Source organism: Sphingobacteruim zhuxiongii (assembly GCF_009557615.1).
In the GTDB taxonomy this organism is placed as follows: Bacteria; Bacteroidota; Bacteroidia; order Sphingobacteriales; family Sphingobacteriaceae; genus Sphingobacterium; species Sphingobacterium zhuxiongii.
Map to the genome: position 1 here is coordinate 2,883,577 of NZ_CP045652.1, position 115,343 is coordinate 2,998,919.

A 115,343-nucleotide genomic window follows, 5' to 3' on the forward strand; every position below is an offset into this window, starting at 1 on the left:
ATCTCATGATGAGCATGTTCAAATCGTTCAATAATTTCTTGTCCACGAAAAATATGTCCATTGGTGAAATTTTCCCATTCGGTGGGAATTGAACTGAACGTATTCGATTCATGATAAATACCAGCAATTGCAATGCGCTTCTTCATTGGTTTTATTTAATAAAAGCCGTTGCGTCAACTTCAAACTTTAAAATAGTACCAAGACAACCAATTAATGTCGTTCTTGCTGGAAAAGGAGCAGAAAAATACTCTCTATAAATCTCATTGAACTTAACCAAATCCTTCTCCTCAGCTACATAATTACGTACTTGTACAATATCGGCCATTGTTAATCCCGCAGCTTCAACGATACGCTTTAGATTGTCAAAAGAACGTCTACACTCATTCTCAAACGTGTCGTTAACAATCTTTCCATCCATATCCACAGACGCCTGACCAGAGATAAACAAAAACTGACCACATTTTACGCCCGGTGAAAACGGTAAGTGACTTTGAGGTACATCTTTTCCAAATACAAATTCTTTTTCCATGATTCTTTACTTTTCTATCTTTCTAATTATTTCTTCTTTTGTGTTAAGCGTTTGATCAACATATAAGCAATCTGCTTCTGTATATATTCGTGAAAGGGCCTGTTGATCTTTGAAACCATTCCCAGTAACGATGCAAACGATATGATCTGTTGCTTTTATTTTACCCACCGCTAATGCTTCTTTAACACCTGCTAATGCCACAGCACCGGCAGGTTCGCAATAGATCCCTTCTAATTGCGCAAGCATTTTCTGACATTCAAAAACGTCTTTATCCTCAACCAAAGCGGCGTCGCAAGCGGTAGATTTACTTTCTTCAAGAATGGCATCGACATCCAAAAGAGAAGAGACTTGTAATCCCGAAATCTTTGTCGTGCTATTTGCTATTGCTTTAGGTACTAACTGATCGCCAAGTAATACGGATGCAATGGTATCATTTCCTTTCGGTTGCACACAAAACAGCGTTGGAGAAACAGCCTTATTTACTTTATTCTTCCATTTCGCAAATCCGCGAACGATCGATAAATAAAGACCTCCGCCACCAGCAGGAACAAAGACTTGATTGACCTGTTCTAGCTCGTCAGCAATTTCGAAAGCAATTGTTTGAACGCCTTCCATTCCGTTTGGAGAGAATTTATAAGCGCTAATCTCCAATGAACAGTCATGTTTATCAGCAAGTTCATTTAGCGTATTCATCACCTCAACAGTGCAATGATCATTGATTCCAAAATCCTTAATCATTAATAATTCTGCGCCGTATACCCCCATCTGTTGGACTTTCCCAAATGGTGCTCCATCAACCAAACAAATGATGCATTTCATGTTAGCCGCAGCCGAATACGCAGCCAAAGCAGCACCCGTATTTCCACTGGAAGTCGCCAGAATGGCGTTCTTCCCTTGCTCCTGCGCATAGGCTACAGCCATCGCGGCAAAACGATCTTTATAGGATCCACTAGGGTTGAGATTCTCCAACTTAAAATAGAGATTTTCCAAGCCTAGAATTTTACCAATCTGCCTTGACTTGACTAATGGGGTATTTCCCTCTCCCAATGCTATCTGATAATCTTCACTTACCGATTGAAGTAATTCTTTGTATTTCCAAATACCTTTCAAAACTGGTTAGGTTTAAGTAATTTCTTGATATCGTAAGGATTGAAATTATGTTCCAATCCACCATCTATGGTGATGCAAGTTCCAGTAATAAAGCTTGCTTTTTCAGAGGCCAGCCAAACAAGTGCTTCAGCAATTTCTATCGCTTTTGCAGATCGATTTAAGGCTGTCCGATTTTCTACTTCGCGCTGAATATGACTACTCACATTATCGCCACTTGGATCCTCGTAATCTGTAGATAAGGAGGTATCAACACTTCCAGGGCGAATAGCAACGGCTCGAAACCCTTTTGGTCCGTATAACGTAGCCAATTCATAGGTTAAGCTCTCTATCGCACCTTTACATACCGTATAAGCAGATGCATAACCCGAGACGAAAGTTGACATCACGCTCGAAAGATTAAGTATACAACAAGACTGCCCGAGTGGAATGATGGCTTCTACGACATATTTCGAAAGAAATGCAGGTGCGGTGATACCAATTGCAATCGTCTTGTTCCAATCTTCCAATGTGCTTTCCGCAAGGCTTTCTGCCTTTCGCCAAATTGCGTTGTTGATCAACACATCAATTCTACTCCATTTGTCAAGTACCTGTTCTACTATCGATTTTAAAAATAAATCATCGGTTAAATCGCCCGTGATAAGTAAGGTCTGATCAGCATAATCTCTTAGATATGGATTCGCATGATGCATATCCTCTTCCGATTGATCGATTAGTGCTAAAGCATAGCCCTCCTCTAAAAATCGTTGAACTAAGGAGCGACCTATTCCACCAGCTGCCCCCGTAATGATGGCTACTCTTCTTTTCATAGCTATGACTTTATTTTTAAAATTCCACCGAGGGATTCCCCTTTCTTGACGATGGGAATCGAACGTATAAAGAGGACAATCCCATCCATATCTGCTAAAATATCTTTGGGGTTTAACATGTCGACATCGTAGATAATTCCCCAGCGATCACCAGCTTTTATCTGTTCGCCCACATGAACGGTCGGTTTAAACACAGCGTCGTATGGAGCGGCCATTTTTCCCTGCAGATAACCACCTCCAGGGGTAGGATCTTCGACAACATATTTCGGGCGTTTTCTACTTTTCGGAATAAAATCGAGCATATCTAGATCCCTGAGTATATTCAAACAACCTTGGATATAAGCATCGATAACTTTAGGTCTAACAGGTCCCGGGCCACCGAATTCTACATAAATTGCAGGAATTTGATGATCGCGGGCAACAGACAATGTTCGTCCTTCCGGCAAAGGATCTGTACCCCAGATTAATGGTAGTCCAAATGCCCTGGCCATTTTACGCTGCTTTGCTAGAACCGCTTTATCCTCATGTAGCATATAACCTGCTAGAGGATACAAATCAAAAAGCTGACCTCCCGTATGTAAATCAATTAAATAGTCGGATTTCTCAATCTCTCCAGCCGCCTTTGCTGCATATTGCATGGTGATTGAACCATTAGCGTCACCTGGACAGCTACGCGCCAAATCCAGACCATCTTCGCCACAACGAGCGCCTATTTCGAAGGCGCTCCTATTGACGATAGGCATGATTCTTACGATTCCTTTCTTTAGCTTGTTGCCTATAAATGCTTTCAATTGTGCAGCTGCAATCATGGGCTCATATTCATCGCCATGTACACCTGCCAATATGAGCACCGTAGGACCAATTTCGTCTGACCGAATCTCAATTAATCGCTCTATATTTTTCATCGCTTTCACGTATATCCCTGTCCCTTATTTTTCAGTCTTATTTGTATATATCTTTTAAACTCAATAAAGCTATATCCGTTACGTTTAGGTGAGATCGCTCTGATTGGCTACCTGCACAATACGATAACAGCACATTCTTTTTATCAAAATGAATACCCATATAGCAATACCAACCGTCAGGATCGATCTCAATATTTTTAACTTTTTGCCAAGTCTTTCCGTCATCTTTAGAGATTGCAATCGTCAATGGCGTACGCTCCCCTTTTGTCTCTTTATTTGATCCGTCATTGTTATTCCAAATCGCAAATAAATCACCGGTACTTGGTATACGTTCTATACTTGCTGGCGACAGCGGAGAATCTAAGTTGTATGCTACTGCAGCTGTCCAGCTCTGACCCTTATCTTTCGAATAAGAAACTAATTGCTTACCGCCTGTAGCACGTATAAACATCATAATATCGCCATTCTTCAATTCCACCACACCTGGCTCTTGCGTAATGATACCTTTAGGTGCCAATGCTTCAGAACCAGCTTTCCATGTTCTTCCATTATCATCCGAGTAGTAACTGAATAGATTACCATTTCCCGACATCTCTGAGTTCAGATTTTTGTGCCATGCAACCGCCATTAATAGACGCCCATTTTTCAATTGAATAACACGATCGTTATTTAAAACGAAATACCCTTGCTTATCTTGAATACATGCGATTGGATCCGACCATGTCTTTGCTTCATCTTTCGAGAAGCGAACATATGGGATACAATCATCTGTTGTGTTCTTACGTAGGTAGAACATCGCGATTTCTCCATTTTTCAAACGTAATAATGAAACAGACATCACATTCATGCCACCTTCATTGTTGAGCACACGCTCATCCGATGCAGTCCACGTTTTCCCACCGTCTTTTGAAATCCGACTCGCCAAATATGCTGGATCATGGTCCCCGCCATTGCCAGAAGTGTAGTGAGAATAGACAAATAAAATACTACCGTCCTTTAAGGTAACGAATGAACCTTCGCTATTACGAGGATTGGTTTGACTAGGTGCGAGTTTAAGTACAACATTATTCTTTAAATGGGGCACTTGTTGAGCTTGAGCGTCCGCAGTTCCTGCAAAACTCAATGAGCATACGGCCAAGCAAATGGCAAAGAAGTGTTTTTTCATAATGATCTATTTGGTTATTGTAGATATGTACTACATATTAAAATCTAAACTAGGGAATATTTTGTTAGATCGCAAGCCTTTTCGCAAAAAAAATAGATTCAAAACGTAGGTTTCTGTCCATAAAAAAACAGAAGATATAAAATAAGTATTACTTATATTTGTTGGCTAGACAACAACAAATTCTTAAAATGAAACTACAGGGGATAAAACCGATTGAAAACATGACGCAAGTCGACCGAATCGAGATGAACTTGCACGATTATTTTCGAAATGAGAACTTCTTACCTGGAGATTCTATTCCAAAAGAAATCGAACTAGCCGAAGCCATGGGCGTTAGTCGTACAGCAATGCGCGAAGCATTAACACGCTTTAAAACCTTAGGACTTATCGAATCTAAAAAGAACAGAGGCATGGTAATGACCGAGCCTGACGTCTTACAAAACATGAATGTGGTGATGAATCCTCGATTGTTAAATCAGGACACCATGCAGGACTTTTTCGAACTACGTTTAGTCATTGAAATGGGGATTGTCGATTTATTGTACGTCCGTAAGAACGATGAGAGCATCAAGAAATTAGAGGAAATCATTGAGAAAGAAGCGAATGCAAAAACCATCAATGAATCCCTAAAACTAGATATCGAATTCCACAGTACCCTATATAAAATTTCCGGTAACCATACAATTGAACGCTTTCAACGAATCTTGATGCCTGTATTCGATTACATGAAAAACACGTTACATATTCGCAGTCAAGAACAAACAGAAGATTATGTTTCGCATAAAGTCTTAATTAAGATTTTGAAAGATGGTACCGTTGAGGATTTCAGACAAGCGATGTACAAACACTTGATTCAATATTTCGAACAGATCAAATAATTAAGCATAATAATTAGAACAAAGCTAAAGGGGATGTATTAAGTACATCCCCTTTTCTATTTGGTTTTTAGGCTATCTTCCACTTTGACATATTTCATATTTTCCTTAGACCTGAAGCCTACTTTCAACGTAGCTTAGTCGTAGCTCAACCCATCATTTACGATCGAGAAGGTTGAAGGTCCGTATATGATAGGACTAAAGCATTAGGATGATTAATACAAGTTCAATCTAAGATAGCCTGAGAAACGCTGACAAAAAAAGCCGCTTGTGAAAGCGGCTCTTTTTGAAAAATAAATGGAAAATATACTATAAATAACCTTCGTTTTGTTGAATTTTAGGCTCCAAACTTAAAGTCGTCTCAGCAATCGGGAACAACTTTAAATAGTCTTTACCTTTTTTCGCCTGTAGTGATGGCACAAGATCAAAGGCTTTGTCGAAACGAATCAAATCCCACCAACGTTTTCCTTCTACTGCCAGTTCCAATAATCTCTCTTTTAAGATTGCATCATTGGCCAGCGTAGCCGAGCTATGTACATAGATGTGATTTGAATAATTCGCTCCATAGGCTCTTTTACGAACTTTATTGATAGCTTCCGTTGGGTCTTGATTTAAAGCGTTTTGCGCTTCTGCCTTCATTAATAAAACATCTGCATAACGGTAAAGAATGATATCATCAATAAAACGACGATTACCACCAATTACTGTTCCGCTAAATTTCGATACAGCTGAAGCAAAGACCTCTGTTCCGCCACCTGCTTTTGGAATATTGACTTCAATAAAGGTCGCATCCCGACGTTGATCATCGAGTGTAAACTGATTGCGTGCAAGCTGACTCATCGCCATAATTGGGAGTCCACCGAGTACGCCCAACTTATCTTTTGAGGCTTGATCTGCTGCGGAAGTCATATAAGCGCCAGACATATAGATGTTAGCAAAAATATTATCTCCAGCTTCCAAGTCTTGGAATCGAACCGCCATCAGCACTTCCTTATTTCCTTTGTTTTCGTAATCAAAAATCGAAGCGTAATTGTCCAATAAAGCGACATCGCTTTTTTCAATTTCTGCAATCGACGTCAAAGCTGCTTGGAAGTCATTTGCTCCCCCTCCCATTGTTTTTCCTGTCCACAAGTTTACTTCGGCTTTCAACGCATAGGTAGCAGGTTTCGACCACATATTTCTACCTGTTTTGAAATTCGAGTTTGGATAGAGACTTAATGCCGCTTCCATATCCGATTTGATGAGCTTCATGACTTCTTCTTTCGAGGAGCGCTCTTTCATAATCACTTCGGGCTTATAACCTTCGGTTGGGTCCGTAACGATTGGCAATGCTCCCCAAGTTTTAGTCAATACGAAATAAGCGTATGCACGCATGGTATAGGCTTCCGCTAGGACTTGATTTTTAACTGCATCAGAAGAATATGTAATTCCTGGTGCGAATTTCAATAGCAAATTGGCATCGTGAATGACCGTGTACATTCCTTGCCAAGTTGAATTAACCATTCCGTTACCGGCTGCAGTTCCTACATTTGCACGATCTAACTCATTAAAATAAAACACCTGCAAACCTGCTGCACCGGCAAGACTACGGTCCATTGTTTCTGCTCGTAATTCACCCCAGGCGAACAGGTTGCCTATCGCTTGTCCACGTAATCGAACATACATGCCATTCAATGCGCCTGTAACGTCGGCTTCGGATTTCCAAAAGGACTGGTTAGAAATTTGACTAACAGGATCCAATTCTAATGTTTTTGTGCAAGAAGCCATTGACATCAATAGCACTGCACTATATGTTAATAGATTTTTTACTTTCATCTTCATGGTCTTAAACTTAAAATGTCAAATTAGCACCAATAACTATTGTTCTTGGAATCGGATAACGACCGTTATCAGTTCCTCCTTCTTCTGGATTTAACCCTCTATACTTAGTGAAATAATGAAGATTAGATCCTGTCACATTGAATCTCAATTGACTGATTTTCAATGGAGCAATTAGTGACTCGGGCAACGTATAACTTAGGGTTACCTCACGTAAAGCTAGATAATCACCTTTCTCATAATAGTAAGAGTTTCCACGGAAAATATTACTGCGCGCCTGTTGATCTGCCCAATACACACGTGGTACATCAGTTACATCACCCTGCTTCTGCCAAGAATTTAATAATAAGGTTGATAAGCCATTTTCTCCTTGAAATTGACCTACACTTGTTGCTAAAGTATAGTTGTAAATAGTGTGTCCGGTTGTATAGTCCATACGCACGGATAAACCTACATTCTTATAAGCAAATGAATTGGTAAAACCACCCGTCCATGTCGGATATATATTTCCGACAAAAGCACGGTCGCGAGAATCAATCTCCCCATTTCCATCTAAATCTTCCCAATTCACATCACCGCCAAATTTAGTTTTATCCGTTAATGGCACCATCAGGTCTTTTGGTCCTTTTGCCGCATCTTCATCAGTCGCATAGATTCCTAGCTGATGGTAAGCATATAAATCGCCCGGTTTTCCACCTTCCTGTAAACCACCTACCCATGCATAATCCCCTTTTGAAGGCACATAAACATAATCCCCGCCAATACGATTAAACTCAACACCGTTGGCTGGTAAACTCTTAATTTTGTTTTTAACATGTGCAGAATTTAACGAAACGTTCCAACGCAAAGGAGAGCTATCACGTAAAATGCCAGCGGTTAATTCCAGCTCGACACCTCTATTTTCTAAACTTCCTAAGTTGGTTAATATACTAGCAAATCCAGTAGAATGCGGTAATGCCATGCTGGTTAATAAGTTGTCCGTCACACGACGATAAACGTCGACCATCAGGTTTAATCTTCCATTAAAGAAACCCATGTCTGTACCAAAGTTTAGAGTTTTCGACTCTTCCCAAGTCAGTTCAGGATTAGCTAGTGTATTGTTCATAATGGCTGCTGAGCCGGCATAACGTTGACCTACAGAATACTGTCCCTGAGCATCATATGGGCCTAATGCGCCAATATTTCCATTCACACCATAACTTGCTCTAAGTTTAAATTGCGACACGGTGTTCTTGATATCAGACCAAAACGGTTCGTTATGTACGTTCCATCCAGCAGAAATACCTGGAAAGAATCCCCATTTCGTGTCCCCTAAATTGGAAGCCCCATCATAGCGGAGATTGAAAGAAAGTAAATATTTCTGCAAATAATTATAGTTTATTCTGGTAAAGTAACCAATGATTCGCATTTGCGTTTCTGTTCCGTTGACAGATACAGCCTCTGCGGATCCATTTAATGTTGGAATTAAATCTGTCGCAGCTTTACGGCCTGCGGCAGCAATGCTAGAGTTTACATTTTGGAAGTACGAAAAACCTACTTTTGCTTCGATATCGTGCTTTTCATGGATATTCGTTTTATAAGTAAATACTCCATCAGCTTGGTGTTGTTGAAGCTTCGTAAAACCAGCACTCGCGTCGCGAGCATCTACATATGTACTTACCCCATTGTAGTAGGCTTGTTGGAAGAATCTATTATCTGTTGTTACTTGGTATAGCGAAAACTGCGGAGAAAAGTCCAATCCTGGAAGAATATCCCATTTACCGCCAACAGAAATCGTTAAGTTATCATTGCTATTCTTGGAATCAATCTTACCTAAGTAGTATTCTGGATTACCAATCGTACTACCAATCCCTGGTGCTAAAGATCCGTCTTCAAAAGTATATTTAGCAACTGGAGGCAAGGCTAGTGAACGTCCGAACATATTGTTTTCTGTACCGAATACAGACTTATTGCGCATATTAGAATAAAGCAAACGTCCAAATACAGTCAAGTTTTCGGCAGCTTGTACTTCACCATTTAAGTTTACAGAAAGTCTTTTGTAATCGGTATCTAGCGCAATCCCCTCATTGTCTAAATACCCCATTCCTAGATTAAACTTCGCTTTTTCACTTCCGCCAGCGAACGATAGGTTGTGGTTGTTTGTATTACCTGTATTAAAAAGTACATCTTGATAATCGGTACTTTTAAAAATAATCGTTCTCGATGGATCGATTGGATCTGGCATGCTTTCCCAACCCTCATTTAACTTATGCTTATTTGCATCTGTTAAATATTGCGTTGTAAAGGCTGTTTTATTGGTTAAATCATTCCCTGCACCACCGCTAGTTGCTAAGCCGAGCTTTGTCAATTGCGTAGGATCTTGGTTTGCTCTAGCTGCAATACCCAAGCGCTGGAAGTAAATATAATCACGACCTCCAAGCAGGTCAAACTTTTTCTGCACGTTAGAGAATCCTCGATCATAACCATAATCAACTTGTACTTTTCCTTCTTTACCAGATTTTGTTGTCACTAAGACAACCCCATTAGCACCACGCGCACCATAAATCGCAGTGGAGGCCGCATCTTTTAAAACCTGAAGTGACTCAATATCATTTGCGTTAATATTATTGATATCTGAGCGCAAGATTCCATCGACAATGTATAAAGGTGATGCACCATTGGGATTATTAATTGAAGTTCCGCCGCGTACTATGACACGTGGAGCGGCACCTGGTTGTCCGGAAGTGCTTTGAACGCGAACACCCGGTAAGGTTCCTTGTAAAGCACTTGCCACGTTTGCCAAGGGTACATTCTCCAACACTTTTTTATCGAGTTTCGAAATAGAGGTTGTTAATGTTTCTCTAGACTGCGTACCGTAGCCAACTACAACAACTTCACCTACACTTGTATTATCGTCGGCGAGCGTTACATTGATTGTCGATTGACTTCCTACAGGCACTTCCTTAGGTTGCTTGCCGATATAATTGAACACCAAAATTGCCGAATTCGATTTGACAGTTAAATTAAAGGCTCCACTTTCATCTGTTGAAATCGCGTTGTTGGTTCCTTTTTCAGTAACGGTAACCCCTGAGAGCACCGTCCCGCTTTCATCGGTCACTTTCCCCTTGATAGCGGTTTGGGCAAATGCCAGATTGACCAATACCACAAGAAGAAAAGTTAGCGTCATTTTGTAAAACTTCTCATTGATTTTCATAATTCATTTATTTGAGTTTATTTAATCTTGGTTATTTCATTAGGTCTTTGCGTTGATGATTATTTTAATGTAGACTCTAATTGGTTCAATATTTTTCTTACTTCCTCAGCATCCCAAGTACCCTGTCCTTTGGCCAAAGGTGCAACGGTATCACCGATATCGATTTGATATTTTTGCTGCATGGCAACTCTTAAGAAGGTCCAAATATTCGGCAATACATATTCGATTATGCGCTGAAACTCTAACATAAAACGACGTGCAAGTTCGAAATCGCCCGCTTTGAATTTATTAAGCACATATTTACATTCTGCTCCCCATAGATTGTAAAATGTACCTATCGCACCAACTGTACCGGATAACGCAGCTTGACAAATCAGCTCATCCGCTCCGCTAAACAACTTCAATTTATCTCCTGCGATATTATGGATACGACTAATTTCTAGCATATTACCGGTGGTTAATTTCATCCCCTCAATAAATGGGATTTCTAATACTGCAGCAATAAAATCCTCGAAATTTCCGGGTATCGAATTGTTACCTAGCTGATAGGGAAAGAAGGGCAATTGTCCCGCTTTAGCTATTTCAGAATAATGGTGTAAAGCCATTTTTGGTCCGCCTCCAAAATAAATAGGTCCAACAGAAGATACTGCAGCTGCACCTACTTCTGAGGCATGTTCAGCAAGTTTACAAGCATCTCTCGTCGCTAATGTGCCCACTTGTACCATCACGGGAATACGCCCTTTGACAACCGTCAAAACCGTCTCTAATACTTGCTTTCTATCTTCATCATTAAACAAGATTCCTTGTCCGGTAGATCCTAGCACGTAAAGGCCATCAACCTCTTGTGTTACTAATGTATCACATAACTTCTCTAGCTGTGCAAAATTAGGTCGTTCGTTTTCGGAGACAGGTGTAAATAGCGCTGGCCATAGCCCTTTGAATTGCGTTTGATTATTCATTTATAAGTATTTTGTTTTTATTGGTTATTCGAATACATTAATATGTATTACATATGTAAATATAAACAAGGTTTTCAAATAAAAAAATGAATCGAATAATATTTTTTAATTGGAATGCTGGGAAGGTGTTACGATGATTGGCGTAGCTCGCCAATGGTAAATTGACCTACATTACGTCATAACAAGGGCTTTTTAAATCAAACAGGGCATGAAAAACCTGTCGTTTAAAAGCGTTTGATTGGCCTTTAAATAAGACCATTTAAGATGAGAAAAGGTACTGCGAAAAGAAAGTATGGTTAATCTATAATCTTCAAATTGGGATGATCTTCATGATTGATATGTGCCTTATGCCCTGCCATTTCCAAGGAGGTTTCTTCAATCATCTTACTCATAGCATTTAATGCTAAATCATTGGCTTCGCTTCCGAAAGGTTCTTCAATTTCGTCTGCAATGGCTTCAAACGCGACAAACGTGTAGGCAATAAAAGAGACGATAAATGGTGTGAACCAACTTAAGCTATCTACTAATCCAAAAGGTAATAAGAAACAATAGATGTAGACGGTTCGATGAAGTAAAACAGAATAGCTGTAAGGAATTGGAGTGGATGCAATTCGTTCACAACCACCAAGAATATCGGATAACTTATCCAGATTTTCGTCAATTCGAGCCTGCTGTATACTATCAATATACTGCTTGGCTCTAATGTCCTGTAACCACTCGCCCATCAGTTGCATAATGACTGCTGGTTTATACTTTGCTTCCTTTGCGCGTTTAACGTGCAGTTCAGACAAATGAATTTCCAAATCAGCACCTGCATCACTACCACGTAATTGATGCTTCAAGGCATATATAAAAGCAATATTTAGATTCAGGAAAACGAGAATTTCTTCTTTACTAAGGTATCCATTAGTTAAGGTAATTACCTGACGTGTTAGGGCTCGAGAAACGTTGAGCAATGCGCCCCAGAGTTTACGTCCCTCCCAAAATCGATCATAGCTAGCGTTATTTCTAAAACCTAGAAATAATGCTAAGACGAAGCCAAATAGTGTAAAGGGTGCTGGATTGAGTGGAACCTTATAATCAAGCAACGTTCCATGGAAATAAACCACAAGTACAGAAAGTATAAAAATGAGGATTAAACGAGGCAACACTCTAGGTAGTACGGAGCCTTCCCAGATAAATAACATCCTAAACCAATTTTCTTTTTTACGTACAATCATGAGGCGAATTCTCGAGGCATATTGATTTGATCGAAACAAATATAACACCTTTTTTATCGAAAGAGATAGTCTCGTATTGTTGAGCCTAGTGTTTGTTAAATTTGACTTATATAAAACTAGAAACCCTCGACTTGAGATCGAGGGTTTACATGAAAACTAATTTAACTAATATGGAATTTTTATCGAACGAATAATGCGTTCTCTGTTTGTTCTAATGTACTATAGACTTTATATAAGGCTCTAGGAACGTGAAAACATCCTTTCCATTTACCACCTTTTAGCGTTAGTAATGGATTTCCTTGACGATTCAGGTATCCGTACCACTCGCCGAATTCTGGATCGCTAAATCTGTTGAATGCATAGTTATCCAACTTCTCAAACCATTCTTTACAATCTTGACGTCCTGTATACGCATAACCTTTTGCCATACATACAAGCGCCTCAAGATGTACCCACCATAATTTCTGATCCCACTCTAATTGTAGAAGTGGCTTATCTAATATATCCTTGAAATAAAGAATACCTTCAAACTCGTTATCCCATCCATAGTTTAGCGCACGGATCGCAATGTCAATACAGCGGTTCATCAATTCACCATCTTCTCTACGTATAGCTAGGTCCATCATAAACCACATAGCCTCGATAATATGACCTGGATTCACCAAACGCCCTTCGAATGTGTCGGAAAACGATCCATCAAGATTAACACTCTCCATGATAAGCCCGGTATCCTTTTGATAAAACACTTCCATCACTTCATGCATTACCTCATCGATCAAACGATCGACAGTTTGCTTATCGATTATGTGTTCTAATTCCAGTGCTAGATTACTAAGAATCATAGGTAAAGAAAACCCTTTAAGGGAGCGGGTATTCGGGAATTGTTTGTTGTATTTTCCTTTCGGGTTGTCACGACGCTCTAGAATTCGATTAAACGTATCTACCGCGACTTGCGCATACTCGTCTTTATTTTCGATTTTGTATAAGGCACTTAAGCCCATGGTTGCGAAACAATCTGAAAAGATATTATAGGGCTGCACTAGAGGTTTTCCTGTGCGGTCTAAAGCAAAATACCAATCTCCTTGTGCATCTCTTCCATTCTTCAAGATAAACTCTGCCCCTTGGATCGCCATTGCCTTCCACTCTGCATTTTGCTCCACTTCGTTATACATTGTCGCCATAGTCCAAATTTGACGTCCTTGCAACCACATAAACTTATCGGTTTCAAAAACGCGACCTTCGCGATCTAAACAGGTGAAGTATCCTCCAAATTCATTATCGTTCGAATTCTTCGTCCAAAATGGAAGGACATTCTGCAGCAGTTCCTGTTTATACTTATTCACAAAATCCATCATATCTTTTGCTTATTTCAATTTTTCTAAATACTCTTTGTATCGGTTAAATAAATGTCCAGCCTGTAAATAAGCAGACTGTGGGCTCATAAAATGTGAAAACTCAAACGTTATTGCTTTATCATAACCAGCATTACGTGCGGCTTCCAACTTAAGTCTTAATTTTTCAAATTTAATTGGCAAGAACTTAATCGGCATATCGCGGTCGAAAGACTCAGCATTGGTCCAGCATTCCATACCATATCGATCTGCAAGTTTTTTATTTACAGAAAAGAAGTCTTCAAGTTCATGGTAATCGATGTGACCATCTTGAAAGGCAACTGCATCTACGGCGTGGTGTATTTCATGGAAGATCTCATCCCATTCGCGCTCATGTTCTTGGATAGAAACGACATCAGCCTTCGATAATGAAGAAGAGGAAGCCATAACAGCTTTCTTACCATCAATCCAAGGAGATATCAAGGTCGGAAGATTATTACTAACACCTTTACATTGCTCCCCTAAAACACGGAAAGCTGTAGCAGCACCTTTGGTTTTGCGACTAATTTCCATGCTGAGGTACCAACCGCCAAAGCTTGAATAATGACCATATTTAGACCAAACCTCATCGATCACATAGCGATTCGCATCGATCTCATGTTGCATATTTCCAGTATCCCAATAGCGTCCGCTATCGTAAAGTCCGAAATAAAACTTTAAGCCATGCTTTTCAGCAAGCTGAAGAAACATTTCGACCAAGTCTTCACTTGGCGCATAGCATCCATATTCTTTTTGCAACCAAGGTGAAGGATACGTTATAAAACGACGGTAACCGCTACGAATCATGATGACTGTATCGATCCCGACGGACTTCATATGTGCAAAATCCTGATCCCACTCTGCTCTTCCCCAGTTTTGATGAGGAATATCATGACTGATTTCGTCAATAAAAGTTCCTGTAATTCTCATTATAAATATTTCTTAGCTTTCAGATATTCTACCCAACGGATATAACCTTCCGTATTAATGTGAATACCATCTGATGTATACTTTTCTAATAATTTATCTCCCTCGCCGAGTACATTGCTCAACTCAACATAAGTCAACTTATATTTTGTGGCAAGCACTTGAATTCCGGTATTTAAATTTCTAATCGCCTGTGCTTTGCCCTTCAGATAATCATACTTGATCACATCTTCGTTGAGTGGCAAGGTACTTTGTACATATATCTTGGTCTTCGGACTATTTTTCTTAATAATTTGAATCACTTCCTCATAGTTTTTTAAAGACCATTCTGTTGGAAGCCCTCTTCCGATATCGTTAATGCCCATCATTAAGAATATCTTTTTCGGTTTAGTTTTCACAACATCAGCAACACGAGCTTTCATCCCAAATGTATTATCTCCACCAATACCGCGATTTCCAATTTTAAGCTTTCCGCCAATCAGTTCTTGCCAAGGACCACGCTCCGTGATACTATTTCCAAAAAACACCAAGTCTGTCTTTGTATCTTTTAATCCTTGATAAAGCTTCTCACGCGAAACGTAATACCAGTTATTGTATGTGCTATCTCTAGACAGTTCTTTCTTCTCCTGTGCGTTTCCTTGTGTAAAGCAAAGAAGGGTCGCTATAATCAATAAACAAGTTTTCATCTTATAAGTATTTCTTGGCTTTTAAATAATTGATATATGGGATATAGGCTGCTACTTCCAAATGAATACCATCTGGTGTCATATCCGCTTTTAACTGACCCTTTTCATCCGCAATTACTGGATATAAATCAACGAAAGTAACATTTTTATAAGTAGTGCTCAATTGCTTCAACTCCGTATTGATTTTTGATAGGTCTGTATTTTTAACCTGCTTAAATGCTTCGATTAATTTAGCGTCATTGATAGGCAATAGGCTACTCAAATAGATTTGAGTTTTAGGGGACTCTTGTTGTATACGTTTAATAATCTTATTATAATTTGCGATTATCATAGCTGCAGGTACATTTCTCTTTAAGTCGTTCACCCCAATCATCAAGAAAACCTTTTTAGGTTGATGACGAATTATCTCCTCCAAGCGAGCAACAACACCGAAAGAAATATCACCGCTAATTCCTCTATTTAATATTGGCAATTCAGGAGCAATATCTTCCCAGCGACCCGCCTCTGTTAAACTGTCACCCAAGAAAATAACAGCGCCCTTCTTTACTGGCATCTTATTGAAGAAAGCGACACGATCAGTATAGCCAGAAAAAACATAATTACTATCTACCGCCACTTGCGCGTTAAGACTCTTAGTCAAGAGACCTAACATGATTAAACTAAAATATTTCAATTTCATTTATGTATCGTTAGTATGTTTATAATCGAATTTATGAACGCCAAAACCATTGACGTCTTGTACAATAACCGGTAAAAAAGATCATGAGCACAATAAATATGACTGTTCTAATTAGCCCTAAATAGGGACTTGTACTACCAAGTTGATCTAATACAGGCAATACCTGAATTAATCCTAAGATCGGCGTAATAAAAAACGCGGAGACACTATAGGCAATCATTGGATTTTGACCACAGCGTACTAAGGATTGGATAATCATATTATTCTTCCAGAATGTTACTAAGTAGTCACATGTTAGATAAAATATAAATGCCAATCCGCTTGTGATAAACCAATAGCTGAAAGTTGATGGATCTTTTTTGATCCCACCATCAAGGGGCTCGAAGAATAAGCCCATTGTTGAAAATGCAAAACCACATAATACTAACTGTTTGTAAAAAGCGATTTTACCTACCGTTTTATCTTTCAATAGAAAATAAAACACCAATGCGAACAGGGCGTGCCCTATTAAATCAAGCATGATCCATCGTTCATATAAACAAACAACATGGAATGCGACAAACAAGAACCCTAGAGTTGCAAGAATAGCTGTTGATTTCTTTTCTTCATCAGTAAAAGGAGTTTGAAAGATCTCCTTATGCTTCCATATCAGATCTCCCAATATAGAACCAGGTAAGACTATACATAGGTATTTTAGAAATGCAAAGTTATAGAACCAGTGTATCTCAGGATGAAAATTCCAAATGTAAGCCGTCCAACTTCCCGGGATATCCTTGGTAAACCAAATACCCATGAAGCATATAAGAATTACAATTCTTATAAAAATATTATTGGCCGATAGCAGCCAAAATAAGGTTCCGAATACTGCCATATTGGCTAGTACTAGAATGATAATATTACTTTTTTCTTTGTGAAACGTATTGCCTAATACCTCGCTATGATAATATGTGAGTAGGATAAGTATCAAGGCCCCTAAGGCTTGAAGACCATATTTTCTCCATACGGTTCCCTCAAAGCGCATAAAAAGTAAAAAGAACGCGGCAAAGGCTGTTAATGAGCTAAGATAGTTTAATGTCTTACTCCCAGTTAGATTTTCTGGAGTCAAATATGCTAATGCAATTGCAAATACGACAAGTAAAAGTCCTCTCCTAAGTATGATTTTACTTATCGAGCCGAACTTTCCTGCATCATAAGATTTCTTGAGGGCAAATGGGAACGCAGCCCCCATAGAAAAAAGAAAAAAAGGAAAAACTAAATCTACCCATGTTATGCCAGGTCGATCTGGATTAAACTTGAAGTCAGGTGGGGCTACTTGTGCATGATACATCCAACCTGGAAATTCAGATGTCCAAGGAATCACTGCAGCCAAAACCATCCCAACTATCGCCAATCCTCTTAACAGATCGATACTGAGATTTCTATATTTTTTTACAGGTGTATTCAAGTTATTATTCCTTTAAATTTTGTTGTAAAGGTCTGTTTCTGTCGAGCAGTAACAGACCTAGGTTGGTTGATTACAATATTTTTATTTTAAGTCGATCGGCACCAAAATCATTGGCGTCGGTAGACAGGATGCACCCGGAGGCGAATACGTGAAATTAATCTCTTGAATTTCTTTCTTCGGGTCTGGTTTGTAAATCTTAATTAAAATCGCTTCAGGAGCAGCTCTAGTGACAAGCTGGTTGCTAGGATACTGGCTTATTGATTTTTTGCCTTGCGCATCGAAAACCTCCATCGTTAATCCCATGCCGCCACACCACTGATTGTCTGCAGAACGACTATTCCATGTGATTAATGCAAGTCCTTTACCGTCTGTACTTTTCCACTTGATATTAGTGTCGTATAATACGCCGTAGTTTCCAGCATTCTTGGCAGGCTGTTTATCTGAACCGATTGTACCTGTGATCCAAGGATCATCTTCACCATCAGCAATAATCAACTGTTGAACCCCTTGTTTAGTATCTAACGTATCTGCACTTACAATCTTGTAGTTAGATACTGGGAATATGCCACGTCCTGCATTCACATGACTAAATGGAACGATAGTATCTATTTTAGAAAACGCTTCTGCTGTATTACGATCTGGTGCCGTTTGAACAACAGAAATCAAAGCAGGTTGATCTACTACAAATTCATAAATACCGTGAACAAGTTCATCGTATTTAGCAATTTGTTTTTCCATTTGATCATCGATTGGAATTACTTCTCCTGGTTTGATTACTTTCACTACATTCACTTCTTCCGATCTGAAGTAATCTTCTAAACCTTGCTTTCCAATTTTGAAATAATTAGTACTTGGTGCTTGAGAAGAAAATTTAAGCATTCTTAAGTGCAAATTTTCTTTTCCAAGATTCTTAATAACGGCATTAATTTTTCTAGAAATCTGTGTCGGTTCCTTTACACCATTTACATTGTAAACATATAATCTCACTGCTCCAAGAGCTACTTGCTCTTGCATTACGATAGCCTCAGGAATACGAATATATTCAGGGTCATCGGAAATCAAAAACTGAGGGCCAGGAACAACGGTTTGTTTAAAAGCAATTTTCTTAAAATCAGGTTTTAGAAAGTTCTTTAAAATAACCGTCTCTCCTTCTTTCGCATTTCTCAGCGTTTTAGAGATTGTAGATAGATTTTCTTGAGCCAACGATACTTGTTGAAACAAGAACGGAATAGCAAGTAATGTGATAAATTTTTTAAGCATGAAAATGTATATTATTTTGTTAAACCTTCTTTTAAATAATCCCACCATCCATAGTTAATGACATGGACGATATCAAATATCATTGAGCCTTCAGATTTTGCTCGGCACATCTTTAAAGCCTTGACAAACTGCTCAGGGTGCCCTTTATATTGCTCAACATAAAGTCCTGCATATACTGGTGTTTCGCCCATAGTGACGCGATTTACTAACTCTGCAGATCCCTCAACTGTATACCAATCTTCTTGTGCGACAGTTAAACCAGACTCCAACTTCTTTTGGTCATCTTTCTTCAAAATCTCAGATTTCTCTACTTCGAAATAATAATTACCCGTGGTAAACAAATCTAAAGCCTCAGCATATGCGTAGTTTTTATACTCCGCAGACGCCCATTCAAATTCCTTTGAAGGATCATAATTCTTGCTGGCAAAGTTTACTCCTACATCGTAATACAATGGATACCAAGACCCTGTATAATCACCGAAAACAATATTAGGATTGATACCTTTAAGTGCCGCTCGTGCTTCAAAAATGAAGTCATGAATAATCTTCGCTCTCCAAGTCAACCATTCTTTAAAGTAGATTCCATCAACGCGTTTGCCATCTTGATATTCGTAAATATCTGCCGGAAATTTCGCTAATGGTTTTCCCAAATAGTTCTCAAACTGCTTTTTACTTTCCTCTGAAAAATCAGCATTTAAATTATCAAAGCGAACACGATCGAGAATTATTCCATCCAATTTAGGATACATTGAAACGAGTTCTTTCAAAATTGAAAGCTCATATTGACGAACTTCCGCTAACACTGGATTAATCATCGCCGAATACTTATTCTTCTGCTCAGTGATTAGCTTAAACCCTTCTGGTAAATAAGACTTTGTTCGCCAATGAGCCTTTGTCGCGTCATCATAAACAACGCCACGATCGAAATAATTATGTCCAGCAACAAAAACGTTTGTGGACGCATGAATCTTTAAGCCTAATTGATGTCCTTTTTCAATAAAATAGCTTAACATATCCCAAGAAAGATCCTTTTTTGTTTTTGATTCACCCCAAGAAATCATTACAGGTGCAATCTTACTAGGATATAAAACTTCGCCAGTAATGGGTTTCACATCCACTACGATGTCTGTCACACCTACTTCTTTCGACTTTTGAAGGTAAAAAAGAATAGAGTCTTTATGACAGAATCTATCAAAATTCGCTGTCGCATCAAACCATAGAATATTCCTATCAATGAAAGGCTTATCCTTAGCTGCTTGTTGCTTGCGAACTCCACAGGAACTGAATAAAATTGTAATGATAAAAGCTATACTTAATAATCTCATGTCTTTCGTTTAGTTTTTCACACCATCTTTAACGGCATCAAATAATTCTTGTTTTAGCATATTATATTGTGGAGCATACATATGAACAACATCAAAAAGCATCACTCCACCGGATGTTCTTGAAAGGATATATTTAATTGCTTTACTAATCTCAGCTTTGTTCGCGTAGTTGATATTACCTACGTCAATACTACCGTAGATTGGCGCCTTCCCTTTCGTGATATAATCAATACCATTTAGCGAACCTTCGATACTCCACCAGTGATATTTCAAATTTGCAGTAGCCGGATTATCTGCTAGACGAATCTGGGTAAAATAATTACCTGTCATCAGCATATCCATCTCTTCAAAATACCCAGTTGCACTGTAACCGGGATACCCCCAGTCAAAACGCAATTCAAAATCCTGGAAAGGATCGTAATCTTTACTCGCCCAATTCACACCTACTTGGTAGTAAGTCGTGTACCATGCGCCAACATACGCTCCGAATTTTGCTTCCGGTTTTACTGACTTGACAGCTTGACGCGCCTTCTTAACGAAATCTTGAATAACGCCAGTTCGGTAGACAAGCCATTGCTTATAGTACTTCCCAGTTACATTTGGTAATAGTTGCCCTGATTGTTCCTTCCATGAACTTACAATATCCGAGGGAAAATTGATCTTGTCCGCTTGGTTATCATTATATTTTTCTTTTAAGAAGGATATGAACTGTTGTTTACTATAATCAGAGAAATCTGCATTAATATCGGTGTAACGAGCGTAGTCTAACATTAGCCCATCCAATTGAAATTTAGCAGTAATTTCTTTAATCATATTTAGCACGCGGTTTTGTACTTCCGGCTGCGCTGGATTAACGAAGATATTCTTTCCAGTTTCAGAAATTCGACCTAACTGACCTTGCGTATTCTTCACCACGATCGATTCGTATTTGTCTTTGAAATCCGCATCATCAAAAGCGTGGCCCATATTTCTACCCCCGTCACCTTCAACAAAAGTAACGATCGACAGATAAGCTTTCATCTCCCGCTTTTTCGCTTCAGAAATTAAGAATTCCACATAATCTGCTGGTTTATTCTTACCATCTAAACTTGTAAACTCCTTAGCATAGGCACTATTATACATCGTATAACCCGAGCTAGGCTTAACATCAATGACTAAACCGGTAACTCCACAATCTTTTAACTTATCGAGAATCTTTACAATTTCTTCCTTGCTATTAAACTTACCATAAGTACCAAAAACATTCGAACGAGCGTCTACCCAAACAAGCACTTGCTTGCCAGCTTCATTAGTTGGTGGGGTTTCCGGATCAGGTTTATCAATTGGTTTTTCTGTTCCTGAATCTTTAGAACAAGATCCTAAAGCGACAATCGCTAATGCAGCAAATATTGATTTCCATTTCATCATTCAATTCTTTTAAATAAGCAGCAGTAATGATACTGCTGCTTATAGCTACATAAATATCTTACAAGTCTACGCAGTCATACTGCACGCCCACTACATAACCATTCGTGAACATGAAATACAAATACATATAGAAGCCATTGTCAGAAACAGCCATGATTACATCGCCAGTTCCGTTTGCATTAGCCGGTTGACTGGTTCCAGCACGACCATAAGCGCCTTTTGGTGCCGCCCAAACTAACCCTGGGGTAGTTGCCAATGAAGGATTTCCACTGAAACCACCTTCTGTATCAATCAAGTAAACCTGATCTGCTGATCCCCAATCAAAACTATTGATATGGTTATAGGCAACATATTTACCATTGTTGAAGTTGGTAAAATCAACAGAATTCGCGATAAAGTTCGCATCTAGCTTTTCTAGATTTGCTGCTAATGAATTCGTTACTCCATTCAGTTTTGCTAACCTATTATCCGAATATCCAATTGCATAATACTCATTCGAAGGATCTGATGGATTCGTGTAAATGATATCAATATTGTTATTTGACCAAGCATAGTCACTGACCGTAACAATAGTCGGCGTATTAGAAACTAATACCCCATTCGTTACTTGCCAACGAGCAAATGTTTTATCATTTGCTTCATGGAATGGAGCAGTAATCAATGCGTTCTTGGTTACATCACCAATAATAGATACGCGTCTTCCTAACTTTTTACCAGCAGCATCCCATTCAATGAATGGAACCAATGGTGATGAAACAGAAGTCGCTTTCCATATTTTGAAAACATTGCCATCATTCGGAACCAAGTTGTTCAAGAAAAAGTTACCACCATCATCTGAGGTATTATTGAAGTTTCTTAAGCTTCCTTTTTTGTCTCCTAATTCAATAGCACCAAGTTTCTCACCTGTAAATGCATTGATGTATACACTGTTTTCACCTCTAGTATTCAATACTAAATGCTTACCAACGACTGCTAAGCTGTTTGTCATATTGTCTACAGAAATACCTAAATCAGCTTTCAGTTTTTTCGCAAACATAATCTTAGCACTGTTTTGACGAATACCTTTTGGAAGTTTTATCGCATCAACTGCTTTCAAACTGTATGTGCGTGTCGCATTTCCAGCCGATGAAACGGTAAATGGTAGTGCGGTTGACAAACTAATTGAAGAACCATTCGTAATGGAACCAGAAGAATGCTTATTTAAGACGTAAGTTAACTTTGGATTGACTAATTGCGTCCCGGGAACAATCGAGAAGTTCACGACATTTCCAACAACAATTGCATCAACTTCCTGAGGAACGCCCGCTTGATCTTCAAAATTGATCGTCGCGCCGAAGATATCTGTATTTCCTTTTTTGCTTGCGACAATCACATATTGTTTAGAAGAGCCGTCACCAGCGATCACCGAAACATTGATAGGCTTCGATAAATCGCTAATCCCCTCTAAAGAAGGTTCAATGCGCGAATCAACTGGAATAGAAGCTTTTAAAAGCACTTTCGATAAATCCACTTCATTATCCGAGTCAATTGGATAATAATAATCAATATCAACATAGACCGTATCGTTACTGATACGACTTTCGAATAATCTTGATCGGCCAGAGCCATCCAATGTGGCATAGAAATCAGCGATATCCGATTTATCATTTGGCGCTACATAATCTGGCTTCTGACAAGAGCCAAATGTTAAGGCTCCAAGAAGCCCCGCCACTGTATATTTTATAATCTTTTTCATAATTGTTCTAGCTTAACGATTACCAACCTTGAATTTGTGTCAAACCTAAGTTAACTTGAACCTCAAGTTCCGGAATTGGCAGATAGTAAAGTTTTCCGGTAAAACTACGATCCGAGGCATCTGCTGGCATCACTTCGTATTTAAAGCCTGTACCTTCGGGCGTAATCTTATGTCCAGTCATTCGCTTGCCATTAAGCTCGATGTGTGCTTTTCTCCAACGTCTCAAATCCCAAAAGCGATGTCCTTCAAATGCTAACTCAACTGTACGCTCATGCTCAATTACTTCCATTGCTTTTGCTAGGTTTGGTAAAGAAGCCGCTGGTAAGGAGCGTTTAGCACGTAATGTCGATAAAGCCGTAGAGGCTGCTGCAAATTCACCTAACTGAGCTTTTGCTTCGGCTAGATTTAAATATACTTCGGCATAACGAAGTTCAATCCAGCTCTGCGAGCTTTTATTCACAACAAAGTTCGTATTGGTAGGATCTAACATCTTTTTAGCGTAGTATCCAGTAACCGTACGCTTCGGATCACCTTGCGTACCAAACTGAATAAAGCCTTCGTTTACATCAGCAATACTCGTATTAATCGTTCTCCCCTTCCAACTAGCGCCGTTATAAAGAATACTTGCATAAAAACGAGGCTCGCGATTAGCGTAAGGATCTGCTGCATGATCTGGATTATTCCAAGAAAATGTGCTTCCATCCTTCATCTCGAATTCATTTACTAATTCTGCAGTTGGCACGCCATATACTAAAGCATTTCCTAAAGCATCTTTGGGAGGTGCATAACCTAAGTCATATTGATGTGTGACGGTTGGCGCTACAAAATCTACACGTAGAATCGCTTCTTTTGTCTTTTTATTTGTGAAGATAGATTGAAAATCTGCATCTAATTCATATAAGCCCAAATCAATGGTCGCTTGTGCTGCTTCAGCAGATTTTGTGAAGTAAGCATTCGCTTTCGCTTGACTAATTCCTGTCAAAGGATCCGTATTGAATTGCTTTTTATCATTTTTCGCAATAGAACCCGCAAACAATGCAACACGTGACTGGAGGGCGTATGCTGCGCCTTTTCCAGCACGCCCATCCTTATTACTCTTTGGTAAGTTAGTCGCTGCGAAATCAAGATCTTCAATCATAAAATCGTAAACAGCTTCCTCACTAGAACGTGGATTATCCTTAGTCGAATATTGTGCGATATCATTAAAAATAATTACCGATCCGTGTAATTTCGCAAGCCAGAAATAGGTATAGGCACGAATAAATCTAGCTTCAGCTTCATATTTAACTTGATCGTCTGCGCTTAATTGAGACTTTGTTTTCAATCCTCCAATAAACTCATTGACACGGCGAATTCGTTCGTAAGCACTTGACCAATAATTTAATCCTACGCTCGCTGGCGAAAACTGATTCGCATTAGAAATCAGAATATTAACAGTACCATTACCTGGCGTGTTCGAGGTAAATTTCATACCGTCTGCTAAAGCGTCCATGGCATTATCGTAACCTAGGCCTGGGAAAACTCCAAACTGAAATTTCTTCACTTCCGCATACATCCCATTGATGTACAACTCTATTGTTGAAGGATCTGACCAGATACTTTCTTCAACATATCTATCTTGTGGAATAACATCAATACTACAGCTATTCATACTAAAGAATGCTGATGAAATTAATGTCAGTGCGCTATATTTTAAAACTTTTAAATTTCTCATAACTATGATTAAAAAGTGACGTTAAGACCAAATGAGTAAATCTTTTGTTGTGGATAGAAACCATTGTTCACATTTGGCATCTCTGGATCTAAATACTTTAGGTAATCCCAAGTAAATAAGTTCGATCCCGTAACAAACAAACGAACGTTTTCAATCTTAGCTTTCTCTGTCATGGTCTTAGGCAAAGTATAACCCAATTGAACTGATTTTAAACGTAGGTAGTCGCCTTTACGAATCCAAGCGGAGTTAGCATTTGCATTATGTGCAGACATACCCGTTGCTTTGTACGAACTTAATCTTGGAAACTCTGCATTTGGATTATCAGGAGTCCATGAATTCTCTACTAAGAAATAAGGAGAGTTACCGAAACCGTAAAATGTTCTTGTAAATGGCGTGTTATCATCAACGCCAGAAGTACCAGAAGAACCCTCATAAGTTCCCGCTAAATTCACGTCAACCAATGCCGCACCTTGCAATAGCGCTGAGAAATCAAACCCTTTGTAGGCTAAATCAATATTTAATCCGAAAGTCAACTCTGGAACATTCGAACGACCGATGAAAGTTCTATCCCCAGCAGCAGTTAAACGGCCGTCACCGTTAAGATCTTTAAAATTGTAAAATCCTGGAGCAATAACACCCGAACTTGGAGACATGGCATTATTTGCCTCTTCCCAAGTTTGAATCATCCCATCAACAACGAAACCAGTCTTCTCGCCCACTGAACGACCAATAACGCTTAAATATGAAGGTGTTCCCGCAGGCTCTTCATACTTCAAATATCTATTTTTCGACCAGTTAATATTACCTGTTAATCCTAAGCGGAAATCGCCATAGGTATCTCTATACTTAATTTGCGCATCAAAACCACGGTTATCCATTTCGCCAATATTGGCAAGTGAAGGATAATAACCTCCAATCGATGACGGATATAAGTTTCCTACACCACCTAAAATACCTGTGGTATAGCGATAGAACCATTCAAAGTCGAAACCTAATTTATTATCTAAGAAGAATGACTCAAACCCAACATTAAACATGGTTGATTCTTCCCACTTTAGTGTAGGATTAGGAATATTCGAGGTATAGATTGCCGTCACAGGCTTTCCGTCGATTACAACAACAGGAGCAGTATTTTGTACAAATGTAGCGAGATAAGGGAATGTACCAACTTGTGCGCGATCGTTACCAGATTTACCATAGGAAGTTTTCAACTTCAAGTAGTTAATACCTTTCAAACTACTAAAGAAGTCTTCATTTGACACAACCCAGCCTAAACCAACACCTGGAAAGGATTTCCAACGATTTTCAGGCGAAAAATTCGCCGAGGCATCCCAACGTGCTGCGGCTTCCAATAAATATTTGCTCTTATAAGCATAATTTACACGTGCTACGACACCTGCACGCGCTTGTTCCGCATCAGAAGTACCTGTCGGTGTTATAAAATCAAGTGGATCCTTCGAACCATAATTAATTTCTTGAATAATATCAATAGGTAGATTCGATGCGCCAGTAGAGAATAAATTTCCTTTTTGGCTAGAAAACTCATATAAAGTCAGTAAGGAAAGGCTATGATCTGTAGCGATAATTTTATCGTAATTCAGACTTGCTTGAAGTGTCTTTCTATAAGTTGCGGAATATGCTTGACGTAACGTACTCTTTGTAATACCTGGCAAAGTTGATAAAGCAACATAATCACCTGTAACTTGATCCCTAGCACGGCCCATAGTTTCATAAGGTGTTAACCAAGTTTTGCTCTCTTGGTTAGAGTAATCATACGCTCCTTGAACCTTAGCTTGCAAGCCTTCAACACCCGGTACACGCAATGTAACATTAGCCTGACCCTGAAATACATTAGCGTTATATTTTTGATAACCCGAATTATCTACTGCCGCCAATGGATTTACATATCCAGCGTTTGAGGCGTAGGAAGTAGGCAAGCCATTGGGCGCATACATCGGCATATTTGGCAATGTTCGAACCGCTTGGTAGAATGGGTTCATGTAAGCGGTGTTATCTGGCGAAATACCCGGAGTATTCGTTAACTGATTACGCAAACCAACATTCAATCCTACAGATAAATAATCTGTTAGGCGGCTATTTAAATTTGTACGAACGTTATAACGTTTGAAGTTCGTATTCTTAACCACACCATCTTGATCCATATGGTTCACCGCCGCAAAGTATTGCGTATTTGAGTTACCACCAGAAATCGTTGCAGAGTGATGTTGTGATTGTGAGTTATTATCAACTAACATACCTACCCAATCCGTATTTCCGAATAATGGATTTGTATTCGTTCCATTGCGTACTGCATCGATTAAGTCTTGAGAATAAACCAATGCTGCGGGATCTTGATTAGTATTTAATAAGAAATCATTATCTACTTCGATACCTTTATTATACCAAGTCATATAATCTGGTCCATCTAAAAACTTCGGGAAACGCGTGTTTTGACCAAGACTATACGAGAAGTCATAAGATACCTTTGCGGGAGATTCTTTTCCTGACTTTGTCTTAACGATAATAATACCATTTGCTGCTTGAACACCGTAAGCTGCAGTAGCTACCGCATCTTTTAAAACGGAAATAGACTCAATCTCGTTGGGATCTAAATAAGCTAATGTAGACGAAGGTCTTTCCACATCATCGACAATAACTAAAGGACTACGGTTTGAACCATAAGTACCGATACCACGCACATAAAGTGCTGATCCATCAGCTCCTGGACGACCAGATTGCTGTACGGCAGATAAACCAGGTAGACGTCCTGCTAATGTATTCGTGATATTTTGTGTAGGCGTTCTTTTTAACTCATCTCCTTTAATCTGAGCAACAGAACCAACCATTGTACCTTTCTTTTGTGTTCCATAAGCAACAACCATTACTTCTTCTAGTGCATTGTCTTCAGATGCTAAAGTAATCGTGTTGTTCGATGCACTATTGATTACAACTTCTTTCGATTTAAAACCGATAAATTGAACTTGTAATGTTACTGGTAATCCGTCGACTTGCACTTCAAATGCTCCCCGTTGGTCGGACATCACTGTCTGACCTTTACCTTTTACTTTCACAGTCGCACCAGCCACCGCCGCATTCTGATCATCCTTAATCAATCCGCGAACAATAGACTGCGCATAGGAAGCCATTGTTTGCATGAGTAAGAACATCAAACAGAACACCTTAAAAATCAAAGATTTGCTCTTTTTTAGATGATTCATAATTAAATGTTTATTAAAATTGTTTGTTTTTTAAATGACCCGCATAGTCAATTTCTTGACCGAACAGGTTAAGGACCTTATCTAAAATAACCGCAACGGTTCTTCTATTCAATTTGCTTTTATGATCTGTAAAAACAAGATTTTCCTTAGCGAGAATTTGTGCTAAAGCCTCTACTGACACATCCTTTTTTACATACTTTAACATGGCACTCATCGATTCAAGATCTAAAGCTTCCCCAGAAGCATCCCAATTCGTTTGAAGTGCAGGATAATATAAGCGAAGCCCCTGCATCAACTCATATTGACTCACTTCACGCTCTGGATAGAACCAGGTCTGATTAGCCCATTTGTAAGGAATTCCAGTACCCCTTAAAAGTCCAGTCGCTCCAATTTTCTGCAATTCCTTAAATTGTGGATCTGTAGCAGGCACATCTATATAAGGCATGATATAAGCTTTGTGATCTAGTAGTGCTGCTTGTACGTCTCTAATCGAGACTTCAGAAGGTTGCTTGTTTTGCTTAACCGCCACGGCTGCTAATGCACCAGACGCTTGTCCTATTCCTAAGACAACTGGTTGCAATCGAGTCGCTCCATTTACGATATTGCTCACCCCAATACTTTTTTCAGACACAATCAATCCTTCGAATTCCGCAGGAATTAAAGAGCCCATGGGAACATTATAAGAGGGAACACGAATTTTTACGAAATCAATTTCTGGAGCATTACCATATTTATAGTGATGATGATCGATTGTGTAATCGCCAACCGCAATTCCTGTTTTATAATAAGCTTCATCAGTTTCAAAAGGTGTCATTATGTGTTGAAGTGCAAAAAGAGATTTTGCCTTCAATCGACGCGATTCACGATGATAAGGAATCATCGGAAAACCATCCTTCGTCGGATATTCATCATATGCGATTCCAAGATGCTTGAAACCTAATTCATGTTGTATATAGTAAACAAAACGCAGCGTCATTTGCTTGGCTTCTTCTAACGCCTTCGTTCGCTCGCTATTTGACTTCTCAATAATGTTTAGATAGATATCATTGCCCTTCTTCGGCCAATTAATCATAAACTTATTGTTAGGCAAGCCGCCATACGTTAGCATCTTATAGCAATCATTATTATTCTTTAAGTGGGTAGCCGGATCAGAAACATCACAACAGCCCGCGAATTCACTCGGATCATAATTTTTTGGCTTTTTAATGGTTTTATCCGCACCTTGTCCAAAATCCTTTAACGTAATAACATACGTTAGATCCTGAATAATATCGTTGCCTTCATTTAAAGCAAAGCTCTCTTTCGTCAACGACTTACTGTCCATTCCTAAATAATAAGGAACTTTAAGATTCGCCATCACGTCACCCAACTCGGTAGCGTCGATAAGTACTTTGGCTTCAATATGAATGATCTTTCCTTTTTTACCTCTTGCTTCAATTTTCCAACCATTTGCCGTTTTTACAGGATTAGCCCAAGTCGTTTCAAACATGACTTGAATATTCGACTCCTGCCCTACCATCTCTTGAAGTATTTTGTTACCTATCGAGGGTTCAAAAAGTGTATTACTTACCCAGCCTGTTTCAACAGCTGCAGCCCCGCCGTAGTGGCTATATAATTTTTCTCTAAACTCCCCCCATAAGCCCGATGGCATTTTATGGTTACCATCAATAGCAGAAACACCGGCAGACGTTAACATTCCTCCTAACCAAACAGTTTCCTCTAGAACAATAGATTTTACGCCCAAGCGAGACGCTTGAATGGCAGCCATCGTGCCGCTAGCACCTCCACCGACGATAATAATATCAGTTTTGAGTTGTCCGAATACTTGAGTTAGCGATAAAAAGAGAACAAAGCACAATAAGTAAATTTTCTTCATATATGGTTTGATTTGTAATTATGTTAAATCGCACGCATCGGATTTCTCACAATTAGGTAGATCGTATAGCAGGTTCTAATACGGGAACTAAATTATAAATAAAAAAAATAATGACCAATTTATTTTTAAATATTTTTAAAAACAAACTGGTCATTAATATATTTTTTACTAAAAACAGGTTGTAGAAGATTCGCTATTCGGTCTCATTTTCTTCTGTTGGTTTGCGGAGAGGCACCAACCAAGTGACAATAAAAGCAGGAATAGTAGCAATTAAAACCCAGATAAAGAACTCTTTATACCCCAAATGATCACTTAAATAGCCACTGATCATGGAAGGAATCATAAATCCTAAATTCATCAATCCACTTCCAAAAGCATAATGCGCCATTTTATATTTCCCAGGAGCAATGTTCTGCATCATAAAAAGGATTAACCCCACAAATCCGAAACCATATCCGAAATATTCAACAATAACAGCACTTGCAATCAAATATAAATTCGTTGGCATCGCGATCGCTAGAAATGCATATGCGGCAAATGGAATGTTAAAAAACGCACATAGGACCAGCAACGTCTTCCTTGTAAGTCCATATTTAGCAACATAGTTTCCGGCTAAAATAGACCCCAATACAAAGGCTATTGCCCCAAAAACGCCATAAAGAAGTCCTATTTCTGAAGTGCTTAGACCTAAGCCTCCCTCCTCGCGGGTCGCTTTAAAAAATAAAGGAATAATCTTAATGGCCTGTCCTTCTGCAAATCGATAAAATACAATAAAAGCTAAGCTGAACCAGATATATTTCTTTTGAAAAAAAGAGATAATCACATCTTTTAACGTACTAAAACCTTCAGATAAGGAGCTCGTATTTGCTGCGGCCTGTCCTGAAGGAATCGCTCTCATATTATATAGACCTAATAAAATCATAATAATCCCATAAGCAAACATAACAATCATCCAAGCGTTGACCACGCCTATACTCTTCTCTAATTCGCCCGCCAAGTAAACCAACGCGCCCCCAGAAAAAACCTTCGCTATATTATAAAATGCACCCTGCCAGCCAACAAATTTTGCTTGAAGTGTAGCACTCAATTCATTGAGATAAACACCATCGGCAGCCGTATCGTGTGTAGCACCGCTGATAGCGATGATGGCTAATATTCCGATGGAGATACTAAAGAAACTATCTAACTGTAAGGAGATTCCGACTAAACCAAACAACAATCCGGTAAGTATCTGCGTTACGAATACAAAGAACTTCTTCGTCTTGTATAACTCTAAGAACGGACCCCAAAGAGGCTTTAACGTCCATGGCATCATAATTAGCGAAGTCCAAAATGCAATCTTTGCATCCGAAACTCCTAGATTCTTATACATTAAAGTAGCGGCAGTTGATAGGGCAACAAAGGGTAATCCCATTGCAAACCATGTCGTTGGTATCCATTTTAAGGGATGTACTTCTTTGCTGTTTTGTGTTTCTTTCACGTTTGTATAATTAAGGTTATTGATATTTTTGGTATATTATGCTTTCATTTAATAAACCCGCTATTTTTTCAGCCGCCATTTATAAAATGATTTTCACAGGTAGATGTTTTGTTCTATCTAATGATAAAAACGATCAATTATATTAAAAAAATATCAAAATCTAAAACTTGTTTTTAAAATTATTTAATAATATCAAAATTTTTACTATTATCGCAGTATAGTAGCAATTCCTATAAAAAACAGCTGGTAAATAAAGATGACCTTAAATTTTCTAAACGACATACAATTGGGAGCAAATTCTGGCGTAGCTTACAAAAACATACGTCTGAAGAAGCAGATACTATCCTATTTCGCTCAAAATGAAACGGCAACAATCGCTGAACTCAGCAAAGAGTTCAACGTCAGCATTCCGAAGATCAATGAGTGTATATCGGAATTAATTAATGATCAACTAGTGAAGGATTATGGAAAAACTTCCGCTTCAGTTGGTCGAAAACCAAATTCCTATGGATTAGTTGCCAATGCGGCCTATTTTATTGGTGTTCAAGTGGGTACGGAAAACCTAAGTATCGCGATGATAAACTTGAAGAAAGATTTAGTTGCACAAAACGAAGATATTCCTTTCCGTTTAGAAAACTCGGAAGAGTCATTAAAGATGATTTGCGATTGTATTACTGATTTTATCGCGAAACAACCGGTAAATAGGGAAAACATTCAAGGAATCGGAATCAACTTATCCGGACGAATTAACTACCGTACGGGATATTCCTATAGTTACTTCAATTTTTACGAAGACCCTTTATCTACTTATTTCGAGAAGGCACTCGGCATTCCCGCGTATTTAGAAAATGATACGAAAGCATTGTCTTATGCGGAATTTTCAAGCGGAATATTAACAACTGAAAAAGACGCGCTGTATATTAATATAGATAATGGTATTGGTCTAGGGATAATGATTAACGGTCAGCTATATTATGGAAAATCTGGTTTCTCCGGTGAATTCGGACATATACCAATTTTCGATAATGAGATTATCTGTAAATGTGGAAAAAGAGGTTGCTTGGAGACAGAAGCCTCCGGTCGCGCCTTAAGAAAAAAGATAATCGACGAGATCAAAGCGGGTGCTTCGACGATTCTAACCAAGAAATTTGAGAATATAGAAGATATCCGTTTAAACGACATCATCATTGCGGCTAAGAAGGATGATAATTTAGCAATTGAATCCATAAACTACATTGGAGACAAGTTAGGTCGTGGCATTGCATCATTAATTAACATTTTCAACCCCGAGCTTATTATTATAGGTGGTTCTCTGGCAAAATCGGGCGAATATTTAAGTTTGCCTGTCAAGAATGCGATCAATAAATACTCCCTATCAATCGTCAATCGAGATACTAAAATTACCCTATCGTCCCATGGTGAGAAGTTAGCTGCTTTTGGCGCCTGCTTACTATTGAGAGATAGGCTTCTAGAAATAACCGAATAAACGATTCTACAATCCAAGAACAATTAAATTGCAGCGATTCTATTCATCGATTGAATCGCTCAGGAAGATGCAAATAAACATCTCGATTTGATCTAAACCGTATTGCAACAAGCTTCATAAAATTCGAGTATTGTCCGAACAAGGCACGAAGAAGTCTGGAAGAAAACTTGAAAATTATGACACTCAATTAGGCAGCTAGACTTTACCATTTTTCAAGTCAACAACAGCATTAAACTCTAATGCGATTTAACGGGCAGAGTAGAACCGTTACTTGCGCTTGTAAGACTTCCATTTCTTTCCAAAATTCTCATCATTTTCGGAAATTGTAAAATATTTATTACAAAAATCTGTTTTTTTTTACAATTTTTTGAATCCACAATCGTTTGATAGATAAACATTTAGCCAAACCCGCTTTTGTTTTCCGAGTTTTTCAGTCCATTTTCCCCAAGTTTTTGCAAAATAATTCCTTCGAAGCTCCGTTTTGTATGCATACGTATCATTCCCGTTACAATTCATTTTGGAACTTTTTGAACTTAACTTATGCAAAAAACATTAACCCACCTAATGATATGGCTTTTAGCCATACAAATGGGCTATGCCCAGCAAAAAACACTAACCGGAAAGGTCATTGATCAACAATCAAAGACACCAATTTCTGGAGCTACAGTTCGAATTCTCCCCGGAAAAACCGCAGGAAAGACAGATAGTAGCGGTGTGTTTTCTATTCAAATGCCCGCTGACGCAAAGCGACTCAGCGTGAGCGTGGTTGGATTTAATCAGCTCAGCCGTCCCCTTTCAGTAACCGACAACGATTTGACATTGGAACTTGTTGCACAGACGGAGCGAATTGAAGACGTCGTAGTGACCGCTATGGGTATCGAACGGAAAGCAAAGAGTCTATCCTATTCGACTCAAGTTGTCAAAGGCGACGAGCTTACAAAAGTTAAAGATGCCAATCCGATGAACAACCTGACTGGTAAAGTATCGGGTATGCAGATTAATCGAAGCTCGTCGGGTATTGGCGGATCGGTTAACATTGTACTCCGCGGTTTTAAATCAAACCGAAATAACCAGCCGCTATATGTTATTGATGGACTTCCAATTACCAATACAGGAGGATCAGGATCCGAAGGCGCTTTCGGTGGAGGAACTGACCGTGGTGACGTCTTAAGTTCATTGAACGCCGATGACATCGCTAGTATCAACGTGTTGAAAGGAGCTTCCGCTTCTGCACTTTATGGTAGCCAAGGTGCAAACGGAGCGATTATGATCACGACTAAAAAGGGAGCCGAAGGAAACCTAAAGATCGACGTATCCTCGAGCATCACGGCAGATCAAGCGTTTTACCTTCCGAAGCTACAATATCGCTATGGGCAAACAACCGATGGCAGTGAGGAAAGCTGGGGTGAAAAAGGTTCTTTCAAAGATCCGGTAAACGACTTTTACAATACGGGTACGACACTGATCAATACCGTATCGCTAAGTGGCGGAACAAACAAAATGCAGAACTATTTTTCATACGGTAACACCACAAATAGCGGAATCATTCCAACAAATAAATTCAATCAGCATTCCCTAACTTTTCGTAACTCAACGAATTTCTTCGATGAGAAGCTTCATTTCGACGGAAGTTTGATGTATTCAAAACAAGATATACATAATAGACCAACATCAGGACTTTACTTTAGCCCAATCGCGGGTATGTATTTATTTCCACGCGGATTAGATTTTGACAAATACAAAACGTACGAGTATCGCTCACCAACAAGAAACTTATACCTACAAGATTGGTGGAATGTAAATGCTGACGCGGGACTTTCAGGTACGCACCACTCGCAAAACCCTTATTGGGTTTTACACAGGAATCCAACAAATCAAGACCGTGATAATATTATTGGGCAAGCGCAATTACGATATACGATCACCGGTTGGTTATCGGCAAGTGCTCGCGGTACAATAAATAAACGTTGGGATGCCTTCGAAAGACAAGTTTATGCCGGAACCCAAGGTGTTTTGTCCGGAGAAACCATCGAAGGAAAGCTAGCCGATAATGGTAGAATGATACGTGATGAGTCTGAAAATACAGCCATTTATGCCGATTTCCTATTAATTGGTAACAAGACATTCGCGGAAGATTGGGATTTGAATTTCACTGCGGGTACATCGATCAACGATGCTCGCTCTTCAGGATGGAGTATCGATCAAAAGAAGCTAGCAGTTGCTAATAAATTTATCTTAAGCAATATTTATCGCGACGCACCGATGAATAGCTTTAATGAGACGATAAGTCGCAGACAACTACAATCAGTTTTCGCATCGACCAACTTAGGGTATAAAGACAAGTTGTTTTTAGATTTAACAGCGCGAAATGACTGGTCTTCTACTTTAGCAAATACACCACAAGAGAAAAAAGGTTACTTCTACTATTCAGTTGGTCTATCAGCAATTATTTCTGACTTGATTAAACTTCCTGACTTTATCTCTTATAGTAAATTACGCCTGACGATGGCAGAGGTTGGTAATGACGTTGGTGTCTACAGTACAATTCCTGTGAACACACTAAATACGGGCGTACTGACTTCTAATGTTTCAGGGCCATACCAAGGCTTACCTTTACGTCCAGAGATTTCAAAAAGTTATGAAATCGGCTATGAAGGTCGCTTTTGGGATAATCGTGTAAACTTAGACGTTGCCTTGTATAAAACCAATACGACAGATCAATACTTTGCATACCAAGGTCCTGTGGGGCAGATTTACACGACCGTCTTTTTAAATGCTGGTAATATTCAGAACAAAGGGATTGAAGTTGCTTTGGGTGTTGATGCAATCAAAGGCGAAAAATTTAACTGGAATACCAATCTAAATTTCACTGCCAATCGCAATAAGATTTTAGAACTTGCTCCTAATTTGGGAGAGCGCTACAGCATTGGTGGCAACTTCAACGTACTACGTCTGAATGGTTCATTCGGAGATTTCTGGGCAAGAACATTCTTACGTGATGATAATGGTGTCATGGTTGTCGATGATAATGGTCGTCCACAGGTTGGTCCCGAAGGATATATCGGTAACAACAACCCTAAATCTATTGTAGGTTGGAATAATAGCTTTAGCTATGGTGATTTTGGACTAAGCTTTTCGGTTGATGCTCGCTTTGGCGGACAAGTTATCAGTGTCACGGATGGTTACTTAAATTCGTTTGGCGTCAGTGAGGAAAGTGCACTAGCACGTGATCGCGGTGGGGTGGATATACCTGCTGTGAAAACAGACGGAACGCCATGGCAAGGACTACTTCCAGCACAAGCCTATTATACGGCCGTTGGAAATCGTGATGGCATCATTGAAGGGCAAGTGTACGGGGCGACAAATATCCGTATGCGTGAAATTTCATTAAGCTATAAACTTCCCATTCAATCGAAAGCTGTTAAAGCTGCATCTGTATCCTTAACTGGAAGAAACCTTTTCTTCTTTATGAACGATGCGCCATACGATCCGGAGTTAAACACAACAACTGGTGCTGGAGGTCAAGGATATGATGCCTTCGCGCTCCCAGCAACGCGTAGTTATGGTTTAAATTTAAAATTCACCTTTTAATTTTCTTAAGCAAGCAACATGAAAAAACATATTCATAAAACAATAGGCGCTCTACTACTTGCGGGCACTGTTTTCAGCAGCAGTTGTACGAAAGATTTTGTAGAATTAAATACAAATCCGGCCGGCGTAACGGATGAAGAAGCAATGGGAGATTTTGCGCTCGTCGCTTCCTTCCTAGCGCAAGCACAACGAGCCATCATACCTGAGAATGTTGGTGAATACCAGGTGGCGGTAAATCTGTCTAGTGACGCCTATGGAGGTTACTTGGCGGCACAGAATCCGTTTGTCGGTAATGCCAATAACCTGACTTATGCACTGGTTCCGGGTTGGTATTCTTCCCTTTGGGTGGATCGATATATTCGAGGCATGAATCCAGTCTATCGAGCTGAGATCTTGACAAGAACAGATCAAGAACTTCAAGATATTTTTGCGTTTTCGAAAATCCTTAAAGTTTCCGCAATGCATAGAACCGCTGATAAAGTGGGACCTATTATCTATTCAAAATACAATACTCCTGATGCTTCCGATCAAATTGGTTATGATACACAAGAGGATGCATATAAACAGTTTTTTAAAGATCTCGATTCGGCAACTACGATTCTGAGCTCTTTAAAGGGTAAGCCCGTATCAGCAGCGATGCTGAAATCAGATTTAGCCTATACGACAGACAATTACAATCATTGGTTAAAATTTGCTAACACACTACGTCTACGTCTAGCATTGCGTATTGCTTACAAAGATGCAGCTTTAGCAAAAACAGAGGGTGAAAAAGCATTGAATCCAAGTAGTGGTGGATTGATGGAAACCAATGCGGACAATTGTTTTATTGCCCTAAGCACTGATCATCCGCTGAATATCATTGCGACCACTTGGTCGGATACCCGGATGAGTGCGGAGATGGAGAGTTTCTTATTAGGCTATGAAGATCCCCGTCTTGCGAAATTATTCGCTCCTGCGACAGATGCCGCTGTGAAAGGTAAATTCAAAGGAATTCGTGCAGGTATTGATATCGACGCAAAGAGCCGGTATGACAACTACTCAAAGCCCCTACCCATGCAGAATAAAATGCAGTTGATGATTGCTGCAGAGGCATGGTTCTTAAAAGCAGAGGCCGCACTTCGAGGTTGGTCGAATGCAGGCAATGCAAAGGCTAATTATGAAAGTGGTATTGAAAGCTCATTTGGTATGTTTGGCTTACAAGCGGGAAGTTATAAAACGAATGCTACGAAAAAAGCAATCCCATACCTTGATCCAAAATCTACCAAAGCAGGTGCAAATGATGTTTTAGCTAATTCTCCATACTTGAGTACGGTGACTATCGCATGGAATGAAGCAGATAGCAAAGACAGAAAATTGGAACGCATCATCACCCAAAAATGGATTGCTATGTTTCCTGATGGAGACGAAGCTTGGGCAGAATATCGCAGATCTGGGTATCCGATTTTATTCCCTGTAGTCGTAAACTATAGCGGAGGAACCATCCCTACCAATCCTGGAATTCGCAGAATGCCTTATCCTGAACGTGAATACAACAGCAATAGCCAAGCGGTTAATGAAGCTGTAAAGATGTTAGGTGGTCCGGATAACGGCGGAACACGTTTATGGTGGGATGTAGAGAATAAAAAACTCTAGTTAAACAAGGAAATGTTAGGTCTTCGATTTGTCTGATTTAAAGTATAAGATTGAAGAACATAAACAGCTAGGAAAGTTAGATTTCACTAACAGCTGTGCGAACGACAAGAAGAATGCCTCTGGATCACAGAGGCATTCTTTTTTTGTTTATATAATCTATATTAAGCATGCTAATAACATGAAAGAAGCAGATTTCGAACAATAGTTTAAAACTTGCTAACACTAATTATCTTCACTTTCTCTTCAACATCTAAGTTTATGAATTGAGTCGGTGTAACGCCATAGAAGGCTTTAAAAGTTTTACTAAACCATTTAGGATCAGAGAATCCAACCGCATATGCAACTTCACTAATAGTAAGTTGCCCACTACCTAATAGCTTAGCGGCAGTCCGCAAACGAATTGCATTGATTAGCTCAATAATACTTAAGCCCGTTAATTGTTTCACCTTCCGATATAATACAGGTCGACTCATTCCAAAGTGTGTGGTCAGCTGCATAACATTAAGTTCCTCTTCAGCGAGATGTTCCTCAATAAACTGGACGAGCTGAGCAAGAAAGCTCATCTCCTCATGTTCTTGTTTGTTATCTGTTGGACTATCCTTCAGCAAGTATTCGCGAATGAAATGTTTTCGGAAACTGTGTTGTGTATAAAGTATATTCTGAATCTTTAGGGCTAAGATCTCGATATTAACGGGTTTCGTTAAATAATCATCTGAACCTGCATACATCCCGGATTTAATGTCCTCTGTTGAGGAAAGTGCCGTTAGTAGAATAACAGGTATATGCGAAGTTGCCGCATTTGCTTTCATCATTTTGGCTAAACTGACGCCGTCAATTTTGGGCATCATCACATCGGAAATCACGATATCAGGTAATTGCTCTGAGGTTAATTCCCAAGCTTCCTCGCCATCACGCGCAAGAATCACTTGATAGTTCTTTTGAAGTTGTTGATACAAAAACTGTAGAATCTCTTCATTATCATCCACCAATAAGACCAATTTCCTTTCCTTAGCATCTACTTGAGAAGGCATATTTTTTTCTGCTCCTTCGACAGGTGTATTGAACAGTAGAGGTATTGCACTCGATGTTTCGAAATTGCTTGACTTCTCATCAACCTTCTCCTGCGTGATTTCTTCCAAACGGAAATGATCATTGCCTATTGGTATTCGAATAATGAAAGTGGTAAATGATGGTTTCCCCTCTTTTTCATTTTGGCTTTTAACAAAGATATCTCCATGATGAAGCTCCATAATATCTTTTGCGAGAGAGAGTCCAATACCACTACTATATTTTTTACTCGATAAATTCTGGTCACCTTGATAAAAGAGTTCAAAAACAGTCTCCAATTCTTGTGCTGGAATACCGGGGCCATAGTCTGTAATACAGAGCTGTAGAAAGCCCTTATTATATTTTTGCGTTGCCTCGTGCTTCCTGATCTCGACTTTTATTTCCGCTTGCTCGGGACTAAATCTCAAAGCATTTGAAATAACATTGAAACATACTTTTTCGAATTGTATAGGATCAACCCAAACCGAAGGAAGGTGCTCGTCTCGTTCGATTTTTATGGCAATATGCTTATTTAGAAAGTCGGTTTTAAAGGATTCGAGTACATCGGTTATCGCAGCATACAGGTCGTTTGACGATACTTGTAGTTTTAATAAACCCAATTCATTTTTTCGAACATCAAGCAACTCATTAACCAACTGTAGTAACCGCTGCGCATTTTTCTTCATCAGCTGCAGGGTCTGTTTATGAGTTTCCTGCTCTGTATTATTGGTCAACAATTGCTGCAGTGGACTTAAAATTAACATCAATGGCGTCCGAAGTTCATGCGAGACTTTGGTAAAGAAGTTGGCCTTCATCTCGGCGACTTTTCGTTCATGACTAGTCGCTAGATTCATGAGTTCCAATTGATATTTCAATTCGCTCTTTGATTTGATAAAGCTTATAATCATATAAAATACAGCGATTCCAAATAACACGTAAATGGTTATCGCCCACCAAGTAAGCCAAAAGGGTGGTAAAATCGTTAACTCTAGTCTATTGACCTCTTCTGACCATATCGCATCATTACTAGCTCCTTTAATTAACAGCGTATATTTACCGGGTGAAAGGTTCGTATAGGTCGCTGTCGGAATAGATACATAATTCCACTCCTCTTCTAAACCTTCGAGTTTATAAGCATACTTATTCTTCTCGGGAGTGACATAATTTAAAGTCGCGAAATAAATGCTGAAAGTGTTTTTATTGTAAGGTAATTGCAAGTTCGGATTTACAACGAGTTGATGAGTCAAAATCCCTCCAGGCATGGGTTCAACCGGTTGGTTATGGATACGAAGATCTGTAAAAACGACCTTCGGTTGATAGGAACTGCTAGCAATTTGATTTGGCTGAAAGGAAGTAATACCATGGGTTCCACCGAATAGCATCTCCCCTTCTTGACTCTTATAGGCAGCACCTATTGAAAATTCATTGCCCAATAAACCATCTTTTGTATTGAAGGAAGTAAACACTTTTCGTTCAGGGCTAAAGGAACAAATACCATTATTCGTACTGATCCATAGCTTATTTGCATCCTCGAGGATCCCAACAATATTATTTCCCGGCAATCCATCTTTCTGGGTATATCGTTTAAACGTCTTTGTTTTGTAATCAAATTCATTCAACCCTTCTTTCGATGTTCCAATCCATAAACGACGTTTACTATCTTCGAAAATGCTCAGAATGATGGATCCGCTGATGGAATTTAGATCATCTGTCTTAGGGAAGAAGACATCGAAATGTTCATTCCCCGCCCATCTTACATTTAATCCATTCTCCGTACCCACCCAAATATTTTGTCGGGAGTCTATAAATACCTTGCGTACCATATCAGAAGACAAGGCATATGGAGCCTTCTTCCCAGGTATATATTGTTCAAAGTATCCCTTTGTACCCGCTTTCTTTAGATTTAACCCTCCGCCATAAGTACCAATCCAAAGATTGCCCCCTTTATCTTCATTAATGCTATAGACATTATTGCTAGATAAAGAACTTGGATCGCTTGGATCATTTTTGATATGATCGAAGCCTTGTCCATCTGATCTCAGCAGGTTAATTCCTCCAGTATAGGTTCCTATCCAAACGTTCGACTTACTGTCTATAAAAATGTTCTTTACATGATTGTTTGAAAGCGACGAGGCCTGATGTTGAATATGCTTAAAATGCTTCTGCACCTTCTTAGATTGGTCTAAATAATCTAATCCTCCTCCCTCAGTACCTACCCAAAAGCCCCCTTTCGAGTCTTGGGCAATACTACTAACGACATTATAGGATAGGCTTGCTATACGACCATCCTTACTATAATGCTGAAAAACAGGTAAGTGCCTATCAAAAACACAAACTCCTCCATAATAGGTACCTATCCAAATGGAACCTCTTCGATCTTGAAAAACTGGACGTATTGAATTATCGGATAGTGAATTGATATCTGTTTCTTTCTTCAGGTAATGAACAAAGCCTTTCCCCTCTTCATAATAATTTAGACCATTTATTGTTCCGATCCAATAGCCTCCTTGCTTGTCTTTGATAAGACTGCGAACATCGTTACTACTAATCGACGAGCCTGTCGGCAGACTGCTTTTGGTGGTCAAATAGCTGAAGGATTTTTTAGACTCATCAAAGACGTTTATCCCACCTTCCTTTGTTCCAATCCAAAACAGCCCAGGTTTCATTTCATAAACAAAGCGTACTTCTTCTTGATTTAACTGGTTTGCTTTCTCTTGAAAACTATATAGCAACTTATTCAAACCTGTTTTGCCTCCTGCAGAAAATACATAAAGGCCACCATTGGTACTTACCCATAATCGGCTTTTCGCATCCTGATAAACATGTTGAATATTACCGGCGTTGTTTGGAAAAGATTGATTACTGATATTCCTGCCATTAAATGCCAATTGTATATCAAAGGAATCGGCATTTCCTAGTATTCGAAATAAACCCTGATTGCTACTAATCCATATATTTCCTTGCTTATCCTCAGTTATTCCATAAATAAGCGGCTGGGTTGCTGACTTATCATTAATCGGAATTCGTTGAAAGTCATCGGTATCTCGATGATATAAGTTAAGCCCTAAAGCTGTTCCGACCCATAGCCTCTTTTTTGAGTCTTCGAAAAGCATAGTGATATAGCTATCTGTTAGGGAACTTGTGTCTGATAGTGCGGTTCGATAAATTCGAAACTTACTAGCGTCGTAACGGTTTAATCCATCTCGAGTGCCAATCCAAATGAAGTCTTGATGATCTTGCAGAATAGAAAAGATTGTGCTTTGCGATAAACCATCTTTCGTTGATAAATGAAAAAAACGAGCCTGCTGCGATTGTGCGTTAACAAAATGCATTGAAATTAGAAAACAAGAAAACAGCATGGCACACAGGATCCTTCTCATACTTGGCTTATTTGGCATCTACATAATAGACATTTTCGAGGAATTATTCAAATCAATGTAGTCCTTATAAACAAATAATACCAACCCAATAAATTGGGTTGGTAAATAGCTATTCGCTAAAGAACAGTTTAGTCGATGTTGATTGTCCTCTTAAAAGCTGTTGAAAATATATCTACACGGAATTGCTCCTGAACATTATCTTGCAAATTGATTGCTACTGTACGCCTGCCAGTTGCAGCCGAATTGTTCAATAATTTGATATAGATCTTTGCTTGATCTTTCTTCGCCTTAGGGAAAATCAATTCGTATTTCCCAGCGATAGGATTCAACTTATTCCCCGAAGCATCTACTACCTCGAAGTCTTTTCCAATCTCCGCCGGGCTATTGATGCCATCTACACTTACAATATAATTGGCAACGGCATCGTAGCTTCTTTCAAATTCTGAATAGAATTGAACGGGTAATTCCAATAACGCAGTTTGGGAACGCTTTACTGTTACGGCAGAGTTGTTATTTGGAACATAAACAATATAATAATGATGTTCATATTCTGGCAAACCGGCCATCACATCACGATCTTCTTTACAAGAAAACAGCGTAGTAATCGTCATCAAAAGCACTAAAACTCGAACGGTATTACTTCTTATTTTATCTAAATTCGTTTTCATATTATTTCCAGTTAGGGTTTTGAACAACTGCACCACCACTTAACGAAATCTCATTCAAGGGTACAGGATATAAATAATCTTTCGATGGGTCAAAACGACGCGTACTTTTATCTTCAACGATCAGAATTTGATCGGCATTTAGATTTAAGTTTTTGATATCCGCCCCTACCCAGTCTGTTGCATTGTATTTTGCACCAAGTAGAGTTTGCGTTAAAGCATGTTCTGCTAACTTCCAACGGATAATATCTGGATAACGGAAACCTTCGAAAGCCAACTCCACATTTCTTTCACGACGTATTTCTTCCAACATACTTAATTGATTTGTTGTAACGAAAGCGTTCGACAGTGAAACATTCATTCCTACACGCGCTCGTAATAAGTTAATTGACTTATTCAAATCATCGTCGGAAATTGATCCATTGAGCTCAAATTGCGCTTCCGCATAATTCAATAAAACTTCCGCATATCGAATTAATATTTTATCTGTTGTACCAGAACCAGACGTTTGCCAATCGGGGATATTAAATCCTTTCTTAGTTGCATATGCCGTACGAGATCCTAATGTCGTTGTAGGTGTCCATGTTCCTTTATAGGCCTGTTCTCCAGCACGAAATACAGTCAAGCCTAAGCGCGGATCCCTATTGTCTAAAACTTCATTATAGCTGGCTTCTGCACCTTCAGCCACATAGAAAGAAGATCTTTTAGCTTTCAATTCGTTGCGTTCATTATATGCTGGTAATCCATCCGCATAAAGATATTGACGGATAAAATTACGTGTCATAGCAACGCGACCATTTTCAAGATCTCGAGAATAGTTATGGGCCAGAATAACATTGGAAGCATCAACTCCATAGATCTTCACAAAGATATTTTCTGAATTGGACGGTCCCTCTCCCTCTTGATTAAAAAGCTTCGAGTAGTCCGCCAATAGCTGATGCCCTTGTTGCATTACATAGCTAGAACCGTCGACTGCTTGCTGTAAATGCGTCTGCGCATCAGATCCACCGTGATATTTAGCATATGTTCCTAGGAATAAACCGATTCGTCCTTTTAAAGCTTGTGCGGTGCTTTTGCTAACACGTCCATAATCGGCAGCAGGAATAGATTTCATTGTTGGTAACCAATCCTTCGCATAATCTAAATCCTCATAAAGCTGCTTTGCAATTTCCGCCTTAGGCGTTCTAGGCATATTCAACTCTGGTGAATTAAAGTCCAATGTTTTCGTTAGAAAAGGTACATCACCATAGCGCTGTATCAACTGAAAGTACGCATAAGCTCTGAAGAACTTGGCTTCTGCAAAATATCTATTCTTAATGTCTTCACTTAAGCTTGCCTTCTCTCCTTTGATTAAGATATTATTGGCCGTGAATATCATTTTATAGGGGTCTGACCAATTTGCGCTTGTACTAGGAATACTCCATGCGCCGTTACTAGTCAAGTTTACAGTTTGGTTGACATTATCGTCGCCACGATTATCCAATTCGAAACCATCTAGCTGTTGGTATAATCTATTGGCAGCAAATCTTAGGTCAGATTCTGTATTCCAGAATTCTTGATCTGAGAATGTCGTTTCTGGGAAGCGGTCTAAGCTACAGCTGGCCGTCATACTTAAGGCTGCCACTATAGCGATATTGGTGAATATAGTTTTTAATGCTTTCATATGACTAGGTATTAAAGGGTCATGTTAAGACCAAATGAAACGGTACGGAAAAAAGGGTAAGTTGTCGCCCCAACATTATTTGGAACTTCAGGGTCGAATACTTCCATCACCTTGGTGGATTCCCAAAGATCTTGTCCCGAGAAGAATACTCTCAACTTCCGGATTGCTTCTGATTTGATTGGCAGTGTATAGCCAAGCTGAACATTCTTTAAGCGTAAGTAAGCTCCATTTTGAATCCATTTATCGGACGGTCTATAATTATGCGAGCTTGTCTGATACATTCGAGGAAATGTTGCATTAGAATTCTCTGGAGACCAATGATCTAAATGGATCGTCCAAGGTAAGTCTGCGGTTCCAAGCATAGGCGATAAGGTTTCTGTTGCAATAACAAAAGAACGTTTAGCAACACCTTGAAACATCGCGCTGAAGTCGAATCCTTTGTACTGGAAGCCCATATTGAAGCCGTAGAAATAACGACCATTGGATGTTCCGTAATTAACAAGATCGCCAGGATTGTTTGGTGTACCCTCTCCTGCCGAAATAACGCCATCACCGTTCTCATCTAAATACTTCACGTCACCAGCCCCAGCATTGTTTGGAAAAAACGGTGTGTTGACCTGCTGCTTATACTGTTCGTATTCTTCTTTGGATTGGAAATAACCATCGGTTTTATATCCCCATACGGTGTTCATCGGATAACCTTCAAGAAGGTCTACAACACCTTCATTTACGATATTTCTACCATCAAAACGAACGAGTTCATTTTGATTATCAGATAAGTTAAATCCTACAGAATACCTAAATTGATTGATTTTATCTTTCCATTTTACATCAAACTCCCATCCCCAACTTTTCAGTTCACCAACGTTGAAGTACGGCACGTCAATCCCGATGATGGAAGGCAGATTCAACGCAGCCAACATATTTTTGTTACGCTTTACGTAGTAGTCGCCAGTAAAGGCAAGGCGATTTTTCAAGACAGCGAAGTCAAGTCCAATATTACTTTGCTGAACAACCTCCCAGGTCTTTTGTGGTGAAGCCAATTGCTTTTGAAACAAGTATTGTTCGCGAACATCGTTGAACACCAAATACGGGTTATCACTTGCGCTTTCGCGAAGTCCACTTGACAATAGCGGTATATAGTCGTACAGTCCTAAAGATGCACCATTACCCAATTGTCCCCAAGAAGCACGAACTTTTAATAAATCGAAAACCGTTTGATCTTTCATAAAGGCTTCCTGATCTAGTCTCCATGCTGCAGAAAATGAAGGAAACATTTCCCAACGATTCTCTGGTGCCAACCTCGAACTACCATCATATCTAAACGATGCTTCAAATAGATAGCGTTCTTTAAAGTTGTAGTTCAATCTTCCAAAGTATGAGCCAATTGCCCATGTTTGAATATCATCTCCATTTGTCTTCGTTGCTGGATTACCATAATTCAAACTATAGAAGTCATTGGTAATTAATGATTGCGCTCCAGCTACCAATTCGTCTTTGCGATATTCTTCAAATGATGTACCTCCTAGAATCGTGAAGTTATGATCTTCAGCAACTTTGAAATTATAGGATGCAACCGCTTGTAGATTATTTAGATATCCTCTATTCTTTGCGCGATCGGTTGAATTTGGATCATTTACTTTCGAACGAATCGTGTTTGTTGTTCTTCCATACCATACGATTGTACGACGATCACGTTGCATATTGTAATAGTCTTGATTTCGAGAAGCCGAAATATCGATATTTAAGCCGTCTACAATATTCTTAATCTTTAGGTTCGCACGACCAGTAAAAGATTCGTATAAGCGTCTGTAAAGGCCACCGTTTTGTTGAATATCAATCGGATTGATTTGCAAGTCTCCATTGAAAGGCTGCCCTGTGATATCTTCGGCTGGTGTATATAGACTCTGACGTGTTCTGCTTCGATACATACGGTTAATGATCTGCTGCGTACCGTAGGCATTTTGATTAATTTCAGATCCTACATAATTAGCTGCGATATCCAGCTGAACATACTTATTTACTTCTGCTGATAAGTTCGTCCGGATAGTGTAGCGCGAGTTATCATCTGGTCCATACCGTAATACGCCATTTCTGTTATAATATCCTCCGGAGACATTATATGTCACCTTCTCACCACCACCACTTAAAGAAAGATTGTGATTATGCATATCGCTATACTTGTTCATTCCCTCCTTTATCCAGTTATTGTTTCCAAAATACTCCCAACGATCTTGTGTAGGATTCGGTCTGTACCAGAAATTCGGGTTTTTTAACCATTCTAGCTGTTCTTCTGTGAATTCAGGGTTCCCCGTCGCATTAGATCTAGCCTCATCAATTAAAACCTGCTCGTCCCATGAGTTTAAGCGCTCTGGACGACGCGCAGCGATATTGATACCGTAATAGTTATTGTAGTTAATTGTCGGTTTTCCAGCTTTCCCTTTCTTGGTTGTCACTAAAACAACACCTCCCGCAGCTCTAGCACCATATATTGCAGATGCAGAAGCATCTTTTAATACCGATATAGATTCTACGTCGTCAGGATTGATTAAGTTTAAATCCATCTCTATCCCATCGACCAACACCAAGGCAGACATGCTATTGACTGAACTGAAGCCACGAACCCGAATACCACTTCCCTCATCCCCAGGATTTCCACTACTGCGCGTAATCGAGACGCCAGGTAGTACACCTTGCAAAGCGGAAGTTAAGTTTACATTAGGGCGGTCTACAAGTTCTTCACCAGCTACCTGGCTCACGGCACCACTTAGATTTACTTTCTTTTGGGTACCATAACCTACGACAACAACCTCGTCAAGATTTTCTTGGTTTTCGACTAGCGTTACTTGAAGATTAGATTGAGTTCCAATCGTAAGTTCTTGTGTTTGATAACCTAATAATCGGAATTGTAAAATAGCTCCATTGGCAACTTGCAATCGAAACTCCCCTGCTTCATTCGTTGAAGTACCTTGTTGGCTGTTTTTAATAGATACGCTGACATTGGCGGCAGGCGTTCCGTCTTGCAGACGTACGATGCCTTGAATAGTTCGCAGAGTTTGCGCATATGATAATTGAACAATAAAAATAAGTCCAATTATGATACAGCAGCTCCTACTGAGGTGGATGCATGATCTCATCATAACTGATAGGTTTTAATTTGGTAAAATAAGTTTCTCGAGTAGACTCGAGTAAGACAAATGTCTTAATTGGTTAAAATTGTATGGGGTAGAAATTGCTCTATTAGGGGTAGAAATTGCTTTTTACAGCATTCTTTTCAAACTATTTAAAGAATCCACAGCAAGGGATGTCGCATCGGTGAATTTCGACGAACTTCCAATTCACTATAGTTTAAAGGCAGTTTCATCCAAGCTGCCAATAAGTCTTCTCGTTGATAATCCTGCGCTCCGAAAAGCAAGAAAGAATGTGCAATAGGCCAATTGTCCCAATACATAACATCTTGGGGATATGACCACTTTGCTTTATCAACTATATACGGATACATGAAGTCAATCCCTTTTTCTAAGTTCTTCCCATCCGCGGTCAATCTTGCGATATTTGGACTATGCTTTTGAAGTATACGCGTTATTCCAGCAAAGATATCTAAGTTAAAAAGTGAATATCCGTAGGGTTTTGTTCGCGCCAATTCTAACGGAAAACTGCCATTGTCAGCCATTTGATTTGGAAGGATTACTTCTTGGAAGCGGTGTACACATGAATCGAGGATAGCCTGATTTTCTGTATAACGCGCAAATGCTGCTGCCTGTAATAACCAGCACGAGGCATGATTATTCTTTGTGGCTTTCTCCTCAAGACCATATGGATGTGTGTTCATCCATTGCAAATAAGACGCAAACCATTCGTTGATAGCCTGCTGCTCCGTTGCATTCAACTCTCCAGCAGTTTTCAAATGCTCCATCGAACGGGCAACTTCAATCAAGTGAATACCATCAATCAATCCAATACCCCGTCCGGATGCTACCCCTTTAATTGCTTGCGCATAGTTCATTGAAGGATTCATATGCGTGTTTTTATCCATGAACCATGCTTTTGCGTGTGCAATTGCTTGCTTTGCATAGCGATGGTCTTTTGTTAATAACCAACCAGAAACTAAGTCGCTAACGATATCTCCAAAGCCCATCAATAATTCCCGATGCGCTACAAAGTTTTCCGGGTTGCTCATTCCATCCTTACGGATATAGGGACCGTCTGGATTCGCAGGATTTGGCCACCAATAATCGCCTTCAGAATAAAAGTCATTCTTTGTCCCTAAACTACGTTCGCTTGTAATAGAGCTGATCGTCTTAATTGGCGCTTTTAGAGCTTTTTCCGCATCTTGTATAACCTGTGTTTTCAAGCGTTCAATAACTTGATCCTTCACGTTAACTGTATTCCCTTCAATGGGCAATACTGTCGATCCTATTTGATCCCCTTTAACGGATACGACTCCGTTTTTCCCCGTACGTACAAATCGAATTAAGGCACGTCCGTTATAAGCTTGTAAACGACTACTCCCGTCAGATGTTCCTTGATCAATAATTAAAAAGCCATCACCCGCAGAAGCAAACTCTAAATACTCTCGACTATCAAGAACAGGAATTCCCTTTGCATCTAGGAACTTCGCCTCAAGCAAAACAGTATCTCCTTTAGTCTCTATGGCTGCTAAGCTGATACTCGCAGACTTACCCCACTTCTCTGTTTGATAGTGTTGGGTTATCTGATCTTCAATCTGTAATTTCCCTTTTTTAGCAATCGCCTTAAAATTATTCTCACCTTTTTTAAACTTCACCATCCAGCGCAGTCCGGCTGCAGGGAAGTCTTGGGAATTGCGTTTTTTCTTTCCAAGGCTAATTCCATTGTGGAATAACTCAACCTCCTCGACATTAGAATATACTTTTACCATACGTTCCTGCCCTTCTTCTCCCCAACGCGTTGGCCAGCTATGTCCGTAAATACGTACCATTGGTTCTTCTGTCCAGTAGGATTGGAATACATAAAATGATTCCTTTTTATTTAGATTACGTTCAACTACGCCCTTTTGATTCATATAAGGCACTGGGTTTTCTGGACGTACTGGCGTTGTAAAATCTTTAAATGGCCAATATGCGGTACCAGTCAACCAAGGCATTGTTTCTTGTTCTTTTAGATGCCAATCGATCAAATTGACAATATAACTTTCGCTCCAATCACCATCTTTCGATACTCGTGCTGGACCACCAAATAAGGAAGCATCACCTGCACGCTCATCGGCGGAAGTACTACGCATCACTTCGGATAAACCTTCGTCTGGCGTTTCCGAATGGCGACGAGCATGACTATCTCCCCCCCACTCGACATGTAAAAAATGGTTTACACGATCGAATTCTGTCTTACTTGCAGTCTTATAATCGGTATAGACACCGCGGTACCAACCCGCCCAAATCGATGGAGAATAAACGTCAACAATATCCTTACAGAAATCACAACGACGAATTGCCGTCTTTCTTGAATCATCAAGCTTATGAGAAAGCTGATGTAATTCGCTCATAAATGCGCGTATCTTTTGTTGGTCAAATTCATTAAAATCGCCAGGCCAGTCGTTTTCATTCCCCAATCCCCAAATAATAATGGAAGGGTGATTATAATGTTGTTCAATCATGTTTGTCAACATGCGACGAGCTTGCTCTTTGTAAACCGGGCCTCCTAAGCCTCCTCTACACCAAGGAATCTCTTCCCATACTAATATTCCTAATTGGTCACATGCTTCTAATACGATTCTAGATTGCTGGTAATGCCCAAGACGGATAAAGTTAACCCCCATGTCTTTCATCAGGCGCATCTCATCCCAAATCTGCGCTTCAGTCATTGCTTGCCCAACGGCAGCATGATCCTCATGCCGGTGTGTTCCTCGTAATAATAAGCGCTCACCATTGAGTTTAAACGGGCCAGATGCTACAAACTCGAAAGATCGAAAACCAATCTGTTGCTTCAATACTGCCGTATCTTTGCCTGCAATTGCAGCAAGCTCAACACGATAAAGATTCGGTTGATCAGGACTCCATAACATAGGTTTAGCAACTTGGAAAGATGCCAAACTAAAATTACCATCTGCAGCAATAGAAATCGTTTGTTGCTTGATTAAAATTTGCTTCCCACGAGGATCATATATTTTCGTTTGCAGTGTGGCTTCCGTTAGCTTAGCCGGATTAAAGAGTCTGCCCTTTAAAGCTACCGTAGCCCCTTTTAAATTGGGCTGAAGAGCAATATCAGAAAATACATGTTGTACAGAAAGTTTTGGAGTATAAACTAAGTTAACGTAACGATAAAGTCCTCCAAATAGTGTAAAATCAGACAAATCCGAAGGAATCATTTCTAGATCTCTACTATTATCTGTTCTTATTAAAACGGGCACTTTTCCTTTAAATCGCTTAGCGTCAGGCGATGCTTTAAACTTAGCAACCGCATCAGTAATATCTGCATACCATTCGTCATAGCCACCGACATGCTCCTGGACCAATTGATCAAAGACATAAACTTTTGTTTTCTGTCCAGATCCCTCGAAATGTAATAGCATACGTCCGTCTGCATAAGGATTTTCTAAATAAAGTTGCGTACGATACCAAGCCGGACCCTGATAATAATTCTCATGAGGATTTACCGCATCGCTAGCATTATAAGTATGAGGGAGCTGCACTTTGGACCAAATAGGAACCGATTCTGGAGCTCCATTCGGAACGGGGCGAATCCCTTCCCAAATGCCACCAAGATCAGATCTTAAAAACTCCCAATCATTAATCAGTCGTTGGCTAGTCTGAGCCTGTAAACTCCCAATGAAGGATAGTCCAAGAAGTAGGAAAATCGTGTGATAAATTTTTCTCAGCATAATATAACGGTTCTAAATCAGTTGTCCGAAGATGCTAGGAAATTAACTATAAGGGGTGTTGATATTGATTAAAGAGGGGGATTATTTGTTCAATATTGCCTGAATGGCGAGAAATACAGATTTTATTTAAAAAAAGAGCCGTTCGAATGAACGGCTCTAAATACGATATAAACTTCCTATTCAATTAGGAACGAACGTTTAATTTTAATGTGCTGCTGTTGTTTTTTTCTTCCCGAACAAGCTTTTCCCAATTGATACCAGCGCAAGTGCTAATAAACCACCTACAATTGCTGCCGCAAAGTTTTTTATAATCACAGGAACAGAAGGTAGAATATGATGTAAGTAATCAATATTATGAACGAAGATATCACCCGAAACCATAAGCAAAGCTATCGTTCCTATCACACCTAGTGATTTAATTATAATTGGCAATAATTTCACTAGCAGATGTCCAATCTTAGCAGCAATACCCTTATCGTTTGTTTTTTTGATTAAAGAATAGCCCATGTCATCCATACGTACAATCAAAGCAACAATACCATATACGCCAACTGTCGCTAATATGGCAACGACTGAAACCGTTAATATCTGAACCGGTAAAGATTGATCCAGAACCGTACCTAGAGCGATAATCACGATCTCGACAGACAAAATAAAATCGGTAGTAATAGCCGATTTAATCTTTGCATTCTCTGCAATCTCCCCCTGATCTATATCTTTTTGAATAACTTCACGCCCTTCCTTTTCACGATGAAAGAAGTAATGAATAATCTTTTCTACGCCTTCAAATGCAAGATAGAAACCACCTAAAATCAATATGTATTTAATCGCAATCGGAAAAAATGCGTTAAGGAGTAACGCAATGGGCACAATAATAAGCTTATTGACAAATGAACCTTTCGTAATTGCCCATAATACCGGTATTTCTCGACTCGCTAGAAAACCTGTTGCTTTTTCAGCGTTTACCGCTAAATCGTCTCCTAATATACCCGCTGTCTTACTTGTTGCTAATTTGCTGGCTACCGCCACGTCGTCCATTAATGCCGCAATATCGTCCAATACCGCAAATATCCCTGATGCCATAGTTCTGTTTTGTCTTTTACGTCTCTAAAATAAAACTATTTAAGAAAAATAAGATGAAAAATATCATCAGCAATTAAATCCTGTAGGCCGGCGCGTCAAAATATTTGCTTTTCTTGATATATGCAGTTCGACGATCTTGAGAAAAAATCCAATTAAAACGGCGTAATAAGTCTGCACCAAAATATCCAACACGCTGCATTTTTATCTCGCCAATAAAAACGCCCGCCGACATATTAACCATTGATATATCATTTAGATGAAATTCCGAAAGGATTCCTTGTTTGGTTATCATAGTCTGTCCTGCACTATTCATCAATTTCTTCTCCGCATAGACTTCAATATTCTTGTCCATCTGATGCTCATCAGCAAAACGATTTGAAAAAAGCAAGCCTCCGGCGTAACCCGATTGCAGCAGAAATTGATCTTGCATATTGACATGATTGATCTGCAAATCTAAAGTCAGAAATAACTGTCCATTTCGTACGTTTAATGGGATAGCTTGATATGTAGAAGTATCAGGGAGTTCTAAATGTGTTTTCAAAAGCTGTTGATCATAATCTATTTCAAAAACTTGTCCCTGAAATAAATCCAATCCAATTTTACCTTCTGCCGTTGGCCCTGTATGTTCATTATTAAAAACGATCATACTGTCTAAATGAATTTCCCCAATTTGAATCCGATTATTCACACTGACTCCCTCCGGAAATACAGAATGATCAAATATCAAGTCTTGAGCTTTAGTACCTCGATCCGGAGAAAGCGATGCTTCATTCATAGCAATTTGAAACATCAATGCTAATGTATCTTTCTCATTTAAAACGCCGGTTACCAATATATTATTCGCCCCATTTAACTTAAATGGAACAACTTGTTGCGCATTTACCTGTGTGCAAAGTATAGCGAAAATAAAATTGCAAAAAATCCCTCTAAGCATATTGTTAAAATAAAAGCTTAAGATAGGGATTATCTGCATTAGTTGTTTATTTGTTTCGATGCTTAGAAGCGAAAGGCTGGCGCTTCAATTTCTTGTATTTTACTTTTACGAAATTCCTTCATCATAGCAGGCTCTTTATCCTCTAATTCTGCAAAATCAACAACTGAATTTTGCTTGGCCCATTTAAAATAAGCCTGCGACAGCTGTGAAACAACTTGATGATTATGCGCAGCAACATCCTTTGTTTCCGTTGGGTCCGCTTCTAGATTATACAGCTCCCACTTATAAGATGGCCAAGTGGATACCAGCTTCCATTTACCTATTCGAGCAGCTCTATTTCCTGCCCTTTCCCAAAATAGCCCCTCTTCCCGATCCACGTGCTGATCATTGCTGGTCAGCAAAGGCAATAAACTTTTACCAGCTAAGGCATTCGTTTTCGTATCCTTAAAAGATGCAGGGTAAGTTGCCTTAGCTAACTCATAGAAAGTTGGCGCTAAATCTATAATATGGCCAGTACCTTGTTTAATACCTCCTTGTTGAATTTGTTTTGGAAACCAAGCAATAAATGGACTGTTAATTCCCCCTTCGTAAGTATAGTCTTTAAAGGCTTTAAAAGGGGTGTTACTAGCGTACGACCAGTTTTTACTCTGTGATTCATAGGATCCAACCGTACCAACGGATCCGTAGTTTTTAGAAGCGCCATGATGCCACTTTACTAAATCTTCAGCAGGCGCGCCATTATCGGAAAGAAAAACAATCAACGTATTATCCAGCTGTCCATTTTTCTCTAAGTGAGTTAACAACTCGCCGATACTCTGATCAAGACGATATACCATTGCAGCGAATACCTCCATCTTTTTTGCCCATAGCGCACGTTGATCAAACGAAAGCTTATCCCAAGCATATTGATCAGCATCTACGGTTGACGGGATTAAATCAGCCGGTATAACACCGATTTCCTTTTGTTTTTTTAATCGCTCTTCACGAATTGCAGTCCAGCCCTTGTCATATCTCCCTTTAAAACGTGCGATATCTTCCTTTGGAGCGACTAACGGCCAGTGTGGAGCCGTGTGTGCTAGATATAAAAAGAATGGATCCTTCTTGCTCTTAATACTGTCCAAGAACCCAATTGCATTCCGCGTAATAAGGTTCGTTGAAAAGGTCTCTTGCGTAGGATACCCTTCAGCGTCAGTTTTTGCTGTCTTTAAACCAGGTGCTCCTGAATTCGCATTCTTATCGTCCCTAGGGTAAACGTAGTCAAATCCCCTTTGCCAGGGATAACTTTGTCCATTCCCGGAAACATGCCACTTTCCAGAAGTCAGCGTGATATATCCACTTTCCTTCAGTACTTCGGCAATCGTTAAAGATTCCTTATTTAAATATCCTTGATAAGCAGGTAGACCTAGGTCGTTTGAAAAGTAGCCAACGCCGGCCTTGTGCTGGTACTGCCCTGTCAATAATGAAGCTCTCGTAGGAGCACAGATTGAATTGTTGTAAAACTCCCGGAGTCTAAGCCCTTCCTTCGCTAGACGATCCAGATTAGGGGTTTCAATTTCTGACCCGTATGCCCCGAGATCAGAATAACCCAGGTCATCTGCTAAAATCAAGATTATATTAGGTCGCTGTTCTTGTGCTTTCACAAAATGAATACTCGCAGCGGTAATTAGGTATATTAATATCTTTTTCATGTGTTTTCCTTCTTTAACGAATGATACGTTGTTGTTGAATCTTGCGGTAGTCGATCACTGCATTCTCCTTTGCCCAATCGCCATAATAACCAGCCAACTCCTTCACAATTTCCGGGTGTTTTGAAGCTAAATCAATGTTTTCAGCACGATCTTCATCGATGTTATAAAGTTCCCAAACGTTCCCTTTGCGAAAAATGGAAACCAACTTCCATTGTCCATACCGCACCGCACGGTTACCTGCGCGCTCCCAACATAAAGGTTTGTCGCGTTCGACTTGAACTTGATCTGAGTTTAACAGGGATCTTAAACTTTTACCGGGCAGTTGATTTGTCTCTACCTCTGCGAAGGATGTCGGATACTTCGCCTCTGCGAAATCATACAGCGTTGGCGCAATATCAATTAAATGACCCGTTCCGCGCTTAATGCGATTTGCCTTGACTTCTTTAGGGTACCATACGATAAATGGAGCAGAAATACCACCCTCATAAGGATTATCCTTATAGCTGCGAAGCGGTGAATTTCCTGTTTGCGACCAATTACTATTTTGTACATCGTAAGAACCTGCCGAACCTACAGTACCACTTGTTCGTGATGTGTAAATTCGATTCCTTTCGCCCCCCTGTGCCCCATTGTCCGATAAGAAAATAATAATGGTGTTTTTATCCTTTTTTAACTCCTTCAGTGTTTTCTGAATGCGACCAATATTTTGATCTACACGATCAATCATTCCAGCAAAAACCTGCTGGCGTCTCTTCCAATATTGTTGCTCATCATAAGTCAATCTATTCCAGGCCTGTATACTGCTATCGCGTTGCGTGATGGCCTGCCCTTTTGGAAAAACACCTTTCGCTTGCGCTTGCTCAAAACGTTTTATACGCAAGCTATCCCAGCCTAATGAATATGCGTCTTTATATTTCTGCGTTTCTTCCTCCGGCACTTGAAGCGGCCAGTGTGGAGCATTATACGCTAGGTATAAAAAGAATGGTTTATTATCTTTCTGCTGTTCTTTTAAGAATCCAATAGCCTGTTCTGTAATTTCATCTGTTAAATATTTATCCTTCGTTAAATAGAAGGGTTCATTATTTTTATACAAGCTTACCGTTGCACTGTCCGGGTTATTGATCTCATAGAAATTGGATGCTCCTCCAACAAAGTTGAAAGATCGTTCAAAACCACGTTGAGCGGGCCATTGATCGAAATCGTCACCCACATGCCACTTTCCAGAAATGATCGTTGAATAGCCTGAGTTTTTCAAAACCTCCGCCAGAGTAAGTGACTCTTTATTTAAAAATCCTTGGTAGGCAGGCAAACCTAAGTTCACATTGAAATAGCCTATTCCTGCTTTGTGCGAATATTGTCCCGTCAATAAGGAAGCACGAGTTGGCGCACAAATGGAGTTATTATAAAACTCCTGAAACTTAGTCCCTTCTTTGGCGAGCTGATTGATATGCTTGGTTTGCAACTCGTCTCCGCCATAAGGTGCTATATCTGAAAACCCTAAATCATCGACTAGAATAAGGACGATATTCGGTCTCTTTTCTTGAGCAAATACTGAAAGTGACAGTAAGAGCAAGAGGGCATTTATAGTAATACTTTTTCTTTTCATATTGATTAATGATTAATCCAGTCTGGATGCTGTTTCAAATTGGGGTTCAAATTCAACTCACGCTGAGGCGTAGGAAAGTGTAAGTGACGAGCGGCAGCATTCGACTTTCCAGCGGCCTTTAGCTTCGCGATGTAGTAATCTGCGCCTCTGCGGACTAAGTCAAACCAGCGTTGATATTCATAAACAAGTTCCTTTCGTCTCTCCTCAAATACTGCATCGCGGAATGACTCTTTCGAAAGATTCCCTGTCAGTAAAGTGGCATTTGCTCTTTTGCGAACCGTATTTAAGGCATTTTGCGCCGCAACACTTGGCCCTGCGATTTCATTCTCTGCTTCTGCAAAAATTAATAGAACCTCCGCATAACGTATAATCGGCGTATTCTTAGAAGATTGGCTTTGATTTCCAACGACAGACTCATCGTAATACTTGTTGAATTGCGGTGTTGAGAGGTTATAGAATTTTCCGTCGACTGGCGAAATTTTACCTAAGGTAAAGGTCACAGGAAGGCGTGTATCTGCATTTTCATAGGATGCATACAAACCGCCCTGCACATGTAAAGCATCCGCATAATCTCCATTGATACCTGGTATATCAGCAGGTGCCGATCGGCCGGCAAGGGAGTTCCCTTGATAACCAGAATTGCCTTTAAACTGCGCTGAGAAAATATGCTCTTTACCATTCTTTTTCTCCACATCAAAAACATCAGCGAATTCTTCAAATAAGCTATAACCTTCTTGTGTTATAACTTCATCCGCTTTTGCACGTGCGTTGGCGTAATCTTTTTGCGTTAAATACACTTTAGCTAATAAACTTTTCGCAGCCCCAGAAGTCGCTCTGCCCTTATCCTTATCCGCATAAGTCTTATAGTTTGGTAAGGCCTCTGCTTCCAGTAAATCTTTAATAATTTGCGCGTAAACTTGCTCTTCCGATGACTTGGAAACGTAAAGCTCATCTTTGCTCAAACTATTAATAGGAACCAACTGTAGCGGTACTCCACCAAACCAACGAACCAAATTAAAATAGTGAAGTGCGCGAAGGAACTTCGCTTCTAAAATCAATCGCTTTTGAATGTTAGCATCAATCTTAGCCGCAGCTATTTTCTCGATGGCTAGGATATTCAAATTTGATGCATTAATTGCATCATAACTCTGCTTCCATAATTGCTCCATCCGATCATTCGATGGATCGTGTGTTAGATTGCTAATCGCACGAACGTGAGCATTTCGAGCCCTCGGGCCCGCTTCGTAATCATCCGTTGCCATTTCAACGCCAATTTGAAATAATCCATTGTATAAGGATTGTCCCGATTCGTAAAGCTTTCTGTAAGTTCCTGTCAGTCCTGCGATTGCTTGCGCTTCATCGAGGTAGAATTGCTCATTAACCAATATAGCAGTAGGTTCTTCATTTAATTTCGAGCAAGAGCCTGTGAAAAGAGCAATAATAATGAATATGGATAGATATCTTTTTTTCATGTTAATCGATTAAAAGGTTAATGAAAGACCCAAAGACAGTGATTTTGCAGCCGGATAGATTCCCGCATCAGTACCTATTTGCACATTACTTCCAGAAGTTACTTCTGGATCAAATCCTCTATAATTACTAATTGTTAGTAGGTTTTGTCCAGTAAAATAAAGCTGAGCCTGATTGACATGCGCGTCGTTTAACCATGTTTTTGGAAGTGAATAAGCGAACCGTACATTCGCTAAGCGCAGAAAGCTTCCGGATTCAACAAACTGATCGGAAAAAATTGGTGCAGGATCTAGCTTTGCACGCGGATAACTTTGAGACGGATTAGTTGGAGTCCAACGATCCAATGCATCAATAGAAGCATTCTGTTGGCCAGTAAACATTTCCAAATTCTGTCGATTAATATTCAAAATCTGGTTTCCAAGCGTTCCTTGAATTAGAAAACTTAAGTCAAATCCTTTATAGGACAAATTATTGCTAAAGCCGAAGATTAAATCAGCCTGAGCGTTTCCAATGATTGTTCGGTCGTTCGCAGCGGTAAACTTCCCATCAGCATCAATATCTTTATACAATCGATCTCCGGCTTTTGGTGTCGCATTGCCCGTATAAATTCCCTTTGTAACTTCTTCGCCAGTTTGCAAAATGCCGTCGGTCGCTGTTCCATAAAATGTACCCAGCGGCTTCCCAACAGCAATAAGGTAATTACCACTGATATATTGGCTTGAGCCATCACCTATCGATAGCACCTTGTTCCGATTGAAAGAAACGTTTAAGTCAGAGTCCCAATCGAAATTACCTTGAATATTCCTGGTTTTGATACTAAGTTCTACCCCTTTGTTGCTTACAGAACCGAAATTCTGCAAAGAGGTACCGTAACCACTTGTCCAAGGGATCTCCACACTCAACAATAGATCTTTTGTACGCTTATAGTAATAATCCGCAGATATTTGAATTCTACTTTGGAGGAAAGCGACGTCAATCCCTGCATCATACTGATAAGTAGTTTCCCAGCCCAATTCGGCGTTTGGAACGCGCTGAGAGGCAAAGCCAGTCAGCACTTGGTTTCCGAAGAAATAATTTAATGCATATAGCGTCGCCAAAGATTGGTATTGTCCAATCTCTTGATTTCCGGTGGCTCCAAAGCTTGCCCGAAATTTCAAATCGTTAATAACAGGAAGTAGATTGCTGAAGAAATCTTCTTTACTTGTTCTCCAAGACAAAGCCAAGGAAGGGAAGTTTCCCCATTTATTATTTTTGCCAAATCGTGAGCTTCCGTCACGTCGTATACTAGCCGAAGCATAATACTTATTCGCATAATTATAATTTATTCGGCTTAAAAAGGAATGTAATACCCAGTTGTAAGCATCGGAGTTCGGACGAATAATAACTGATCCACTTTGCAAACTATTGTAAAGCAGCTCGTCGGTCACAAAATTTGAAGCGCCTGCGTTAAACAAACTCGTTGTACTTTCTTGTTGTGTAAACCCAACCAAGACGTTTAAATCATGTTGTCCAAAATTGCCGCTATAAGTCAACGTATTTTCATTCAACCAAGCTTGATTTTCTAGGTTCCCCAAGATTGCATTTCCCTTGCTTCCGGCGCCCTCATAGATATAAGAAGGTAAGTAGTATTTGTCATTTCGATTACTCAGATCGACTCCAAATAGCACCTTAGCAGAAAGTCCTTTCGCCAATTGATATTGCGCATAAGTAGTCCCTAAAACTCGTAAATTGTTAGACTGATTTTCTGTCTCTCTTAATGTTGCAATAGGATTGGCGAAGATATTTTCAAATGGGTTTCTAAGGGTGTAAGTCCCATCTGGCTCATAAACCGTCGCAGTCGGAGGCATAATTAGCAAGGCATTTACGATTCCCGACGGAGCAATTTGAGAATTTGTTTTATTAACCGTCAAATTTGCTGCAACATCTAATCGTTCAAAAGGCTTTGCCTGAATATTGGAGCGAAAGCCCAAGCGCTTAAAGTCTGTATTGATAATCACCCCTTCTTGGTCGAGGTAATTAGCACCAAGATAATATTGTACGCGCTCTGCACCTCCCGTTAATGACAACTGATGATTTTGCACTTGCCCTACGCGAAATGCTTCTTTCTGCCAGTTTGTTCCCTCTCCTAATTCGCTTATCTTCTCCTCCGTGAGATATTGATTTTTACCCTTGCTCGGATTCGTATCATACAGCACCTCATTACGAAGGTTGGCAAAGGCTGTTGCATTCAAGACATCAATTTGTTTTACGACCGATTGCCATCCAGCACTCCCATCGTAGTTCAATTGCACACGTCCGGCCTTTCCTTTTTTTGTACTAATTAAAATAACACCATTGGCACCTCTTGATCCGTAAATAGCGGTCGCGGCAGCATCTTTCATCACTTCGACGCTTTCAATATCACTTGGATTGATACTCGCTAATGGATTTACTGGTGTTCCACTATTGACGCCTGTGCTTTCTGTTTGATTATATACAGGGAAACCATCGATCACGTAGAGCGGTTCATTACCTCCCTGTATCGATGCACCTCCTCGTACACGAATACTTACACCTGCGCCCGGTTGCCCAGAAGTCTGAGTTACTTGAACCCCAGAAACAGCACCCTTTAATGCTTGATCGACGGAGCTCACTTTCTGTTTTAGAAAACTCTCTGGCAAGGAAGCTACAGCTCCCGTCAGATCGCGACGACGTTGCGTACCGTATCCGACAACCACAACCTCATCCAAATCTTCCGAAGATGGTGTCAATAAAATTTCGGCTGGTGACACATTGATTACTAGTTTTTTGGATTTATAGCCGAGATATGCGACTTGAATTGTGAAAGGCAATTTCTGTCCAGTTACGAACTGAAAACGTCCCTGTCGATCGGTCTTGACCGCATGAGTAACGGCCTCCAATTGTATGGTGACTCCCTCAATGGGCTGTCGTGTTAAAGAATCTAGAACAACACCTTCTAAAGATGCGTTAATGATAGGTTTTGGTTTATCTTGTGCATAGAGCTGAGAAATTAGCAAGCTAAAAGCCCATAGCAATAAACTGAAATACCGGAGTACTCCAATATTTTTCATATGTTTGCTTTAGTTTAATAGTGAATACTTACAAGTGCCAACGCCAATTGAAAACTTGTTTCATTATTGAATAAGAGGGAAGCCATGCTTCCCTTTTTTTTGTTAAAGGGAAATGACTAAAGACACATTCGCATGCACATGCGAATCGAAGTATTTGTTAGGAAGGTAGGTCGAGGTGATTTACTAGATAAATTGTGTTCCATAAAGTGATTTAGTTTAATAAAATAATACATACGGTTACCAACGCCAATTGAATAACATTTGACAAATATACAAGCTTTCAAAAATAAAGTCTACTATTTTAGTAGATTATTTTAAATAAAGTACGTAAAACACTGATTTGCAGTAAAATAAATATACCAAAAAGGACTATAGAACCACATTCATCGTATTAAATATTCAAGAATTACCCCTTCATAAGGCTCCTGAAGTTCCCAAGAGTATACGTGAACAATGACGCTCGTACAATCTAGAACATGATCTAGATTCAGCCTTTGATTAGTAATCATTCCTATCAAAACCAATCGTGAACTTCTTCAATACCTACGTTTATTTCACTACCTATTAGTGCCACTAGAAATCCCTATCATAGCCCTCTTCTTCCGGTGTTGAAAGGGATGTGATTGGGAAGTGAAAGGGAAGTGAAAGGGATGTAGACTGTTTCAAAGTGCCGACACACTTTAGGATGACTGATCAAAAAAGAAAGCGGACCTCAATGAGGTCCGCTTTCCAATTCAGGTTTAGTTTTGGATTACATCGTTTATCGTATGGTCTTGGCTTTTGCCAAGGCTTCTGTCGTAATAAAATATTTTGTCAACATATAGGATTTCTCCCATTCTGGCATCTTACCCTCACGTACGTAGTTAAAAAACTTGTTAGCGACGTGTGCAAAATGTTCTTCATGTCCTTCGACGAGTGTTTCTGGAACTTCAAGGATAAACCCTTTGTCTTTTTCTTTAAGTGTTATCCCTTGGTGGATTTTAGCAATCTTCTCAATTTCCGAGGCAATGTTTTTTTTCTCTGCATCGGTGAAACCCGTATTATTTACTGGTTCTATGTATAATTTCGGTTTATAATTTTCATCCTTTCCTTGCTTGATGGATACGATAGCACGTGTCCCTCTCACCTGTGATAAATGCGTATCACCAGAACCTGCAGGTGCTTGGTAATTCCATTGTACTGCCACTTTCACGTGGATGCCTTTCAGTGTATAGTTAATATCACCATTAGCATAAACGTTTAGGGTATCATTTTTCACATCCTTTTCCAAGAAACCCGGGAAATTCGTGCTCCCCGTGGATTGTTCAAATTGCTGCTTTGAAATCTTGGTTGGAAAACGATTTGCTCCCAACAATTGTACATCGTTTTTATAGTCAAATACGTTTTCAGGAAAACACTGCCATTGTACTAAATCGATAGCATGCGTCGTCACATCAACAATCCCCTCTCCTTCCTGCTCTACATCGTAATACCAGTCAGGTCGAATTAGCGGTTTACCAGATACTTCTTTATAAAAGTGATGAACCGAGTTTTTAATAATTGCTGGATGCTCCGCCGTTCCTTTTTCTAGCGTTCCGAAAATTTCCTTGTTGTGAATTAGTTCCTTTTGAAGGATGGAGAAAATATTATAGCGTTCGGTCATGATATCGTATAACATCACTTTTTTCTCTTCAGCGACATTAAAGGCATCAATTAAGAGGTTAAATCCTTCTTTATTAATTGCCATTGGCTTATCGGAAAGAACATTTAATTCAGCAGATACCGATTTATGAATATAATCGGTTTTTTGTTTATTATTCCCTGCTAGTACGACAATATTTCCGGGCTTTTCTTCCAACATCTTTGCTAAGAAATCGGAGCCAACATATTGTTCAATTTTCCAGTGCGTCGGGTTATCTGCTCTACTGTTGTATTGCTCCAACAGGCCGATATGGGATGTCAGGCCAAATGATTTCGGACCATAAACATAACAAAGGGAATCAATACCCGGCAACAAGCTCTTTTGAATTAAAGAGGCATGAAAATGTCCGGGATCTAAAGTCATCAAGGTGAGTTTCCCTGTATTCGTTTCCTTTTCAGTTTTACAAGCATTCATGCTGGCGATGATTAACAATGCAAAAGCTAATTTTCTCATTTCAATTTAGTTTAATTGAGCGGCGCTTTCCTTATCGATATATAATCCAGTATTTGGATGCGTACGCAAAATCGTTGCTGGCACGTCGCTCGAAATTTCATGATTTAACGTCATATTTACGGCCGATGCTTTTGTTGGTCCGGGCACCATACAAAACAGACTATTACCAGCGAATAAGGCTGGCACGGTCAGGGTAATTGCATGGGTTGGCACTTCTTGTAGAACAGCGAAACAACCATCATTCACCTGCTGTTGGCGGCTTGTTAAATCTAGATCGACCAATTTCACAAAATAGGGATCATTGAAATCAGCGATATGCGGTTCATTAAAAGCGATATGTGCATTCTCGCCAATTCCTAAGCAAACAATATCTATCGGAGCTTCCTTCAACAATGCCTCATAACGAGCACATTCTTCGGCTGGATTTTCCGCTATACCATTAATATAATTGGCCTTAGCAATTTTTACTTTGTCAAATAAATGCTCCTGCAGAAACCGACCGAAGCTCTGTGGATGTGATGTCGGGAGCCCTACATATTCATCCATATGAAAAGCCTCCACTCTTGACCAGTCAATTCCCTGCTCTTCGCTGAGTTGAGCTAAGGTCTCGGACTGTGACGGCGCAGATGCGAATATCATGCGAACAATTTTCTCTGGAGATTTTTGCAATTCGACAAGCCTGTTTGCCGCCTGCTTCCCGGCCGTTAAACCTAGGTCTCGTCTATTTTCAAAAGTATACACTTTGAGTGTACCGACTTCAATTTCTTTTACATCCATAGGTTTATATATAATTTGATGATAGGGTTTTATTCTTTTTAGTGTAGGTACCCGAATAGAAAGCAGAAGCTATTGTTGTCCATTTATCTATTCGGATACACATTAATTCTTGTAAAACTGTTGGTTTTCGCGATGAATAATATCGATAGGCATAAAGTATTCTTTTTCTTGATCTTCCTCAAACATCAGAAAACGATATAAAGCCTTTATTCCTCGATAGGCCTGCTCTTGCGGCTTTTCACAGATTAGAAAATCAATCAAACCTTCATTTAAATACGTGATGTTGTTTGGCAAAAAGTCATAACCTATCAGCAGAATATCCTTCTTTCCGATCTCTTTGAGAAAACGAGCAACTAATGCTACCCTGGAATTGGTTACAAAGATTAGATGTAGATCTGGATCCGCCTTAACGATTTTTGACAACGCCTTCTTTACCGCAGCATAGCTGGTATCATATAGATTTTCGGTCACTATCGTTCGAGGACTATTTTCTTGGAAATAATGCATAAAGCCTTCTTGCTTACGCAAAATATGGTGATCCGAGTCGATATCCTTCGCTATATTCAAAAGCAATACTTTATCAGCTTCTTTGGTTAGGTATTGTATTAAGTGCGCTGCAGTCTGTCCACTATGAAAAAGGTTTGGACCAAAATAACTTAAGCTCTTTTGTTGAGGTATATCCGAGTTAATAAAAACAAAAGGGATATTTCTTCGCTTGCATTCTTCAGTAAATGTGATTGCTTCCTCGACAAAAGCAGGTGCTAAAAGTAATCCATCAATATCGGTTTCCTTTAAAATTCGTTTGGTTTGTTCAATAAACGATTGCTTATCGTTCATATCAAAGAAGAATTTGGAAACTTTGACATTATACAACTTAATTTCATTTTCTGCTTGAAAAATACCTTGTAAAGGTACATCCCAATAGTCAGTCTCTGCAGATCTTTCTGGTATAAGGGTATAGAGATGCATGGTTTTTGAAGATGCCAAGCGTCTCGCAAGTATGTTAGGTTTATAATCGAGCTCTTTAATGATTTCAAGAATCTTTGCTTTTGTTTTCTCTGAAACACCAGCACGATTATGTAATACGCGATCGACTGTAGCGATTGACACTTTTGCCCTTCGCGCAATCTCCTTTACTCCGTTTAACACTTTTTCCTTTTTTTCCATATAAATCCAATGACACCGTATTAACGGATTGATTCACAAGATAACTAATTAATCAGTAAAACTTATTAACTCAAAAAACATTATTAATGTTATTTAGTAGTTTACTCGATTAATTGTACAGCGACTAATGGACCTGCACTTCCAATTTAACCAAAACGGCTATTCGTATTAAACCTTCGGTTCCCAACCTTTCTGGTATTCACGCTGCCAATACTTATTCATAGCATCCTTGTTGTTCAATATCTTACCTGTTTTAGGATCGATATCCAATGCTTTTCCAGTACGTTGAGCAATATTCCCTAGCTGCACCAATAAGGTACTTTGATGACCACCGATGATATCAGAATTTAATGCCGTACCGTTTTTAATTGCGGAGAAAAAGTTCTGAATATGTATTGCATCTAATTGTTGAGACGGATTGGTTAAGCTAGTCGCTTCCACTTTATTGGTATCGCGCACTTCTTTTATCAATTTACTATTTAAATCGTAAATCTGATATGCGTTATCTCCATTAATTTGCAAGGATCCTTTTTCACCGTAGAATACGACACCGACCGTTGCACCATCGGTTTTCAATCCGTTACAGCTTCTACCTTCCCAAGTAATCATGCTGTTATTGCCGAATTCCATACCTATCGTTTGTGTATCTGGCGTTTGCCAATCGTCTTTATGTGCATAGCGTCCTCCAACGGAAGTTACCTTTGTCGGGAATTCAACTTGTAGTCCCCAACGTGCGAGATCGACAAAGTGAGTACCATTGTTCAATGCCTCTCCAGTTCCCCAATGCCAGAACCAGTGCCAATTATAATGAAGAATATTGTCTTTATATGCCCGACGAGGAGCTGGTCCTTGCCATAAGTCGAAGTTTAACCAGTTTGGTACCGCAACTTCTTTACCGATACCAATAGGCGCTCTATTGTTCGTATACCATGTTTTTGCGAAGTATGCTTTTCCAATGGCTCCGTTATGCACTTCGCGTATTCCGGCTGCCACATTGGGCCAAGAACGTCGTTGATTACCCATTTGTATGACATTCTTATATTTCTTTACGGCCTCGATCAGCAATTCTCCTTCATGCGGATTATGGCTACAAGGTTTCTCTAGGTATACGTGTTTACCCGCCGAAGAGGCTAAGATTGCTGCAGGAGCATGCCAGTGATCTGGAGCTGCAACAACTAGTGCATCGACGTTTTTATCTTCTAAAGCACGGCGGAAATCGCCTTCCGCTTTAGGTTGATGTTTTTGACGTTTCATCACCTCTGGCATACAACGATCAATTGCACCCGAGTCAACATCACAGATATAAGTAATTTGTGAATTAGCCTGCAATGCAAAATTATTCGCTAGCGCTTTTCCACGGGCGTTTACACCCATCATAGCGATATTAATTCGTTCATTGGCCCCCATAATATTGCCGTAACTCTTAGCAGAGAAGGACGGTAATATTCCTCCGAAAGTTACCGCTGTTGTACCGATAACTGCCTTTTTAATAAAATTTCTACGAGATTCTTCCATCTTATTTTCGGTTTATGCTTTTATTAATGATACAGGTTTTCCTTGTTGACGCTTGCTTTCATCAGCTGCTTCTATAAATGCGCAAATTTCTAAGGTCTCTTCCGATGATACAGGAGGCGTTCCAGTTTCGAAGAACGTAATGATCTCTTCCAATAATGAGTCATAGCCTCTAAATTGACCTAATGTTGTATTTCCTTTTTCGCCGAAGACTGTACCGCCATAATCATGTTTTCCAACACGCAGTCCACGGAATGTACCAATGCGGCCATCATTCCATTTACCAACGACTACGTCCGTACCCTCTGTATGCACACGAGTAACCGACTCACAGCCTGTTCCCATCAATGCGAACAGAATCTCAATGCCATGGATACCGTACCAGAAGAAATCTGGGTGATTCGGTTCTAATGCCGCCGGACTAAACGTATCGGCACCTAACACTTTACCAATGCTTCCCGATTTCACTTCTTTCACTTTCTCCATAAAACGTAGAGAGGAAGTTGAAAAGACAGGTACTTGATATTGTTTCGCTAAATCAAATATCTGTTTAGCGTCTTTATAAGAAGCAGCAATTGGCTTATCGATAAATAAAGTTTTTTTGGCTTTGATTACCGGAATTGCCTGCTCTAAGTGAACTCGTCCATCATTACTTTCCAATAAGACAACATCCACTTTTTTCAATAAGGCCTGGATATCTTTTACGATTTCCACACCATATTTTTTCACTTCTTCGATGTATTTAGGAACGCGTTCAATAGAGGATGGAATATCCTTACTACCTTGAGCAACAGCTGCCACCACTTTGTACCCTTTAAATTTAGGGTCAGGATTTTCACCATTTAATGATTTGGTAAATGCCGTCGCGTGCGAAGTATCTAAACCAATAATTCCGACTCTTTTTCCCTTCTGTGAGGTAGACAGATGTTCAAAAAAATTAGTTTGAGGACCGAGCATCCCGATTCCAAGTGAGGCCATGGCTGTAGTTTTTATGAAACCTCTTCTGCTAACATCATTTTTCATAGCTATTTAAGTTTAAGGTATTTCTGTTCAAAATTCGTTCAAGGGTCTGGATCGCAAAAATTAAATGTCTTGGATGATGATAATTTTCTATCCTTTTTCCTTCCTCTTGGTTATTCATCTGCCGATTTCCATTGATCTTCCAAGGTCGATATGGCAGGTTTTGATTTATGAAATGTTCTTGTAGATACCTCAAGGTTTTGTTGAAGTATTGCCAAGCCCATTCGTCTTTATGCTCCTCAATCAATATAAGGCAGCCTACGAGCACTTCTTCCTGTGCCCAAAGGACTTTGTCAAGAAGAAATCGGTTCTCTTTAACATGATCTATTCCATGAAAGAAACCACCGAAGATTCGATCGTTCGCTACTTCGACATGATGTTTAAACCGCGTTGCCGCAAGATCGAACAACTGCTGATCATCTCGACGTTTCGCCTCCTCCATAATCATCCAAAGCGTCTCAATAGCATGACCGATATAGACAAACTGCGTTAATTGCTCATCAAGACCATTTTTAGACTTACTTGCCAGTTCAGGCATTAGATTTATTTCACTATCGTAATGTTGATGAATTAAGGCATCTAGACAACTATCTGCAATTTGCGAAATATTTTCATCCGATTTGATTGATAACAAACTTGTTGCTAAATGCAAAAAGATCATATAATGACCTAATATTTCTTCCGCAGCTGTATAATCTGCCGACGGTGAATATTCTAATAGATAGCGATAATCTTCAGATTGATATAGTTGAAAAGCGTGAAGCATAATCTCCTTCGCTTTAGCCCATGCGTTATCATCCCCTGAGGCCTCAGCATAACCGACTAAAGCTTCTGCTACAAATAAATTTCCATAGATATCGCCTTCGCGTTCTTGCAGATCCTTACCCAGGATATCATAGGACCAAGGCCAAAAACGAGCATCTTTTTCTTTGGTTTTAAATAATAAGCCGAGCGTCTGCTTGGCACGTTGTAAATAGAGCGGATTTGGTTCTATATGTTTATAGAGATAAGAATATATCCAAGTACCCCGAGCGTCATACCATGTTCTTTTATTTGTTGAAAGTTGCTTTCCGCGATAGGTACTATTCCAAAAATAGCCCCCATTCTCTCGGTCATAAATGTAGTTATCAATGAATGGCAGATACTCCTCGAACAGATACGTTTTATATTGTTCAAGTAGTTTTACGAGCTCGTCATTCGAATAACTTGGAATACTCTCTGTTAAGTCCTCTTTCATAGTCCTTATCTATTCTTCATTTATAGCGTCCAACAATGCTTCAGTTTTCTCTGGCACTTCATCTTTTGCAATGAATGCATAGCCGATATATAGGGTTAACGACATAATCAATGGTCCTGCTAATTCAACGGCAAGTCCAGTTCCGCCGATCACTTTTAATACGATAAATGTCAGTAATCCGCCGATGATTGAAAGCAATGCAGCGGTGCTTCCACTGCGTTTAAAGTATGGTAATAATCCTAAGATCATCGGAATTGATATTGGGCCTAAAAGCGCTGCAAACCAGGATATAATTAATCCAATTACGCCTCCAAATGTTTGTGCATTAAAGGCTATAAAAATGGTTAAAAGGATAAACGTAAAAGTTGTAATACGAGCGACCAACAACATTTTTTTCTTATCGAATTCGTTTATTCGTTTAAGCATTACAGGTAAAATATCTCTTGTTATAACAGATGAAATTGTATTGGCATCCGATGAAGTCATCGACAAGGTTGTCGAAAACAGCGACGCCACTAATAGGCCTAACAATCCTGGTGGCAAAAATTGCATCGCCATTAACGAATATGATGTTTCTGGTCTTTCAAGATTTGGAAAGAAAATAGGCGCTGCAAACATCGGAAAGAAGAGGATTAACGGCCATACGAGATATAAAATCGCTGATAAGATCGCTGCTTTTTTTGCGTCTTTTCCAGATGGCGATGATATAAATCTCGTTGCTAGATTCCATGTTCCGCCACTATAGCTAAAGAAATTTATGACCAAAAATGCCATGGCAAAGCCTACTGTATAGGGTGAATTGAACCAGTTGCTATGCTCAGCCGGCAGTCGATCCCACATCGTGAACACACCAGCTGCGCCATCACCTAAATGCATTAGTACAACGACAAACATCACGAGTCCAGATGCAACTTGGATTAAGAATGACATGAAGTCATTTAAGACATCCGCCCATAGGCCCCCTAAGGTTACATAGAATAAAGTAACTACGCCGGAAAGAATAATACCTGTAACAATAGGGATTCCCATGAAAGCGTTTAAGAGGATTCCGACAGCGGCCCACTTGGCCCCAACGTCGAACAACTTGACAATAACCCCGCACCATGCCATGAGTTGTTGCACTGGCAGATTATATCTCGTTGCTAAATATTCTGTTGGCGATTGTATTCCTGTTTTAGCACGTAGTCGCGCCCAACGTGGAGCAATAAATACGATGGTTCCGATCATGGCAATTGCGATCGTAAATGCCCACCATACGTACATCACAAATCCATGCGTGTATGCAATCGAGGCGTAGGCCACAAAGACAGCACCACTATATCCAGACACATGATGCGAAATTCCAGAGAGCCACCAAGGAAGCTTACCTCCTGCTGTAAAAAAATCAGCAGAGGAATTTACTTTGAAATAACTGTATACACCAATACCTATGAGGAGAATGAAAAATACGACAATGATGACATAATCAATGGTCTGCATATGGCTTAGAATAATTTAAATTATAATTGTAGTTAAGTACATTAATGATGCTTCATTGTGTACGTACCCGAATATATGATTTATTTGAAACCTTTGCAAGATATTTTTGAATTTATTTTTAAATTTACATTGGCTTCGTTCTACAATATAAGGAATAGAAAGCTCATCTACAAGACTGAAAATCAGAAAAATACGAAAGACCATGAGCCAAATAGAAACTAGACTAACGCAGGAATTTAACATTATAGAAAAAGTAGTGCAATGGCGAAGACACCTTCATCAGCATCCTGAGCTTTCATTTGAAGAGAAAGCGACGACTACTTATATTGGTTCAGTCTTGTCAGAGATTGGAATCCCTTTCGAACAGGTATCTCCTACTGGCCTTATCGGGTACATACGCGGAAATGGAAAGTCAGAAAAAAGCATCGCTTTACGGGCAGATATTGATGCCTTGCCGATCACTGAAGATAACAAACACGACTATGTTTCCTTAAACCCGGGAGTAATGCATGCTTGTGGTCATGACTTCCACTCGTCTAACCTATTAGGTGTGGCTTATCTATTAAATGAAATCAAACACACGTTGGATGGAAATGTTGTTTTAATTTTTCAAGCGGCAGAGGAACGTATTCCTGGAGGTGCTTCGGCTATTATTGCGTCTGGAATATTGGATCGCTATCAGGTTCAAAAAGTCATTGGTCAGCATGTCTCTCCTCAGCTTCCATTGGGAACTTTCGGATTTAAATCCGACTATGCGATGGCGTCAAGTGATGAGCTTTACATCGATATTTCGGGTCGTGGAGGTCATGGCGCACAACCGCAATTGAACTTAGACCCTGTCATAATTTCTGCTCAGTTGTTAGTTGGTTTGCAACAAGTCGTTTCAAGATATGCGGATCCGCGAATCCCATCTGTTTTATCATTCGGTAAAGTAATTGCAAATGGGGCTGCGAATGTCATCCCGGACAGTGTACACTTAGCTGGAACCTTTCGAACTACAGACGAGACATGGCGCGCAAAAGCATTAGAAAAGATAGAAAATCTGATCATTCAAACTGTGAATGCTTATGGGGCATCTGCTAAAATTGAAATCAAGAGAGGTTATCCTGCACTCTTTAATGATCCTACGCTTACCACGACCTTGCAAAGTCTGGCTGCTAAATTATACGGATCTGAGCACAGCATTTCTGTACCCACTTGGATGGCATCGGAAGATTTTGCTTACTATGCACAAAAATATCCTTCTTTATTTTATTTTGTAGGGACTCGAAATGAAGAGAAAGGAATTGTATCGGAATTACATACATCAACCTTTGATATTGATGAGACGATCTATGAGCGATCGGTAGAATTTATGTTTAAAGGAGCAGTTTCCGTTTTACAAAATTTGTAATCAGGAAACTGCATTTATAAACAATTACTAAATATTATCTTTACTTAGGAACGCTTTAACAAAAGCGTCATCATTTAGCTCTGGATAGCTTGCGTATATCCGTGATATTTCATCGGCTTGTCCTTCAGAAAGTACTTCATCTGGATTCAAACACCAAATTCCTTTCAGTAATCCCTGACGTCTTAAGACCTCATGAATTCCTGGGATACAACCATGAAAATCATGAGCTGGGTCGAAGAATGCAGCATTACTATCTGTAACTTTGATCCCTTTACTTAATAAAGCATTTAAATGATGATAATCTTTCGACGCCTTTGCTTGCTTTACTTGACTTAAAAGATCTACTGCTTTTCTTGTCCAAACTGCCCAATGACCAAGTAGTCCACCGCGAAACTCTACGGTTTTAGTCGTTCCATCAACTTGGAAATCATAGGTTGTCAATAAATCAGCGACGATATTATCGTCATTGCCTGTATACATGGCAACATCATCAATTCGCGATGAACTTGCTAATGCGCGCATCACATCTAGTGTTTGATATCTATTAAACGACGCACATTTAATTGCTTCGACGCCTTCAATTTCAACAAATTCTTGCCAGAACTTATAAGAAAATATACGCCCTCCTACAGATGGTTGGAGATAAAATCCAAATACTGGAATAACTTGTGCAACTTTACGAACGCGATCTAAAATTGCTTCTTCCGTCCATCCTTGTAGTCCACCCATACTAAGTAAACCGATATGGTAACCTAGTTTAGCTGCTATCTCCGCTTCTTCCAAAGCTTGTTCCGTTGGTCCACAAATGCCCGCGATTTTTAAAAAAGGACGATCTAAATTCACTTTTTCAATCTCTTCGGCAGCCAGTTCCAATACTATTTTAAATAAGTTGATATTCGGATCACGGATCTCAAACTGTGTAGAGTGAACTGCTACCGCAACACCCCCAGCACCCGATTCCATATAATATCTCGTTAAACGACGCTGGCTTGCCTCATCTAAGGTGCGATCTTCATTCAAGGCTAATGGATGCGCCGGAAAAACCTGACCTTCTAATAAAAACTTCTTTAAATCTTGTGAAAGCTTCTTCATTAAAACTGTCCTCCTCTTTCTTGAAAATGTGTTGGCTTTCCGAACTCATCTCCTCCGTTTTGTATCCAAGCAGCATTCAGCTCAATCACTTCTCTGATTGTTACTTTTGGATAACCAAATAGACGATGACATTCAGATGCATTGTTCAATAAAGCAGAACCCTCAGCTTCGAATTCAAATTTTGCTTCCTTACCGAAGATCTTTGCAAATTCTTTCGCAACCCATTTTGTCGATAACGTTTCCGGTCCTGTTACGTTTAATACTTTAGCCGGTGCTTCACAGTGTAGTAAGGAACGAATAGCAATTTCATTCGCATCACCCTGCCAAATTACATTCACATTTTCGGTACGTAAATCAATTGGTTTTCCATTCCATACAGATTTGCCAATTTCCATAATCACACCATAGCGGAAATCTACAGCATAATTTAAACGATAGATAAGCATCTCCGTTTGGTTTTTCTTAGCGAAATATTGAAAAACACGCTCTCTACCCAAACAAGACTGTGCATACTCACCGATTGGTGCAGGAGTTGCATCTTCATCAACGCCACCTTCATTTAACTTCACAAATGGAAGCACATTTCCTGATGAGAATGCTACGATTTTCGAATCTTTAAATTTCTCCGAAACCCGACCTGGCAAATAAGTATTCATCGCCCATGTGAAATCCTCATTGCCTACCGTTCCGAACTTATGTCCCGCTAAGTAAATTACATTAGCAACGTTCGGAAGATTGAATAATTCTGCATCATTTAATAGATCGCAAGCGATCGCAACGATTCCGCTTTCCTCTACTTGACTTTTTGCCTTTGGATCAGAGAAACGAGATACGCCATAAACTTTGTTCTCTTTTCCCGCTAATTTCAATGCATCAACTAAAAGTTTACCCATGCTCACACCCATCTTCCCAGCAATCCCCAACAACATGATATCGCCTTCAATCTGTTTCACGTCTTCAACTAATTCTCTAGAAGGAATAGCATACTTTTCTTCCAATTTTTTTAAATCCATAATAACTATTTATGATAATACTAATACTTTAAAATTCAATACTGCTAGTCCGATTACTAACAGGATACCCAATAGACCAACAATTTTTTGAAACAAGTTATTCTTATGCTCTCCCATTATATCTTCACTGTTGGCAATCCAATAAATTGCAATTCCAGTAAATGGAACAAGGAAGATGGTAACACTTTGCGCAAGCACAATAAGTTCCAACGGAAGGCTACTGAATAGCAAGGATATAATCGCTCCGAAAACCATAACAACCGCTATCAAAATCTTCACGTAGTTATTGTTCAAGTTTCCTTTCAAACCTAATGCATCGCCTAACATAGATCCCCCTAAGGTGGCATTTCCAATTAACGATGAGAACGAAGCTCCAAATAGTCCAATTAAGAATAGCAGACTTGCTTTCGATCCAAATAAGGGTTCCAAGGCCATCGCCATCTCTGAAGCGGAGTTTACTTTCATACCTTTGGTATGTAAAACTGACGCAGCACAGATTAGCACAACAGCACTCATAAGACCAAGGATTAAAATACCGATGGTACTACTTAATTGAGCATGTTTGTCTTCACTATTCCCTTCAGGATTTGATTTACGTTTCTCTTGTACTAAGTAAGATTGATAGAACGCGCCTACTAATGAAAAACAAGAAGCTATGAATGCGACGATTAATCCGGTCGATCCTGTTGGAATGTGCGGAACTAAACCATCTGCAATATGATTTAAAGAAGGTTGAATTAATATTAGGGTTACCAGAAAGCTGATTAACATTAGAATTACCAATCCAAGCATCACTTTCTCCAAGACTTGGTAAAATGATCGGAAGAAAAGTAATAGGATACCCGCAAGGTTAAACACGACAATCCAAATCTTTGCATCTGTACCTGTCGCTTCACCCATCGCAATTCCAACTCCTGTAGAGTTCCCCGCCTGGAATGAAATGGCCACTAAGAATATACCTGCACCAATAAAAACACTTCCAAATTTTCCAATTTTCTTACGAATTAAAGTAAGCAGCGAATCCGTGTTGTATTGGCCAATTCTAGCACTCATATTGGTAAAAATGAGCATGAAGAAAATCGCCAAAAAGATTACCCAGATGAGTTCAAACCCGTAATCTGCGCCCATTTTCGAAGTGATCGTCATTTTACTAGGACCAAACACTAAAGCAGCAGTTACGATCCCCGGACCTAAGATTGATAGGCCTTTTAATAACCAGTTTTTATTCATTTTATTTAGTTAATTTCTAAGTGCTTTAACAGCTTTAGGAGTTGTGGTTTTCTTATCTCCAAAGCTTTTCGATACATAGTTAATAATCTCCGCAAGTTCAACATCTTTCAAGAACTTGAAACTCGCCATATTTTGTTCATAACGAACGCCTTTGATTGTTTGCTTGTCTGTTGTTCCTTCAAGTAGAAGCTTAGTGAATGCAGGGAGGTCTTTAATTTTCGTTGAATTCAACAACGGAGGAAATGTCTTTTCTACCCCTTTTCCATCTTCTCTATGGCAGGAAGCACAATAATTCTTGAATAGAACCAAACCATTCTGTTTTTCGGAAGTCGCGATGGCAACATCCTCCTGTAGGAATTCTTTTGGCTGTTCCTTGCTCGCTCGAATGCGTAAGATTCTATCGTCATTTTCTTTCGGGAATCCTGGTTGAGGATTCCAATCTCTATTGCTCGTGGACAGCAAAATATCACCATTTGGAAGCACTAATACCGCACGCATACGACCAAAATGCTTTCCGAAATAAATATGCTCCTCCTTGATAGTGTGCTGATCCGAATTTAAGTTCAACACGCGAAATGTCTGACTTTTGAGCGTCACTAATAAGAGAGCATTCTTCCATGCTGCAATTTGATCATGATTATAATAAGCCATTCCTGCAGGAGCGATTACGGGCGTCCACGATTTAATCGGTTCAGTCATTTTGGTCTTCGATACGATCGCTAGTTCTTCATCTGTATCATGCATGCCCTCAATTAGAGGCCAACCATAGTTGTGCAACGGTCTAACCCAGTTTACTTCATCTTCAATCGCATCGCCATGTTCAGCAGTAAATAAATTGGCATCCTTATCGAAGGTCATACCTTGAATATTTCTGAATCCCCAAGCATATACTAAGCTATTTGGAATAGGATTATCTGTCGGCACCGATCCATCAAGGTTCATGCGTAAAACTTTACCATTTAACGTTGTTGAATCTTGAGCCATTTTATTGTCAGCAACGTCACCTGTTGCCCAATACAGTATATTCTTTTCATCAATTAATAATCGAGAACCATTGTGTCCGCTTGCGCCAGCAACAGTTAAAATTTCCTTACGATTAATAAGTTCTGAGCCTGTGTATTGATATCGGATCAGCGTCGAAACAAGTATTGAATCTTGCTTCTTCGTGTAGTTGATAAATACAAAAGGATCATCCTTTGTATTTTTCTGAATAGCGATATCTAATAATCCAGGTGTGGTACGGGTGTAAACATCCGTCAAGTCTAACAATGTCCGAAGCTCGCCAGTGGACAGATTTAACTCTTTCACTTTACCTTTAATTTCGGTAAAAAGGACTTTATTATCGACGTAATCCATTCCCCATGGTACGTCAAGCCCCTGAGCTACAGTACTAACTTCCAAAAAGCCTTGCCCAGCTTTTAGATATTCTACTGGCACCTCTTGAACCTTAAAATCTCCAGTTGATTGTTGACATCCAGTAATCAAGAATGTACAACACAATAAAAAAATAAAAATAGATTTAGGTTGATATATCATTATAAGTATCCGTTTTTCAATTGATCGGCGGCATAATCAACTGCACGAGCTGTTAACGCCATAAAGGTCAACGAAGGATTTTGATTTCCTACGCTTGACATACATGCACCATCGGTGACAAAGACATTTTTGCAATGGTGAAGCTGATTGTATTTATTCAATAGCGAGTCTTTCGGATCATTTCCCATACGTACTCCGCCGACGTCATGAACTTCAAGTCCAGGCTGGCGTCCAAAAGCAATATGTTGATCCAGTTTATTTATGTTTTTACATCCTGCCTTTTCTAAAATAGAAGACCCTTCGACGAAGAAATCTTCCATCATCGCAACATCATTATCTGAATAACCAATCGACGTAATAAGCTGTGGCAAGCCATATTTATCTTTTTTGTCGCTACTTAAGCGGACATGGTTTTCGTGGATTGGCACAACCTCTCCTTGCATCATCATTGATATTTTCCATGCTCCCGGCTCCAATATTGCTTCCTTGAACTCCGCACCCAAAGTGTTCAGGCCAGGATTTCTACTCCATCCTTCTCGACTTGCGGAAAAGGCAATTAGATAAGATCCTTTGAATTTCTCTGCATCGCTGTGAATGTTTTTAAATGCCGGAATAAATACTTGAGTAGGTCGGCGACCATAATAATAGGAATCTTCAAAACCATCGATATCCGCAGTTAACCTTCCTCGATAATTATGAAAGGCGATGTATCGCCCCAACAAGCCATTGTCATTTCCTAAGCCATTCGGAAAGCGCTCAGATTTTGAATTCAAGAGTATTAAATTAGAATTCAGCGTTGCCGCATTGACAAAAATTACTTTTGCTTTATATTGTTTCTTTTCTTTTGTATTAGCATCAATAACCTGAACACCTTCTGCTTTCCCAGTTTCTTTATTATATAGAATAGATTCAGCGATGGTATCCGTGATAATCGTAAGATTACCGGTCTTTTGAGAATAAGGAATCGTTGAGGAATTTGAACTAAAATAACCTCCGAATGGACAGCCTCTTTCACACATTGATCTCGACATACACTGCCCCCGCCCCTGCTTTTTCTGTTCTTCTTTCAAAGCAGCTAAATTCGCACAGCGTCCAATTATGGCTTTTCGATCTGTAAAATTCTCATCAATCGATGCAGCGATAGCTTTTTCAACTTGATTCATTTCAAATGCGCCTACAACTTCTGAATCAGGCATATTTTCAATCCCATCCTTGTTTCCTGAAATTCCTACAAACTTCTCAACATGGGAATACCAAGGCGCTAAATCGGCATAACGAATGGGCCAGTCGACGCCATAGTCATATTTCTTAGGGCCCGAAAATTCATAGTCGCTCCAACGTTGTGTCTGTCTTGCCCATAGTAAAGATTTCCCACCTACTTGAAACCCTCGAATCCAATCAAAAGGCTTCTCCTGAATATACTCTTGATCTTCATCTTTGATATAGAAATGCTTGGTTGCCTCTCCGTAGGCATAATGTTTACTGATAAGCTTGTTTGCGGAAGTGTCTGCCAGTGTTTTCTGTCCGCGGTGTTCAAATTGCCAAGGGTCTAAGTTCGCAGTTGGATAGTCTTGAATATGTTTTACCATGCGGCCTCGCTCGATTAGAAGCGTTTTAAAGCCTTTCTCGGTAAATTCTTTGACTGCCCATCCTCCACTAATTCCTGAGCCAATAACTATTACATCAAATTCGCTGTTTAGGTTCATGTCGTTTATTTAAGGTCTTAGATAATAACGATTCCATTGTCGTTATTGTGTTTTTCGCTATTAAATCTAAACATTTTATCGCCCTTACTTCAAGAAATATTCAAAAAACAGGTTCGCTTGCCTATTCGATTCGGCATTCGGAGAATGCTCTTTTCTGTTCGTCATTGCTACTCTATTTTTAAATCCTAATAATTTATTTAATCTTATGGTATGATTTAAAGGTTCCCATCGTTCTACAGGATCCGAAGAACCTCCGGAAACTAAAAACGGTCGTGGCGCCATTAAAGCATGTAGTTCATGTAAATCTTGTTTCGACTCCATCAGTGTGGGATACAATCCTTTCGCTCCCTCAATTAACCCTGTTTTCCGCCAAGCATTTTCCCAGGGCGGAGGGTAATAACCCAAATACCATGGTTCCCAATAATTGACACCCGAGCCTTTATTTTCATCGAATACAATCCCTGGATCAGACCATACAGCACAAGCAAATTTATCGAACAAACAGGACGCAAACATCGCCCATTTCCCGCCATAAGAATGCCCCATAATACCAATCTTCGTGTCGTCAATTTCCTTGTGGTTTGCAAGGACATACCAAGCATTCGCAGCAGCATACGCTAAAGCCGAAAGCGGTTGAATTTGCGCATTATTTATAGATGGATAATAAAGTGAATATGTCTTATTATTGGTGGTCTCGGTCGTACCGATTGACAGGGTAATAAAACCTCGCTTACAAAGCTGTAAGGCAAAATCACGATCTTCTTTTCCTTTTCCAATAGCCGTTTCAGGTTCATAGAATACTGTTAAAACAGCGGGCTTTTTACCTTTAATGTTCGGAACGAGCAAATATCCTTTTGTTTCTTGATTTGGCAACCAATTGAAAGCAACTACATACTCTGTATATCCTTCACGCTGCGTACTATCAATATATTTGAGCTTTTGATCTGACATTAATTCAGGCCATTGTCCCATTTGCTGCATCCATTTCGAACGGATTTTATTCGATTGCTGTTTCCAAGCCGACATGGTTCGAATAGCTTTCCCCTCCTCATCGATAAGGAAAGATTTATAGTCACCATATTGCTCCTTATAGGCAAAAGGAGGTTGAAAATAGGTGCTGATTTCGGACCAAATTACCTTTTTATCAAGCCGCTCCTGCGCGTAAGTAGTCGATATGACACTAAACACGAGTAGCTTTAATAAACAGAAGAATAAAATCGATGTCCTCATTTTAAATGTTTCTGAAAGAAATCAAAGGAAGGTGGAGAGCTGGCACTAACCACCACCTTTGATATTCAAACCTATATTAAACGAAAATCTTTACCATCCAGGGTTTTGAGTTAATTTATCATTTAAGACAATCTCACTTTCTGGAATAGACGTTAAATAATCTCTACCTAATTTGAATCCATATCCAGTCGGTACTGCTTTTTGATAAGGATCTAAGAATCCATTTTGATCAACTGAAAATGGATTTGTTGCGATTTGGCTTGCTAAGAAACCTTTTGGTCGTTTTCCGACAATCAGCTCATCTGCCGCCGCCCAACGAGCGATATCATCCCAACGGAATCCCTCACCTACTAATTCGATACGACGCTCACGTCGGATTTCATTCAACAATGGTGAAAGTGTTGGAAAATCCCATTTCGGATCATTTGGAATACTACCAACTAGAAGGTTAGGCATTCCTGCTCTATCTCTTAGCGGTTTAATTGTTTTATCGATGTCAGCTTGTGTTGCCGAGCCCAATTCTGCTTTCGCTTCGATATAATTCAACAATACCTCGGCGTATCGAAACAATATCGATGGTGTTTCTTCATATTGCTGAACATGATAAATAACATGCGGATCATATCCTTTCTGAATGACATAGCCACTAGGTGATTCCAAATCTGCTTTAGAATTTAAAGTGTTATAGACAACAGACCAATTTTGAGAAGTTCCATTTGCGGCAATTTTCCAGACTTGATCTGGTGTAGCAATCGTCTGTCTAAGTCTTGGATCACGATTTTCAAACTCCTGGCTAATCGTTGTATATCCTCCAAAAAGGCTATTCCCAGTTATTGGTCTCCCATCTGTGCATAAATATTGATCTACTGTCTCTTTAGCCATTGATCGACCTGTTGGCTGCGCCATTCTAAAGTTTCGGTCGTTGGTGAAGTCTGCATCTCCTCGCGATAGATCATTATCATAGCGACGCCAGAATAGCACTTCAGGGTTACCTGTGTAATCACGCTTGGTGAACAAATCATAATAGTCAGTAGTTGGCTTTCCTGTATTGTATGTGCTATATAGTCCTGAGTTCATTAAATCTCCCGCGGCTTTAACGGCAATTTCAAAATACTTGTTAGGATTTGCATTTTGAACACCGAAAGGCGTACCGTTGTGATATTTTTGCCATGAACCCTCATATAATGCTACTCGACTTTGAACCAAAAGTGCCATCCATTTATTGACTCTAGAGTATCCATTTGTTTTATCAGCACTCAAATACATTACTGCCGTATCTAAGCAACCTAAAATCCTGTCAGCAACGATGTTACGAGCTGTACGTGAACTATATAGCTCAGGTGAAGTTGTACCATAAACTACGTCAACCCAAGGAATATCCCCATATGTTTTCAAAAAACTGAAATAAGTTAAGGCTTTGAAAAAATAGGCCTCTCCAACATATTGCTTGTAGGTGTCGAAGTTATGTTTTCCTTCAAGTTTTTTGTATTCGGTTAGAAAGTAGTTTAGACTCCTCACGTTACCAAACCCAATTGTACCCGTGGTTGTCACTGTTCTCGTACCTTGAAGTCGAATGTCTGGAACAGATGCGACCATATTGTCACTGTTATAATCACCTCCATGATTTGGATATTTAGGAAAAAAAGAAGCATTATAATATTGATTCATATAGATCTCTAAGTCCAAAGGCTTGGTGAAGTAACTGTCTGCTCCAACTTCATCGAGTGGCTGACGTTCTAAAAAGTCGTCGTTACAGGATAGCAAAGTCACAAAACCTGCTATCATAATTGTATATCGTGTTATTAAGTTTTTCATAGTTGTCATTACTTTAAGGTTACGTTTAAACCGAATGATAATGTCTTACTCATTGGATAAATGACACCACTAGTCAAATAACCACCTTCTCTGTTGTCGGATGCTACAGCGGTTTCCGGATCGAATACTTTTGGTAAACTAGAAAAGGTTAATAAGTTCTCGCCAGAGAAATACACTCTAGCTCTGCTGAAGAATTTCCCCGAAACTGACTCTGGAAATGTATATCCAACTTGAACATTCTTTAGGCGTATATACCCTGCATTCAAGACATATTTGCTTTGTGGAAGTCGGTTCTTATTCGTTTCTGCGGTGAAATATGGCTTAGGTAAATAAGCATCTGTATTTGGACCTAATATATTCGACTCATCTGCTGGTCGCCAGTAATCTAGCGCCGGTGAGTTTTTGTACAATCCCGAATTTCCCCAAGCGTTTGTCATACCCCAAAATAAAGGCGTTGTACTTTCTGGAGAAAAATCTCTTTTAGCAACTCCCTGCCAGAACATGTTGAAATCTATCCCTTTCCAGTTCATGCCTGCCGTGATTCCATAATTATAGCGTGGACTCGCATTACCAATGACTTTTAAATCGCCAAGATCATTTAATGTTCTACTTCCATCGTTAATCACACCGTCATTATTAATATCAGCATATTTAATGTCTCCAGGTCCCCATTTCGTATGATACTTAGATTGATCGGCCATTGCTTCCCCTTGGGTCTGGATAATTCCGTCAGTCTCAAATCCCCAAATCTCTCCATACTCCTTACCCTCATACCATGTATCAACGCGCCCAACAACATTTAAATATTCAAGGATCTTGGTGCGACTGTCTCCGAAAGTAGCCTTAATGTTATATCCAATTCCATTATCCAAATGATCATTCCAGGTTGCTACTAATTCAAATCCTTTTGTAGACAATTTAGCATTGTTTGTTCTAGGTGTTGTAGCCCCTAAAGTAAATGGAAGCTCTGATGCTGGTCCAAGCATTTTGTCAGTCACTCGATTGTACCAATCAAATGAAAAACCTAATCTGGAATTCAACAAAGACATGTCTATACCTAAGTTCATTGTTGTTATGGTTTCCCACGTAATTTGGTCGGAGATGATCCCAGGAATTCTCGACGATTGAGGACGCGATTCATTAATAATCCAGTCCAACTCCGGAACAATTGGAATTCGAGAAACAAATAGGTAATTCGTTATATTTTGATTTCCTAGCGCCCCGTAAGAAGCCCGGATCTTCAAATTATTGATTTTGTCTCGGATTGGATCCCAAAAAGCTTCTTTCGAAACAAAATATCCTACAGAAGCAGATGGGAAGAATGCAAAACGAATATCTTTTGGAAATTTCGAAGAACCATTATAACGCCCCGCTAATTCAACTAAATATTTTTCTTGGAAATTGTAGTTTAATCGACCGAATGCACCGCGAGTCGACCAATGACTCATATTATCGTCGGCAATAATTCCGCCCAATGAAGTTGAAATGGATGGATAATCTTCAACAACAGGCGATGTACCAGTTGCTGTTAGCCCTGAACTTATGCTTTCTTCTTGCTCAAATCCAACCATTCCTTTAAAATAATGATCATCCAATTGCTTTTCATAAGACGTCACGGCATTTAGAACCTTATAAGTATATTCCGCGAATCCAGACGTATATGACGCTTGCGGTTTACCAATATTACCAAATGCCCCGTTTCCAAGCTCTACCATCACTGGCTTTGGATTGGTACTCAACTTCGTATTTTTGATATTGTAATTATAATTTACTGAAGTGACCCAACCCTTAATCGGTTCAAACTCACCTCCAATGATTGCAAGGAAGTCATTGTTTGATTTCTTGTCTCGACCTGAATCTTGCAGTAATCGAACTAATGGACTTTGAATAGTTCCGTTGATATTATGATAAGGCATCATTGGAGCAAACATCAACATTTCACGAAATGTATGCTCTCTCCCTACTGTGGTTTCCCCCATTGGATAATCAGTGGCGGTGTTTGCCCATTTAAGGCTAGAGTTTATTTTAAACCAATCGGTAACCTGAGTGGATACATTGGACATTAAATTATAGCGCTTGAAGAAATCATTTCCAAAAGCATATGTTCCATTTTGCTTGTTATATCCTGCAGAAAGAAAATATTGTGTCTTTTCGCTTCCACCAGAAACGTTAATATTGTGCTTCTGACTAAAAGAATTATTACCCATTAAAATATGCGGCCAATCATTGTTTGCATTACCGTTTCTCCTCCCGGCGAAAACATTATCAATTGGATTGTCTGGATCGTATTCGTATGGAAATGTTCCGTCTAAATACCCTTTTATACGCGCCATTTGCTCATCGTTATAAACAGCAGTCAAGCCTGCATTTGCATTCGCTTGATTGTATGCCGTAGCCCAGGTATAGGAATCGATAAAACTTGGGAGTCTTAATGGCGACGAAGTTGAAAGGTTGTTTGAGTAATCAAATTTTGCTCCCTGCTCCATTTTACCCTTTTTCGTTGTAATTAATACAACGCCAAATGGTGCTCTAGACCCATAGACTGCCGAGGCAGACGCATCTTTCAAAATCGAAATATTCTCAACGGTTTCAGGATCAATTGCATTTAGATCCATCTCGACACCATCAACAAGCACTAAAGGAGCACTTGAACCAGCAATGGATCCAGCCCCGCGTATATTCCAAGAACTACCTGCTCCGGGTTCTCCCCCCCGCATACCCATTCCTATATTTACGTTTGGCGAAGCTCCTTTTATTAAATCTGCCACGTTAGTTGCAGGTCGATCGGCTAATTGCTTACTACTAATGACGTCAACAGACGCAGTTAATTGCCCTTTTCTCTGCGTTCCATAGCCAACGACAACGACTTCATCAAGATCCGTCGCATCGTCCAACAGCGTAACGTTTAAGGTTGTTCGACCATTGATTGCTGTTTTTAATTTTGTGAAACCAACGAATGAAAAGCTGAGGGAATCGTTTAATGAATTTACTTCAAGTCTAAATGCACCTTTGTCATCTGTTTGAGTCTCCCCACTCGAACCGATATTGGCAACACTTACTCCCATCAATGGGATTCCTTGAGTATTTCGAACTGTTCCAGAAACGAAACTCTTACTCTGGGCGCTAGCAGTCACCTCAAATAATATGAGGCAAACCATCAGCATTAAGGTTCTAATTGATATCATAATTGTATTTAATTTGGTTATTGATTCGCAATTAGTTTCAAAGAATTGAAGGATTTCCTTCTGGTTCTTTAAGATTCCGTTAACGTTTACAGTCTATACGACAAGACTAGCTTTTTCACTTTTCAGCACTTATGTTTCTTGTTAAAAAATATTTTTCTAAATGGTATTTAGGGTTATGATTGATGCCAATATAAGCGAAATGTAAATTGCTTACAAGAAATATCTCTAAAATTTTCTATCTTTCAGACTAAATATCAGAATTTCAAATGATTTTACAGGAGTATACCGGTGTACGTTAACGGTAAATGTAACAAAGTAAATCTTTTCCTGATAAACTCTTTCGAAAAAGGACTATATTAGCCCTCAATCGATTAAATTATGCTGCAAAACCAAGCTCTAGAAATCCGCTAGCGCTATGGGAACCTAAAGATAAATACAAATGACACAGAAGAATTATGGATTTGCCATTATTGGAACAGGTGCTATTGCTAACATTCACGCACGGGCAATAGAAGCTATTCCAAATGCTCAACTAATTGCGGTTTATAATAGAACGTTATCAAAAGCTGAAGAGTTTGCTAAAGCAAATCAATGTCTATCCTACAATTCCGTTGAGGAGCTACTGCAAAACCCAAGCATCGATATCATCTGTATCTGCACAGCATCGGGAGCTCATATGGAAATTGCTGAGCAATCCATTATCGCTGGAAAGCACTGCCTCATTGAAAAACCTTTAGAGATAACGCTTGAACGATGTGATCGTATAATCAATATTGCAAAACAAAAGGATATTCAAGTAGGTACCATTTTTCCCACGCGATTCTATCCAAATAGTAAAAAAATCAAAGACAAGATTAACGAAGGAGATTTTGGTGAATTAGTCATCGGTTCTGCATATGTAAAATGGCATCGTAGCGCTGCATATTATCAATCTGCCGCTTGGCGAGGTACTTGGCAGTTGGACGGCGGAGGCGCGCTGATGAATCAGGGAATTCATGCTGTCGATATACTTTTATGGTACATGGGACCAGTAGCACATGTAACTGCAATTACCGCTAATAGAATTCATCAGGAGATTGAAGTGGAGGATACTGTCGTTGCTCAAATCCAATTTAAGAATGGTGCATTAGGAACTATCGAATGTACAACGGCTGCTTATCCAGGCACAGCTAAACGAGTGGAAATCGTTGGAACCAAAGGATCAGCCACTTTAGAAGAAAACAGCTTGACGCTTTGGGATTTCCAAGATGAAAACAAGGATGATTCAAATCAAATCAGTGAATCTATCTCTGGTGGTGTGAGCGATCCAATGGCCATTGGTCATTATGGCCACCAACTACAAATAGAAGATTTTATTGAAGCATTAGAATTAGGTAGAAAACCTTTTATAGATGATATAGAAGGTCGCATGTCCGTAGAGCTTATTTGTGCAATCTACCAAAGTGCAAAAGAAGAAAGACGTATTTATTTATAGTGAAACGCGATCTTTAGCTAGAACAGCACATGAATGCAGAAATAAATATAAATCAACTCATTACATCGCTCCAACAAGGCGATGTAAAAGCATTTGATCAACTTTATTTTCATTTCGCTCCGATTTTATACAACCGTATTTTTAAGATTGTTAAGAATCCAGAAAACGTTGAGGAAATACTTCAAGAGGTTTTTCTTAAAATCTGGAATATACGTGAAAAACTGGAGGTTGAGCGAGGCGTTACGACATTATTGTACCGCATCGCCGACAATCTAGCGATAGATTATTTTAGAAAAGCTTGTCGTGATAAAGCACTACAGGATGAATTATGGGCCTCTTCTGTTGGTTTCTATTTACATACCGATCAAAGCCTTTATGAAAAAGAAAAATCGAAGATTCTCGATGAGGCAATTCAACTTTTATCTCCGAAAAGAAAAGAAATATTGAGGCTCTGCAATATTGAGAATAAGAGTTACAGAGAAGTGGCGACTCTATTGGGTATTTCCGTATCGACCGTAAGTAATCAACTAGTAAGTGCCATGAAAGACATTAAGAATTATATACAATCCAACTATAAGAACGAACTCCTCATACTCGTTCTCAGTTTTTTTATTTAAAAAATAATAAAACTCCAATAGTGTATTCATTGCACTCGTACGTATATAAAGATAATTAAGCAACCAAAACTTAGATTATCTAGATGAAAAATGCGAACGAAGAAAGGATACAAGTCCTTTTGAATCAATACATAGAAGAAAAGCTATCCAAAGAAGAATTTCAGGAAATGTCGGATTTATTAAATCAATGCGACGATGCTACATTCAAAATCTATGTCGCTAAGATGCTTGATCAAAGTAAATCTACTTTGCCGGACGAATTTGTAAGAAACAGAATATCATCAGTACATGCGAAGTTAAAGTCGAGCCTTCTAGTAGAAGAAAAACCTGTTAGAAAAATCAAACCTTTCTGGTATTGGACTGCCGCCGCTTCGATACTTCTCCTCGGCTTCTTTACTTTTCAAAATTCAGAGCAAATAAACAAAACCTATGTGAGCAAGGTTGCTCCACTGACCGATATTGACCCCGGAAATAATAAAGCAAGTATTATCATTGATGGAGAAGAATATGCGTTAAAGGAAGGAGAAAACGGACTCGTCATCAAGGACAATCATATCAATTATGACGATGGAAAAATAGCACTTTCAAATATTCATCCTAACAAAAGCATTAAGATCGTCACTCCATACGGAGGTCAATACAATTTAGTGCTATCTGATGGGACGAAAGTATGGCTCAATGCCGGAAGTGAATTAAGTTATCGATCTGATTACGGTAAAACAAACAGAGAGATCCAATTGACTGGAGAGGCATATTTTGAAGTTCATAAAAATCAAAACCTTCCGTTTATAGTGCATAGTCGCAAGCAAGAAATACGGGTATTGGGAACAGAATTTAATATCAATGCCTATTCTGACGAACAATTAATTAAGACCACACTAAAAGAAGGTTCACTTCGTGTCACTGCGAATCAGAAGCAAACCACCCTGAAGCCGAATCAACAAGCCCAATTTAATGGGAATTCAAATACACTACTAACGAAGGAGGTTGACGCTGAAGCTGCAATCGCTTGGAAAAATGGAATCATTGATCTCCACGGGATGAGCTTAAAAGAATGCATGCGCAATATTAGTCGATGGTACGATGTAGAAATTGTATATCAAAACGAAATTCCAGAAATAGAACTAGGCGGCAGAATGAGTAGAGGATTGAAGTTGTCTACTTTTCAGAAATTCTTGCAGAACAATTTCCAAATAACGACCCAATTAACAAATGACCGACGACTATTAGTCAACTATACAAACTAATCGATAAACCAAATTTATTACCTAAAGAAAGAATAATGAAAACGATACTAAATCCACCGTAACACGGAACAAATACTAGCAAGAAAGGGAGATGTTGACGCATCTCCCCGAAATAATGTCTAGTCAAATCATTGGGAACAATAACCAAACTTAAAACATTATAGATTACAATATTATGAAAAACTATCAAGGATTGAAAAATCCTTATCCAATTCATGTTGTCAATACTTTTCTTTCACGTATTCGATATCAAATTATGATTTTTAAAACCTTATGTGTCTTCCTATTGATCGGAAGTATTCAATTACAGGCAAAATCATTTTCACAACAGCTTTCCTACAAAATGAAAGCTGCAAAAATTGAAAATGCGTTTAAATACATTGAAAATAAAACAGATTATGTTGTTTTATACGACCTCAGGGACGTAAAACACATAAAACCGGTCGATATTAACATCAGCAATGCTAATATTTCGCAATTTTTAAGCGTCTTATTAAAAGGCCTACCCTACAATTTCACCATCGAAGATAAAACGATACTGATCAACAAAGTGAATAAGCCTGTCGTTAAATCGGTAAAATTAGCTGAAGACGTTGCGAATAACATCAACATACAACAAACCCTCCGTGGTCTAGTAAAATCTACTGATGGCACTCCATTAGAAGGCGTTAGTATTATTGATTTAAAAACAAAACAAGGGACAGGAACAACAGCATCTGGCTCATTTGAATTGACGATTAGCTCCTTCCCTACCACTATTCGCTTCTCACAGATCGGATACGCGCCAGTTGAGCGACAAGTGACTTCCGCTAGTGAGCCATTGAATGTAGCCTTACAGGCAGCCGTAAGTGATCTTGATGAAGTAGTCGTAGTCGGATATGGAACCCAGAAAAAAGTAAATCTTACAGGGGCAGTTGCAGTCGTAAAGAGCGAGCAACTTACAAAACAACCCGTAGGCCAAGCATCAACAGCGTTACAGGGAGCTGCTCCAGGACTGACCGTAACACAAGCTTCAGGGCAACCTGGTAGAGATATGGGTAGTTTGCGAATCCGCGGAATTGGTACATTGGGAAACTCAAACCCGCTAGTCCTAATCGATGGAGTTGAAGGAAATATCAATAATGTGAACACCAATGATATTGAAAATATCTCTGTTTTAAAAGATGCGTCTTCTGCGGCAATTTATGGATCTAGAGCAGCAAATGGAGTGATTTTAGTGACAACCAAACGTGCGAAAAACGAAGGCGTCACCGTGGATTACAACAATTATGCTGGCTGGCAGAACCCAACGGAGATGACTAAAATGGTAAATGGGCTTGATCATATGAACTTATTGAACGAGGCGTACACCAATACGGGAAAGAGTCCGATCTTCACCGAGCAAATGATCAAAGATTACGTTGCTGGCATGGAAAGCAATCCAGATCGATTCCCCAATACCGATTGGCAAGGCTTAACAATGAAGGATAACGCCTTCATGCAAAACCATTATATCGCGGCTCAAGGCGGATCAGAAAAAGTTAAAGTTCTAGGTTCTCTTGGTTACTTCGATCAAGGCGGTATCCTAGAAAATACAAAATTTCGCCGTTACAATTTCCGCTTAAATAGTGACCTTCAAATTTCACAAAAACTTAGCGCAGCAATTGATTTCTTCTTCACTAAATCTGAAATGAAAGAGCCTGCTGTAGGAACCAATTCTGTATTCCATTGGATGCGTCGGATCCCAGCTAATCAGGCAGGTATTCTTTCCAATGGCCAATATGGTGAAGGTTGGAATGGCGACAACTCCATCGCCAAAGCACGTGATGGAGGCTTGAATTTAGTAAATCCAATGAACTCGGTTTTCAATATCGATTTGAAATACAAACCTATTGATGGCATGACCGTGAACCTCGTTTATTCTCCGAAATACGAAGTCAGTCATGACAAACAATTCATCAATAGTATCCAAACGTATTACTGGAATGGCGACAAAGCATATTTAAATCCACAAAGAAATAGCTTAACAGAAAGCTATAGCCAGTATTGGTACAATAACCTTCGCGCTGTGGTATCTTATCAAAAAACATTGGCTTCTGACCATAATTTCAATGTAATGGCCGGTTTTCAACAAGAAGATCAAACAGACAACACACTTTCTGGCTATCGTGAGATCTTTTTGATTCCAGAACTGCAGGAGCTGAATGCCGGAAATCAAGAAAACAATCTAGCGAGAGGTACATCTTCACAATGGTCTCTACGTTCTGTTTTTGGACGATTAAATTATGATTTCAAAGGAAAATACTTGTTCGAAGCGAATGCCAGATACGATGGTTCATCACGTTTTGCGGTCGGCAATAAATATTCATTCTTTCCATCATTCTCTGCTGGATGGAGAATCAGTCAAGAGTCATTTATGCAACCCCTAAACGATGTTGTTACTGAAATGAAGTTTCGTGGATCTTGGGGTAAATTGGGTAACCAAAATATTGGTGGCCTTTACTCCTTCGCTTCCTATTTCAATATCGGAGCTAACAATTATGCTTTTGGAGAAAACATCAATACAGGTGCAGCATTGTCAACAATGGCCAACCCTGCATTACGTTGGGAATCTACCGACGTAAGTAATATAGGACTTGATTTAACCCTATGGAGAAACTTAAGCATTACAGCCGATTACTACCATAGAAAGACTTCCGACATTCTCCTTCAACTAGATATCGCGAAAATCTTAGGTTATACTTATCCTCCTTATCAAAACGCAGGTGTTGTTGAAAATAAAGGATGGGATGTTTCGGTAGCTTATAACAATGCTATTGGCGACTTTAAATACAATGTTGCCGTCAATCTTTCAGATGTTAAAAACAAAGTCTTAGATATGCGTGGTGTGATGCGTACCGGACTAACGGTCAATCATGAAGGTCACCCGATTGGTTCTCTTTACGGTTACCAAGCAATTGGCTATTTCACAAGTGCGGAAGATGTTGCAAACTCGCCAAAACAAATTGGAAATATTGCCGCTGGTGATATCAAATACCAAGATCAAAATGGCGATGGAAAGATTGATGCAGCTGATGAAATTATTATGGGAAGTCCGATTCCACGTTATACTTATAGCGCAAACTTAGGCGCTTCCTATCATGGATTCGATATAGCACTATTCTTCCAAGGTGTCGCTAAAGCAGATGGCTATCTATTTGGACAAGGAATTATGCCTTTCTATCAAGGTGGTACTGTACAAGAACAGCATAAAGACCGTTGGACGCCAGAAAACACCAACGCTGCTTTTCCACGCTATGCTTTCAACGAGAATAACAATATCCAAAATTCAACCTTCTGGATGAAAAATGCTGCCTATCTACGTTTGAAGAACATTACGATAGGATACAATGTTCCACTTCAGTCATCAGCATCTATGCCCCTACGTGCGCTTCGCGTGTTTGCTTCCGGACAAAACCTGTTCACGAAAACAAACTTCTGGGAAGGGTATGATCCAGAAGGTCCAATTGGAACCGGTGGATGGTATCCGCAAATGAAAGTCTACAGTTTTGGATTGAGTGCCAAGTTTTAATTAGATTAACCATGAAAAGAAATACACTATCATATACATTAGGCCTGTTATTAAGCCTCTCTTTATATTCCTGTAATGAAGAATATCTAATCAAGAATCCATTAGATAGCCCTTCCAGTGAAACTTTTATATCCAATGAGCAAGAGCTTAACATGGCTGTAACAGGAGCCTACAACGCCCTGTATCAGGCACCAAAAGCGACACCAATGCCTTTTCCACTAACAATTGACTACGCTTCTGACATTGGTTGGGAAAGAAACACCAATGCCTTACAGATTCTAGGTCTAGGGAATGCCGATGCAAACAATGAATTCACTTCAGATTTCTGGAACTTACTTTACATAGGTATTCAACGCTGCAATACCATTCTCGAGAAAGTCGAAAATTTAAATGCTGTTGTTCCTGAGGCAGTGTTAAATCAACGCATTAGTGAAGTAAGATTCTTACGCGCATATTATTATTTCTTTTTGAATGAATTATTCGGTGGAGTGCCTTTGTTAACTAAAAATGTACCGTTAGCAGAGTCCGCAATTCCAAGAGCGACGAAAGAAGAAACGAATAATTTCATCCTCGCAGAATTAGATGCAAGTGTTATTAATCTACCAGAAACGGCAACAGGTAGTAATTTAGGCCGCGCTACGAAAGGAGCAGCTTTAGCTTTAAAATCTAGAGCGGCATTATTTAACAAAAAATATCAGGAGGCTGCTGATGCGGCAAAGGCTGTTATGGAACTAAATCAATATCAGTTACATAATAATTTTGAGCAATTGTTCAAGTATGCTGGCGAATCATCGAAAGAAATTATCTGGGCTATTCAATACAAAAAAGGCTTAGCAACGCACAGTATTTCTTCTCAGTTTTATTCCCGTTTGATGCAGGGCTTTTCAAACAAAATTCCTGTACAATCGCTCATCGACTCCTATGAGTGTACAGACGGATTGAACATTGATAAATCTCCATTATTTGATCCTAAAAAACCGTTCTTAAATCGTGACCCTCGTTTAACGCAAACGGTCGTATTGCCGCAAACCTTATCCTTAGGTGTTATTTTTGAAACACACCCAGATAGTACAATGACTTGGGATTATCGTGACGCAACTCCTAAACGAATAGCCAATACAGATGCAACCAACGCATATGCATCTTTCTCTGGCTATCTATGGCGTAAATATGCAGACCCAATTGATTTTACCGATCGTACAAACTCTGAATTAAATGCCATTTTATTCAGATATGCCGAGGTACTATTAAACTATGTGGAAGCAAAAACTGAACTTAACCAAATTGATAATTCGGTGTATGAAGCAATTAATCAAGTAAGGCAACGCCCATCGGTTGCGATGCCAGCAATTGCAACTGGCAAAAGTCAATCACAAATGCGCTCAATTGTACGTAAAGAAAGAAAATACGAGCTCTCGGCGGAAGGATTACGCCTTTTTGATATTCGTAGATGGAATATTGCGCATCAGGTAATGCCAGGCGATCTTTTGGGACGTATCCGCACAGGTTGGTTAGCAAATGCACCAACAATCGATGAAAACGGAACACCAAACTATGCACAAGTTAGCAATAGAGCAGAAATGCGCGTAATTGAAAAACGTAATTTCAACGCTGAACGCGATTATGTATGGCCAATCCCACGCATTGAGACTGAAGTAAATCCAAATCTAACACAGAATAAAAATTACTAAACCCATACCGATGAAAAAGCTATTAATTATATGCTTTATGGTCTTATCTATTTCCAGTCATAGCATGGCTGGAAATAAGACTGTAGAAGTTGACATTTGTATTTATGGAGGGAGTTCCGCAGGAATTATCGCAGGATACACCGCAACAAAACTAGGTAAGAAAGCACTGGTTATCGAGCCTAGAAATTACATTGGCGGACTAACCACCGGCGGTCTTGGAGCGACAGATATCGGCAATAAATTCGCTATTACTGGTCTAGCACGGGATTTCTATCGCCGTATAGGTGCTGAATATAACAAGTTTGAGCAATGGACGTTTGAACCACATGTGGCTAACAAAGTATTTAACGACTATATCGCTGCAACAAATTTAGAGATTCAAAAAAACTATTTGCTGGAGGAAGTCATCAAACAAGGCAATAAAATCACAGAGATTGTCGTGCGTAAAAATGACCATTCTAATGAAGTATTACGCATTAAAGCAAAGATGTTTATCGATTGTACCTATGAGGGAGACCTAATGGCCAAAGCTGGCGTAAGCTATGCGATAGGGCGTGAAGCAATCGACCAATATGGAGAAAGCCAAAACGGGATACAGCTACAGGAAGTTCATCAATTCCCTGATGGCATAGACCCTTATAAAATTCCTGGAAAACCAGAAAGTGGTCTTCTTTGGGGAATTTCTAACGAAAAACTTGCGCCGCATGGTTCAGGAGACAAGAAAATTCAAGCATATAATTTTCGACTTACTTTAACGCAAGATAAGAATAATCAAATCCCTTTCAGCAAACCTGACAATTACAATCCGGAACATTTTGAGTTGTTACTTAGACAAATAGAAAAAGAAAAATGGACAACCATTTTCAGTAATCTCGATATTGTAAATCTTCCCAATGGAGAGAAAGAATACAGACATACGGGTGGATTCTTAATCAAATATATGCCTAATGGGAAAACGGATTTCAATAATTTTGGCGCGTTCTCAACCGATATGATTGGTGAGAATTACGATTATCCGGACGGCGACTATAAAACGCGAGAAGCTATTTGGAAAAAGCATGAGGATTACACTAAAAGCCTTTTATATTTCTTAAGTCACGATCCTAGAGTACCGACACACATTCGTGCAGAAATGAAATCTTGGGGTTTTTGTAAGGACGAATTCCCTGAAACCAACGGCTTCTCAAACCAACTGTATGTGCGTGAAGCTCGTCGTATGATCGGTCGCAAAGTCATGACTCAAAAACACTGTGAAGGCGATGAACTGATTGATGATCCAATCGGTATGGCCGCTTATCAAATGGACTCACACAATATTCAACGATTAGTGGTTAATGGGATGGTAAAAAATGAAGGTGATGTACAAAAACCAGTTCCTGCACCCTACCCGATCTCTTACCAAGCGATAACACCGAAAATCGAAGAATGTTCAAATCTTTTGGTACCCGTATGTATGTCTTCATCACATATTGCTTTTGGTTCAATCCGTATGGAGCCCGTGTTTATGGTACTCGCGCAATCCGCAGCAACCGCCGCAACTCAGGCAATCAACAATAAGCAAAACATTCAGGATATCGATGTTAATCAGTTGATAAATAAACTAAAAACAGACCCTTTAGCAGACGGCAGTAAAGCAGAAGTATTAATTGACAACCTCGACAAAGAAAATGTAACTGTCAACGGAAATTGGAATTTAATCCGTGGAGGATATGTTAGAGACAAATATGTTTCAGATCGCCAAGATAAAAATGCAAGTGTAAGTTTCAAAGCGAATATTACTGAGTCATCAAAATATCGAATCTACTTCTACATCGCAGATGATAAAGAATTAGCGGATCAATTTACCTTCGATATATTCGACGGGAAATCCAACCAAAAGGTGACAATTAACAAATCCGATATTAAGAGAATTGGCTTGACTTCTGGAGAATGGGTTGATTTGGGAGAATATCAAATAAATAAGAATGTAAAAAGCCAAGTCAAAGTGAAAGCTGAGCAGCAAACAGGTCGTGTGATTGCCGATGCTGTGATTTGGAAAAAGGTAAAATAATAATTGAATAGGATAATATGAACTTCAAGTGGATAGGACTCTGCCTGTGTCTAGCCATGTCATCGCTTTCACTTTCGGGTGTAGCACAAGAAAAAGATAGCGTAGTATTTCTAGGCGACACACTTAGTCTAACAAGCAAGCAAATCCAATATTGGAAAAAAAAATCGGATGATATATTACTTCCGATTGCTAATGAAACCGATAAATTCCTAATTCAGAAAACCGGCACACTGTCATTCCGTGATCAGCGATTTCAAATCGCTGATCCATTGGATGATGGCGTCACGAAGATCCTTGTGATTGGAAATAGCTTTTCCGACGACGGCGTTGAATATTATCTTCACGACTTGGCAAAGCAAAGTGGAAAACCACTGGTTATTGGCAATCTATTTCGAGGCGGAGCGCCTTTAGATTTCCACCTGAAAAACGCTACTGAAGATAATGCCATTTACGATTACCGAAAAACCTACATCGACGGAGCGAAAGTGAATACGCGAAAAACTTCAATTCTAACAGCATTAAAGGATGAAAACTGGGATATCATTTGCTTTCAACAAGCAAGTTTACTCTCGGGAGATCTTGCGTCAGTTAAGAAAGACCTTCCTTCCCTATTTGCATATGTTCAGAAGAACTATCCTATATCCTCTGTGCGCTATGCTTATCACCAGACTTGGGCATATGCCCAAAATGCAAGCACTAAGAATTTCGAAAAATATAACCGAAATCAAGAACTGATGTATCAAAAGATTGTAGATGTGTCAAAGGAAATAAAGGATATCATACCGATTGATTTCATTATCCCTGCGGGTACTGCAATTCAAAATGGTAGGACTAGCTATATTGGCGATAATTTCACACGTGAAGGCTATCATTTGGACCTTAAAATTGGTCGCTTCACAGCAGCATGCACCTGGTATCAAAGTCTATTCCATGATCTAAATCAGAACAGCTATGTACCTTTTAATTTAAGTCGAAATCAAATCGATGTGGCAAGGAACGCGGCGATAGCTGCTGTCAAAAACCCCTTTGAACTCACTCGAAATGAGAACTTAAAATTGCCGGTACAATCGAGCAGCTTTAGTAGTATACAAGTTAATTTTGGCGCTGATTTAATTATGTCGGGATGGAATTCATTTCTTTTTGAACGAGCCGGCACCCGTTTAAGCGACCTGAATAACTTAGACAACAAGTCGACTTCTGTAGCAATTGAAATTATCCGGAACTTTGACAAGCGTGCCAGCGAGGGTCCCGCGCGAACTGCAATCGATTTTAAAATGCCTGCGGAGGTTTCCAAATCCAACTTTTCCGTTCAGTTAGGAGAACAGGACGCTTTACTCCCGTTCCTAAAAATCGAAGGCCTTAATCCGAAAAAAAAATATACAGTTTCCATCTTCGCAAGTCAAAACCAGCAAGTAAATCCACTGTATTATTGGGTTAAAGGATCCAATACAACGTCTGAACTGTTGAACACGAGTTACAACAAAAACAGATTGCTTACTTTCAAAAATCTAATTCCTCGGATGGACGGAACCTTAGAACTCGGTTTCAAGCAAGCGTCGAAAACTTCAACAAGCACTGCCGTAATCAACGCTTTACGTATTTCGGAATCAAATGAACTTTAGGCGATAAGCCCTTAAAAATCATCGTTAACATTATGAAAACCAAGATATTTTTACTTGCCGTAACTTTAAGCTTACTGACAAAACCCACAATCGCTCAATTTAAAAATCATGGACCGCAAGTATTTGCCAAAGCCGTCCAGGGCAGTCAATTTATTAAGGATAAGCAGGGGAATGAATATTTATTTACCGTTCTACGCGGCATTCCGGCACGTATGCTGGGTTACGAATTGAAAACAGGAAAGAAAATACTCGAGGCCGAATTGACAGGAACTGACGGTTCTTGGGATATGACCCTATCAAGTGATAACACCCTTTACGCAACTGGAAATGGCCATATTTATTCCTATAAATTAGGTGACGAAAAGCCTACACCTTTAGCCCTATCAAATCTTGATCAAAAGGTGGTTTGGGATTTACACCCTGCTGAGGGTGGAATAATCTACGGTGGAACCTATCCTGACGGATTAGTTTTTAAATACCATCCCAAAGTAGGATTTGAAGTCGTTTCCGACGGACCTCTTCATCCTGGAGAAAATTATGTCCGTGGCCTCGTCTATAATAAAAATGACAAGAAAATCTATGCTGGCACCGGTTCCAATGCCAAGTTTATTCGTTTAGATCCAAAAACAAAACAGAAGACGCAACTCCTGGCGGATGAAAAAGTTTTTAAAGAATTTTTATACGATTTGGAAATTGTATATAAAGTCGGCGGGAAAGATTACATCATTGGGTACATCAATAGCAATACCTTTTCATCATGCTTTGTTTACGACATTCAAGCACAGAAGATTGTACGAAAGCTACCTGCCATAGATATGAAATCTATTGTCAAAGACCCCCATTCCAATACAATCTACTATACTGCGAAAGGGAAAGTTTTCGAGCTAGATTTATCAAACAACCATGCAGACGCCATTGCTATCGGGAAGATTACGGGCGCTGGTAAAGCCGCCGTTTGGACTGATAAAGGCGATTACCAAGTGTTCAGCAATGCGCAAACATTGTACAAGATTAACCCAAGAAGCAAGCAATTGGATAGCTTAGCATTAGATGTACCTAACTCACCAATAAATATTCAAACCATTTATTGGGGACCTGATCAAAAAGTTTGGAGTGCAGGCTATCTCGCTGGACAACACGGGACTTTTGATCCTTCAACTGGTATTCATCAGTCCTATCCAGGACTTCACCAAACTGAAGGAATGGTGAGTTTAGGGAATAAACTGTATTTCGGAATTTACACGAAAGCACACATTTACTCATATGACTTGACAAAAGCTTGGAAAGTAGGTTCTGGAAATCCTAAACATTTAGGACAGATTAAAGACCAAGACCGACCTTTCGCGGTAATTAGTTCTGAAAAACGCAAGGAAGTAATCTTGGGGACAGTACCTCCGTACGGCGAATTGGGGGGTACAATAAGCCATCTAAACGTAGAAACAGAAACGATTAGCACCTTCGATAACATCATTCCGAATCAGTCCGTTATTTCAGTTTTGAATTTTAATGAACGTGTGATTGGCGGAAGCTCCATTTCCGGAGGATTAGGCGTGCTCCCAAAAGAGAAAAGAGGTAAAATATTCGAATGGGATCCAGAAAGCAAACAGGTACTGTGGACAGATAGTATCGCAAACTACTGGTCGATCTCGGGCTTGTTTAAAGGACCGAATGATAATATTTGGGGTTTTGCAGATGGGACGCTATTTGAGTATGACTTAGCGAAAAAGAAAGTGGTATCGGAGCTTCCCGTTTATCAATATCCAAAGTACCCAAGCCACATTTGGCGAAATGGCTTAGCGATCTTCCATCCAAATGGACTCATTTACTTTACGCTATCCGATTGTATGTACAGCTACGATTTCAAATCGAAAAAACTTATCAAGCTCCGCGACAATGCGTCACTGATGATTCTTGGTCAGGACAACAAAATTTATTTTCGACAAGATACAGATCTGTGGAGCTATACGCCAGAACAATACTAATTAAAGCTAGATCCATTTCACATCCCTTTCAAACCCAATTCAACTCCGAATCAAAGACCTTCAACAAGAGGGTTTGATTCGGAGATGATTCGGAATTGATTCGTCGCAAATAGAGACTTCATTTAACTTTTATGAGTCCATAGCTGATGTGATATATTAAACTGGGAGATAGAAAAAGTTAAGCACAAAAAAATCCACGACGCTAGTTCGTGGATTCGTGGTTAATTGATTTGGTTGTTGAGTATTTTCTAGTCTGCTTGATTCATAACTTTAGCAGCTTCTTGATCATCATATTGCTTTATCAGTTCGTTAAGCTTCCCTTTTAATTTCCGGACCGTCGATTCGTATTCTTTTCGACCGTAAACATTGTGCAACTCATTCGGATCCATTTGTAGATCGTAAAGTTCCCAACTCTCCTGTCCCTTGTAAAAGCGAATTAACTTATATCGATCCGTTGTTATGCCGAAATGCGGCGAAACTTGATGTGGTCTTGGAAATTCGTAATAATGGTAGTAACTCGCCTCGCGCGTTTTTACCTTCTTTCCGTTTGCCTTTAACAGCTTCAAGAAAGAGCGACCTTGTATATCCGAAGGTACGGAAACTCCTGCAATTTCCAATAAGGTTGGAGCCCAATCGATATTTAAAACATGTTGATTTATTTTGGTCCCTGCTTTGACCACTTTTGGATAACGAATAACAAAAGGAGTCTTCAACGATTCTTGGTAAATAAAACGCTTGTCGAACCAGCCATGCTCGCCTAAATAAAATCCTTGGTCAGATCCATAAATCACAATGGTATTCTCGGCTAAGCCCTGTTGATCTAAGTAGGCAAGCAACTTACCGATGTTCCGATCTAACGAATTCGCAGTCGATAAATAATCGCGAATATAGCGTTGATATTTCCATTCACTCATGGCATCGCCGGTCAAATTCAGATCGTCGTGGTCTTTAGAAATCCGATCGTAGTATGCTTGTACACTGCTCGCCTGTTTACTATTCAACCGTTCGTACATACCTTCATAGACGAGCCTCTCCAGCGATTCTGCTTCCTTTTCGCTTAAATCTCGGTCTCCATATAGCTTTTGTTTGAGCTTTTGCCGCTTTGTTGCTGCTTGCTCTTTCGATAATCCAAACTTTGCGTGCACCTTCAAATCATCTGAAATACGCATAGTCTGAGTAATTGTCATATCTTGATTTGCGGCAGCCTTTCTACCCTCATATTGGTCATAAAAGGTTGTTGGTAAAGGGAAGTCAACCTGATCGTATGCGCCGAGATCCTCCATTGCTGGTAACCATTCCCGATGTGTAGCTTTCTCGCCGACGACTAAAAAGAAAAGGTTTATCCTTATCGCGATTGTCCATCCAATCCGTTGCAAACTCGGTAGTTAGATCCGTTACATAACCTTCATAACGACTAGTATCGTTCTTCGAATCAATAAAATCTGGATTGTAATAATATCCTTGCCCCGGTAGAATCTTCCATTCATCAAATGCATCTCCTGGTAAGGATCCTAAATGCCATTTCCCGATCCAAGCAGTTTGATAATCACCTTGTTTCAATAAGCGACTAAATAATTGTTGATTCACATTAAATTGCCCTTCATTCGCTAGATAACCATTCTTATGGCTATATTTTCCGGTTAACAAATTCGCTCTACTCGGCCCACAAATAGAATTGGTAACCAAGAAGTTTTCAAATAGCGCCCCCTCTTTAGCAATTCTATCAATATTTGGCGTATGCGCAAATTTGTTTCCATACGCTCCAATCGCCTGATAAGCATGATCATCAGAAAAAATAAAAATAATATTCGGTTTTTTCTGTTGGGCTCGTACGGGATTTACCAGCATGAAAGGAAATAATAACAGCGCTACGCATAATAGATTCAACAGGTACTTCATCGCATTCAGTTTGATTTCTGACTTACTAAGTTAACAAATTAGCTATAATCAGGGATATGTAGATATTAGGGATTTTGGCATATTTGCTGAAGTTAAACAAGACATATGAAATCAATCATTTTATCATTATCCTTAAGTCTTATTTCTTTAGGATCGACTTATGCACAAGTTCAAAAGCTTTTTAAACTAGATTACCAGTATTTGTTAGCAGATCAAGACGCTGCTGCAGAACTTGAAAACGCTGGTCAATTTCAGTCTGGATATGTTAATAAAAAATATATTAAAATAGTACCCAATGATGGCGAATCTCCAATTTACGTCAGTGAGAAAGACTCAAAGAAATCATTTATGTTATTTCCTGCCTCACAAGAGTTTTTTGTCGTAAACTCGGGAGAAGAGGCTGCTGAAGTGGCGGAAGAGCTTGGAATCGAATATATAAAAGGAAAAACCAAAAAGATTGCTGGATACGACTGTAAATTTGGTCAAGTAAAGATTGATTCCGGTGAAGAAGGAGTCGACCCTACCCTTATCGAATTATGGTATACCGAAGCAATCCCTGCAATCTATTGGGGAGAGTTTGAAATTCTATCTCAAGTTCCTGGTGCAGTTCTAGAATTCTCGGTTGCTGGGAATGGTTTCACGGTAACAAAAATTGCTAATGCGGAAATGAAACAAGCAGATTTTAGTATTCCGGAAGATTACACGGCACTCGAGATATCAGCAGAAGCAGTAGCCGAAGATGGCGCGACAGTAGGATTAGCCGGCACTGAAGTAGCTGAAAATCGTGTTATTTATTCGAACGACGAACAATCATTGTATGGTTTAGCGGATAGTGAAGGCAACCATATTACAAGTCTTGATTTCACACATATTGATTACTTTTTTGATGGTCAAGCTATTGTTGCCAATCAAGAAGGTAAATTCGGAACCATTGATCTACAAGGAAAACCAGTTATCGCTTGTCAATATGACTATTTAGGCTACGATGATAATAGCGAACAATACATGTATAGCATCAATGAAAAAACAGGCCTGCTAAATAAAAACGGTACTGTGGCGATTAAAGCAGACTATGATCAAATTAGCTTTATCACCAATGGCATGGCATCCGCAATGAAAGATGAGAAATGGGGAATCATTGATGAAACTGGTAAGGTTATCATTCCTTTCCAATATGAAATGATTTTTGAGATTAGTAAAGCGAATTTCACTGTGTATGAAAACGAAAAATTGACTTTATATAATTTAAAAACTAATAAGATGGTTGGTGAAGAATATGATTACATCTCTCTTTCACAAGATTCACCATTAATTACGGTTCAAAAAGATGATAAATTTGGCTTTATCAATCCATTGGGTAAAGTTGTCATTCCTTTTAAATATACCGTCGCTGGAACCTTCGAAAATGGTCAGGTTGTTGTTGCTGAGGATGCTGAAGCTAGTGATCATTACATCATCAATATGAAAGGCGAGCGCGTTGAAGAACAATAATCTTCATTTTATAGGCGTATATTCGCTAAAGAAAAAAGAAGCCAGCGTTCATGCAGAAAAAAAATAAAATAGTTCATCTTTTAGTAGGTCAAATAATACTCTTATTTGGCCTTCTTTTGATCGGACTACCACTTCAAGCGCAAGACTTAATCAGTAATTTAGCGAATCAATATAATAAAAGTGCTCCCAATAGTCCTGATCGGTACATGCTCACTGGAAAATATGCGCAGGCTATGTATTTCAATGGCCAGGGAGAGCAAGCATTTCAGCTACTAAAGAATAATATTCAGTCTGCTGCAAAATATAAAGATGGACAATATGCCGCCTATCTGCATACGGTTTTGGCTATTACCTTGCAAGTTGACGAACAGACCAAAGAAGCACTCGTCAGTTTAGCAAAGGCTAAACAATTTATGTCAAAGACCTTAAGCAATGAAGCCAAAGGTTATGTCATGTATGGTCAAGGCTGGATTCAGGTTCGAATCCTAAAAGAAGCAGAAGCCGTTCGAAGCTTTATGTCTGCTTTAGAATATTTGGACCGTGCCCCACTTTCGACGACCTTATTGGGCAGAAAAGCTTCAGTATACAAGGAACTAACAGGTATATATTCCAATTGGAATGAATATGAGCTTCAAGAGAAATACTCGAAACTAACACTCGACTTATCCATACAGCAAAACGACCCCTCTGGTATTTTTGATGGGTATATGTCTTTGGGATATTTGAACGAGCAGAATTTCTTAAGGGACAGCAATACTATTAAATATCGAGATCTCGCTGAAAAGTACTATCTCAAGGCTTTAGATACCTATCAACAAAATAAAAACAAGATTCCCTTCACTTCGAATCTGTCGTTTGTATCTAATAATTTAGCGCATTTATATTTCCGCTTTTTCCCGAGTTCCTATCGTGAGAAAGCAAAAAAATATGCCGAATTGGCCAAAAGTCAAGGTTCGGAGAGTAAGGAGCATAATCACGTATCTTCAGCTTACGGTATTATGGCTGAAATGGCTATTGAAGACAATAATTTTGGCTTAGCGAAGGAGTACTTATTAGCTTCTCTGTCAGAAATCAACAATTCGAGCAATCAAGACCAAAATATACTGATGAGTATTTACGAAAGTCTTTCCAGGATTTCCGAAAAGGAAAACAACTATAAAGACGCCGTTAAATACTATAAGGAGTATATGGAGATATTTAAGCGAGTTTATGACCAAGATCAGTTAATGCTAGGGAAACGGTTGGAGGCACAATTTGAAAAAGGAAAGCAAGAACAACAGGTGCAAAACTTACAACTCGAATCGGAGAAGAAAGAGCAGCAATTGTCGCTTATGGCAGCGCTTGGTATCCAGCAGAAGCAAGAATTGGAGAACATGAAACTCTTTCAGGATAATCAATCGAAGGAATTGGAACTCGCCAAACTGGAAACAGAAAAACAGAATCAAGCATTGCGCTTATCGAAATTAGAAACTGAAAATAGAGCTGCCGAGATCAGCCAATATCAACAAGAAATCACCTTTCGTGAAAAAGTAAACACCTATTTTATACTTTCGTTTGCCACGATATTTCTACTCTTTTTAGTTTTATTGTATGCGTATCAGCAACGATCAAAACATATGAAGCAAAATAACACGATGCATCAATTGGAGATTGAACAAGAACGTCAGAATTCGAAGATCTCAACACTTACAGCAATGCTGCAAGGACAAGAATTGGAGCGAGGTCGTTTAGCACGTGATCTTCATGATGGATTGGGCGGATTGCTATCTGGAACAAAACTTCACTTATCTCAACTAAATGATCGCATCGATCAAAATAATAGGGAAACAATGGATAAAACCATGGGTCATTTAGATTTGGCCGTCGATGAACTTCGTCGTGTTGCACATAATCTGATGCCAGATTTATTGCAAAAATACGGACTGCAGGAGGCTCTTTCTGATTATGCGACCCGTATGTCAACCGATACAATGGACGTCGATGTACAATTTTTACATTATGAAAATAAGCTACCAATTGACCAACAGCTTATTATTTACCGCATCGTTCAAGAGCTCGTAAACAATGCTGTCAAACATGCAAATCCGAATCAGATTCTTATTCAAGTTGTCGAAGAAGAACAGGCTTACCACATCACCGTTGAGGATGATGGCAAAGGATTTGATTTACAAACGTTAAAGTCTAATCAATCGGCCGGGCTTCACAATATTCAATCGAGAGTTGAATTTCTGAAAGGTTCGGTTCAAATTAACTCGGAAATATATCAAGGAACTAGTATTGAGTTTCAATTTCCAAAACCAAAAATAGTATGATAAATATTGCGATTGCTGATGATCATCCGCTACTTTTAGAGGGCTTAAGAAATATCCTATCCAAGGAGGATGACTTGCTTGTCGTTGGTTGTTATCCAACAGCAGAGGTACTCCAATCAGCGTTGAAGACAGAGCGTATTGATATTCTTTTATTAGATATCAATCTTTCAGACATCAATAGCTTAGAACTCATCCGGCCATTAAGATCTGCACATCCGGACATGCATATTATTGTTCTGAGTGTGCATAACGAATACGCGGTTATCAATTCAGCATTTCAGGAAGGTGCAGAAGGCTATATTCAAAAGAATTCGTCAATCGATGAAATCCTAGAGGGGATTCAAGATATATTGAATGGTAAACGTTTTATGTGTTCTCAAACTAAGCGAATTGTAGAAAAAAAGAATCTGAGCGAATTGAAGAGCGTCCCTAAGCTTACTCGAAGAGAAAAGGAGATTCTTTTGGAAGCTGCAATGGGCTTGACCACAATACAGATTGCTGAAAAACTCTTTATAAGCCACCACACTGTTGAGAGTCATCGAAAAAATTTAATAGAGAAGTTTAAAGCATCAAACCTTAGTTCGGCGATTAAACTAGCGTACGAATATGGTTTGATCTTTGAGGTCAAGTAATAAAATCAAGAAGGGCTGTTCGTGTTGAACAACCCTTCTTTTTCTCAGAAAGTTATTTCTTGTTTTCATCCAAGTTTAACTTTCCAATATCTAACGTTGAAGAAGTCTGATTTTACATCTTGTCTAACCAAGACTCAACCTCTTCTTTCGTCTTCCCTGTTTTCTTCTGTAATTTTCCGAGTAATTCATCCTCTTTACCTTCAGCGTAGAGTAAATCATCATCTGTTAGATCAGCGTACTCCTGCTTAACTTTTCCCTTGATTTCATTCCAACGTCCTTTCCATGTTAATTTGTTCATAGCTTTTCTCCTTTTTAAATTTATATATGTGATTTAATAATAGAACAAAACAAACGCTAATAAGTTTTATTTTTTTTAAACTGGTACTTTCCGATCTTCTTCTCTAGTCCAAATTCTATGACCTTTCATTGCTTTTATAAAGTCCGCTGATAAGTTATTTTTCGATTCCAAGATGACGCCCTCGTCCAGCCCTTTCATTTTGATATAGGTCAGATCAACCAAACCCTCTGCTCCTTTTGCAAATGCGATTGCTTTACAATGTCTGAAACCTTCATTAATGAATTGCACATAATCGGGTTCGTTTTTTAACAGCGCGACAGAGTCACCGTCCGGTGTATAAAATGCATCGAAACAAACAGAGGCATCCGTCAGATAGGTATGTTGAATTTCTTCTGTACCACCTTCCTTATATTTCAGCTGACCGACACGCGTAGAAACTAAAACTGCTTCGGCTTTCTCCGCCATCAATGCATTCTTCATCTGCTCAACAGATTTTTTACTTACGCCATCAGCAACTAAAAACGCTACCTTACGTGTCTCAATAGTCCCTTCTCCCGGCTTTGTAGCCATACTTAAAGCCGCAGATTTCTCAACTTCCGGCTTGTTCGGTTTGATCGGATAATCAGGATGGTTTTGACGCGCAAATTGTAATGTTAACTCGTCCAATTGTTTTGGCGGTTCAATACCCAAATGTTTTCCAACTCCAGCCGCTAAGACTTCATCAATTTGATTCAGAATTGCTAATTCGCGCGTTCTAATCACGACTGAATTTACTTTCGATAACTCAAAGCTGAACGCATTTATGATATGTTGCTGCTCAGGTTTCGACTGCGAATTGAAAAACAAGCGTGCTTGTGTGAAATGGTCTGCAAAGGAAGTTGAACGCCCGCGGATTTTCTTTGCATCAATCTTCTCAGCATGAGATTCAAAACCTTTTTCCCCCTTCAGCATCGCATGGTAGGGACAGCCTCCACCCAAACTATTTGGGAAGTAACTTACATTACCTTTCGGAATATCTGTTCGTTGAAATCCATCTTTTTGATTATTGTGCTTGCCATTGACGGGTCTATTTATTGGAAGCTCATGGAAGTTTGGCCCACCTAGACGATAGTTTTGCGTATCTGCGTAAGAAAATACTCTTCCCTGCAACAATGGATCATTACTAAAGTCTATCCCTGGGACTAAACGCCCTGGATCGAAAGCAATTTGCTCTGTTTCTGCAAAGAAGTTCTCTGGGTTTCGATTCAAAGTCATAGTTCCTATAATTTGAACCGGAACCAGCTCCTCAGGGATTATTTTCGTAGGATCTAGAATATCAAATGAGTATTTAAGTTCGTCCTCTTCTGGAATTAATTGCACTCCTAAATCCCATTGTGGGAAATCACCATTATCGATTGCTTCCCATAGATCACGACGATGGAAATCAGCGTCATAGCCAGATATCTTTTGAGCTTCTTGCCATGCTACTTGATGTACGCCTAATTTAGGTTTCCAATGAAACTTAACAAAAGTACCTTTTCCTTCTTCGTTAACGAATTTAAACGTGTGTACACCGAAACCTTCCATCATTCTTAGCGAACGTGGGATAGCGCGGTCTGACATCACCCATAACGACATATGTGCTGCTTCTGGCATTAATGAGATAAAATCCCAGAAGGTATCATGTGCTGATGCTGCCTGTGGAATTTCCTTGTCTGGTTCAGGCTTCACGGCGTGAACTAAATCAGGAAATTGCATCGCATCTTGAATAAAAAATACAGGAATATTGTTGCCGACTAAATCATAGTTCCCTTCCTGCGTGTAAAATTTAACGGAGAAGCCTCGAACATCGCGTGCTAAATCGGTAGACCCTTTAAATCCAGCAACTGTAGAGAATCGAACGAATAGAGGTGTTACTGCGCCCTTTTTAAGGAAGGACGCTCTCGTATAATTACTGATATCGGCAGTCGCTTCAAAAACGCCATGCGCGCCTGATCCTCTAGCATGAACAACACGTTCAGGAATGCGCTCGCGATCAAAATGTGCTAATTTATCTTGATAGATAAAATCTTCTAATAAGGATGGTCCGCGTTCTCCAGCTTTCAGTGTATTGTTATTATCGTGAATCGGGACGCCATCATTAGTCGTCATTACACGATTCTGGTTATCGACTAAATGTGCGTCAATTTGTTGAGTCTTTAGATTCGATTTGTTCTGTTTTTTCATAGGGAAAAAGTTTTTATTAGCTCGTTATGGAGAATTAACAAATCAGAGTCAAATATGTTCACGCAAATAAAAAAAGGCTCCTATTACCCATAGGACCCTAATTTATTTGTACGTAACGGCCATAAAATCTAATTTAATTACTTCGAAGAACCTCCAAGGGAGATTTCCGCAATACAGAAAGACTATTTAGAAGTCCAATGACTACCGTCAGGGCACTAACCAATAAAATTAAGAGGATAACGAACCCTATCTTCGGTACAAAAGCACTTTCAAAAACGAAAATGGCAAGCATATTACTTGCGATAAGCGAAATGAATAAACCTGTAATCGCTGCAAGTAATCCTAAGAACATGTATTCACTGATACTGATTATGAAAATTTGTCTTCGGCTTGCACCTATGGTACGTAAAAGAACATTCTCTTTGATACGCTGATATTTACTGATTCTAACGGAAGAGATTAGTACGACTATCCCAGTAAGAATGCTAAAGCCTCCAATAAATTGAATGATGAATCCTATTTTATCGAGGATATTGTTCAGAATAACTAGAATCGCATTCATGTCTATGACCGAAACATTCGGAAAACTGTTAACTATCCGTTGTTGAAATTGACTTGCCTCTCGCTCATCTGTCACTTTTGTCATCATCAAAAAGAATTGCGGAGCGTCATCTATACTACCTTTAGCGAATACCATTCGGAAGTTAGACTGAAATCTATTCCAATCTACCTGCCTAAAGCTACTCACTTTCGCAGGAATACGCATGCCTTGAACATTCATCGTTAACACATCGCCAATCTTGACACCAATTCCCTCAGCATATTTCTCATCTAAGGAAACAGATGCTGTGTCATTTGGAGCAACTTTACCAACCCATTTTCCTTGGCTTACTTTCTCAGAGGCAGTTAAACTATCACGATACGTAGCACGTATTTCTCCTCGAAATGCGCGTCCAGAAACTTCAATCGTCGTATCTTTCAACACCTCTTTCAACGATGTACCGTTGACTCGATCGATGAACATCGTGACGATAGGCACACTCTCCACAATAGGGTAACCCGCCATTTTAGCCATCTGTTGAAGCGAATCTTTTTGAGATGGTTGAATATCAAACATCAGCATATTCGCCTGATTTTGCTCAGCAGAAACTGCAACGCGCTTCAGAAGAATATCCTGAACAAAATATAAAGTCGAGATTAACGTCGTTCCTAAGCCTATGGAGACAATCAAGATAACCGTTTGATTATTCGGTCGCCAAAGATTAGAAAGTCCTTGTCGCCAAAGATAAGGCCATTTGGAAGGAAAAAATTTGCGTATCAACCATGTGAACCCTTTCGCGACGCCATATAACATCAAAAAAGTAAGGGCGATTCCTACGCTAAATAGTATCGTTTGAGTCCAGTTCTCCATCTGTATCCTTGCGAATAATAAGATAAATACGGCAATCAATAGATATATCCATGCTTTTAAGGGATCTTTAAAAAGACCTTCTTTATCATCTTGAACACGCAAAGAGTTAAGCGGGGAAATATGTCGAACGGATAACAAAGGTAACAAGGCAAAGAGTACAGCGATCACCAAGCCAATGACTACACCTTCGAATATAGCTGGCCATACGATCTGTGTTGTTAATTGCACAGGTAGAACATCCTGCATGACATAGGGAATACCGTATTGAATCAACGTTCCTAAAGCTGCACCAATAATACCTCCTACAAGTCCAATCGCAGCGAACTGAATTAAGAAGATGAAAAATGCCTGCTTTGCGGTCGTCCCTAAGCAACGAAGAATTGCAACCGACATGAGTTTCTCTCGAACATATATTTGTACAGCACTAGAAACACCAATACAGCCAAGCAGTAAAGCTACAAAGCCGACGAGCTCCATGAAGCGAGCCATATCCGCAAATGAACGACCTGTATTCTCTTTAGTTGTCTCAATAGTCGAACTTCTAAGTTGCAAAGTTGAAAGCTTATCTTTCCATTGTTCGATTTTCTTATCTATGCCAAAGTTTTTGGATAATTTGAAGTAATAACGATATTCTATACGGCTACCGGCTTGTTGTAAGCCCGCGCCCTTTAATTGTTCTAAAGGTATAAACAAACTCGGCGCCATCGCTCCTGTAAAGGCACTCTGCCCAGGTTGAGAAGTGACACCACCCAACATGCTATACGTCTTTGTTCCTAATTGAACGGAATCTCCTACGGACACACCATACTGAAGCACTAACGCATTGTCAAGAAACAAACCTTCCTGTTTTGCAAATTGACTAAATACACCTTCAGGCCGTGTTTCTACAGCGCCATAAAATGGAAAACTTCCTTCAACAGCGCGTACTTGTACAAAGCGAGAAGTGTTAGCATTCGGAATGCGTAACATGGACATAAAGCGCTCCTCTTTTGCAAAGCCTAGACTTAAGTTTTTTATGGAGTCGATAAAAGCGAGCGCTTCTCCCGTCGGCAGTCGATTACTCTCGAGTGACAAGTCTGCACCAATAAGTTCTGCCGCTTGATTATCAATATCGATTTTTAAATTCCTATTAAAGGAATTCATAGAAACTAAGGAAGCGATTCCCAGAATGATCGAGGATATAAATAGGAATAATCGGCTTCGATTCTTTCGACTATCTCGCCAAGCCATTAAAAAGATCCAACGCCAACTCATTGAATTTGTCCCCCTTTAATCGGAATAATCTGTTGAGTTTTCGCTGCTAATTCCAAATCATGCGTCACAATTACTAAGGTTGTTCCCGACGCTCGATTGAGCTCAAATAACATCTCTTCGATAATGAGACTTGTTTCAGCGTCAAGATTGCCTGTAGGTTCATCAGCAAACAAGATCTTCGGTTTATTTGCAAATGCACGAGCTAACGATACGCGCTGTTGCTCACCTCCAGATAGCTGTGATGGATAATGATTCGCTCGATCAGCAAGACCAACACGCTCTAACAACACCATCGCTACAGGTTGATGATTACGTATGCCTCGCAACTCCATAGGTACCATCACATTTTCAAGTGCCGTAAGAGTAGGTAACAGTTGGAAATTTTGAAAGACAAATCCAACATGCTGATTCCGAATTTGCGCTAGTTTATCTTCGCTCAATCCAGATAACTCGATACCATTTAACTTAATGGATCCCGTAGAAGCTTGGTCAAGTCCGGCGCAAAGACCAAGTAGCGTTGACTTGCCACTTCCCGATGGTCCTACAATTGCTACCGTCGCGCCTTCTGCTATTTGAAAGTTAATATCCTTTAAAACTGGAATATCACGGCCTTCAAGGCTATAGTTCTTAAAAACATGCTGTAATTCTAAAATCATTGTCGACATATAGCATTAAAAGTATACCTTTTTTTGGTTAAATTAGTTGCATGAAGAACTTTAATGCCTCTATTTCAATATTTTCAGCGATAATTTTACTTAGCGCTTGCAATAATGGACAGCAGACACAATCCGCAAATCAAGTACAGGATAGCATTTCCAAACAAGAATTGACTAAAGAAAAAAAGCAAAATATATTGTTCTTTGGAAATAGCCTAACAGCAGGATTGGGACTAGAGAGTCAAAACGATGCCTTCCCGGCCCTAATCCAAAACACTATTGATTCCCTCGGCTTAAATTATAACTGTATCAACGCAGGCTTAAGTGGAGAAACAAGCGCTGGAGGCAAAGATCGAATAGATTGGCTGCTGAAAGAACCGGTTGACGTGTTCGTTTTAGAACTTGGAGCCAATGATGGCTTAAGAGGAATTAAACCTGAGGCGACTAAAAAGAACCTCGGCGATATTGTAGATAAAGTCAAAAAAGCATATCCTGAATGTAAGCTCGTACTAGCAGGAATGAAAGTGCCACCAAGTATGGGAGCTACCTATTATAAGCAATTTGAGTCTATCTTTCCGTCATTAGCGCAAGAGAAAAACATGATCTTAATCCCCTTTTTGTTAGATAAAGTTGCTGGCATCGCAAAGTTGAACCAACAAGATGCAGTTCATCCCACAAAAGAGGGTCAGCATATATTAGCTGATAATGTATGGATTCATTTGAAAGGAATTCTCTAAAATATTTTATCTAAATAAAATAAAAGCGGGTCTTTATTATTCATCGCCCGCTTACTTTAATTCTCAATTCAATCCGTTGTTGTTTATTTTACAAACACTCTCTGGGTGTCTTTGCTCATTTCGACATTTGGAAAACGCTTATCATAATCGATCATAACATCACCCTCTGCTGTTTCCCCATCTCCATTCGAATCCCATTCTAAAGCAACATAGTACTGAACAGCTTCTCCTTTTTTCACTTCAGGCTGAATCAATTTTCTATGATTCTTTGGAATTTCAAAATCTACATTAAATGGGACTGCTTTCGCATCGAATTCAACAGTTGATATTTCAGTCGCAGACGCGTCCGCCAGCATTTCTGAAACAGCAAACAAGGTTGCCGTCCCTTTAGTATTTAATATTGTCGTCACTGATGGCCCGACAAACTCAACTCTTAATGATCTTGAGGAATTAAAGGTATCAGTAGAAGCATTCCAATCACAAGAGGAAAAGCATAAAAACATCCCGAATAACAATAATATTTTACCCATAACTAATTTGTATTTCTTAATAAGAAGAACGAGTATAATTTCGAAACGCTAAAAGGAAAAGAAGGTTTTTATTAATTATGTTTTCATTCGGTTAAAAAATAGTGAATTGAGTAAATCAATATACTATTTTCATAAAACTAAAATGTCATTCTATATGAAAACCTATCTTTGTTTGTTTTTTAAATTGCTTTAGAAGCACCACAGATGTTCAATATATCCATTCCAGATTTCAAGCAGATCAACTTGAAAACCGAAATATTAGCGGGTCTAACGGTCGCTATGACCATGATTCCTGAATCCTTATCATTTGCTATCCTCGCGGGATTAAGCCCCCTTACTGGGCTTTACGGAGCCTTTTTAATGGGCTTAGTGACGTCGATTATCGGAGGGAGACCAGGCATGGTATCTGGGGGAGCGGGAGCAACAATAGTGGTTTTAATGGCGCTTATTGCTTCGCATGGTGTCGAATATCTCTTTGCAACTGTAGCGCTTGCTGGGTTGCTACAAATTGCCATTGGCGCCTTCAGACTTGGTAAATTCGTTCGATTAATCCCACAACCCGTGATGTTTGGCTTCCTGAATGGACTCGCCATCATTATTTTTATGGCTCAGCTCGAACAGTTTAAAATCGTAGAAAATGGAGTCGCACATTGGATGACTGGTTCCATGTTGTATACCATGTTGGGCCTGACAGCATTGACCGTTGCGATTGTTTTAATAGTTCCAAAGATCACCAAAGCAATACCAGCTTCCTTAATTGCCATCCTTATTGTATTTGCGTTAGTGCAATTCATAGGAATCGACACAAAAAAGGTAGTAGATATTGCAAGCATTGCTGGTGACTTCCCCCCTTTCCACATTCCTTCTGTTCCATTCTCGTTAGCAACGCTGCAAATTATCTTTCCTTATGCGGTAATCATGGCTTCTGTGGGACTTATTGAATCACTCTTGACACTTAGTATGGTTGATGAGATTACAAATACTAAAGGTTCTTCAAATAAAGAGGCTGTTGCGCAAGGTACCGCCAATATTGTCAATGGTTTCTTTACCGGCATGGGTGGCTGTGCAATGGTGGCACAGACATTAGTTAACATCAATGCTGGTGCTAGGACAAAACTTTCCGCCTTTATCGGGGCGATTACCATCTTGATTATCATATTAATTGGAGCACCATTTATCGAATTGATCCCGCTAGCCGCTTTAGTTGGTGTAATGATGATTGTCGCTATCACTACATTTAAGTGGGGTTTTTTTAAGATGCTTCGCAAAATGCCTAAATCCGATATATTCGTAGGTATTTTAGTTGCAGCGATTACTGTGTTCTTACACAATCTTGCCCTTGCAGTTTTGGTGGGCGTTATTATTTCCGCCTTAGTATTCGCCTGGGACAGTGCCGTCAGAATCCGTGCAAGAAAATCAACAGATGAATTTGGGAATAAGATCTATGAAATATATGGGCCACTCTTTTTTGGATCAGTAACCACCTTTATGGATAAATTCGAAATCGATAATGATCCCGCGCGAATAATCATTGATTTTAAGGAATCAAGAATCGTTGACATGTCTGCCATAGACGCGGTCAATAAATTAACGTCGAAGTATGCTTCACAACAAAAATCAGTCGTACTACGCCATTTAAGTGAGGATTCTAGAAAACTTCTGGAAAATGCAAAAGGGATAATAGAAGTCAATATTATTGAGGATCCAACCTATAAGGTGATGCCTCAGAAATAAAGAAAGCCGACTGAAAAGGTCGGCTTTCATGCATCAATATCACATGTGCACTATCAAGTTATTTCGATTATCCGAACTGACCATTAATGTAATTCGCAGTCACTTCATTATGCGGATTTCCAAAGATTTGTTTCGTCGGCCCTTCTTCCTTTACTTCACCTAAGTACATAAAGACAGTCTTATCAGCGATACGTTGCGCTTGTTGCATATTGTGCGTTACAATTACAATCGTATAATTTGTCTTCAAATGTGTAATAAGCTCTTCGATCTTTAAAGTACTTACTGGATCTAAGGCAGAACAGGGTTCATCCATTAAGATAACTTCTGGACGCAAGGCCACGGCCCTAGCAATACATAATCGCTGCTGCTGACCTCCTGAAAGTCGCGTTGCTGGCATTTTCAAATCGTTCTTCACCTCTTCCCAAAGGAATGCTTCACGTAAAGCTTTTTCAATAACCTTTTTATCGTGTGGTAGATTATTAATCTTTAAACCATACGCTATGTTATCATAAATGCTTTTTGGAAAAGGATTCGCTTTCTGAAAAACCA

At 39.4% G+C, this 115,343-nt stretch carries 75 protein-coding genes (2 of these 75 only partly in view); 18 read left to right on the top strand and 57 right to left on the bottom strand.

Going from position 1 to position 115,343, the window contains the following annotated elements:
• The 6 genes in view from GFH32_RS12285 to GFH32_RS12310 are tightly spaced (at most 37 nt apart) and all read right to left on the bottom strand, a layout consistent with a single transcriptional unit that may run on beyond the window.
• Window positions 1–146 carry the start of a M81 family metallopeptidase gene (locus GFH32_RS12285; RefSeq protein WP_153511883.1) on the bottom strand. 1,336 nt of this gene lie to the left of the window's left edge, so 146 of the gene's 1,482 nt are visible here — the first part of the coding sequence; its start codon is at window positions 144–146; its stop codon lies off the left edge, out of view.
• Between the two features lie 5 nt (window positions 147–151).
• Window positions 152–529 (bottom strand): RidA family protein, encoded by a 378-nt coding sequence (locus tag GFH32_RS12290; RefSeq protein WP_153511884.1) that lies wholly within the window; start codon window positions 527–529, stop codon window positions 152–154.
• A 6-nt stretch (window positions 530–535) separates the two neighbouring features.
• Window positions 536–1,639 carry a pyridoxal-phosphate dependent enzyme gene (locus tag GFH32_RS12295; protein WP_153511885.1) on the bottom strand — a complete coding sequence of 368 codons (1,104 nt, stop codon included), beginning with the start codon at window positions 1,637–1,639 and terminating at the stop codon, window positions 536–538.
• Window positions 1,636–2,445: an SDR family NAD(P)-dependent oxidoreductase gene (locus GFH32_RS12300; protein ID WP_153511886.1), complete on the bottom strand. Its 810-nt coding sequence runs from the start codon at window positions 2,443–2,445 to the stop codon at window positions 1,636–1,638. The genes GFH32_RS12295 and GFH32_RS12300 overlap by 4 nt, the downstream gene beginning before the upstream one ends.
• Before the next feature lie 2 nt (window positions 2,446–2,447).
• Window positions 2,448–3,350 (bottom strand): succinylglutamate desuccinylase/aspartoacylase family protein, encoded by a 903-nt coding sequence (locus GFH32_RS12305; protein WP_153511887.1) that lies wholly within the window; start codon window positions 3,348–3,350, stop codon window positions 2,448–2,450.
• Window positions 3,351–3,387: 37 nt separating this feature from the next.
• Window positions 3,388–4,515 carry a sialidase family protein gene (locus tag GFH32_RS12310; RefSeq protein ID WP_153511888.1) on the bottom strand — a complete coding sequence of 376 codons (1,128 nt, stop codon included), beginning with the start codon at window positions 4,513–4,515 and terminating at the stop codon, window positions 3,388–3,390.
• Window positions 4,516–4,736: 221 nt separating this feature from the next.
• Between GFH32_RS12310 and GFH32_RS12315 the strand changes: the two genes are divergently transcribed.
• A complete protein-coding gene (locus GFH32_RS12315; RefSeq protein WP_228384125.1) occupies window positions 4,737–5,393 on the top strand; it encodes a FadR/GntR family transcriptional regulator in 657 nt (218 codons plus the stop codon).
• Window positions 5,394–5,699: 306 nt separating this feature from the next.
• Here GFH32_RS12315 and GFH32_RS12320 read toward each other — a convergent pair whose 3' ends face one another.
• From GFH32_RS12320 to GFH32_RS12400, 17 genes are all read right to left on the bottom strand, one after another.
• Window positions 5,700–7,211, bottom strand: coding sequence for a RagB/SusD family nutrient uptake outer membrane protein (locus GFH32_RS12320; RefSeq protein WP_228384126.1), 1,512 nt, complete (start codon window positions 7,209–7,211; stop codon window positions 5,700–5,702).
• A 10-nt stretch (window positions 7,212–7,221) separates the two neighbouring features.
• Window positions 7,222–10,374, bottom strand: coding sequence for a SusC/RagA family TonB-linked outer membrane protein (locus GFH32_RS12325; RefSeq protein ID WP_153513072.1), 3,153 nt, complete (start codon window positions 10,372–10,374; stop codon window positions 7,222–7,224).
• Window positions 10,375–10,460: 86 nt separating this feature from the next.
• Entirely contained in the window at window positions 10,461–11,360 is a 900-nt protein-coding gene (locus tag GFH32_RS12330; protein WP_153511890.1) for a dihydrodipicolinate synthase family protein, read from the bottom strand.
• A gap of 296 nt (window positions 11,361–11,656) precedes the next feature.
• Window positions 11,657–12,580 (bottom strand): bestrophin family protein, encoded by a 924-nt coding sequence (locus GFH32_RS12335; protein ID WP_153511891.1) that lies wholly within the window; start codon window positions 12,578–12,580, stop codon window positions 11,657–11,659.
• Between the two features lie 179 nt (window positions 12,581–12,759).
• Window positions 12,760–13,935 (bottom strand): n-acyl-d-glucosamine 2-epimerase, encoded by a 1,176-nt coding sequence (locus GFH32_RS12340; RefSeq protein ID WP_153511892.1) that lies wholly within the window; start codon window positions 13,933–13,935, stop codon window positions 12,760–12,762.
• Window positions 13,936–13,944: 9 nt separating this feature from the next.
• Window positions 13,945–14,880 (bottom strand): DUF4434 domain-containing protein, encoded by a 936-nt coding sequence (locus GFH32_RS12345; protein ID WP_153511893.1) that lies wholly within the window; start codon window positions 14,878–14,880, stop codon window positions 13,945–13,947.
• Window positions 14,880–15,563, bottom strand: a complete 684-nt coding sequence (locus GFH32_RS12350; RefSeq protein ID WP_153511894.1) for a GDSL-type esterase/lipase family protein — start codon at window positions 15,561–15,563, stop codon at window positions 14,880–14,882. The genes GFH32_RS12345 and GFH32_RS12350 overlap by 1 nt, the downstream gene beginning before the upstream one ends.
• A 1-nt stretch (window position 15,564) precedes the next feature.
• Window positions 15,565–16,242: a GDSL-type esterase/lipase family protein gene (locus GFH32_RS12355; protein ID WP_153511895.1), complete on the bottom strand. Its 678-nt coding sequence runs from the start codon at window positions 16,240–16,242 to the stop codon at window positions 15,565–15,567.
• Window positions 16,243–16,273: 31 nt separating this feature from the next.
• A complete protein-coding gene (locus GFH32_RS12360) occupies window positions 16,274–17,686 on the bottom strand; it encodes a DUF5009 domain-containing protein (RefSeq protein ID WP_153511896.1) in 1,413 nt (470 codons plus the stop codon).
• Window positions 17,687–17,767: 81 nt separating this feature from the next.
• Entirely contained in the window at window positions 17,768–18,946 is a 1,179-nt protein-coding gene (locus GFH32_RS12365) for a copper amine oxidase (RefSeq protein ID WP_228384127.1), read from the bottom strand.
• An 11-nt stretch (window positions 18,947–18,957) separates the two neighbouring features.
• Window positions 18,958–20,271 carry an alpha amylase family protein gene (locus tag GFH32_RS12370; RefSeq protein ID WP_153511897.1) on the bottom strand — a complete coding sequence of 438 codons (1,314 nt, stop codon included), beginning with the start codon at window positions 20,269–20,271 and terminating at the stop codon, window positions 18,958–18,960.
• A 9-nt stretch (window positions 20,272–20,280) separates the two neighbouring features.
• Window positions 20,281–21,678, bottom strand: coding sequence for a family 10 glycosylhydrolase (locus GFH32_RS12375; RefSeq protein ID WP_153511898.1), 1,398 nt, complete (start codon window positions 21,676–21,678; stop codon window positions 20,281–20,283).
• A gap of 58 nt (window positions 21,679–21,736) precedes the next feature.
• The gene (locus tag GFH32_RS12380; protein WP_153511899.1) at window positions 21,737–23,413 is read right to left on the bottom strand and encodes a DUF5018 domain-containing protein; all 1,677 of its coding nucleotides are present in this window, start codon (window positions 23,411–23,413) and stop codon (window positions 21,737–21,739) included.
• A 19-nt stretch (window positions 23,414–23,432) separates the two neighbouring features.
• The gene (locus tag GFH32_RS12385) at window positions 23,433–25,127 is read right to left on the bottom strand and encodes a RagB/SusD family nutrient uptake outer membrane protein (protein WP_153511900.1); all 1,695 of its coding nucleotides are present in this window, start codon (window positions 25,125–25,127) and stop codon (window positions 23,433–23,435) included.
• Window positions 25,128–25,135: 8 nt separating this feature from the next.
• Complete coding sequence (locus tag GFH32_RS12390; RefSeq protein WP_153511901.1) at window positions 25,136–28,345, bottom strand: SusC/RagA family TonB-linked outer membrane protein; 3,210 nt, start codon at window positions 28,343–28,345, stop codon at window positions 25,136–25,138.
• Between the two features lie 13 nt (window positions 28,346–28,358).
• A complete protein-coding gene (locus tag GFH32_RS12395; RefSeq protein ID WP_153511902.1) occupies window positions 28,359–30,221 on the bottom strand; it encodes an FAD-dependent oxidoreductase in 1,863 nt (620 codons plus the stop codon).
• Window positions 30,222–30,414: 193 nt separating this feature from the next.
• Complete coding sequence (locus tag GFH32_RS12400) at window positions 30,415–31,701, bottom strand: MFS transporter (protein WP_228384128.1); 1,287 nt, start codon at window positions 31,699–31,701, stop codon at window positions 30,415–30,417.
• A gap of 256 nt (window positions 31,702–31,957) precedes the next feature.
• Between GFH32_RS12400 and GFH32_RS12405 the strand changes: the two genes are divergently transcribed.
• The 3 genes from GFH32_RS12405 (at window position 31,958) to GFH32_RS12415 (ending at window position 38,410) form a co-directional block, all read left to right on the top strand.
• Complete coding sequence (locus tag GFH32_RS12405; protein WP_153511903.1) at window positions 31,958–33,187, top strand: ROK family transcriptional regulator; 1,230 nt, start codon at window positions 31,958–31,960, stop codon at window positions 33,185–33,187.
• A 540-nt stretch (window positions 33,188–33,727) separates the two neighbouring features.
• Complete coding sequence (locus GFH32_RS12410; RefSeq protein WP_153511904.1) at window positions 33,728–36,778, top strand: SusC/RagA family TonB-linked outer membrane protein; 3,051 nt, start codon at window positions 33,728–33,730, stop codon at window positions 36,776–36,778.
• Window positions 36,779–36,796: 18 nt separating this feature from the next.
• Complete coding sequence (locus tag GFH32_RS12415; RefSeq protein ID WP_153511905.1) at window positions 36,797–38,410, top strand: SusD/RagB family nutrient-binding outer membrane lipoprotein; 1,614 nt, start codon at window positions 36,797–36,799, stop codon at window positions 38,408–38,410.
• A gap of 206 nt (window positions 38,411–38,616) precedes the next feature.
• Here the strand turns inward: GFH32_RS12415 and GFH32_RS12420 are convergent, their stop codons facing one another.
• The 18 genes from GFH32_RS12420 to GFH32_RS12505 form a co-directional block, all read right to left on the bottom strand.
• Window positions 38,617–42,837, bottom strand: coding sequence for a hybrid sensor histidine kinase/response regulator transcription factor (locus tag GFH32_RS12420; protein ID WP_160366810.1), 4,221 nt, complete (start codon window positions 42,835–42,837; stop codon window positions 38,617–38,619).
• A gap of 128 nt (window positions 42,838–42,965) precedes the next feature.
• Entirely contained in the window at window positions 42,966–43,505 is a 540-nt protein-coding gene (locus tag GFH32_RS12425; RefSeq protein WP_202111199.1) for a hypothetical protein, read from the bottom strand.
• A 1-nt stretch (window position 43,506) separates the two neighbouring features.
• Window positions 43,507–45,165 carry a RagB/SusD family nutrient uptake outer membrane protein gene (locus tag GFH32_RS12430; RefSeq protein WP_228384129.1) on the bottom strand — a complete coding sequence of 553 codons (1,659 nt, stop codon included), beginning with the start codon at window positions 45,163–45,165 and terminating at the stop codon, window positions 43,507–43,509.
• An 11-nt stretch (window positions 45,166–45,176) separates the two neighbouring features.
• Window positions 45,177–48,305: a SusC/RagA family TonB-linked outer membrane protein gene (locus GFH32_RS12435; protein WP_202111200.1), complete on the bottom strand. Its 3,129-nt coding sequence runs from the start codon at window positions 48,303–48,305 to the stop codon at window positions 45,177–45,179.
• Window positions 48,306–48,448: 143 nt separating this feature from the next.
• Window positions 48,449–52,024: an alginate lyase family protein gene (locus tag GFH32_RS12440; RefSeq protein ID WP_153511907.1), complete on the bottom strand. Its 3,576-nt coding sequence runs from the start codon at window positions 52,022–52,024 to the stop codon at window positions 48,449–48,451.
• A 204-nt stretch (window positions 52,025–52,228) separates the two neighbouring features.
• A complete protein-coding gene (locus tag GFH32_RS12445; RefSeq protein ID WP_153511908.1) occupies window positions 52,229–53,107 on the bottom strand; it encodes a DUF808 domain-containing protein in 879 nt (292 codons plus the stop codon).
• Between the two features lie 73 nt (window positions 53,108–53,180).
• Window positions 53,181–54,041 carry a hypothetical protein gene (locus GFH32_RS12450; RefSeq protein WP_153511909.1) on the bottom strand — a complete coding sequence of 287 codons (861 nt, stop codon included), beginning with the start codon at window positions 54,039–54,041 and terminating at the stop codon, window positions 53,181–53,183.
• Between the two features lie 62 nt (window positions 54,042–54,103).
• Window positions 54,104–55,729 carry an arylsulfatase gene (locus GFH32_RS12455; protein ID WP_153511910.1) on the bottom strand — a complete coding sequence of 542 codons (1,626 nt, stop codon included), beginning with the start codon at window positions 55,727–55,729 and terminating at the stop codon, window positions 54,104–54,106.
• Window positions 55,730–55,742: 13 nt separating this feature from the next.
• Window positions 55,743–57,335 carry an arylsulfatase gene (locus tag GFH32_RS12460; RefSeq protein WP_153511911.1) on the bottom strand — a complete coding sequence of 531 codons (1,593 nt, stop codon included), beginning with the start codon at window positions 57,333–57,335 and terminating at the stop codon, window positions 55,743–55,745.
• 5 nt (window positions 57,336–57,340) lie between these two features.
• Window positions 57,341–58,807, bottom strand: a complete 1,467-nt coding sequence (locus GFH32_RS12465; RefSeq protein ID WP_153511912.1) for a RagB/SusD family nutrient uptake outer membrane protein — start codon at window positions 58,805–58,807, stop codon at window positions 57,341–57,343.
• A gap of 9 nt (window positions 58,808–58,816) precedes the next feature.
• Window positions 58,817–61,876, bottom strand: coding sequence for a SusC/RagA family TonB-linked outer membrane protein (locus GFH32_RS12470; protein WP_153511913.1), 3,060 nt, complete (start codon window positions 61,874–61,876; stop codon window positions 58,817–58,819).
• Between the two features lie 760 nt (window positions 61,877–62,636).
• Entirely contained in the window at window positions 62,637–64,010 is a 1,374-nt protein-coding gene (locus GFH32_RS12475) for a putative oxidoreductase C-terminal domain-containing protein (protein ID WP_153511914.1), read from the bottom strand.
• A gap of 6 nt (window positions 64,011–64,016) precedes the next feature.
• Window positions 64,017–64,787 carry a glucosamine-6-phosphate deaminase gene (locus GFH32_RS12480; RefSeq protein WP_153511915.1) on the bottom strand — a complete coding sequence of 257 codons (771 nt, stop codon included), beginning with the start codon at window positions 64,785–64,787 and terminating at the stop codon, window positions 64,017–64,019.
• Between the two features lie 102 nt (window positions 64,788–64,889).
• Window positions 64,890–65,954: a LacI family DNA-binding transcriptional regulator gene (locus GFH32_RS12485; protein WP_153511916.1), complete on the bottom strand. Its 1,065-nt coding sequence runs from the start codon at window positions 65,952–65,954 to the stop codon at window positions 64,890–64,892.
• 168 nt (window positions 65,955–66,122) lie between these two features.
• Entirely contained in the window at window positions 66,123–67,469 is a 1,347-nt protein-coding gene (locus GFH32_RS12490; RefSeq protein WP_153511917.1) for a Gfo/Idh/MocA family protein, read from the bottom strand.
• Between the two features lie 12 nt (window positions 67,470–67,481).
• Complete coding sequence (locus GFH32_RS12495; RefSeq protein ID WP_153511918.1) at window positions 67,482–68,489, bottom strand: Gfo/Idh/MocA family protein; 1,008 nt, start codon at window positions 68,487–68,489, stop codon at window positions 67,482–67,484.
• Window positions 68,479–69,723, bottom strand: coding sequence for an AGE family epimerase/isomerase (locus tag GFH32_RS12500; RefSeq protein WP_153511919.1), 1,245 nt, complete (start codon window positions 69,721–69,723; stop codon window positions 68,479–68,481). The genes GFH32_RS12495 and GFH32_RS12500 overlap by 11 nt, the downstream gene beginning before the upstream one ends.
• Window positions 69,724–69,732: 9 nt before the next feature.
• On the bottom strand, window positions 69,733–71,202 hold the full coding sequence (locus tag GFH32_RS12505; protein WP_153511920.1) for a sodium:solute symporter family protein: 1,470 nt from the start codon (window positions 71,200–71,202) through the stop codon (window positions 69,733–69,735).
• 202 nt (window positions 71,203–71,404) lie between these two features.
• On the opposite strand from GFH32_RS12505, the gene GFH32_RS12510 reads away from it, so the two are divergent.
• Window positions 71,405–72,595, top strand: coding sequence for a M20 metallopeptidase family protein (locus GFH32_RS12510; RefSeq protein WP_153511921.1), 1,191 nt, complete (start codon window positions 71,405–71,407; stop codon window positions 72,593–72,595).
• Window positions 72,596–72,622: 27 nt separating this feature from the next.
• Here GFH32_RS12510 and GFH32_RS12515 read toward each other — a convergent pair whose 3' ends face one another.
• The 8 genes from GFH32_RS12515 to GFH32_RS12550 all read right to left on the bottom strand — a co-directional run bounded on the left by GFH32_RS12515 (window position 72,623) and on the right by GFH32_RS12550 (window position 85,402).
• On the bottom strand, window positions 72,623–73,687 hold the full coding sequence (locus GFH32_RS12515; RefSeq protein ID WP_153511922.1) for a dihydrodipicolinate synthase family protein: 1,065 nt from the start codon (window positions 73,685–73,687) through the stop codon (window positions 72,623–72,625).
• Entirely contained in the window at window positions 73,687–74,700 is a 1,014-nt protein-coding gene (locus GFH32_RS12520; protein ID WP_153511923.1) for an NAD-dependent epimerase/dehydratase family protein, read from the bottom strand. The genes GFH32_RS12515 and GFH32_RS12520 overlap by 1 nt, the downstream gene beginning before the upstream one ends.
• 9 nt (window positions 74,701–74,709) lie before the next feature.
• Window positions 74,710–75,930, bottom strand: a complete 1,221-nt coding sequence (locus tag GFH32_RS12525) for an Nramp family divalent metal transporter (RefSeq protein ID WP_153511924.1) — start codon at window positions 75,928–75,930, stop codon at window positions 74,710–74,712.
• A 9-nt stretch (window positions 75,931–75,939) separates the two neighbouring features.
• Entirely contained in the window at window positions 75,940–77,466 is a 1,527-nt protein-coding gene (locus GFH32_RS12530) for a PQQ-dependent sugar dehydrogenase (protein ID WP_153511925.1), read from the bottom strand.
• Window positions 77,466–79,172, bottom strand: a complete 1,707-nt coding sequence (locus GFH32_RS12535; RefSeq protein ID WP_153511926.1) for a GMC oxidoreductase — start codon at window positions 79,170–79,172, stop codon at window positions 77,466–77,468. Before GFH32_RS12535 ends, GFH32_RS12530 begins: the two co-directional genes overlap by 1 nt.
• 84 nt (window positions 79,173–79,256) lie before the next feature.
• Window positions 79,257–80,402: a prolyl oligopeptidase family serine peptidase gene (locus GFH32_RS12540; protein WP_153511927.1), complete on the bottom strand. Its 1,146-nt coding sequence runs from the start codon at window positions 80,400–80,402 to the stop codon at window positions 79,257–79,259.
• A 90-nt stretch (window positions 80,403–80,492) separates the two neighbouring features.
• A complete protein-coding gene (locus GFH32_RS12545) occupies window positions 80,493–82,217 on the bottom strand; it encodes a RagB/SusD family nutrient uptake outer membrane protein (RefSeq protein WP_228384130.1) in 1,725 nt (574 codons plus the stop codon).
• Between the two features lie 8 nt (window positions 82,218–82,225).
• Window positions 82,226–85,402, bottom strand: a complete 3,177-nt coding sequence (locus GFH32_RS12550) for a SusC/RagA family TonB-linked outer membrane protein (protein ID WP_153511929.1) — start codon at window positions 85,400–85,402, stop codon at window positions 82,226–82,228.
• A 439-nt stretch (window positions 85,403–85,841) separates the two neighbouring features.
• Here GFH32_RS12550 and GFH32_RS12555 point away from each other — a divergent pair, with 439 nt between their 5' ends.
• The 8 genes from GFH32_RS12555 (at window position 85,842) to GFH32_RS12590 (ending at window position 99,635) form a co-directional block, all read left to right on the top strand.
• Window positions 85,842–86,876: a Gfo/Idh/MocA family protein gene (locus GFH32_RS12555; RefSeq protein WP_153511930.1), complete on the top strand. Its 1,035-nt coding sequence runs from the start codon at window positions 85,842–85,844 to the stop codon at window positions 86,874–86,876.
• 29 nt (window positions 86,877–86,905) lie between these two features.
• The gene (locus GFH32_RS12560) at window positions 86,906–87,493 is read left to right on the top strand and encodes an RNA polymerase sigma factor (protein ID WP_153511931.1); all 588 of its coding nucleotides are present in this window, start codon (window positions 86,906–86,908) and stop codon (window positions 87,491–87,493) included.
• Window positions 87,494–87,576: 83 nt separating this feature from the next.
• The gene (locus GFH32_RS12565; RefSeq protein ID WP_153511932.1) at window positions 87,577–88,740 is read left to right on the top strand and encodes a FecR family protein; all 1,164 of its coding nucleotides are present in this window, start codon (window positions 87,577–87,579) and stop codon (window positions 88,738–88,740) included.
• A 175-nt stretch (window positions 88,741–88,915) separates the two neighbouring features.
• Window positions 88,916–92,290, top strand: coding sequence for a TonB-dependent receptor (locus tag GFH32_RS12570; protein WP_153511933.1), 3,375 nt, complete (start codon window positions 88,916–88,918; stop codon window positions 92,288–92,290).
• 11 nt (window positions 92,291–92,301) lie between these two features.
• Window positions 92,302–93,981, top strand: coding sequence for a RagB/SusD family nutrient uptake outer membrane protein (locus GFH32_RS12575; protein WP_160366812.1), 1,680 nt, complete (start codon window positions 92,302–92,304; stop codon window positions 93,979–93,981).
• Window positions 93,982–93,991: 10 nt separating this feature from the next.
• Entirely contained in the window at window positions 93,992–96,031 is a 2,040-nt protein-coding gene (locus GFH32_RS12580) for an FAD-dependent oxidoreductase (protein ID WP_153511935.1), read from the top strand.
• Between the two features lie 56 nt (window positions 96,032–96,087).
• Entirely contained in the window at window positions 96,088–97,653 is a 1,566-nt protein-coding gene (locus GFH32_RS12585; protein ID WP_160366813.1) for a DUF4886 domain-containing protein, read from the top strand.
• 32 nt (window positions 97,654–97,685) lie between these two features.
• Window positions 97,686–99,635: an NHL repeat-containing protein gene (locus GFH32_RS12590; protein ID WP_153511937.1), complete on the top strand. Its 1,950-nt coding sequence runs from the start codon at window positions 97,686–97,688 to the stop codon at window positions 99,633–99,635.
• A gap of 248 nt (window positions 99,636–99,883) precedes the next feature.
• Here the strand turns inward: GFH32_RS12590 and GFH32_RS18530 are convergent, their stop codons facing one another.
• Window positions 99,884–100,918 (bottom strand): sulfatase/phosphatase domain-containing protein, encoded by a 1,035-nt coding sequence (locus GFH32_RS18530; RefSeq protein ID WP_237249242.1) that lies wholly within the window; start codon window positions 100,916–100,918, stop codon window positions 99,884–99,886.
• The gene (locus GFH32_RS18535) at window positions 100,887–101,534 is read right to left on the bottom strand and encodes a sulfatase-like hydrolase/transferase (protein ID WP_237249243.1); all 648 of its coding nucleotides are present in this window, start codon (window positions 101,532–101,534) and stop codon (window positions 100,887–100,889) included. The genes GFH32_RS18530 and GFH32_RS18535 overlap by 32 nt, the downstream gene beginning before the upstream one ends.
• Window positions 101,535–101,639: 105 nt before the next feature.
• Between GFH32_RS18535 and GFH32_RS12600 the strand changes: the two genes are divergently transcribed.
• Genes GFH32_RS12600 through GFH32_RS12610 form a run of 3 tightly spaced genes read left to right on the top strand, consistent with a single transcriptional unit; the run spans window position 101,640 to window position 105,969 of the window.
• Window positions 101,640–103,025, top strand: coding sequence for a WG repeat-containing protein (locus GFH32_RS12600; RefSeq protein ID WP_153511938.1), 1,386 nt, complete (start codon window positions 101,640–101,642; stop codon window positions 103,023–103,025).
• A gap of 50 nt (window positions 103,026–103,075) precedes the next feature.
• Window positions 103,076–105,337 carry a sensor histidine kinase gene (locus GFH32_RS12605; RefSeq protein WP_153511939.1) on the top strand — a complete coding sequence of 754 codons (2,262 nt, stop codon included), beginning with the start codon at window positions 103,076–103,078 and terminating at the stop codon, window positions 105,335–105,337.
• Window positions 105,334–105,969 carry a response regulator transcription factor gene (locus GFH32_RS12610; protein WP_153511940.1) on the top strand — a complete coding sequence of 212 codons (636 nt, stop codon included), beginning with the start codon at window positions 105,334–105,336 and terminating at the stop codon, window positions 105,967–105,969. The genes GFH32_RS12605 and GFH32_RS12610 overlap by 4 nt, the downstream gene beginning before the upstream one ends.
• Window positions 105,970–106,081: 112 nt before the next feature.
• Here the strand turns inward: GFH32_RS12610 and GFH32_RS12615 are convergent, their stop codons facing one another.
• The 4 genes from GFH32_RS12615 to GFH32_RS12630 form a co-directional block, all read right to left on the bottom strand.
• Window positions 106,082–106,267, bottom strand: coding sequence for a CsbD family protein (locus tag GFH32_RS12615; RefSeq protein ID WP_153511941.1), 186 nt, complete (start codon window positions 106,265–106,267; stop codon window positions 106,082–106,084).
• A 75-nt stretch (window positions 106,268–106,342) separates the two neighbouring features.
• Window positions 106,343–108,472, bottom strand: coding sequence for a catalase (locus GFH32_RS12620; RefSeq protein ID WP_153511942.1), 2,130 nt, complete (start codon window positions 108,470–108,472; stop codon window positions 106,343–106,345).
• A gap of 133 nt (window positions 108,473–108,605) precedes the next feature.
• Window positions 108,606–111,137 carry an ABC transporter permease gene (locus tag GFH32_RS12625; RefSeq protein ID WP_153511943.1) on the bottom strand — a complete coding sequence of 844 codons (2,532 nt, stop codon included), beginning with the start codon at window positions 111,135–111,137 and terminating at the stop codon, window positions 108,606–108,608.
• Complete coding sequence (locus tag GFH32_RS12630) at window positions 111,134–111,802, bottom strand: ABC transporter ATP-binding protein (protein ID WP_153511944.1); 669 nt, start codon at window positions 111,800–111,802, stop codon at window positions 111,134–111,136. Before GFH32_RS12630 ends, GFH32_RS12625 begins: the two co-directional genes overlap by 4 nt.
• A gap of 41 nt (window positions 111,803–111,843) precedes the next feature.
• On the opposite strand from GFH32_RS12630, the gene GFH32_RS12635 reads away from it, so the two are divergent.
• Complete coding sequence (locus GFH32_RS12635; RefSeq protein ID WP_153511945.1) at window positions 111,844–112,530, top strand: arylesterase; 687 nt, start codon at window positions 111,844–111,846, stop codon at window positions 112,528–112,530.
• An 83-nt stretch (window positions 112,531–112,613) separates the two neighbouring features.
• On the opposite strand, the gene GFH32_RS12640 is transcribed toward GFH32_RS12635, so the two are convergent.
• Window positions 112,614–113,060: a hypothetical protein gene (locus tag GFH32_RS12640; protein ID WP_153511946.1), complete on the bottom strand. Its 447-nt coding sequence runs from the start codon at window positions 113,058–113,060 to the stop codon at window positions 112,614–112,616.
• A 204-nt stretch (window positions 113,061–113,264) separates the two neighbouring features.
• Between GFH32_RS12640 and GFH32_RS12645 the strand changes: the two genes are divergently transcribed.
• Window positions 113,265–114,794: a SulP family inorganic anion transporter gene (locus tag GFH32_RS12645; protein WP_153511947.1), complete on the top strand. Its 1,530-nt coding sequence runs from the start codon at window positions 113,265–113,267 to the stop codon at window positions 114,792–114,794.
• 67 nt (window positions 114,795–114,861) lie between these two features.
• Here GFH32_RS12645 and pstB read toward each other — a convergent pair whose 3' ends face one another.
• Window positions 114,862–115,343, bottom strand: partial view of a phosphate ABC transporter ATP-binding protein PstB gene (gene pstB, locus GFH32_RS12650; protein WP_153511948.1) — the 3' portion only. 265 nt of this gene lie beyond the right edge of the window; 482 of the gene's 747 nt are visible here — the last part of the coding sequence; its start codon lies beyond the right edge, outside the window — the gene reads right to left on this strand; its stop codon occupies window positions 114,862–114,864.

What these genes read in the sequence shown, in the direction of transcription:
- GFH32_RS12290 (WP_153511884.1), bottom strand. Translation starts at nt 529, where the DNA reads ATGGAAAAAGAATTTGTATTTGGAAAAGATGTACCTCAAAGTCACTTA.
- GFH32_RS12300 (WP_153511886.1), bottom strand. Translation starts at nt 2,445, where the DNA reads ATGAAAAGAAGAGTAGCCATCATTACGGGGGCAGCTGGTGGAATAGGT.
- GFH32_RS12305 (WP_153511887.1), bottom strand. Translation starts at nt 3,350, where the DNA reads ATGAAAAATATAGAGCGATTAATTGAGATTCGGTCAGACGAAATTGGT.
- GFH32_RS12310 (WP_153511888.1), bottom strand. Translation starts at nt 4,515, where the DNA reads ATGAAAAAACACTTCTTTGCCATTTGCTTGGCCGTATGCTCATTGAGT.
- GFH32_RS12315 (WP_228384125.1), top strand. Translation starts at nt 4,737, where the DNA reads ATGACGCAAGTCGACCGAATCGAGATGAACTTGCACGATTATTTTCGA.
- GFH32_RS12320 (WP_228384126.1), bottom strand. Translation starts at nt 7,211, where the DNA reads ATGAAGATGAAAGTAAAAAATCTATTAACATATAGTGCAGTGCTATTG.
- GFH32_RS12325 (WP_153513072.1), bottom strand. Translation starts at nt 10,374, where the DNA reads ATGACGCTAACTTTTCTTCTTGTGGTATTGGTCAATCTGGCATTTGCC.
- GFH32_RS12330 (WP_153511890.1), bottom strand. Translation starts at nt 11,360, where the DNA reads ATGAATAATCAAACGCAATTCAAAGGGCTATGGCCAGCGCTATTTACA.
- GFH32_RS12335 (WP_153511891.1), bottom strand. Translation starts at nt 12,580, where the DNA reads ATGATTGTACGTAAAAAAGAAAATTGGTTTAGGATGTTATTTATCTGG.
- GFH32_RS12340 (WP_153511892.1), bottom strand. Translation starts at nt 13,935, where the DNA reads ATGATGGATTTTGTGAATAAGTATAAACAGGAACTGCTGCAGAATGTC.
- GFH32_RS12345 (WP_153511893.1), bottom strand. Translation starts at nt 14,880, where the DNA reads ATGAGAATTACAGGAACTTTTATTGACGAAATCAGTCATGATATTCCT.
- GFH32_RS12350 (WP_153511894.1), bottom strand. Translation starts at nt 15,563, where the DNA reads ATGAAAACTTGTTTATTGATTATAGCGACCCTTCTTTGCTTTACACAA.
- GFH32_RS12355 (WP_153511895.1), bottom strand. Translation starts at nt 16,242, where the DNA reads ATGAAATTGAAATATTTTAGTTTAATCATGTTAGGTCTCTTGACTAAG.
- GFH32_RS12365 (WP_228384127.1), bottom strand. Translation starts at nt 18,946, where the DNA reads ATGCTTAAAAAATTTATCACATTACTTGCTATTCCGTTCTTGTTTCAA.
- GFH32_RS12370 (WP_153511897.1), bottom strand. Translation starts at nt 20,271, where the DNA reads ATGAGATTATTAAGTATAGCTTTTATCATTACAATTTTATTCAGTTCC.
- GFH32_RS12375 (WP_153511898.1), bottom strand. Translation starts at nt 21,678, where the DNA reads ATGATGAAATGGAAATCAATATTTGCTGCATTAGCGATTGTCGCTTTA.
- GFH32_RS12380 (WP_153511899.1), bottom strand. Translation starts at nt 23,413, where the DNA reads ATGAAAAAGATTATAAAATATACAGTGGCGGGGCTTCTTGGAGCCTTA.
- GFH32_RS12385 (WP_153511900.1), bottom strand. Translation starts at nt 25,127, where the DNA reads ATGAGAAATTTAAAAGTTTTAAAATATAGCGCACTGACATTAATTTCA.
- GFH32_RS12390 (WP_153511901.1), bottom strand. Translation starts at nt 28,345, where the DNA reads ATGAATCATCTAAAAAAGAGCAAATCTTTGATTTTTAAGGTGTTCTGT.
- GFH32_RS12395 (WP_153511902.1), bottom strand. Translation starts at nt 30,221, where the DNA reads ATGAAGAAAATTTACTTATTGTGCTTTGTTCTCTTTTTATCGCTAACT.
- GFH32_RS12405 (WP_153511903.1), top strand. Translation starts at nt 31,958, where the DNA reads ATGACCTTAAATTTTCTAAACGACATACAATTGGGAGCAAATTCTGGC.
- GFH32_RS12410 (WP_153511904.1), top strand. Translation starts at nt 33,728, where the DNA reads ATGCAAAAAACATTAACCCACCTAATGATATGGCTTTTAGCCATACAA.
- GFH32_RS12415 (WP_153511905.1), top strand. Translation starts at nt 36,797, where the DNA reads ATGAAAAAACATATTCATAAAACAATAGGCGCTCTACTACTTGCGGGC.
- GFH32_RS12420 (WP_160366810.1), bottom strand. Translation starts at nt 42,837, where the DNA reads ATGAGAAGGATCCTGTGTGCCATGCTGTTTTCTTGTTTTCTAATTTCA.
- GFH32_RS12425 (WP_202111199.1), bottom strand. Translation starts at nt 43,505, where the DNA reads ATGAAAACGAATTTAGATAAAATAAGAAGTAATACCGTTCGAGTTTTA.
- GFH32_RS12430 (WP_228384129.1), bottom strand. Translation starts at nt 45,165, where the DNA reads ATGAAAGCATTAAAAACTATATTCACCAATATCGCTATAGTGGCAGCC.
- GFH32_RS12435 (WP_202111200.1), bottom strand. Translation starts at nt 48,305, where the DNA reads ATGATGAGATCATGCATCCACCTCAGTAGGAGCTGCTGTATCATAATT.
- GFH32_RS12440 (WP_153511907.1), bottom strand. Translation starts at nt 52,024, where the DNA reads ATGCTGAGAAAAATTTATCACACGATTTTCCTACTTCTTGGACTATCC.
- GFH32_RS12445 (WP_153511908.1), bottom strand. Translation starts at nt 53,107, where the DNA reads ATGGCATCAGGGATATTTGCGGTATTGGACGATATTGCGGCATTAATG.
- GFH32_RS12450 (WP_153511909.1), bottom strand. Translation starts at nt 54,041, where the DNA reads ATGCTTAGAGGGATTTTTTGCAATTTTATTTTCGCTATACTTTGCACA.
- GFH32_RS12455 (WP_153511910.1), bottom strand. Translation starts at nt 55,729, where the DNA reads ATGAAAAAGATATTAATATACCTAATTACCGCTGCGAGTATTCATTTT.
- GFH32_RS12460 (WP_153511911.1), bottom strand. Translation starts at nt 57,335, where the DNA reads ATGAAAAGAAAAAGTATTACTATAAATGCCCTCTTGCTCTTACTGTCA.
- GFH32_RS12465 (WP_153511912.1), bottom strand. Translation starts at nt 58,807, where the DNA reads ATGAAAAAAAGATATCTATCCATATTCATTATTATTGCTCTTTTCACA.
- GFH32_RS12470 (WP_153511913.1), bottom strand. Translation starts at nt 61,876, where the DNA reads ATGAAAAATATTGGAGTACTCCGGTATTTCAGTTTATTGCTATGGGCT.
- GFH32_RS12475 (WP_153511914.1), bottom strand. Translation starts at nt 64,010, where the DNA reads ATGAGAAAATTAGCTTTTGCATTGTTAATCATCGCCAGCATGAATGCT.
- GFH32_RS12480 (WP_153511915.1), bottom strand. Translation starts at nt 64,787, where the DNA reads ATGGATGTAAAAGAAATTGAAGTCGGTACACTCAAAGTGTATACTTTT.
- GFH32_RS12485 (WP_153511916.1), bottom strand. Translation starts at nt 65,954, where the DNA reads ATGGAAAAAAAGGAAAAAGTGTTAAACGGAGTAAAGGAGATTGCGCGA.
- GFH32_RS12490 (WP_153511917.1), bottom strand. Translation starts at nt 67,469, where the DNA reads ATGGAAGAATCTCGTAGAAATTTTATTAAAAAGGCAGTTATCGGTACA.
- GFH32_RS12495 (WP_153511918.1), bottom strand. Translation starts at nt 68,489, where the DNA reads ATGAAAAATGATGTTAGCAGAAGAGGTTTCATAAAAACTACAGCCATG.
- GFH32_RS12500 (WP_153511919.1), bottom strand. Translation starts at nt 69,723, where the DNA reads ATGAAAGAGGACTTAACAGAGAGTATTCCAAGTTATTCGAATGACGAG.
- GFH32_RS12505 (WP_153511920.1), bottom strand. Translation starts at nt 71,202, where the DNA reads ATGCAGACCATTGATTATGTCATCATTGTCGTATTTTTCATTCTCCTC.
- GFH32_RS12510 (WP_153511921.1), top strand. Translation starts at nt 71,405, where the DNA reads ATGAGCCAAATAGAAACTAGACTAACGCAGGAATTTAACATTATAGAA.
- GFH32_RS12515 (WP_153511922.1), bottom strand. Translation starts at nt 73,687, where the DNA reads ATGAAGAAGCTTTCACAAGATTTAAAGAAGTTTTTATTAGAAGGTCAG.
- GFH32_RS12520 (WP_153511923.1), bottom strand. Translation starts at nt 74,700, where the DNA reads ATGGATTTAAAAAAATTGGAAGAAAAGTATGCTATTCCTTCTAGAGAA.
- GFH32_RS12525 (WP_153511924.1), bottom strand. Translation starts at nt 75,930, where the DNA reads ATGAATAAAAACTGGTTATTAAAAGGCCTATCAATCTTAGGTCCGGGG.
- GFH32_RS12530 (WP_153511925.1), bottom strand. Translation starts at nt 77,466, where the DNA reads ATGATATATCAACCTAAATCTATTTTTATTTTTTTATTGTGTTGTACA.
- GFH32_RS12535 (WP_153511926.1), bottom strand. Translation starts at nt 79,172, where the DNA reads ATGAACCTAAACAGCGAATTTGATGTAATAGTTATTGGCTCAGGAATT.
- GFH32_RS12540 (WP_153511927.1), bottom strand. Translation starts at nt 80,402, where the DNA reads ATGAGGACATCGATTTTATTCTTCTGTTTATTAAAGCTACTCGTGTTT.
- GFH32_RS12545 (WP_228384130.1), bottom strand. Translation starts at nt 82,217, where the DNA reads ATGAAAAACTTAATAACACGATATACAATTATGATAGCAGGTTTTGTG.
- GFH32_RS12550 (WP_153511929.1), bottom strand. Translation starts at nt 85,402, where the DNA reads ATGATATCAATTAGAACCTTAATGCTGATGGTTTGCCTCATATTATTT.
- GFH32_RS12555 (WP_153511930.1), top strand. Translation starts at nt 85,842, where the DNA reads ATGACACAGAAGAATTATGGATTTGCCATTATTGGAACAGGTGCTATT.
- GFH32_RS12560 (WP_153511931.1), top strand. Translation starts at nt 86,906, where the DNA reads ATGAATGCAGAAATAAATATAAATCAACTCATTACATCGCTCCAACAA.
- GFH32_RS12565 (WP_153511932.1), top strand. Translation starts at nt 87,577, where the DNA reads ATGAAAAATGCGAACGAAGAAAGGATACAAGTCCTTTTGAATCAATAC.
- GFH32_RS12570 (WP_153511933.1), top strand. Translation starts at nt 88,916, where the DNA reads ATGAAAAACTATCAAGGATTGAAAAATCCTTATCCAATTCATGTTGTC.
- GFH32_RS12575 (WP_160366812.1), top strand. Translation starts at nt 92,302, where the DNA reads ATGAAAAGAAATACACTATCATATACATTAGGCCTGTTATTAAGCCTC.
- GFH32_RS12580 (WP_153511935.1), top strand. Translation starts at nt 93,992, where the DNA reads ATGAAAAAGCTATTAATTATATGCTTTATGGTCTTATCTATTTCCAGT.
- GFH32_RS12585 (WP_160366813.1), top strand. Translation starts at nt 96,088, where the DNA reads ATGTCATCGCTTTCACTTTCGGGTGTAGCACAAGAAAAAGATAGCGTA.
- GFH32_RS12590 (WP_153511937.1), top strand. Translation starts at nt 97,686, where the DNA reads ATGAAAACCAAGATATTTTTACTTGCCGTAACTTTAAGCTTACTGACA.
- GFH32_RS18530 (WP_237249242.1), bottom strand. Translation starts at nt 100,918, where the DNA reads ATGGAGGATCTCGGCGCATACGATCAGGTTGACTTCCCTTTACCAACA.
- GFH32_RS18535 (WP_237249243.1), bottom strand. Translation starts at nt 101,534, where the DNA reads ATGAAGTACCTGTTGAATCTATTATGCGTAGCGCTGTTATTATTTCCT.
- GFH32_RS12600 (WP_153511938.1), top strand. Translation starts at nt 101,640, where the DNA reads ATGAAATCAATCATTTTATCATTATCCTTAAGTCTTATTTCTTTAGGA.
- GFH32_RS12605 (WP_153511939.1), top strand. Translation starts at nt 103,076, where the DNA reads ATGCAGAAAAAAAATAAAATAGTTCATCTTTTAGTAGGTCAAATAATA.
- GFH32_RS12610 (WP_153511940.1), top strand. Translation starts at nt 105,334, where the DNA reads ATGATAAATATTGCGATTGCTGATGATCATCCGCTACTTTTAGAGGGC.
- GFH32_RS12615 (WP_153511941.1), bottom strand. Translation starts at nt 106,267, where the DNA reads ATGAACAAATTAACATGGAAAGGACGTTGGAATGAAATCAAGGGAAAA.
- GFH32_RS12620 (WP_153511942.1), bottom strand. Translation starts at nt 108,472, where the DNA reads ATGAAAAAACAGAACAAATCGAATCTAAAGACTCAACAAATTGACGCA.
- GFH32_RS12625 (WP_153511943.1), bottom strand. Translation starts at nt 111,137, where the DNA reads ATGAGTTGGCGTTGGATCTTTTTAATGGCTTGGCGAGATAGTCGAAAG.
- GFH32_RS12630 (WP_153511944.1), bottom strand. Translation starts at nt 111,802, where the DNA reads ATGTCGACAATGATTTTAGAATTACAGCATGTTTTTAAGAACTATAGC.
- GFH32_RS12635 (WP_153511945.1), top strand. Translation starts at nt 111,844, where the DNA reads ATGAAGAACTTTAATGCCTCTATTTCAATATTTTCAGCGATAATTTTA.
- GFH32_RS12640 (WP_153511946.1), bottom strand. Translation starts at nt 113,060, where the DNA reads ATGGGTAAAATATTATTGTTATTCGGGATGTTTTTATGCTTTTCCTCT.
- GFH32_RS12645 (WP_153511947.1), top strand. Translation starts at nt 113,265, where the DNA reads ATGTTCAATATATCCATTCCAGATTTCAAGCAGATCAACTTGAAAACC.